The sequence below is a fragment of the Cyanobium sp. L1E-Cus genome, assembly GCF_024345755.1.
GTDB classification, from domain to species: Bacteria; Cyanobacteriota; Cyanobacteriia; order PCC-6307; family Cyanobiaceae; genus Cyanobium_A; species Cyanobium_A usitatum.
The window spans coordinates 110,407-192,445 of sequence record NZ_JAGQBS010000005.1; the positions used below are offsets into that span (position 1 = coordinate 110,407).

The window sequence follows — 82,039 nt, forward strand, 5'->3', positions numbered from 1 at the left end:
ATATTTGAGCAACTAAACCTGCTGCTACCCATCGTTAACCACTGCGGCAAGGACTGCCCCGGTCCGGCCACCTGGAGCAGCGACGGCGACGGCATCGATTCCCGCTGGAGCGCCCTGCAGGGCCTGAACCCCTGAGCCTCCCTCCGTGACCGACAGCTGGGCCGACCAACTCGATCTACTGATCCGGGCCCGCACGCCGATTCTGTGGATCCGCAGCCTTGAGGAGGAACGGGTTGATGGCCTGCTGGAACAAGCCGCCCAACGACTGGGCGGCCGCACCCTGCTGCGCTGGGACTTCATTGATGGGTTAAGCGGTGCCCCAAACCGCAGTGGCGAGGCCACCCGCAACCCGATGGCGGCCCTGGCCTGCCTCGATACCCTGCCGCCCGAGCAGGGGGCCCTACTGGTGCTGCGCGATTTTCACCGCTACTGCGAAGACGCCGGTGTCTGCCGCCGGCTGCGCAACCTGGCCTCGAGCCTGCGCCAGGCCCCCCGCACCCTGGTGATCACCGCCCCCGACTGGGCCATTCCCCGGGAACTGGAAGACAGCATCACCCTGCTGGATCTACCCCTGCCTGGTGCCGAAGAGATCCGTCAACTGCTCAGCACGATTGCTGGCGCCAGTGGCTACCCGATGGCACCGTCCGTGTGCGAAAAGCTAACCGCCGCCTGCCACGGCCTTAGCGAGCAGCGGGTGCGCCAGCTAGCTGCCCGGGCCCTGGCGCGGCGCGGCCAACTCGGGGAGGCGGATTTAGCCGAGGTGCTGGAGGAGAAACGTCAGGCAATCGCCAAGAGCGAGCTGCTGGAGTACTGCCCGAGCGAGGCCAGCCCCGCCGATATCGGCGGACTCGAAGCCCTCAAGCACTGGCTAGAGCAGCGCCACATGGCCTTCAGCGAAGAAGCCATGCGCTACGGCCTACCACTGCCCCGGGGCGTGCTGCTGGTGGGCCCCCAGGGCACCGGCAAATCGCTCACTGCCAAGGCAATAGCCCACAGCTGGAGCATGCCCTTGCTGCGCCTGGATGTGGGCCGGCTGTTCGCCGGCTTGGTGGGGGCTTCAGAGGCCCGCACCCGCGACATGATCCAGCGAGCGGAGGCGATGGCGCCCTGCGTGCTTTGGATCGATGAGATCGACAAAGGCTTTGGGGGCGATTCCCGCAGCGACGGTGGCACCAGCCAGCGAGTACTGGGCACGGTCCTCACCTGGATGGCAGAGAAAACCAGCGCTGTATTTGTGGTGGCCACTGCCAATGGCGTCGACAAGTTGCCAGGCGAACTGATGCGCAAGGGGCGCTTCGACGAGATTTTCCTGCTGGATCTGCCCAGCGCTGACGAGCGCCGCTCCATTCTCGATCTGCAACTGCGTCGCCGCCGGCCAAAGCACAGCATCACCCTGGAAGTGCTGGTAGATCGCACCGCGGGATTCTCAGGCGCCGAACTAGAGCAAACCGTGATCGAGGCCATGCACCTGGCCTTCGCCGAGCAGCGGGAATTCGGCGAAGCCGACCTCATCGCTGCCGCTAGCCAGGTGGTGCCCCTTTCGCGCACCGCCCGGGAACAACTGGAGGCGCTGCAGGCCTGGGCCAGCGGCGGCCGGGCCAGGCCTGCTTCCCGCGGCTAGGGAAAGCTGACGTTGATGTCGAGGCGTAAAGAACTCCGACGTCAGGTAACAAGCTGAGCGTTAGGCCGGGAATCAAAAGGAAATCACCTCTACGTTCTGGCCCAAGCCGCCCGAGCATCCGTGAGCCCCACCCCAAACAGCCGCCCTGAACTGCTTAACCAACTGGCAGTGGCCTGTCTTGGGGCAGGAATCGTGACCACCGTGGCGGTGGCTCAGGGCCAGAACCCACTCACCGCCTTGGGCATCACGCTTTTTTCAGCAATCGCCGCCGTAATGGTTGGCCAGGTGCTCTAGTTAGCGCCCATCGCCAGCGGAATCCTGGGCACGGGGAAGCCATTGGAGCCGAGCACATCGATGATCATGCGATTGGTGTCGAAATACACCTGCCAGTAGTTGCTGGTGTGGGTGTAGGGACGCACCGCCAAACGGGGACCACGCTCACTGAACTCGAGCACCTCGACGTCTGCCTCCATGCCAGCAAACTGATTAGGCACCTGCTTGATGCCTTCTTTAAGAAGTGCAATGGCACGGCCTACATCAGCGGAATTGTCGAGCTGGGCCACTAGCTCAACGCGACGGTAACCATGAACCGAATAATTCTGGATGGTGTCACCAAACAACTTGCCATTAGGCACGATGTTGCGCACATTGTCTGGCGCTAGCAGCGAGGTAACAAACATGCCGATTTCCTCCACTGTGCCGGTGATGCCGGCAGCCGTGATGAAGTCACCAACACTAAAAGGTCGGAAGATCTGCAGAAAAACACCAGCCGCGAAGTTGCCGAGCATGCCACTCCAGGCCGCCCCGATTGCTACGCCAGCACCAGCAAGCAGGGCAGCAAAGCTGGCTGTCTGAATACCAAAGAAGCCGAGTATCGCTACCACCAGAATCACTCGCAAAACCGCAGCGAGGATATTGATCAGATAGCCAACAACCGTCACATCCAGGCTGCCATGACGCAAACTTTTGCGCATAATGCGCATAGCCAGCTGAATCAGCCAGCCACCAGCGATCCAGAGGGCTACTGCCCCCACCAACTTCAAAACAAAGGGAACAATCGTGGAGACCACGAGCGCTGACAGATCTGGAATTGGCATTGCCAACAATTCATAGGTTGAACTATTCATACTTTCACGGATCAATCGACCGGTCGTCAATGCAATGCCAGGATCCGAGCAAATAAACGCTCCTGATGCCAACTGATTTCCGCGCCCAGCTACCCGCCCTGGCCAACAAGACCTACTTCAACTACGGCGGCCAGGGGCCCTTGCCGAGCTCATCCCTCGAGGCCATCACGGCCGCCTGGCGCAGCATCCAGGAGCTGGGCCCGTTTACCGGCGCGGTATGGCCTTTTGTGGAACAGACCACCAGCCAGCTGCGTCAGCACATGGCTGGCTGGTTTGGCGTGCCAGCGCACCGGTTGGCCTTCAGCGAAAACGTAACCAGTGGCTGCGTACTGCCGCTCTGGGGCCTGCCCTGGCAGGCAGGCGACGAACTCCTGATCAGCGACTGCGAGCATCCTGGGGTGGTAGCCGCCTGCCGCGAACTAGCCCACCGACAAGGGCTTGTGCTCACCACCTTGCCGGTGGCGGATCTACGCGGCACTGCCGATGACACAAACAAGCAGGTGCTGCAGCGATTGGATCGCCAGCTCAGCCCCGCCACCCGATTGGTTGTGCTTTCACACCTGCTCTGGAATACGGGCCAGGTGATGCCGATTGCCGCGGTAGCTAGCCAGCTCAGCTCACACCCCAAGCATCCCTGGCTGCTGGTGGACGGGGCCCAATCCCTTGGGGCCATTCCCATCGAAGCCGCCGCAGCCGCCGCTGACATCTACGGCTGCACCGGCCACAAGTGGTGTTGCGGCCCCGAAGGACTGGGAGCAGTAGCCCTATCGGAGCGGGTGGTGCGCGAGGCCCGACCCACCCTGATCGGCTGGCGCAGTCTCAGCCACGAAGCCAGCGGCCAGAGCGAATTTCACACCGACAGCCGGCGCTTTGAAGTGGCCACCTCCTGCGTACCCCTTTGCGCAGGGCTTGAGCAATCCTTGCAACTGATGGAAGCGGAAGGCACAGCCGAAGAGCGCCTGGCCCTGATTCAGCAGCGCAGCGGCTATCTCTGGCAAGGGCTGCAGGCAAACCCGCGCGCCCGCACGCTGTTGGAGGTGCCGCCACCAGCGGGGCTGGTGAGCTTTGAGATCAGCGGGGAAGATCCGGAAATGGTGGTGAAGCGCCTGGGTGAGCAAGGCATCTGGCTGCGCAGCCTCGACGACCCCCACTGCCTGCGGGCCTGCACCCACATCACCAGCACCGAAGCCGAGATTGACCAGCTACTTAGAGCTTTGCAAGCCCTCTGAGTAGCTCCCAACTCCGAACAAAAAGAAGGGGCTTCCGCCCCTTCTCTAGATCAAGCTTGCCTAAATCTAATTGCGATCAGGAAGCCTGGTCGCTGAACACATTGCGATAAACCCAACCAGCCAGCAAGGCCCCCACGATTGGCGCCACCCAGAACAACCAGAGCTGACCCATCGCTTCCACTCCGGCCCAAACAGCCACTGCGGTGCTACGCGCAGGGTTAACTGATGTATTAGTCACCGGGATGCTGATCATGTGAATCAGCGCCAGGGTGAGGCCAATAGCAAGGCCAGCAAAGCCAGAGGGCGCCAGGCGATCAGTGGCACCAATAATCACCAATAGGAAGAAAAAGGTGAGCACTAGCTCCACGATCAAAGCTGCCCAAAAGCCATAGCCACCTGGTGAATGGGTGCCCCAGCCATTTGTAGCCAGCGGATTACTACCAGCCATCACCAAATCAAAAGCAGGGCCACCAGCCACCACAAGCTTGATAAAGCCTCCGGCCAGAACGCCGCCGATCACCTGAGCCACGATGTAAGGCAGCAACTCCGAACCCTTCATTCGTCCGCTGGCCCAAAGGCCGAAGCTCACCGCCGGATTGAGATGACAACCAGAGATGTGCCCAATTGCATAGGCCATTGTTACCACCGTGAGGCCAAAGGCAAGCGACACGCCAAGGAAGCCAAGTCCAAAGGGGTTGCCCGGAGCAATATCTGCGCCAGTGAGATACGGGAAATTAGCCGCAATTGCGGCACTACCGCACCCTCCCAACACCAGCCAAAAAGTACCGAAGCCTTCAGCAAGAAGCTTCTTGCCCATTGGAATAGAGGCTGTCACAAATGTGATTTATAAGACTATCGAAGTTTATCGGGAGCACCTTACGGAAACAAGACACTGGGAGCATTCACGAAGAATTCAGCCGCTAAGTGCCCCGCCGGCAGCGCAGGGCTTTCTCCGCCTCTTCCCGGTCGTCGAAGTGAACCTTGGTGGTGCCGAGGATCTGGTAGTCCTCATGGCCCTTGCCGGCAATCAGCACCAAATCCCCAGGTGCTGCCGCGGCGATGGCGGCGGCGATCGCTACCGCCCGGTCGGCCTCCACCTGCATGGATGCTCCAGGGGCAATGCCGGCAGTCACATCAGCCAGGATTTGCTGGGCATCCTCGGTGCGGGGGTTGTCAGAGGTCACATAGAGCTGGTCAGCCAGCTGGGCTGCAATCGCTCCCATCTGGGGGCGCTTACTGCGGTCGCGGTCGCCGCCACAGCCGAACACGCAGATAAGGCGCCCCGCCGTAAAGGGGCGGCAGGCAGCCAGGGCATTGGCCAGGCCATCGGGAGTGTGGGCGTAATCCACCAGCACGGCCGGGTCGCCGCAGCCGTCACCCACCACCACCCGCTCCATGCGTCCAGGCACACCGCGGAAATTGGCCAGCCCCTCGAGCAACTGGGACAGGGGGACGCCCTGCTGTACCAGGGCACCAACCGCCTGCAGCAGGTTCATCAGGTTGAAACGCCCCAGCAGGGGTGAGTGGAATGCCCCCTCCCCCGCCGGCGTCTGCAGCACCCCGCGCACGCCGCCTGCCCCCAGCTGCAAATCGCGGATGAACAGCTCGGCGCTGGGGTCTTCCAGGGAGCTGCGCCAACAGGCTTTACCCAGACGGCTCACCAGCTGGGCGCCCCAGGGGTCGTCGCCATTCACCACCGCCCCCCCAGCCAGCAGCGGCTCCGCAAACAACCGCGCTTTGGCCTCGAAATAGGCCTGCATCGAAGGGTGATAGTCGAGGTGGTCTTGGGTGAGGTTGGTAAACACGGCACCGGAGAAGTGGCAGCCAGCTACCCGCTGCTGATCAAGAGCATGGGAGCTCACTTCCATGGCACCGATCTGGGCACCGGCCTCAACGGCCTGGGCCAGCTGGGCCTGGAGCAGATCGGCGAAGGCCGTGGTGTGCTGAGCCGTCACGCTGTGGCCAGGCCAGCGATTCACCAGGGTGCCAAACAGAGCCGAAGGCCTGCCTGACGAAACCGCCAGATGCTCAATCAAATAGGTGGTGGTGGTTTTGCCATTAGTGCCGGTGACCCCAATCAGGGCCAACCGGCGACTGGGCTGGGACCAGAAGGCAGCCGCCATCTCTCCGGCCCAGCGGGTCAGCGGTTCAGGCGCTACCAGCACAGCATCGCCTGGCCCAGGCGGCTGAAGGGCCGCCGCGGCCTCGCTTATCACCGCAGCTACCGCACCGGCCTGCAAGGCCTGGGGCCAGAAGCAGCCCCCATCCACCTGGGTGCCAGGCAGCCCCACAAACAAAGTGCCCCGCCCGATGCGGCGCGAGTCACAGCTGATGCCGCTCAACTCTCCGTTGGGCACGCCCAACGGCACCTCCAAACCCACCTGCTGCAGGACCGGATGGAGCAGCTGGGTCATGGCACCGTCAGGAAAGCTGGCGCCTTTCTAAGCGTCCTGGCTGGAAAAACCGTGCTTCTGCAACCAAACCTGCAAGCTGGCGCCAGCCAGCCGGGGCGGCACCCTGGGCAGCTGCCGATCTCCCTGGCCGGAGCGCACCTGCAGAACCGGCACCTCCAGCCCAAAGCGGGCCTGCAGGGCGGGATCACCATCCACATCGATCAACTCCAGCGCCAGCGGAGGATCGATGGCGCGCAACTTCTGCTCCAGTCCCTCACACAGACAGCACCCCTTGCGGGTTAGCAGCACCAAAACAGGGAGCCCGGGGGAGGAAGAGGGCCAAGAGGGAGCGGAGGAGAGCATCAATCGGGCACCGGATCGCAACCGCAGGCGCTGAAGGGATGACAACGCAGCAGCCGGCGCAGGGTGAGCCAGCTGCCCCGCCAGGGCCCATGGCGGCTGATCGCCTCGAGGCCGTAGGCGCTGCAACTGGGAATGAAACGGCAGCGGGGCCCGAGCAAGGGCGAAATCCACTGGCGATAAAAGCTGATCAAGGCGAGCAATAGGGCCGCCAGGCCACGAGTAAGCAATTGGGTCAGCAGCTGGGTTGACTGTTTGCTCGGCAGTTGGGGTGAAGCCCCAAGCTCGGCCTCTTGCAGGGAGGCGAGGCCCGGCTCTGGCTGGAGATCGAGGCTGCGCGGCCCAACCGATAGGATCGATCGTTGGCGCGGCACAGCTCGAGTTAGCGGGATCATCCCAGCATGCTCGATACCGCAGCGCCTTGCCTCCCAAGGGAGGTACTTCGTCCTTTGAATTTGTTTTCATGTCTCGCTACCGCGGCCCTCGCCTGAGGATCACGCGGCGCTTGGGAGACCTTCCCGGTCTCACCCGTAAGTCCGCCAAGCGGTCTTATCCCCCCGGTCAGCACGGCCAAGCCCGTCGCAAGCGCTCCGAATACGCCATCCGCCTCGAAGAGAAGCAAAAGCTTCGCTTCAACTACGGCATCTCCGAACGTCAGCTGGTTCGCTACGTCAAGAAAGCCCGGGCCCAAGAGGGTTCCACGGGTACCAACCTGCTGAAACTGCTCGAGAACCGTCTCGACAATGTTTGCTTCCGTCTGGGCTTTGGTCCCACCGTCCCCGGCGCCCGTCAGCTGGTGAACCATGGCCACCTGACCGTGAACGGCCGCGTCGTGGACATCCCCAGTTACCAGTGCAAGGCCGGCGATGTGGTCGCCGTGCGCGAGCGCAAGCAGAGCAAGCAACTGGCTGAAGGCAACTTGGCCTTCCCGGGTCTGGCCAACATCCCGCCCCACCTGGAGCTCGATAAAAACAAACTCGTCGCCAAGGTGATCAGCAAGTGCGAGCGCGAATGGGTCGCGCTTGAGATCAACGAACTGCTGGTGGTTGAGTTTTACTCCCGCAAGGTGTGAGCGACTGGCTGCTGCTGCGGCCCCGAACTCCCCAAGCCCTCGCCCAGTGGCGGGGGCTTTTTGTTGCATTCATTTTTGTAGCGACCGGCGTAGCGGCAGCGCCCAACCTGCGCGCTTTTTAGCCAAACCAATGCTTGGCTAAACCTTAGTTTAGCTAAGCATTGCAAACACAAAGATCAGCCGCTGTCGATCATCAGACTCTGCCGATCATCAGCCGCTGCCGATCAAGGTCTCCAGGGCGGCGGTCACATCGGCCTGACGCATCAGCGCTTCGCCCACCAGCACCGCATCGGCGCCAGCACCCTGTACCCGGTCGAGGTCGTCGCGGGTGAACAGGCCCGACTCGCTCACCAGCAGGCAGCCCTTGGCGCGGATGCGTTCGCCATAAACGGCGGTGAGCTGCTCGGTGGTGGCCAGATCGGTATGGAAGCTGGCCAAATCGCGGTTGTTGATACCGATAAGTTGCACGCCATCAAGGCCCAGCACCCGCTCTAGTTCCTCGCCGTCGTGCACCTCCACCAGCACGGCCAAGCCCAGAGCCCTGGCCACCTTGAGCAGGTAAGCCAAATCCTGATCGCTGAGAATCGCGGCGATCAGCAGGGCCGCATCGGCCCCGGCGGCGCGGGCCTGAAATAGCTGATATGGGCTCAGGATGAAGTCCTTGCAGAGCAGGGGCAGATCCACCGCCTGGCGCACCTGCACCAGCACCTCAAAGCCACCCTGGAAAAACTGCTTATCGGTGAGCACCGAGAGGCAGCTAGCACCACCGGCGGCGTAGCCCTTGGCAATCGCTTCAGGATCGAAATCCTCGCGGATCACGCCCTTGCTGGGGCTGGCCTTTTTCACCTCGGCGATCACCGCCGGCTTGCGGCAGGAGGCCCGCAGGGCCGCCAAAAAATCCCTGGTCGCCGGCAGCTCAGCCACCTGCTGTTTGAGCTTCTCCAAGGGCACCCTCTCCCGGGCGGCCGTTATCTCCCGATCCTTCTCCCAGAGGATCTGCTCAAGAATGTGGCGTGGCTCGCTGTCCTCGTGGCGGATGGCGTATTCGAGAAAGGCCACCTTCACCTTGGGGTTGGGCGGCCGGCGACGGATCTCCATGGTGCTCAGCCTGCCACCGCCATGGCTGCTTGCTTGTAGGCCACTTCCACCACCTCGCTCAAGGTTGGATGGGTGTGCACCTCCGTGGCCAGTTGCAACACGCTCTGGCGGCGGGCCACGGCGTTAGCGATCTCCTGGATTAGGTCTGCCGCATGCAAACCAAAGATGTGGGCGCCCAGCACCTCACCGCTGGCTTTGTTGAACAGCAATTTCATCAGGCCTTCGCCCTCGAGTTCAGCCAGGGCCTTGGAATTGGCCTTGAAGTAGCTGCGCACCAGGCCCAGCTCAAAGCCCTCTTGCTCAGCAAGGGCTTGGGCGTCGGCCTCGCTCAGGCCCACCGAGCTGATCTCCGGGTGGGTGAAGGTGGCCGCTGGGATTGAGCGGTAGTCGATCTGGCGGCTGTGGCCAAGAATGTTGTCTACGGCCACGGTGCCTTGGGCGGCAGCGGTGTGGGCCAGCATCATCTTGCCGGTCACATCGCCTACGGCCCAAAGGTGCGGCACCGGCTCACCTCCCACCAGCACCCGCATCTGCTCGTCGACTGGCACGAAGCCCCGCTCGGTTTCCACACCAACGGCAGCCAGGTTGAGCTCGGCGCTAGTGGGCACGCGCCCAGTGGCCACCAGCACCGCATCCACCTCCAGGGTTTCCACAAGCTCCTTGGTGGCCATGTCTGCCAGCTCAATCTTCACCGGGCAGCCGGGGGTCACCTTGCGGGCCAGCACACCGGCACGAGCGTCGATATCACGGCCATTGATCAAGGTGCGGGCAGCAAGCTTGGCGATGTCGGGGTCGAAGGTGGGCATCACCCGATCGAGGGCCTCAATCATCGTGACCTCACATCCCAAGGCCGTGTAGACATCAGCGAATTCCAAGCCGATGTAACCACTGCCGATGATCGCCAGCCAGCGAGGCAGCCACTCGAGGTTCACCGCCTCATCGCTGGTGAACACGGTGCGCCCATCTGTCTCGATGCCGCGGGGCACGAAAGGCTCAGAACCAGTAGCCAGGATCACATCGCGGGCGCTGATGGTGCGCTCGATGCCACTGCCGTTCTCGCGCACCGTGACCTGCTGATGGCCGGCCAGGCGGCCCTGACCCCGCAGGATCGTGGCACCGGCGCGCTCCAGGGTTTTGGTGAGATTGCTGCGGATAGTTGCCACCAGTTGGTTGGCGTGGTCGGCAATTTTTTGACGCTCAAAGCGCACCGGGGCGGCGTGGATGCCGAAGCCCGCCAGATGCTCGGCGTCGGCCAGCTCCCGCACCCGGCCGCTGGCCGCCAGCAGGGCCTTGGAGGGCACACAACCCCTGTTCACACAGGTGCCGCCCATATCGCGCGACTCAACAATGGCGACCCGCAGGCCATGGTCGGCAGCGTGCTTCGCCGCATCGAAGCCGCCATAGCCGGCACCGACCACGATCACGTCGTAATCGAAACTCGAACCATCAAGGGGGGCGTCGCTCACCGGGCAGCACTGCGGTTGTTGACAGGCATTCTCCCCCGTCAAGCTCCAGCCTGCTGGCGCAGACGCTCGAGCAGTAGCGGAGCTGCCGCCACGGCCACATTGAGGGATTCCACCGCTGGGCTGTGGGGAATGGTGACGCGCTGGCTGGCCAGGGCCTGGAGCTCCGCTGACACCCCAGCCCCCTCATTGCCAAGCAGCAACACCGTGGGCCGGGTCCAATCGAGCTGCCAATAGGGAAGAGGTGCCGAAATAACAGGCACCGATCCGGTCTCGGGGCGCACCGCAACCACAAGCTGCAGGCCGGCGGCCGTTGCCGCCTGCAACCGCTCCGCCAACTCCTGCCTGCTCTCTCGCACCAGGGGCAGGGCCAAGGCAGCCCCCGCCGAGGCGCGCAACACCTTTGGTTGAAATGGGTCAGCCCCATCGGCCAGCCACAGGGCCCCGACCCCCGCCGCCAAGGCAGTGCGCATCAAGGTGCCGAGGTTGCCGGGATCCTGGATCCCATCAAGAGCCAGCACAAAGCTGGCTGTGCCTGGAGCCGCTGCCGTCGGAGGCAGCAGGCTGGCCACCACTCCGTCGGGATGCTGGGTAGTGGCTATAGCTTCCAGCACCTCACCACTCACCAATCGCCAACTGCAGCCTGGAGGCAGGGCTGCCACCAGCTCGCCATGGTCAGCCAGCCAAGCGGCGGTAGCCAAAACGTCCCTGGGCTGAAGCCCTAGACGTACCGCCTCCTGCAGGAGGTGGGTGCCTTCCAGCAGCAGCAACCCCTGCTCGCGGCGACCGCGAGACTCCTGCAGAAGACGCAGCTGCTTAACCAGCGGGTTGCGGCGGCTAGTGAGCGGCTCGGCAGCACCCAAGCCATCGCTAGGGATCACTTCAGAAAGCCTGGTGACGGCGCACATTCAAACCGTCGTGCACTACGAGCTCCTTGCCGTCTAAATCGAGACCACGCACCGAGGCGACCTCACCCTTCAGGCCTTCAGCATGGAGGTTTTCGACCAATTTCTTGATGACAATGTCCTCGATCGTGGATTGATCAAGGCTGTCGGGGGTAAGGCTCTCAAGGAATTTGCCTAACTTCGAGGCCATCACCTCGGAAGCGTTTGAGATCTTGAGAACGATCATGAGAAAAATGCGGATGGGGAGACTTGAACTCCCACGACATTGCTGCCACTAGTACCTGAAACTAGCGCGTCTACCAATTCCGCCACATCCGCGTGGCTGTCGCTAGAGCTGAGCTCGCTGCAACGAAGAAAACATACGCCATCGGCAACCCGCACCAGCGGTCGGAGCCAGTTCCATCGGCGGTCGGCTAGACGGTCTCACAATTTGTTGTCAATATGCTGCGACGTGAGCTGGGCAGTCGTTCCATGGGTCTGATCGCTGTCCAATCACCTAGCAAGACCCGTTCTCTTCAAACTCCCCAGCTTGAAATCCGAGGCGGCCGGCGCCTCTCCGGTGAGCTGCACGTGAGTGGTGCCAAGAACTCAGCCTTGGTGCTGATGGCTGCCTGTCTGTTGACCAGGGACACCATCCGACTGAGAAACGTCCCTCCGCTCACCGACATCGCCGCCATGAGCGAGATGCTCAGCAGCCTTGGCGGCCAGGTCCACCGTGATGGTGACGCACTGGAATTAAAGGGCGACTCAATCAATAGCTCTACAGCGCCCTACGAGCTGGTGAATAGCCTCAGGGCCAGCTTCTTCTGCATTGGCCCCCTGCTTGCCCGCACTGGCATGGCCAAGGTGCCCCTGCCAGGCGGCTGCCAGATCGGCACCCGGCCAGTCGTCGAGCATGTCAAAGGTCTCAAGGCCCTGGGCGCCCAAGTAACCATTGAGCACGGGGTCGTTACCGCCGTGGTGCCAGGCAGCGGCCATCGCCTCACGGGCGGCCGCATCCATATGGACTGCCCCAGCGTTGGAGCCACCGAGACATTAATGATGGCGGCCGCGCTCGCCGATGGCGAGACGGTGATCGACAACGCCGCCCTTGAGCCAGAGGTGGTTGATCTGGCAGGCCTGCTGATCGCCATGGGCGCCAAGGTGCGCGGCGCCGGTACCTCCACGATCACGATCGTGGGTGTGGATCGCCTGCATGGCGCCGACTACGCCGTTATCCCAGATCGCATCGAAGCGGGCACGTTTCTACTGGCAGCCGCCATCACCCGCTCCCATTTGCGGGTAACCCCAGTGATCCCAGATCACCTTGGCGCCGTGCTCACCAAGCTCGAGGAGGCGGGTTGCACCTTGGAGCACGACGGCGTCGGACTCACCATCAAGGCCGATCAGATCAATGCAGTTGACCTGCGCACCCAGCCATTCCCCGGCTTCCCCACCGACCTGCAAGCCCCCTTCATGAGCCTGCTGGCCACGGCCCGGGGCACCAGCGTGATCACCGAAAACATCTTTGAAAATCGCTTGCAGCACGTGGCCGAACTGCAACGCATGGGTGCCGACATCCGTATGCAGGCCAACACCGCCTTTGTGGAAGGGGTGGCCCGCCTCAGCGGTGCTCCAGTGCAAGGCAGCGACCTGCGCGCCGCCGCCGCCATGGTGCTGGCTGGCCTAGCCGCCGACGGCATCACCAGCGTGCGCGGCCTCGAATACCTAGACCGTGGCTACGCCAATCTTGAGGGCAAACTCAATGCTGCCGGTGCCAGCATTGAGCGTGTCAGCTCGGCGGCTTAAGCTCTCAACTGCGGGAGCGTGCCGGAATTGGTAGACGGACTCGACTCAAAATCGAGCGCCTTCGGGTTTGTGGGTTCGAGTCCCACCGCTCCCATCTCGCCCATCACCCGCTCAGGCATGTCTGCCTCGGCCGTGATGGACACCTACGCCCGCTTCCCGATCAGCCTCACCCGAGGCCGGGGAGTCTGGGTTTGGGATAGCAATGGCAAGCGCTATCTCGACTGTGTAGCCGGCATTGCCGTCTGCACCCTTGGCCACAGCGACGGGCGGCTGAAGCGGGCCCTAAGCCACCAGCTGGGCAAGTTGCAGCACGTATCCAATCTGTATCGAATCCCCGAGCAGGAGGAACTCGCCGCTGCGATCACCGCCAGCAGCTGCCTGGATCGGGTTTTCTTCTGCAACTCCGGCGCTGAGGCCAATGAGGCCGCCATCAAGCTGGCCCGTAAGCACGGCCACACGGTGAGGGGCATCGCCACTGGCGACGGCAAGGCGCCCCTAATTCTCACCGCCCAGGCCAGCTTCCACGGCCGCACCCTGGCTGCGGTTACAGCCACGGGGCAGCCCAAGTACCACCAGGGCTTTGAGCCGATGGTGCAGGGCTTCCGCTACTTCCCTTACAACGACACCGCCGCCTTTGAAGCCCTGCTCGCCACCTGCGAAGTGGAGGGTCCGCGGGTGGCCGCCGTGCTGCTCGAACCAATTCAGGGCGAAGGCGGCGTGCATCCCGGCAACAGGGCCTTTTTTCGGCGGGTGCGGGAGCTCTGCGACGCCCACAACATCCTGCTGATCTTCGATGAAGTGCAGATCGGCGTTGGCCGCAGCGGCCAGCTCTGGGGCTACGAGCAGCTGGGCGTCGAGCCCGATGCGATCACCCTGGCCAAGGGCCTCGGCGGCGGCATCCCCATCGGTGCCCTGGCGGTGAAGGCCTCAGTGGATCACTTCCGCCCCGGCGAACACGCCAGCACCTTCGGCGGCAACCCCTTCGCCTGCCGCGCCGGCCTCACCGTGCTAGCCGAACTAGAGCGACGCGACCTGCTCAGCCACGTGCAGCGGATGGGCGCCCTGCTGCAAGAGCTACTGGCCCAGCTGGTGAGCCGTCATCCCACCCTGCTGGAGGGGGTGCGGGGCTGGGGGCTGCTGCAAGGACTGGTGCTGCGCGAAGAGGCCCCAAGCGCTCCGGACATCGTCAAGGCGGCCATGGAGCAGGGGCTGCTGCTGGTGCCCGCTGGCCCACGGGTGGTGCGCTTCGTGCCCCCGCTGGTGATCCAGCCCCGCCACCTGCGCCTGGCCGTCGACCGCCTCGAGCGCGCCCTACTCAGCCTTGGGCGATGAAACAGCCTTGGCAGCTGAAACAGCCGTGGGCACTGAGCTCGACAATTTCGCCGACCTGATCGAGCCCTTCAGCCGCCGCGGCGTCGACCTGGGACTCGATCGCCTCCAGGCCGCCCTCGCCGAGCTTGGCAACCCCGAGCGCCGCTTTGCCGCCGTGCAGGTGGCGGGCACCAACGGCAAGGGCTCGATCTGCACCCTGGTGCACCAGGCCCTGCTGGCCGCCGGCATCCGCGCCGGCCTCTACACCTCGCCGCACCTGGTGAGCTGGACCGAGCGCATCCGGCTTGGCCATGACCCGATCGCCGCGCCATGCCTGCGCCGCCACCTGGAAACCGCGACGCCGATCGCCCAACGCCACCAGCTAACGCCGTTTGAGCTGGTCACCGCCGCGGCCTTCCTGGCCTTCGCGGCAGCTGATCTGGAGCTGGTGGTGCTGGAGGTGGGACTGGGGGGCAGGCTCGACGCCACCACCTGCCATCCCCACCGGCCCGTGATCGGCTTTGCCTCGGTGGGGCTCGACCACGCTGAGTTCCTCGGGCCGGATCCAGCCACGATTGCCGCCGAAAAAGCCGGCGTGCTCCAGCCAGGGGCCGTGGCGTTTAGCGCTCCCCAGAGCCCGGAGGTGGCGGCGGTGCTGAGCGATCGCGCCGCCGCAGTGGGAGCCGAACTGCGCTGGGTGGAGCCGCTGGATCTCAACCAGTGGCCCCTGGGGCTTTCAGGAGCAGTGCAGGCCGCCAATGGCGCCGTCGCACTGGGCCTGCTGCGGGCATTAAAGGAGCGGGGCTGGCCGGTCAACGACCCAGCCATACGCCGAGGTTTCGCAGCAGCCCGCTGGCCAGGCCGACTACAACAACTGAGCTGGCACGGCCTACCCCTACTGCTCGATGGCGCCCACAACCTGCCGGCCGCCCTCGCCCTGCGCGCCGAACTCGACGACCATCCCGAGCGCCACGGCCTGGCCTCCGGCCCGCGCTACTGGCTGCTAGGCATGCTGGCCAATAAGCAGGGGCCGGAGATAGCCGCGGCCCTGCTGGCCCCGGGCGACCGGGCCTGGATCGTGCCGGTGCCGGGGCACGCCTGCTGGAGCCTTGAAGCCCTTACCGCCGCCAATCCCAGACTCGCTAGCCAGCTGCACAGCGCCCCCAGCCTCGAGGCGGGCCTGACCCTTGCGGGAACCTGCTCCGGACGCATCGTGGTGGCCGGCTCGCTCTACCTGCTCGGCCAGCTGCTTACGACTACCGGAAGCGCAGCAACCACAGCAGGCCAAGCCCAAGTTGCAAGCCAAGGAACTTTTGATTTCGATTGATCCTGCTGCTACTCATCGCCAGCTGCCCGGCATCGAGGCGCGACCGTACCTAAACATGTTTTTAGCACTTAGCTAAGCTAAGCCTAAGTCAAGCAATAAATCACGCATCCACCACCCCGCGCTGACCAGATCAGCCACCCCACACCATCCAGGCCAAAGTGAGGTCCCGCGGCCCATCCCCATGGCTCCCATCTTCGAGCTCCTCTCAGCGGCCCAGCCAGGAGCCAAATCAGTGGCGAAATCAATAGGGAAATCAACAGGGAAATCAATAGGGAAATCAGTGGCCCTTTCCCTAGCCCTGGGGCTGCTGCTGGTGCTGTCTCCACTGCTTTCTCTACTGCTTTCTCCACTGCCGGCAGCGGCCGACTTCTCCGGCGTGGACTACACGCTCACCAACCAGAACGAGCAGGATTTCAGCGGCCAGGATCTAGCCAATACCTCCTTCGCTGGGGCCACCGGACGGCATGCCAACTTCAGCGGCGCCGATCTGCACGGGGCGATCCTCACCCAGGCGGCCTTCCCCAATGCCAATTTCGCCGGTGCCGATCTCAGCGGCACCCTGATGGACAAGGTGGACCTCTCCGGAGCCGATCTCAGCGGAGCCATTCTCACCGGGGCGATCGCTTCAGGCAGCAGCTTCCGCGGCGCCAACGTCACCGATGCCGACTTCAGCGACGCCCTGATCGACCGGGTAGACCAGCGCTCCCTCTGCCGCGATGCCGAAGGCACCAACCCGATCACAGGCGCCGACACCCGCCTCAGCCTGGGCTGTTAAGCCAGCCGCGCAATTTGCCGGGGTTGAGCAGGCCGGCCGGGTCGTAGGCGGCCTTTGCTGCCACCTGGTCGGCATCGATCACACCCAAGCCGCCATCTTCGACGCTGATCACGTGGGGGTTAAACAACACGGCACCGCAGCGGCGGCAATCGTCTAGCAGCTGCTGCAGGGCCTCCTCGCCGCGCCAGCGCAGCAGCGGCAGGGCCGCCAGCCGGGCCGCACCCTGCTGCCTCACGGCCTCCAGGTGCCAAAGCAGGTCGTCGCCCCATTGCTGCCGCAGGCGCTCCAGACAGGGGGCCTCCGGCTGGGGCAGCAGCATCTGCAGGTAGGTCCAATCCGGATACTGGGCGCGCCAATGCAGGGTGGTGTGATTCCAGCTGAGCTCCCGCAGCGGCAGCCCCCGGCTCTGGCCCTGGGGGGCCTGCCAGCGCAGCGCTCCGCCCCGGGCCGCCAGCCAGCTCGGCAACACCTCCAGGGCAGCGGGGGCGGCCAGCAACAACAGGCGCTGCTCACCAGGCTCGGGCGCCGGACAGCCCGCCGGCCAGGGGAGCTGGCTAACCAGCGGCGCCTCCAGCACGGTGATGGCATTGAGCTCAAAGGCCGTGCTTGTAAGTGCCTGGGCCGCCGCCAGGGCCTGCCCCCACTGCTCGAAACCCACCACCAGCTGCTGCCAAACCACCGCCTCGCTGGTGGGCAGCCGCAGGGCAGTGATGATGCCATTGGTGCCGTAGGCGTGGTTGAGCGGGGCGCTGGCCGCAGCATCGAGCTGCAGCAGCCGCGGCTCGGGCTCGAGAGTTACCACCTCCAAACCCAGCAGGTTGCCGGGATCGCGCAGAAAACCCCAGCGCAGAGAGCCGATGCCGCCGGAGCCACCGGCGATAAAACCACCGATGCTGGCGCTGCGCACCGTGCTGGGCACCAGCCGCAGGGCCCGGCCCCGGGGGGCCAACTGCTTCTCGATCGCCCCCATCAAGGCGCCTGCCTCCACCTCGAGCACGCCGGTGGCTTCATCCAGCTGGCGCAGCTGATTGAGGCCGCTGAGATCCAGCACCAGGCCGCCTTGCAGAGGCACGCACTGGCCATAGTTGCCCGTGCCGGCACCCCGCACCGTCAAGGGCACGCCCTGGCGAGCACAGGCTCCTGCCACCAGCAGCACCTGCTCCACCGTGGTGGCTCTGGCCACCAGCTGGGCGCGGCAGCCCTGCAGCAGGGGCACCAGCACCGGCGAGTAGTCGTAATAGTCGCGGGAGAGCCGCTCCAGCTCCAGCGGCGACTCGGCCCCGAGCAGCGGCAGGGTCGAATCCAACCGGCGCAGCTCAGCTGCCAGAGCAGTGATCTGGTCCTCAGGGCAACGCTCAGCCATGGGGTGGCAAAAGGGGGGAAGGTTTCTCAGCTTCGGGCGGCGGCAGCCAGACGCCTTGACGCAATACCCGCCGCTGGGGCGGCCGGGCCAGCAGCTCCCCCCAGCTACCAGCCCCAAGCAGCACTAAATCGGCTGGGGCCCCAAGCCGCACTACCCCATCCCAGGCCAGCTCCAGCACCGCTGCGGCGGCGGTGCTGAAGGGGGCCAGGCCCAGCCGCTGCCAGGGCACCAATTGGCAGAGCGGCGCCGACCAGCGCAGCAGCTCAATGGGATCGAAATCACCACCTGGATACCAGGGGTCTTGCACGTTGTCGCCGCCGATAGCCAGCCTCACACCCGCCTGCTGCAGGCTGCGGATCGGCGCCAGGGGCCGCCGCCAGGGGGTGCGCCCGGGCCGGCGCCCCAGCAGCCAAAAATTGGTGGTAGGCAGGGCTACCACGGCGATATTGGCGGCGGCCAGCCGATCCGCCAGCCGGTCGCAGTTGCGTTGCGGCAACAGGGCCATGCTGCTGGCGTGGCTGCAGGTGATCGCCACGGCGCGGCGCTGCTCCAACACCAACTGGGCCACCATCGCCACCCCCTCACCAGGGCAGGAATCGGCCTCATCAACGTGCAGATCCACGCCGCAACCATGGCGCTCCGCCAGGTCAAGCAGGGCCAACAGGGCCTCGCGGTCGGCGCTGCGGCGAGCGGCACCCTGGCCATAGGGCGGCCCGATCACCCCACCCAGCAGCCCCTGGCCAGCGGCCACCCGCCGGGCCAGGGACTGCCCCTCCGCCGTGAGCCAATGGCCCATTGGTGCCAGGGCCACCAGCTGCAGCTCCAGCCGCTCGCGCCAGCGCTCACGGGCCGCCAACAGAGCTTCCCAGCTGGGCTCGGCCCCAGCCCCCACGCTATCGATATGGCTGCGGATCGCCCGCACGCCGTTGCGCCAGGCCCGCTCCAAGGCCCGCTCAGCCCGCTCAGCCACCTGCTCAAAGCTGCGCTGAGCGTATTCGCGTTGGTTAGCAGCGAAGGCCGCCGCCATGGTGCCCTCCCGGTTGGGAAAGGCGGCGGCGCTGAAAGCCTTATCCAAGTGAGCATGGGGCTCAATCAGGGGAGTTAGGGCCAGGGGCAGGCTGGCCGCCACCGCCTGGGCGGGCAGGGGCGAAATGGCCGTGATCCGTCCCGCCTCGAAAGCGATGCTCAGGGACACCAGCCCATCCGCATCGGCGCGAAACCCGGCTCCGCCCAGGCGCGGATCCAGCAGCCCCCGGGGCAGGCGCAGCTCCACTAGGGGCTCTCGGGACGGTCGGTGGCAGCGCTGATCAACACAAATTGACCGGCTACGCCCACCACGGTGGAGCGAAAGCGAGGCACCTGCCAGCGCAGCAGCGATTGGCCACCAAGCTCACTTTCGAAAACACTCAACAGGCCGTAGTTGCGGCGGCGGGTGTGGCTGAGCACCACGGCCGCCAAGGCCGCTCGCTGGGCCTGAACAAGCCCCACACAGTTGTTGATCGCCATCCGCAACAGCACCGGCACGCCGCCATCACCGCAGAGCTCCTTGCTGATCTCTTCCACTAGGCGATCACTGGCGTAGGCTCGGAAATCGGCAGGGGATGGATTGGTGAGGGCAAGCCCGCCAGCGGCTAGGGCGAGCACGATCAAGCCAGGCGCCCATGCAAAGCGGGCCGGGGTGTCCGAACGGCAGACCAAACGGTTCAAAGTTGCAGGCAATCAAGGTTGGCACCCTTTGCTCGCCACGGCAGGCGCCTTGCCCCAACCCTCAACGTCCTGTCTAATGCGAGCCCAGGGGCAAGGGCATGGACCAGAAGCTCATTGGCACGGCCTTTCTTTCTGCCCTGGCAGCAGCCCTGCTCGACGCCGACTCAGAAGCATTTCTACGCGACCTAGTCGGGCCCTGGCTGCGCTCGCCGCTGCTGGTGCCAGTGGCCGGCGTGCTGCCCGAACTGCAAACAAGCGCAGGGATTCTCTGCCTGGTAGCAATTCCGATCCTGTGGCTGAGGCCGCGGTAGCTGTGCTGAAGCAGGTCGCCGCAACGGGTGAGAAGCCTTGACAGGCCACGACTTGCTACATTCCAAGGGTGCGGCGGGCGTCGCCAAGCGGTTAAGGCAGCGGCTTGTGGTGCCGCCATCCGGGGGTTCGAATCCCCTCGCTCGCCCTTGATTCCCTAGCCGTCCCCACCACTTTTGGGGCGGCTTTTTTGTGACTACTGCAGCGTCTGCAGCAAAACCCCAGCCCCATGCCGCACCGGATCGGCGCAGGGCAAGCCGAGCTCGGCCGCGGTGGCGGCAACAGCAAGCTGAGCTGCGGCGGCGTCCAATCGGGCGGTGTTGAGCGCCACGGCCCGCACCCGCGGCCGCAGGCCATCGGGACGCCCCAAGGCCGCCAGGGCCTCCAGCGCCGCGATCAACTCGGGCAGGGGCGGGATCGCTACCGGCACCTCCCCTGGCCGGGTGCGCACGTGGCTCTGGCCAGCGCGGTGCACCAGCAGCAGTTCGGTGGGCTGGCTGCCGCGCAGCAGGGGCAAGGTGGCGCTGGAGCCCGGATGGCAGAGCGACCCCTGGCCCTCCACCAGCAGCAACGCCTCCGGCCCGGCCCCAACGGCGGCGGCCAACACGGCCGCCTCCACGGCACCGGCGGCGTAATCAATCCGCACGGCATCGAGGGCCACGCCCTGGCCGCTAATCAAGATGCCTGCCTGACCCGTGCCCACAAAGCGGGCATCAAGGCCGCGGCGCCTGGCCTCAGCCTGCAACTCCAAGCAGGCGCTCATCTTGCCCACGGCCATATCCGAACCCACGGCCAGCACCCGGCGGCAGGGCAGGGCAGCGGCGCGCGCTGCGGCCACCTCCAAGCCAGCCGGCTCCTGGCGCAGATCCCAGATCCACTGGCCGGCTCGGCTGCAGGCGGCAGCCAGCTCGGGATCATCGCCAAGGCGGCTGTGCAGGCCACTGGCCAGGTTCAGCCCCGCCTCCAGCGCCGCCAGCAGATCGGCCCGCATCGCTTGTGGCAGACGGCCGCCGGAGGGGGCCAGCCCCACCACCGCCACCTCGGGCCCGTAGGCCAGGGCCGCCGCCATATCAGCCACCACCGGCACAGCCCGCTCAATGCCGCTCACCTGCTGCAGGTCGAAGCCAGCGAAAGCCGGATCGATCACCGCCACGATCGGCCCACTGCGATAGCGCAACATCGCCAAACCGGTCTTGCCGCTGAGGTCGTCGAGGCCGCCGTGGAGCAGCAGCACGACCGGAGCGCTTGGGCTCAACATGACGCCTGCCCCATGGAGATACCCAGATTGATGCCAAGGCCGGGGCCCGCTGGCGGAATCAGCACGTCTCCCTCCAGGGTCAATCCGGTGAAGGGGTCGTCCACCAGGTTGAGATGGCTATCGAGATCGGGCCAGGTCACTAGGGGCAGCAGCTGGGCTGCCGCGCCATTGAGCAGGGCGCCATCCGAGTAGCACCCCACCATCACCCCTAAACCCAGGCGGCGAGCAGCCTGGGCCAGCAGCAGGGCCTCGCTGAGGCCACCGCTCTTGAGCAACTTGATGTTGATGCCATCTACGTGGGGTGCCAGCCGCAGCAGATCGGCCAGCTGCCAGCAGCTCTCATCGGCCACCAGGGGCAGGGGGGATTCGCCATGCAAGGCCGCAAAACCAGCGCTGTCAGCCTCCGGATCCAGCAGGGGCGCCAGGGGCTGCTCGAGCAGCACCACGCCGGCCCGCTCCAGGGGCTCGAGCATGGCCCGGGCTGTGGCCAGATCCCAGCCGCCGTTGGCATCCACCTGCAGCTCGCAGGCGCTACCCGTCTGCTGGCGCCGCCGCTCAAGGGCGGTAGCCACCCCCTCCAGCAGGGGCAGGTCGTGGGCGATGCCAGCGGGGCTGCCCAGCTTGAGCTTGATGCGGGTGGCAGGCAACTGCAGCCACCAGCGCTCGAGCCGCGCCAGGACAGCCTCGGGCGTACCTAAGCCAAGGGTGACGCTGGTGGCGACACAGGCGCCTGGATCCAGGCCCCAGAGCCGGTGCAGGGGCTGGTTCAACCTTTTGCCCCACCAGTCGTGCAGGGCCAGATCCAAGCCGCAACGGGCCGGGGGGCTCAGGGCGGCCAGCAGGGGCTCCAGGGCCTGCAGGGGCTCAGGCGCCAGGGCGACCAGCTGGGGGGCAACCGCCTCCAGCTCCGCAGCAACGGCATCGGTGTCGTAATGGCGGTGGCCGGTATCGAAGCCGCCGGTCTCGCCTATGCCCGTGAGCCCGTCGTGCTCAAGGCTCACCAGCAGGTGCTCCGCCGCAGCCGTCGTGCCGCGGCTGATGGCCAGGGGCACGGCCTTGGTGAGCTGAAAGCGTTGCAGGCGAAGCTGCATCAGAGCTAAGGCGCTGGCCTCAAGCTGACACGGGTCTGGCACACGTCCTGGAATCCGTACAGCGTGTACAGATTCCAGGACACCAGAACAGGTCCCTTTTCCCGCCAGCCGCCAACCCTGATGGCCGAAACTAGTTGCATGACGGCCACCAACCTCAGCACCAACGTCCCCCGCGGCAGCTACTGGATCACCACCTTTGGCTGCCAGATGAACAAGGCGGATTCCGAGCGCATGGCAGGGATCCTGGAAGCCATGGGCTACCGGGCCGGCACAGATGAGCACAGCGCCGATCTGGTTCTCTACAACACCTGCACAATCCGCGATAGCGCCGAGCAGAAGGTTTACAGCTACTTAGGCCGCCAGGCCCAACGCAAGCGAATCAACCCCAACCTCACCCTGGTGGTAGCGGGCTGCGTAGCCCAGCAGGAGGGCGAATCTTTGCTGCGGCGAGTGCCCGAGCTGGATCTGGTGATGGGCCCCCAGCACGCCAACCGGCTGGACACCTTGCTGGCCCAGGTGGAGCAGGGTCAGCAGGTGCTAGCCACCGGTGAGCAGCACATCCTTGAAGACATAACCACCGCTCGCCGCGACAGCCAGGTATGCGGCTGGGTGAATGTGATCTACGGCTGCAATGAGCGCTGCACCTACTGCGTGGTGCCCTCGGTGCGCGGCCAGGAGCAGTCGCGGCTGCCCGAAGCGATCAAGCTGGAAATGCAGGGCCTGGCGGCACGCGGCTTCAAGGAGATCACCCTGCTGGGCCAAAACATCGACGCTTACGGCCGCGACCTGCCCGGCATCACCCCCGAAGGCCGCCGCGCCCACACCCTCACCGACCTGCTCCATCACGTCCACGACGTGGCCGGAATTGAGCGGATCCGCTTTGCCACCAGCCACCCGCGCTACTTCACCGAGCGGCTGATCGATGCCTGCGCCGACCTACCCAAGGTGTGCGAGCACTTCCATGTGCCCTTCCAGAGCGGGGACGATGACGTGCTCAAAGCCATGGCCCGCGGCTACACGGTGGATCGCTACCGCCGCATCGTTGAGCGCATCCGTGAGCGCATGCCCGATGCCTCGATCAGTGCCGATGCGATCGTGGCTTTCCCCGGCGAAAGCGACGCCCAATACCGCCGCACCCTGGCCCTGATTGAGGAGATCGGCTTCGACCTGGTGAATACCGCCGCCTACTCGCCGCGGCCCAACACCCCAGCAGCCGACTGGCCAAACCAGCTCAGTGAGGCGGTGAAGGTGGAACGCCTGCAGGAGCTCAACGCCCTGGTGGAGCGCACCGCCCAGCAGCGCAGCAACCGCTACGCCGGCCGCTGTGAGCAGATCCTGGTGGAAAGCAGCAATCCCAAAAACTCCAATCAGGTGATGGGCCGCACCCGCACCAACCGGCTCACCTTTTTCCCCGCTCAAAACGCCCATGGCAGCCCGATCAAACCGGGCGACCTAGTAACGGTGCAAATCGAAGAGGTGCGCGCCTTCTCCTTGAGCGGCAAACTGGCCTGAGTTTTGGGCCCCCTGGGTCCCATACCGGCCGGCATGACTCCCACCCCCATCGCCGTTGGTCTGATCTTTGGGGGGGCCTCCGGCGAACATGCCGTCTCAATCCGTTCCGCCGCCACGGTGGCGGCGGCCATGCGGGATGCCGAAAACGCGTCGAGCTACGCGCTGCATTGCTTCTACATCGATCCCGAAGGGCGCTGGTGGGGAGCTGAGTTGGCCGATGCTGTGTTGCTCCAGGGCAGCCCGGCCCGGCTCGAGCAACTGCCCCAACCGCTGCCGCCGCCTGGATTCCGGGGCTTACCTGCCGGCGCCCTAGAGATCGATGTGTGGCTGCCGGTGCTGCACGGCCCCAACGGCGAAGACGGCACGATCCAGGGCCTGTTCACCCTGATGCAGGTTCCCTATGTGGGTTCGGGTGTGCTGGGCTCGGCAGTGGGCATGGATAAGCAGGCGATGAAGGCCGCCTTCGCCGCCGCCGGCCTGCCCCAGGTGCCCTATGCCTGCGTGTCAGCGAGCGCAGCGGCCCAAAACGACGACCCCCTGCTCGACCAGCTGGAGAGCCAGCTCGGCTACCCCTGCTTCGTGAAACCAGCCAACCTCGGCTCTTCGGTGGGCATCAGCAAGGCCACTGATCGGGCCAGCCTGCAGGCCGGTCTGAAGCTTGCCGCCGCCCTTGATCCGCGGCTGGTGGTGGAGCAGGGGGTGACGGCCCGCGAGCTGGAATGCGCGGTGCGGGGCGGCGGCCACCAGCCCCTGCAGGCCTCGGTGCTGGGCGAAATCTGCTTTGAAGCCGATTGGTACGACTACGAAACCAAATACAGCGAGGGCAAAAGCCACACCGTGATCCCGGCGCTGGTGCCAGAGGCGGTGGCTGAACGCTGCCGGGGCATGGCGATAGAGGCCTGTGAGGCCGTTGGTGCCATGGGGCTTTCGCGGGTTGACTTCTTCTTCTGCGAAGCCAGTGGCGAACTGTGGCTCAACGAGATCAACACCCTGCCGGGCTTTACCAGCCAGAGCATGTACCCGATGCTCTGGGCCGCCACGGGTGTGGCCCTGCCCACCTTGGTGCGCGAATTGATCGAAGGGGCCCGAGAATGGCATTTGCAGGTATCTAGTGGAGGCCCTTCGACATGAGTCACGGCCTGCTTTGGTTGCCACTGCTTTTAGTGTTCGTACTGCTCACCGCCCTGGGCTGGCTCGAGCGGCGGCGGCAGCGCTTGTTTCGCGAATGGGCCGAGGGCTCCGAGCTGGCCAAACTCGACAGCTGCGGCGGCGCCCGGCTGGTGGATGGCCTGCTGAGTTGGTGCTCCTTCGAAGCCGGTCAACTCAAACAAGATGACTTTTTTGTGATTAAGCAGCTCGAATTGGTTGAGCTGCTTTCGCTGGGTTCGGGCGAGGCGCCCCTCACCGAAGAGAGCCAGGGGGCTTGCCGACTGCGCTTAGTGGGTGGTGGCGAACAAAAAGACCTGCCCTTCGCCGATTCAGAGCGGGCCCGGCGCTGGATCGATGAGCTGATGTCGCGCTCGCGCTGCGAGTTGTGAGCCAGGAGTGGAGCCTGTTGCGGTGAGTGCCACCCCTCTCCAACCTGGATCGGAGCGGCGGCGCCAACTGCGCCAGCAGCGGCGCCGAGAGCGCCTGCGCAATCTTTGGCGTTTCCTTGTGCTGCTAGCCCTCGCCGGCGGCCTGGGCTACGGCCTGCTGCGTCAGGGCTGGGTACTAACCGGCCCCGACCAGGTGGAGGTGGTGGGCAGCCAGCAGGTGGGAACCGACCAGGTGGTACAAGCCGTCCGCCTGACTTTTCCCCAACCCCTGCTGGGCTTGCACCCCAAACGCATCGCCGATGTGCTGGCCGGTGCCCTGCCGGTGGAACAGGTGCGGGTGAGTCGGCTGATGGCACCGCCGCGGCTGCGGGTTGAACTGGTCGACCGCCAGGCGGTAGCCAGGGCCCAGCGACGCACCGCCAAGGGAAGCGAGCAGGGCTATGTCGATCGATTCGGCCACTGGATGAGCATTGGCCAGGGCCAGGGGGCCGCAGCCAAAGCCAGTTCCGGCTTACTGGTGCTGGGTTGGCAGGCCCGCTACCGCCCGGCCCTCGCCCTGGTACTCGAACAACGGGGGCGGATTGGTGGAGATATCACCCAGATCCGCTTTGAACCAGACAGCAGCCTGTGGCTGCAGAGCAAGCGGCTCGGCAAGGTGCGCCTCGGGCCGGCTGATGCCCAATTGGGGCGGCGCCTTGAAGTGCTCCGTCACCTGCAACAGGAACTGCCGGCGAAGGTGAAGGGCCGCCAGCTGCAATCCATCGATCTCAGCGATCCAGAACAACCCGAGCTGGGCCTACCCTCCACCCCTGGCCAGGCTGCCGCCAGCAGGGAGCCGTAAGGAATCCAGCAGAGACATGCCAGGAAACCCGCAAAGGTGAGACACTCTCCTGATCCAGGCAAGGAAACGCCGACATAATGCAGTCGCCGATTGTTCGCACCGTCACCCCCGATGCCGCTATGACCCAAAGCTCTTCCCAGTCAAACGGTGTCCAGGCCTCAAACGATCCGTCCTTTGGCGGCGTTTCAGGCGAGATTGTGCCGAGCCAGTCGGCACGCATCGAAGTGATCGGGGTCGGCGGTGGCGGCAGCAATGCGGTGAACCGCATGATTGCCTCCGACCTCCAGGGTGTGGGCTACCGGGTGCTGAACACCGACGCCCAGGCGCTGCTGCAGTCGGCATCGCAGAAGCGCATCCAGCTCGGACAAAAACTGACTCGCGGCCTAGGTGCCGGCGGTAATCCGGTAATCGGCCAAAAGGCTGCGGAAGAGTCCCGGGCCGAACTGCAGGAATCACTGCAGGGTGCCGACCTTGTTTTCATCGCCGCTGGCATGGGTGGTGGCACCGGCACCGGCGCAGCACCAATCCTTGCCGAGGTCGCCAAGGAAGTTGGCGCCCTCACCGTAGGCATCGTCACCAAGCCCTTCGGTTTTGAAGGTCGCAAGCGGCTGCGTCAGGCAGAAGAGGGCATTGCCCGGCTGGCCGAGAGCGTGGACACCTTGATCGTGATCCCCAACGATCGCCTGCGCGATGCCATTGCCGGCGCCCCCCTGCAAGAGGCCTTCCGCGCCGCCGATGACGTGTTGCGGATGGGTGTTAAGGGCATCAGCGACATCATCACCCGGCCTGGCTTGGTGAACGTCGACTTCGCCGACGTGCGCTCGGTGATGGCTGGCGCCGGCACCGCACTGCTTGGCATCGGGGTGGGCTCCGGCCGCTCCCGCGCTCTTGAGGCGGCTCAGGCGGCGATGAGCAGCCCCCTGCTGGAATCGGCCCGCATCGACGGTGCCAAGGGTTGTGTGATCAATATCAGCGGCGGCAAAGACATGACCCTCGAGGACATGACCACCGCCTCTGAAGTGATCTACGAGGTTGTCGATCCTGACGCCAACATCATTGTGGGTGCCGTGGTGGATGAACGCCTCGAGGGCGAAATCCACGTGACCGTGATCGCCACCGGCTTCGAGAGCGGCGCCCCCTACCGCACCGAGCGCACCGTGGTCAGCTTTGCCGGAACTCCCCTGTTCAACAGCACCCAGGAGGAACGGGGCGCCAAAATCCCGCCATTCCTGCTCAACCGCCAGAGCCAGGAAAGCTAGTCAGCGGTTTGTGATTGGGGTGACCCGGATTCCACGCCTGCCCTGAGCATCCCGTGTGGCTGCTCCCTTCCGGTCCTGACCAGATTTGGGCGTCAGAGCCGCATGGGTCCGAGTCGACTAGATGTTAGCAATGGCATCACCCGCACCGAAGCCCGTGCCCCTGCGCCCCGCTGATCTGGCGAGCCGCAAGCAGGCTGGCCTGCCGATCACGATGCTTACGGCCTGGGATGCCCTCTCTGGCGCTCTGGTGGCCGAGGCGGGCGCTGATGCGGTGCTGGTGGGGGATTCCCTGGCGATGACCGTGCTGGGCCACGCCACCACGCTGCCGGTGACCCTCGAGGAGATGCTGCACCACACCCGGGCCACGGCCCGCGGCCTGGCCAGCAGCTGCGGCCCTGGGCAGATGCCCCTGCTTATTTGCGATCTGCCCTTCCTCAGCTATCAGTGCAACCCAGATGACGCAGTAGCTGCCGCCGGCCGGGTGCTCAAGGAGACCCCCGCCGCCGCTGTGAAACTTGAAGGCGCCGAGCCTGAGACCCTGACCTTGATCGACCGGTTGGTGCGCAGCGGAATACCGGTGATGGGCCACATCGGCCTGATCCCCCAGTCGGTTCATCGGCTGGGCTACCGCCGCCAGGGCAACGATGAGGTCAGCCGCGAGCGACTGCGGCGCCAAGGCCTGGCCCTGCAGGCAGCGGGTTGCTTCGCCCTAGTGCTTGAACACGTGCCCGCCGATTTGGGCGCCTTGCTGCAACAGGAATTGGATCTACCGGTGATAGGCATCGGCGCCGGCGAGGGCTGTGATGGCCAGGTTCGGGTCACGGCAGACCTGCTGGGGCTCACCAGCCGCCAGCCCCCGTTCAGCCCGCCGCTGTTGCAGGGTCGTGCCCTGGGGGTGGCAGCGCTGCAAGGCTGGATCGCCAGCCAGCGTCACCCTGCCCAAGCAACTGCTCCTGCTCCTGCCACCAAGCCAGTAGCTCCCTCAGCACCCCATTGCTGAGGGCCAGGCCAGCTGGATCGCTGAGTCGCCAGCGGGGCCCCTCAATCCGCAGCAGCCCCTCACCTATCCAGGGATCCAAGTGGCTGCGCAAGGCCACAAGCGCCGCTGGCCCCAGACCCGCCTGGGCCAGCAGCGCGGGCATGGAAACCCCCTCGCGGCGGCGCAACCCCACCAGCAAGCGCTCATCTAGCGGCATTCCTGGGCAAGCCTGACCAGCGCTAGCGGGCGACGAGCCCGGCTGGGCCAACCAGTCGGCGTAGGCCTCGCGGGTGCGCGGCCGGGCCAGGCGCTCGCCCCAGGGCGCCGCGGTGGCTCCCATCCCAAAGCCCCACCAGCCGGCGCCGCTCCAATAGACGCGGTTGTGGCGGGAGGCATGGCCTGGGAGGGCGAAGTTGGAGATCTCGTAGTGGCCGTAGCCAGCGGCGCTGAGCTCGGCCCAGGTGAGCTCCATCAAGTCGGCGCCTAGGTCGGCATCGGGGAGCTGCAGCTGGCCGCGATCGTGGCGCTGGGCAAACACGGTGCCGGGCTCCAGGGTGAGGTCGTAGACGGAAAGGTGGGGCGGTGCCAGGGCAATGGCTTGCCGCAGTTGGCGGCGCCAGTGGCCCAGGTCCTGACCCGGCAGGCCCTGGATCAGATCCAGGCTCCAGCTGCTGAGGGCCCCGCCGCCCAGGGCTTGGGCCAGCCAGCCGGCGGCCTCCAGCAGGTCCGCGCCGCGGTGGCGGCGACCCAGCCCGGCGAGCACGGCATCGTCAAAGCTCTGGCCGCCCAAGCTCACCCGGTTTACCCCGGCCTGCAGATAGCCAGCCAGGCGATCCTGGTCAAAACTGGCTGGATCAAGCTCCAGGCTGATCTCAGCTCCAGGAGCCAGGCCAAACCGGCAGCTCAGTGCCGCCAGCAGGGACTCCAGCTGGGGGGGCGTCAGCAGGGAGGGCGTACCGCCACCGAAATACACCGTGGCAAGCGGGGGGCCGGGGGGCGAGGCGGCAATCTCCTGCAGCAGCAGGCTGAGGTAGGCCGCAATCGAGGCCGACCCCGGCGCCGGCGCTTCCCCGCCGGCAAGGTCGCCCAGGGGCACCACCGGAAAGTCGCAATAAAAGCAACGCCGGTGACAAAAGGGGATGTGCAAATAGGCACTGCGCGGCGGCCAGAGCAGGGCGGCTGCCAGGCCTGGAGCTGGGGCTGGGACTGAAACTGGATGGGGAAATTGAGCAGTCACAACGACAGGTGCGGAAACCCCTTCAGGCCAAAGGCACCGAAATCAGGCATGCTGCATCCCAGATCAGTTGGGTAGCCACGCACGACGGGAATGGTGGACTCCCTCATCCTGATCCTGTTTGTGATCTCTGGCGCCGCCGCCGGGTGGCTGGGGGTAGACCTGCTGCCCGAGCAGCTGCTGCTGCAGGTGGACAAACCAGAAGGGCTGCGCACCGTGCTGGGCGGCTTCGGTGCCTTCTTTGGAGTGATCGCTGGAGTTTTCTTCCAGCAGCTGCGGCGCAAACTGATGCAGCAGGTGCGCACCATGCCCACCGACCTGCTGGTAAGCCGCGCCGTGGGCCTGATCCTCGGCCTGCTGGTGGCCAACTTGCTGCTGGCGCCGATCCTGCTGCTGCCCCTGCCCTGGGAGGTGATCTTCGTCAAACCGCTGGCGGCGGTGCTCAGCAACGTCTTTTTCGGCGTATCGGGCTACAACCTGGCCGAGGTGCATGGCCGCACCCTGCTGCGCCTGTTCAACCCCAGCAGCACGGAGGCGATGTTGGTGGCCGATGGGGTATTGCAACCGGCCAGCGCCAAAATCCTCGACACCAGCGTGATCATTGATGGCCGCATCCGCGGCCTGCTCGCCTCAGGGCTGCTGGAGGGCCAGGTGATCGTGGCCCAGAGCGTGATCGATGAGCTGCAGGCCCTGGCCGACTCGGGCAACGCCGAGAAGCGCGGCCGGGGCCGCCGCGGCCTCAAGCTGCTGAGCGAGCTGCGCGAGCAGTACGGCCGGCGGCTGGTGGTCAACAGCACCCGCTACGAAGGCAACGGCGTCGACGACAAGCTGCTGCTGCTCACCGCCGACACCGGCGGCACCTTGCTCACCGCCGACTACAACCTGGCCAAGGTGGCTGAGGTGAAGGATCTCAAGGTGCTCAACCTCAGCGAGCTGGTGATCGCCCTGCGGCCCGAGGTGCAGCCTGGCGACGAGCTACAGCTCAAGATCGCCCGCGATGGCAAGGAGGCCGATCAGGGCGTGGGCTACCTCGACGACGGCACCATGGTGGTGGTGGAAGGCGCCCGGGGCCGCATTGGCGAGCGGCTGCCGGTGGTGGTCACCGGAGCCCTGCAAAACCCCACTGGCCGGATCGTTTTCGCCCGGGGCGAAGGAGCCCCAGCCGAGGCCAATGGGGAGGCCACCGCCAAGCGCAAACCACGGCAAGAGCGCAGCAAGGCCAATCCGCAGGCGGACGGCCCCCGCTAGGCTCCGCAAACCTGCTTCCATCAACCGCGGATGTCGGTTTCAGCCCCCTACTACGGCGATTCCGCGGCCATGCGCACGCCGCCGCCCGATCTGCCCAGCCTGCTGCTGAAGGAGCGAATCGTTTATCTGGGCTTGCCCCTGTTCAGCGACGACGACGCCAAGCGCCAGATGGGCATTGACGTCACCGAGTTGATCATTGCCCAGCTGCTCTACCTGGAGTTTGACAATCCGGAGAAACCAATTTTCTTCTACATCAACTCCACCGGCACCAGCTGGTACACCGGCGACGCCGTTGGCTTTGAAACCGAAGCCTTCGCCATCGCCGACACGCTCCGCTACGTGAAGCCGCCGGTGCACACCATCTGCATCGGCCAAGCAATGGGCACCGCAGCCATGATCCTCAGCGCTGGCACCAAGGGCCATCGGGCCGCCCTACCCCACGCCTCAATCGTGCTGCACCAGCCCCGCAGCGGCGCCCGCGGCCAGGCAACCGACATCCAGATCCGGGCCCAGGAAGTGCTGCACAACAAGCGCACCCTGCTGGAGATGCTTTCTCTCAACACCGGCAAGTCGGTGGAGCAGCTGTCGCGCGATTCCGACCGCATGACTTACTTCACCGCTGAGGAAGCCAAGGAGTACGGACTGATCGATCGGGTACTCACGAGCCTGAAAGACCTTCCAACCGCTCCGCCGGCCACGGCAGCCGGCCTGGGCTGAGCCACCTTCTGGCAGCCACCGTCAGGCAGCCAGCCCCCCCCCCCCAGGCACCCCGCGTTCCACCGACCACCCCAACCAAACCCATGCCCATCGGCACCCCCAGCGTTCCCTACCGCCTCCCCGGCAGCCAGTACGAGCGCTGGGTTGACATCTACACGCGGCTGGGCGTGGAGCGAATTCTCTTCTTGGGCTCGGAGGTCACCGACGCAGTGGCCAACGCGCTGGTGGCCCAGATGCTCTATCTGGATTCGGAAGACAATTCCAAGCCGATCTACCTGTACATCAACTCGCCCGGAGGCTCGGTGACCGCGGGCCTAGCGATCTACGACACCATGCAGTACGTCAAGAGCGACGTGGTGACGATCTGCGTGGGTCTGGCCGCCTCGATGGGCGCCTTCCTGCTGGGCGCTGGCACCAAGGGCAAGCGGCTGGCCCTGCCCCACAGCCGGATCATGATTCACCAGCCTCTGGGCGGCACCAGCCAGCGCCAAGCCAGTGACATCGAAATTGAGGCGAAGGAGATCCTGCGCATCAAGGACATGCTCAACCATTCCATGGCCGACATGACTGGCCAACCCTTCGAGAAGATCGAGAAGGACACCGACCGCGATTACTTCCTCAGCGCCGCCGAGGCCAAGGAGTACGGCCTGATCGATCGGGTGATCGCCCACCCAAGCGAGGCCTGAAGGGCGCCTGCGTAAGCTCAGCCTCTGCCCTGTCCAGAACCGACGCCTCGATGGCCAAGCTCTATTACGACACCGACGCCGACCTTTCCCTGCTTGATGGCAAGACGGTGGCCATCATTGGCTACGGCAGCCAGGGCCATGCCCACGCGCTGAACCTCAAGGACAGCGGCGTCAACGTGGTCGTTGGGCTCTACGAAGGCAGCCGCTCGGCAGAAAAAGCCAAGGCCGATGGCCTGGAAGTACTGAGCGTCGCCGACGCCTGCGCCAAGGCCGACTGGATCATGGTGCTGCTGCCCGATGAATTCCAGAAGGCTGTTTACGACAAGGAAATTGCACCTCACCTCAGCGCCGGCAAGGTGCTGAGCTTCGCCCACGGCTTCAACATCCGCTTCGAGCTGATCAAGCCGCCCGCGGATGTGGACGTGGTGATGATCGCCCCCAAAGGCCCCGGCCACACCGTGCGCTGGGAATACCAGAACGGCATGGGAGTGCCGGCCCTATTCGCCATCGAGCAGGACGCCAGCGGCCACGCCCGTGAGCTGGCCATGGCCTACGCCAAGGGCATCGGCGGCACCAGAGCTGGCATCCTCGAAACCAACTTCAAAGAAGAGACCGAAACCGACCTCTTCGGCGAGCAGGCCGTGCTGTGCGGCGGCCTCTCCGAGCTGGTCAAGGCCGGCTTCGAAACCCTGGTGGAGGCTGGCTATCAGCCCGAGCTGGCCTACTTCGAGTGCCTGCACGAGGTGAAGCTGATCGTCGATCTGATGGTTAAAGGCGGCCTCACGGCCATGCGCGATTCGATCTCCAATACCGCCGAGTACGGCGACTACGTGAGCGGCCCGCGCCTGGTCACCGCCGACACCAAAGCGGAGATGAAGCGCATCCTCACCGACATCCAAGACGGCACCTTCGCCCGCAACTTCGTGGCCGAGTGTGACGCCGGCAAGCCGGAGATGACCAAAATCCGCGAGCGCGATGCGGCCCATCCGATTGAGCAGGTGGGCAAGGGCCTGCGCTCAATGTTCAGCTGGCTGAAAACGGCCTGATCCAGCCCCTGCTCAGCAATCAACTGTTCAGCAACCCCCTGCTGCTGGTTGTCCTCGCCTGCGCCCTCGATCGCCTAATGGGGGACCCGCGCTGGTGTCCCCATCCGGTGGTGGTCATGGGCTGGTGGATCACCGTGCTGCGCCGCGGCGCTGAAGCCTGGGCGGGCAACAGAGCCTGGAAGCTGCGGCTGGCGGGCGGCTTGATCACGCTGGTGCTAGTGGGCTGCAGCGTCTTGGCGGGCTGGGGAATGGAGCGGCTGGCTCCTACGCCGCTGCTGGTGGTGGCCCTGGCCAGCGCTCTTGCCGGCCGCAGCCTCGAGCAAGCGGTGGGTGGGGTACTGAAAGCTCTGCCTAATTCCGTACAAGCTGTACAGAAACAGACAGAACAAAACCAGATAGAACAAAACCAGACAGACCACTCTGGCGACAACCCAACCCAGGCAGCCCTTCAGCCAGCCCGCCGGGCCCTTGCCTGGATAGTGGGCCGCGACACGGCCGATCTCGACGCCCCGGAAATCCTGCGGGCCCTGGCCGAAACGGCCAGCGAGAACGGCGTGGACGGTCTGTTTGCGCCACTGTTTTGGATGCTGCTGGGGGCTGGGCTCTGGAGCCTCAACCCCTCATGGCCCGGCCCCCTGGCCCTGGCCTGGGGCTTCAAAGCAGCGAGCACCCTGGATTCAATGCTGGGCTACCGCCGCGGGCGCCTGCGCTGGCTGGGCACGGCGGGAGCCCGCCTCGATGACCTACTGGTTTGGCTGCCCTGCCGGTTGGTGGCGGTGAGCCTGCCGCTGGCGGCTGGCCAGCCAGGCCGCAGCCTTGGGGTACTGGCAGCGGCCCGGCGCGATGGCGCCGCCGACCCCTCACCAAATGCGGGGCTATCCCAAGCCGCCTACGCCCACGTCGCCGGGGTGCAGCTGGGGGGCAGCAATAGCTATGGCGGCCAAATGCATCGCAAGCCCCTGCTTGCCGCTGGGCTGCCAGCGCCGGATCAGGCGGCGGTACTGCAAATGCTGCAACTAAATCGGCGGCTTGAGCTGATATGGCTCACTGCTGCCGCTGCAGTGGCGTTCATCACGAAAACTCTCAGCTGATTGCCCCTGCCCCTGCCCCTGACGAAGCTGCAAGCAGATCATGGAGAACATGGCAATTCGCGAGCTGCTCGAAGATGCCCTCAAGGAGCCGAACATCGGGCTAACCCCTTGCTTTAGCTGGCACGCCACACCTGTAGGGATTGCAGCCCTGTGGCAAGCCGGGGCAGCGCCAACAGCTCCTCCCTATGAAGATGCCCTCAAGGAAGGTCTGCAGGTAGGGCTCGATCTAAGTCGCGAAGAGCGGGAGTTTCACCAGCTCAATTCAGGTCTGGTGTTGCTGTTTCACAGCTAGGCCTGCTGGCGGAAACACCAGCGCCCATTGATGCAGCGTCCAACTGACGCATCCCTGAACGATCAGCGGATCTGTTCGAACAAGGGCCTCCGCTTCTTCCCAACTGGCTGCCGTAAACAGCAACATGCCGCCAGCCCCATCGCCACTGCGGCCGACCCGATCGGCCCAATAACCACTGCGGGGCTCATGGCCCTTGCGTTCTAGTTCTGCCAGCCAGGCCAGATGGGCTGGAATCACGGCGTCGAATTGGGGCTTAGAAACCAGACCCAGCTCCAACTTCACAAAGGTGAGGCGCATCTTTTAAACCTCTTTGGCGGTGCGTTGCCGGCGGCACCTTTCTGAGCAGTAGCGCACCTCATCCCAAACATCCCTCCACTTGCGCCGCCACTGAAAGGGCCGCTCACAAACGGGGCAGATTTTGGTGGGACGGTTCTCGTGGTGGGGCATCTCCAGGGGCTCGACGCAGATCAGGGATGGAAATTTAGGCAACCGAACCCAAATCCAGATCAGGGAAACGACAAAAAGCGACCTAACCGTAGTAGGATTGTGAAGATTTCATAAGACGGCCATGTTGTTAAGCATTTTTGGTTTCTTATTTGCGGCCCTTTCATTTGTTCAAGTCCCCCAATGGGACAACGACTGGACCAAATGCTCGGTGGCAGTTCCAGACACCGCTTGCCATTGGTATGTGGTCAACCCTGACAACACATTTGGCAAAGGATTCAGCTGGATCACCGCTCCTGAATACGACGTAACTGCATTAAGGGACATCGGCATCCAACACGAGGTAACCGTGGCGCAGGGCTTCCAAACGACTGTAGAACTTATGAATGCATCAGCCGAAGTCAAGTACGGCGACAACTACTAAAGTCAGGTTTCGGACCAGAACCAGAATCGGCAAGTCGATAACTTCATCGAGAAAAGCATCTTAGGATCAGCATAAATTTTGCTATACGCAAATATCAACCTCTAATACTCACACCGCTAATGCTAAGAAAAAGTAGAAAAATATATTTGCTCCAAGTCGCATAGTATTCAAACTCTCCAAATCCACTGCAGCGCAGCGATATTTCGTCTGCTACTTAATTTCTTAAGACCATGGGATGTGCTGAAATCCCATTTTGACGGCTTATGGGGTTATGGTTTGCAGACATTAAATCAGTCGTCCTTGCATCAGGGTGGCCTCAACACCCTGCCATGGACTCTTCAATTCTGTTTGCCTTAAACTGGAATTCGCTCGGCGAGCTAGCAACCGAAGATCTTGAGTATGTGCTCAACTCAATGGCCCATGCCATGGATTCAGGCAAAGAAGAGTTTTGTTCGCTTTACAGCAAAGTGAACGTCCGTGCTTGACTCGCAAAATCAATTCCGATTAGCTATTGGCCCCTGAACAAGTGGTTGGGCAACATGCAACGTCTAAAATTACAAGGATATTACTTTTGACGCCTTAAGCAATTCGCAAGGTTCTCCTTGGCGATTGCCAGTGCCTCCTTACAGGTCTCCTTATCGTCCTTATCAATATCGCCCTGCTCGCCACGAAGACGTTGTTCTAGAAAATCAATTTCCTCCTGCCAGTGCTCGGCGCCCATATCAAAGACAGGCAGCTCCACATCATTGGCATCGTCGTCGACCAAAGAGAAATCGTCGTCCCTCATCTTAAGTAGTGATGGAATTCAACCCAAGGATGCCGCAGGAAGCAGGAAAAGGAAATCCCCTGTAAACCCACAGACCGGCTACTGCTGCGATCACCAACTCAATTCCACAACTGGCACTCGAAAACCTGCCAAAAATGCCAAAGAAGCAGGGTTCGCTCACAAAATCCCTAGCGCTTTCGACTCCGCCAGGGACATGCTTCCCGTCGCTCATCACGACTCACTTACGCTTTTAGGCGTTTACACTCGCTGCATGGAATATCGGCGCCTCCTGGACTGAACACCACTGTGGTTGATTTAAACCAAAAAATAATACGTCAGGCGCCAAACTTGAGAACCACTTCGACAACTAAAAGCCCCACTAGGGCGACAAAGACAAGAAGCGAGGGCGAACCAGAGAAATCCATACCGACTCCGCTGAATTCATCCTTTCTAAAGCAAATTCATAAGAGCGCCGTAGCGATATATACAGCGGAAACCAGTTGAACATTCCGCAGGCTTCTCCTCCCTTGACCTGGCAACCCTCCATGCCCTGCCACACTACAACCACACGATCCAGCGGTTATGAACGAACAGCCAGGCTCTCCAAAGCAGTTAGGCAGTCGCCTTGGCGAGGAGACGGTTGAAGAGCATAGGGAACTACTTACCAAAATTGGTAGCGATAGCATCCTAAAAGCACCTGCAATCAAAGGAAGCATATACTTCTATATCAATATTTGCGGCGATGGCACTCAAAGCAAAGAGGAATTAATTGACGACCCAACTGCGCTAAATGCTGCGATTGAGCATATTGCAATTGAGATAAAATACGAAAACAAGCATCACCGATGGCTCTCCCAGCTACCCCAGGCATTAAAAATATTGGAATTTGCAGCAGAACACTTAAGCCTAAATAATAATATTACGCCTGACAATATTAGCATTAATGCTGAACTCAAATGGCGGGACGAGAAAGATTTTGAAAACATCATTCATCTTACGCAAAGCAAAGGCAATGCCGAATGGCAGGTGTCACGATTTGCCTGATAGAGCCATAGCCTGCTTGGCTCTATCAGGCAAGCAACGATTGTTAAAACGACCATCCCGGTGCTCCAAAGCAGTTCGGCATCCGTGTCAGTGAGGAAACAATGAAACTGGTCTCTGCATAAGCGGAGAGGGTGGGATTCGATTTGAAAACAACATGGGTTGCCCTGGAATGGATTAGGAGAAAAAAGACAGCAATCTCATCTTGAGATCTAACAAAACATCTCACAAAACCAGACGAGATTCACTGAACCTGAGTGGGATGCCATGGGGCAAAGATTCGTGTAACTCAACAGAAGGTTCCGATTCCGACTTCGGTGCTGTTGTAACCTGAGATTCCCCCCTGAGGAATCAGACCCTGATGAATGGGGCAGGTGGCACAGGAACGGCAGCAGGCATCGCACAAGAGCAGATACGCAGGCGGCAATCGCCTTGATCCAATACGGAGACTGGATTTAGGATTGATAGATGGACCACCGGCGCCAAGGACTGCTCAAAGGTCTGCTTGCTGCAGTGATCTTTGGTCTGAGCGCCCCGCTGGTCAGCACCTTGACCTCAGCAGGATCGCCGCTTGCCCTGGCGGGACTGCTCTATGGGGGATCTGCACTGGCACTGCTGACGGCAAGGGCAGTGCGGGGGCAAAGCACTCAAGAGAGTTCGGTCAAGCGCCAGGACCTGGGGATGCTGGCGTTGCTGACCCTGCTTGGCGGCATTGCTGCTCCCATCTGCCTGGTCAGCGGGTTGGCACTCCTGTCAGCGGGTTCTGCGTCCTTGCTGCTGAACCTGGAAGCGGTGTTCACGATGGGGATTGCTGTCCTGATTGGCAGGGAACACCTGAGCGGCAAAGGCACTGCGGCAGCGGCACTAATCATTGCTGGGGCATTGGTCATCGGGAGCGGCACCGCTTCAGGAACGACCCTTCATGGAGCGGTATTTATCGCCCTGGCGTGTCTTGGATGGGGCATAGACAACAACATCAGTCAGCGCCTGAGCATCAGAGACCCGATGCAGATCGCTTTACTGAAATCGGTTGGAGCATCAGTGCCGATGCTGCTGCTGGCAGGACTAACAGGGGCAAGGTTCCCAACCCCCATGGAGGTCGTGGTGCTCCTGGCGATTGGCGGAATCGGATATGGACTTTCGATCTGGTTGGATCTGCTGGCGCTGCGGGAGTTGGGCGCTGCCAGGGAATCAGTGATTTTTGCGACGGCACCATTTGTTGGAGCAGGGTTTGCTGTCCTTGCCCTCAAAGAAGCACTCAGCGCCAACATGATTGCCTCTGGCGTCTTGATGGTGGTTGGAGTTGTACTGCTGCTCAATGAAGACCATGCACATTGGCATCGCCATGACGAGGTGTGGCATGAACACAAACACCTCCATAACCCTGGCGACCAGGACCAGCACCATGCCCACCAGCATCCCAATGACGAAGCGAACGGGGTGCGAACAGATGGTGCCTACTGGCACTCTCATCCGCATCGGCACGAACCTATTGCCCATGCCCATCCGCATGTCAGCGATGGGCACCACCGTCACCAGCACTAAGGGAGTGGTGTGACCGTCAACCCGACAAAACTCCAAAACCTCCGTGGGCAGACCCTGCTGTTCCCTTGCTTGGAAACGGGATTCGTGACCACTGTCGGTCTTTGCAATTGGCGCCGGAGCGGGTCTGGCAGAAGAATCAGCAGGCGGCGTGATGATTGAGAGAGGACGCTGGCGAACAACCAAGGACAAAAGGAGACAGGTTTAGTTTTGCAAAATGCGGTATTCCTCCAGCGAAGACTCCGCTATCACTCAGCAAACACAGGTCATGAACTTGAAGAGTCACTTTGGAACTGTTGCCGCCATCGCAGTTCTGGGCGGTTATGCAGCAACGGTACTCCCAAACGCCAATGCACAGCTTTCCCCCAATTGCGAAAGAAATGGCAAGCGTGACTACTGCGCGATCACTCCTATTGCAGGTGCCACAACTGAAAAGCAATCCTTTGATATGATTACTTTCGCAGATCACTCGGTCTACGAAATAACAAGAAATCTTGAGTCCTGCAAAAAGATCTCAGAAAAGGTGCAAACCTGTAATGTAAAAATCATCACGCCGCCTGGAAACGCTAAAACTATACCCGCCTTCTACAGAGGGACTTTCTACGAGGGTGGAGTCAAGCACGAATATGTCGGGAAAGGTATTCATTTGACTTATTTCTTCCTTGACTGAAGACATACGAGTGGGTTCCGAATTACGCCGAGCAAAAATTTTTGCACTGTGCCTTGGGTTGCTGGTGATGGGTGGTTGCGGGATTAAGGCAAACCAGTCGGGATCCAGTGCCTGCAGCAATGGAGGCAACTCCTGCGCCGCTGCCCAGGCGCCACCAGGAATGCGCCAAGCCCTCAAAGGTCACAGGATCGTCAGGGCGCAGTGGGTGGAGAAGACCAACAAGGAATCGGGCGCACCAGACATCGGAATGAAGGCGGAGTGGGAACCCATCACAGAGAGGCGCTGACAGCAGATCAAAAGGATTGAACCGCAAAATGTGCAGATATTTTTGGTTTTAGGTGGATTCACCTGGACCACCTACTCCCCAAAAATCCAGATACAACAAAGGGTCTGGACGAACCAGACCCTTTGAAAACTCTTGAGAAGCGGAGAGGGTGTCCGTCGAGTTCGGTCTTATACGGACTCTCTCAGACCTTTTTCAGGTGTTGGGGTACGAATTACCCCAACATTTACCCCACCATCTATTTCCTTCCGTGAACTCGACGGAAGACGCAAATCGCTTGCGCCAGAACAAATCTGGGCATCTAACCTACCCCAACATCACTCACCCACCCTCAGGACACCACCCACGCTTGACCTCCTGCGATACCACCCACTGAGAGCACCGCTTAGTCAGGTGCTCGCCTTGGAGAATCAGACCCTGATGAATCGGAAGGGTCAGCGCGTCTTGCAGTAACCAGACCCCGCATAACTGGAACCTACTGGGCAGGAGGTGCCGCCACTGCCACCAGCAGGGAAGAACTGCTGCCCTGGTTTGGTGGCAAGGCAATACCCGCTGCCCTTGTAACTGGAACCGCCTGGGCAGGAGGTCCCACCACTTCCGCCAGCAGGGAACATCTGCTGAGCAAGGGCAGAACTGGTCATCAGAGCAAGGGATGCCAGAACGCCCGTCAGACCAGTAGCAATGACGCTCTTCATCGGTGTTCGGGCGAAGAGAGAGAGGAGTGGGGCGTGAGCAACGGGGACGAAATCTCCGCCCACTTCCTCGACCTATGGACGGGTCGAACACCGCCATAGAGGGATATTTCAGTCAGGCACTGGTATTGAGCGCGAGCATGGGCAAGGTTTGTTCACAAAAAAATCCCTGGCGTGTTCGACTCCGCCAGGGACATGCTTCCCGTCGCTCATCACGACTCCCTAACGCTATTAGGCATTTACACTCACGCCATGGGGTGATTGCCGCAGGTCTTCAGGCGGACACACTCAAAGCACTACCCACCTTCAGAACACCACCCAACCGCCACCTCCTGCCTTGGCACCCACTGGGAACACCGCCTGGTCAGGTGCTCACCTTGGGGGATCAGACCCTGATGAATCGGACAGGTCAGCAGGGTGACGCAGTGCCTGCCGACCTCGTAGCGAAAGTGCTGACAGGTGATACAGACGCTTGAGGAGCGGGATGGTTTGAGGACATTCCACTCAAGGAACTCCCATTCCTCAGAGGAGACGGCAGGTGGCACAGGGCGGGCAGCAGGCATCGCACAAAAGCAGATACACCTGTACTACTCGCCCTGAGGTGGTGGGGTCAAGGAGTCCATTGAGTCCCTTACCGCCAAGGCAGTCGCCAACAGCGGAAAGCGTCCATACCCTTCAAGCAGCGCCAGAAGATTCCGATGAAGCACCTGCTGGTCGTCACAGGCGTGTTCCTGCTCCCCGCTGCTATTCACGCCCAGGAACCCAAGATCCAGTGCCCTGGAGAGAACACCGTGGAGATGCGCTATTGCGCTGGTCAGTCCTGGGAGCAATCCACAGACCAGTTGAAGCAAAAGGTGCCCAAGGCACTTTTTAAGCAGTGGCAGGAGACAACCCGAGCGGTCTGTGCTCACGCCTATGCCGCCTACAAAGAAGGCAGCATCTACCCGCAGTTAGTGGTGGGGTGCGACGACAACCTCAATCGGGCACTGCTACAGGCGCACTGATCTCTTCTTCGTTGACTAAGAGTGCAGAGCACTGTTTTCAGTCTTGAGAATCACTTGCCAATGCTTGCTCCAGAATATACGAAGCAAGATTACTCAAAGATCTCCCTTCCGCACGACTTCTCATCATTAGTTTCCTCGCTGTTGCAACGGAAATTGTAACTGTAATCCGCTTGTGAGAGAGGGAAATAGTCTCCTTGCTCGGATCTTCATCAACCTCTGAAGAGACATTCATATGCCGCTCCCCTAACCTCAGCAAAACGCCATTATTACTTTAGCACGAGATACCAGTAACCGTGGACATTTATAACTAAAGGTCAAACAGTTAAGAATCATGTTGTTCGGCATTCTGGGCAATGATGGCGGCAGCGATTTGGTCGATGGACCTACCAGTCCTGTCGCTAATCCGTTGCAGGTAGGCAAGCACCTCTTCTGAGACCTCAAGGTCTATGCGACGTGGAAAACTATCTGGGTTTAATTGGTAGCGGTCACTATTGTTGTTGTGGGCAACCATTTGCTGTCACCGAAGTCGTGGATTCTTGGCAGTTGACTAATGGAAGAAAGAATGGCATGGAGATTTGCGGGACGATTGCCTACTCTGTACACTCTAAGCAAGAACCTTTAACACACTCATTATATCCTAAATTACGCCACTTCTGAATAATCCGCAATAGAACCTCACGTCTTAGCACCGACTGCGAAAACCTCTGAGGCGGTGCTCCCCTTGAAGAATAAGACCTTGGAGAGTCGGGTAGATCAGAGGTGCCTCCTCCCCCAAAGAGCACTTGAAAGACCCGCCTTGGCGCCTTGAATCAAATCAACCTTCAAGTGCCCTTAGGGCGTCTCTTTATTGTTTTTGATTCTGGATCACAGGAATTGCAATAAAATGAAAATTTCCTTACAAAAAAACGAATTGCCTGGAAATGCTCGGCGGTTAGGAGTTTGACTTCTCCGCAATTCGTGCATCTTCTTGTTGAAATTGGGGTCAAAAGGAATGCCTCACTTGGTGCGACGCTGGTTGCGTTGGTGATGCACTATGCAGCATTATGCATCATCAAGACCCTGGAGCAGGAGCGCCACTCCATAGACGCTGTACTACTGAGCACCTTTGGCGATGCCGAACTCCGCTTTGGTGTTCGTGCCCCTGGCGGTTGGGTTCTCAAGCAGCGGTCACGAACCAGTTGGGAATACGACTCCGAAGTCAGGGATGCCAACAAGGGTCTTCAACAGCAGGCACAGGGCGGGCAGATACACCTATACTACTCACGCTTGGGTGGTGAGGTCAAGGAGTCCATTGAGTCCCTGATCGCCAAGGCAGTCACCAACAGCAGAAAGCGTCCATAGAGTGCGTTTACGACTTCGCACAAGACCCAAATGAAGCGCCTGCTGCTTCTTGCTCTGACCACTGGAACCCTGCTGATGGGGACTGCTGCTTATGCCCAGTGCTGCTGCTGCGGACAGATGAATGGGCAACCAGGTGCAACACCTCAGGAAGGCGTCAAGAAGTAGGTCTCTTGCCCCTACGCCGTCCTAGACCTCTTCAACGCCTTTCTGCCGTAACGCTTCTGGACTGCTGGCAACAGCGACTGCTGCACCTGCCACATAAAGGCATCCACACGCTCCCGTCGTTCAGCAGAAGAGGCGATGTGCTCCGAGAAGGCACCTGCGTGGCACAGATCCACCAGCAGACCAACCTCATCCTCGCTGAGACACAAAAGGTGATCGGTTCCAACTGATGTAACCCGCATAGTCCTGGCGTTCAGTGAACTCAGTTGTCCTGCTGAGGTGCAGAGACGGCAGTAGGAACATTGAGACCATCAAAGAGTTGCCCAAGCACCGTTGCCATCCTTGGAGGTAGTGCTGCGCCAGCAATGGACTGAGAAGCAAGCACAATCAGAGCAGACGCCTCAACAAGCGCCGCCGCTTCTGCGTCACTCAGAACGAGTAGATGCTCACCATCCGAGTGCGTGATCCGCATACCGTTGCAATTGCGACCAAATCCAAGGTAAGCGGAATTCGCTAGTTAAGGCGAGGTTATCCAGTCCCCATATGGGGACAATAATTGAAAAAGGATCAGACGAAAGAACCTAACCTGGGTAAGTTTTAGTGAAATACCTGAACGGTGCCAGGCATCCCCACGACCATCAAACCCATCAAACTCCAAAACCTTCGGGGGCAGTATCTGCTGTTCCGTTGCTTGGAAACGGGATTCGTAACCACCCCTCCAGCACTCACCCGCTACCAGAGCGGAAGGGGCATTGACCCGTCACGCAGAGAACTGGTGGGCGAGCGACCTTCCACCTGGATCAAAGAAGTGCCTACGACGCCCTGTGAGCACTGCGGAATGGTCGTAAGGGGCAACCAATGGACATTCAGACAGCACAAGCAGACCAAGCGTTGCCAGAGGGCACAGGCAGCAGCGTGATGAGCAACCCCCTCTGGATGCTGGTGCCCTGGTTGGTCTTTGCCCTTGCTGCAAGCATCAAGTGCTGGCGTCTGAAGGGGATCTTCCGCATGAATCGGCGGCATGCCCTGCAGAACCGAACGCCTGCGGCAGATGCTGGAGGGTATCTGGGAGAAGGATCAGCAGGCGGCGCGATGGAGCGCCTGGGAAGAAGCAGGCATCGGACAGACGAATACACCTATACTAATAAATGAGAGCGGTTGATAGAAGCACTGGTTGGTCAGGGCAGGATTTACACTAGACATGCATATCCGCAGAGTTGAACCATGGGAGACCGTATCGCTTCGACACTTGGGGTTGTTATTGTTTCTTCCCTTGCAATCATCTTTCCCGCGCAATCCCAGGCATATGGTTGCCGGTGCCAGATGACACAGGACATGAACGCTCGAATGCAGGGATACGTATACATATGCTGCAACGCAGATGGGATGTGCCAGTACGCACAGACGCCTCCTCCCGGTTGCTTGCTAGGAGGATGGTAAAAGCAAATCGTTCGACTATCATCCAACAGGCAATGGAATTAAATTACAATTGCCGCACACTCGAATAAAATGGTTAATTCATCCGGAACAAATGAATCCGGAGAAGCGCACGCATTGCCCGACATGCGATACCCGCAAGAACTCATTCAGCGGGATTTAACATGACACAGGATGCAGAACACAGGCAAGTTACTTGCACAATTCGACTTAGCATGAAAGAACTGGCAATGCTAGAAGAATTACGTTTGGAGTGGGGAATGGACACGAGAGGTAAAGTATTGGAATCAATTCTGAAAAGTGTTCTCAATACGGATCCTTAGAATTTCCCTATAATCAATAAGAGGTGGCAGAAAGCAACAGACGACACACGTCAACCCGAACACACTGAAAAACCTGCGAGGGCAAGAACTGCAGATCCCACAAGCATCCTCCTAAGCATTGGCATCCCAATAAGCAGAGGCGCAATGGTTGCGCTCCTATCTGACCGCAGGTGCCGTCCAATGCTCACAACGGTTAATGGACGCCAACTGAGCAAGCAACAGGACTTGCCAGACCCTGCAGACACCAGCAGTTCCATTGCAAACGCTGAAGTTCTGGCAGTTGATGCAGCGAGGAGCAGGTGACGCCATATATGACGGTCGGGCAAGCGTCCATCGTAAATCTTGGTGGTTCTATGCACCCACTGCATAACTGGTAGAACGCTGCACCTTGCGGCAGGAGAGAAAGCACCTAGCGCATGGAGCACCTAACAAGCAAAAACTCGAAACCTATAGACTAAGCATTGCCGTCTGGCATAGCAGGCAGTAATGTTGCTCTCATGGCATGTATAGGAAAGCAGGCATGAAACTACTGCGGGGTCTTGGCATCGGAATAGCAATAACTCTTACGGCGCTGACCACACAGGCAAAAGCGGACTTTGGGACTGCTGATGTCGGCAACAAAAACAATGAAACAAAGATATTTGAAGCGTGGTGTGGAGAGAGAGGAAATGACTGCAAAGTCAAGTTTGACACACAGTCGATACTAATAAACGAGAAAGACGAGGTGCTCTACAGGAGAATCAAAACTTTTTTCTACAATGCGAACAATGGCGTTTGCAACGCATACGGGTTTTGGTGCATCGGGAGGAAGTACTCATTTGATATAGTTTACATAAAGAACGACGGTAGTGAAAGTGTTGGGAAAATAATATTCGCAAAAGAAGATGTCGCCTTGCGCTTCATGACAAACCTCAAGTTATCGACTGGAATCATGCATGACAGGGGCGATCCAAGATGCGAACAAGGTCAGATATTCCACGAAGGAATTTGCCTATCTCCTAACACGGCGGCAGAAGTCAGAACCCGAGAGAAGGAATCAGCAAATGCAAGCAATGCAGTTATTGAGCATGGAAGGGCGATTGGCACAGGACTAGCAGTACAGGGTGAACTTCAGAGAGAGGGATTGGAGTCTGCAGGGAATAGCATTCAGCAAGGATTGGGCAATATAAAATTACAACAAAATACGGGCGTGATCATCGTTCCAAGGTGATTCGACTATTTCAAGTAAAATCAAAAAAATCTATACATTCAAATGTCTCAAGCAAAGTCAGTTGCCAAGATTGTACTTACCGCAATAGCGGTAGTCGGTGGTGTTTGGGCAGGCGCCAAAAGAGCGCATGGAATGAAAAGAGAGAAACAGATAAGAGAAGATGACGCAAGGCAGTATAGAGAAGATCAAATTAAACGGATCAGAGAGGAGTCGGGAAATTTAAATTCGCATTACTCATTCCGTGATACAACAGGCATTCAGGATGTCATGGAACTGTTTATTGAAGTGGAGGCGGATAACGGCGAGTGGCAATGCGTCGAATCCGCTGGCATGCAGGACTTCTTTAGTCATCCTGAAGCGATTAGTCAAACCAGGAAAATAGCGAAAGAATATAGTTCTAAAGCGAGGTTGGTAGACAAATATCAAAATCTTTACAGTCATTGCGACGAGAATGGTGTGTTCTGGAATTTATCAAGTTGATTTCATGATTAAAGAGAGGCAAGGCAGGCAATTCCAATCACAATCGATATCTGTAAGAGCATACAGAAGGAGCAAACAACAGGAATGCAAAATTTTAGGTTAACGGTATTCTACGCAATTCGGTACATCTCAAGATGAAAAATTTATTCCTTCTTACCTCCAAATCCCTATGTTGGCACATGTTCGCCGTTGATGACGAGCAATTAATTTGCCACTACATCTGCATCGACAAGAATGATGTCATTGCTCAGAAAGTGTTATCAAAACAGCAAGCAAGAGTCGAATGGAGGCGTATTCGCCAAAGTGGATTTTTCCCCAGAAACGAAAAGGAAGTGACTAGTGGAATATTAACATCACATTTTCACCAAAGATACAAAGAATTTTGCAAGTGGAAAAATGGTTCATTAGTAGCGCCGTTTCAAGAGAGAATAACTGAATATGACAATTCCGAGCATTTGCGATATTTGGAAAATGCGATAAAGACCGAAGACTGGGAAGGTTATCAAATCTGGGCGCACGAGCAAGGAGACATAGGGTCAGTAATGAATAATTACGAACCACAACCTATTATTTCGCTGGATGCCCTAAATGAAAATTCATCGTCGATAACGGGAGAAATCGGTGGAGATGTTGACAACTACTGGAATCGAGAGGGTGTATTTGAAGAGGCAACAAATATGGATGATCGGGACGAGTAGTAAATATACTTATGGCAAAGCAGGCAAAACGCTGCTCTTGCAGCGAGAATGGGCACAAGCGACCAGTCCCCGTGACCTCAGCGACCTTCACCACACCCGAAGCAGACGAAGACGAAGAGTTGGATCTGAGTGACCTGCTCTTGGAGGTGCTTCCTGGTGACGGCAGTACATATCAATAGATGCAAGAGTAAGACAATCAGGCATTAACCGCTATCCTGTAACCACCGCTTCTAAAAGACATGGATTTGATTGACCATCTCCAAACACTTGCCAAGCGAGCAAAGGAAAGTGCAGATAATCTCCAGAACGAAGAGGCGACCAAAATGGCGCTTATAACGCCGTTTATTCAGGCACTGGGATATGACATATTTAATCCGTCAGAAGTGATGCCCGAATACTCCGCCGACTTCCCAGAAATCAAGCAAGGAGAGCGGGTAGATTACGCCATACTTGAAAACGGAAAACCCAAGATTCTCATTGAAGCAAAACCATATAAAACCAACCTTAAAGACACTGAAAAAGGGCAACTTGCCAGATACTTCCATGTAACAGAGGCAAGGGTAGGCATCCTCACCAATGGCAGGATATATCAGTTTTACTCTGATTTGGACAATACAAATGTGATGGATCCAACTCCATTTGCAGAGATTGATCTTCTTGATCTCTCAAATGCGCCAGTCAAGGAGATCAAGAAACTTACAAAGTCAATGTATGACCTTGCAGGTTTGCTTGATTCAGCAGAAAGACTCAAATATCTAGGCGGGGTAAAGGAGGAAATCAAAAAGGAACTGCAGGATCCAAGTGAATGGTTTATCAAGGAAATGGCGGGCAGGGTTCACAGCGGTAAGCGAGTGACATCAAGCATTCAGGAGCAATTTAAACCAATCGTGCAGGAGGCATTACTTGCTTACATTAATGATCGGGTAAATGACAGACTAAAGTCAGCGATTGAGGTCGGGCAACAAACTGAGGATGCTGCCCCCATAGAATCTCCAAGCGAACAAAGCGTTAACAGCAACGGCGTTGAAACAACGGCAGAAGAAACCGAAGGTCTCTACATTGTTAGAGCAATTTGCGCCTCAGACATAGACCCCTCAAGACTTCTAGAGAAGGATACTAAGACTTACTTTAATATTCTGGTTGACGGCAACACCTGGAAATCAGTAGTTCGCCTTTACTTCAATGGCGCAAATAAAAAGGTTGAGATATTTGACGATACAGAACCCAAATTTGTAGAACTTGGTTCGGCATCAGACCTGTATTCATGCAGTGACAGAATTCGTGCATCTCTCAGAAAGAGACTTGGGTAAGGAAGGGGATTACGCCTCAACAACCTCCAACAGATCCTCAATCCCACAATCCAGCACCGTCACAATCTTGGATGCCAAATCCAATGACAGTGCTGATGCCGCCTTCTGATCGTTCCGTGCCAGTCGGGTGATGGTCGTTGCCGCTACTCCTGCCGCCACTGCCAGACCATTCATCGTGATTGCCTTCTCACCCGCCTCTGCCCTACGCAGATTTGCCTTGGCAAGTGCCTTGGCGAGGGTCAGACGAACTTGCTTTGCCATAAGAGGCACAATACCTCAAGTGCCTTAACAGGGCAAAGCAGTACTTTCTGCCTATGCTCCCGTGCCTGACACAGAGAGCAGAGTATTAGGCACCAAACCTAAGCACTGCTTGAACCACGACAAACCCCACCAGGGCGACTAAGGCAAGAAGTGATGGGAAACCAGTTGCGACCATACCGACTCCGCTTACGACCCCATTTCTAAAGCAAATTGGAAACGATGCCGTAGCGATACACACAGCAGAACTCAACGGAACATTCCGCAATCCAAAAGCGCACTACGCATCATACTCAGTTCCATATGCTATGATTACTGCGGTGAAGGCAAGAGGTTCATTAGAAACCCGCCATCTCAACCCACTCCAGAATCCCAAAGAGGATCAGACCCATGCCGACCGATTTCTCCAACATTGACCTTGCGACCCTCAATGCTGCCCAGGGCGTGATGGTTGCTGCTCTTCGTGACCGCTGCTGCCAGTGGGAACAGGATTCTGCTGATGCTGCTGCGGGCGGAAACCTCAGTGCTGCCTCAATGATTCAGCACTGGGCATTTGCTGCTGACCTGCTTTCCACCACGATCAGCACTGAGTTCACGAATCTGTTCTCCCAGGCACTCACTGCCCGCTTTGGTGACCTGACCCCCACTACCCACCGCTCAGTTGCCGATCAGGTGCTGGATGCTGTTGCTCTGGAGATCGCAGCATCGCAGGAGGTGCCTGAACTGGTTGCCATGTGATGTCTTTTGAGTATCCAGCACTAAGTCTGCCAGGCAGAGCGCTATAATTTCAGTGTTGAGGGGCAAAAAGAAACTCGAAGAAGTTCTGCCCCTCCAACACCCTTTCCCAGAATCCCAACAGAGGATCACAGATGCGCTTCCTTATCTCTGCTGGTGCTGGTGGTCTTCCCCGCCAGAATCAAACCACTCGCCCCACCAGCAATGGCATACGACCATCCCGATGCTCCTAAGCAGTTCGGCATTCGCCTCAGTGAAGACACGATGAAACTGGTCTCTGAAATCCAGCATCACCGCCAGCGCACCTATCAACCCATCACCCTCGCTTCCATCGTTGAGGACGCCATTCAGTGTCACTACAACCGCTTGGTGAATGAGGGTGCAATCAAAAATGACTGATGACACCACCGATCTCACGGTCTGACCTTCAGCGGGTTCTCAAGACCCTGCCGCCAGAGGCACCAGACCCATTCCCCCATCTGGCAGACCTCAATGCTGACCAACTGATTCAGCGGCGGGTGGAGGTCGCAAGCACCATCAAGACCCTGGAGCAGGAGCGGCAGGTGATTGATGCTGAACTGCTTTCCACCTACGGCGATGCTGAACTTCGCTTTGGTGTTCGTGCCCCTGGCGGTTGGGTTCTCAAGCAGCGGTCACGAACCAGTTGGGAATACGACCCAGAAGTTCGGGATGTCATTAAGGGTCTTCAGGGTCAGGCACAACGGGAAGGGAGGGCACAACCGCTGGTGAGCACCTATCTCTGCTTGACCAAAGAGGTCTGATACTCCCGACTTGCATCAAACGCTAAAGACCTGCTGTAGATGGGCGATGGGATTGGCACCCTCCTCACCACCAACAAACCAAAACTCCGTGCTGCCACTTCTCAGAAGGGCACGGAAGTCATCAGCATCAATCAAAATCCCGCAGTGCTCCGCTAAGGCAACCATCTCTTCTGGGGTGCTGGCGGCATAGAACTCACGCCCCAACTCTGGTTCCTCATCCATCCGATAGAGGAAGTGATCCAAGGCATCCAGTAGCGGTGAGGCGGAGCAATCCACACTTGGCGCTCGTGCACCAAGGAACGCTACCAAGGCATCGGCAAACCACAGCAGAAGGCAACTAAGACAGAGTGTTTAATGCTATACTCTATGCACAGAACTCCACAGAGGGTCAACTCAATGCTCAAGACATCAAGCAACGGCACCCAGGCAACCGCCTCCACTGCCATCAAGTTCTCTCTCCGACCCACTGCCGAAACCTTGGCGGATCTGTCACGACCCATTGATCCTCGCCACCTCAAGACCCGAAAGCAGGGCACAGCAACCCTGACCTACTGCCCCTGGAACACCATTGCCCGCCACCTTCACCATCGTGCCCCTGGTTGGTGCTGGGAGGTTCAGTCAGTTCAGGAGGTTGGTGGTGCCGTTGTGGTCACTGGACGCTTGACCATCCCCACCGCTGATGGTGACCTGCTCCACTACTCGGCAGTGGCATCGGAACCATTGGAATCAAAGTCCCAGGCACCCGCTGCTGAGGTTGCTGCTTCATCTTGCTTGAGAAGGGCAGCGGCATTGGCAGGGTTGGGGTTGGAGTTGTGGGGGTGATTCAACTAAAAACTATTTGAGGTGCTCATAAGTTGGGTTCGTGCGTTGAGAAGCGGCATCGCCCGAAACGAACGACTCATCGGTTAAGATAAGGTTAAACCAGCAGCGAGAAGGCACGGTGTACGAAGATCTTTCTACTTTTGAAAGGACACTGGCAAGGTTTGGGGACAAGGTAAGTCTTATAGCAGGACTGGAGTTATCAGGAAAACTATCGCCTGAAGATGCTTATCAGCAGATAAAGACACTATACAAGGATTTAAAGGATCAAAGGAGGCAAGAAAAGGGTAATTGGGAAGTCAACTGATTGTCCTCATTGCTGATGGAGACATTCTCCATTGCTCAGTATCGGGTCTTGGGTTTGAGTTGTGGGGTTGATCCGATGACCATCAACATTGAATGGCAAGACCAAAACGGTAACTGGCATCACTACCAGAGCAAGCAAAATCAGGCGGATGCCTATCGGGTTGCTCAGCATCGTGCTGAGTCAACAAAGAAGCGCCATCGCCCGGTGGATGACGATGGGCGCTTGTTGGATTGCATCTCCTAAAGGGGACTTTCTTGATTAGACAAGAAACTCAAAATAGTCGTTCGAATAGTCAATACCATTCTCGATGTAAATCATATCCTCCTCTTCAGTCGCTTGGGGATCAATACCGTGATACGCCCAGAATTCCTGCTGGGCAATATCGATCAAGGAGTCACAGACCTGACGCCAAGTATAGTTGTCTTTCTCATAAAGCAACTGAAATGCTTCGTATACGGTCATCTGAACTGTTTCTTTTGTAATTTTCACAATAATTAGGGGATAATGTTAACATTTACTTGGTCAAGGTCATACAATTTCTAGCGGTATGTCGCCGAACAAGATCACGAATTGCCTTTTGCTTGATTGCTGACGATCGCACTAGTCCTATGCAAGCATTATAGGATGAGCAAACTATCTTGTCAACCCCTATTCCGGAATGCGTTGAGGTTCAAGGCGCCGCAACTGGTCTTACTGATTCTCCTAGATAAGCACTTGAGTCCGGAGGGTCTTAATGCTGCTGGCGGTAAGAACCCATGGATGCAACTGCTTTCTATGCACATAAACTCTATGCCTACCCAACAACGGGCACGATCCACAGGCAAACATCACAGACTTGTGCATCAATCAGGGGCACTTCTGGACTTGATTGATCCATAAGACCCCGTAGAGATTCCTACAAGGCGCTCTGGTGCCTTGCAGTTGCGTCTCTTGCCAGTAGTGCCAGAATGGTATCTCTCACGCCTATATGCCTCTCCCAGCGCAGGATTGAGGGCACTAATCAGATTGCTGAAGTTCATCACTGCTTCATAACAAATCATGCTACGCAGGACTCACCCCGAGCAAGCAATTTATTATTTGATTTTCAAGTTTCATAAATTCATTATACAGCATTTTATCACTACTGTCAACACAGGACTTGACAAGATGGCATTTTGGCAGTAGAATAGGTTTGTTCCGGATAAAGATAAGGACTGAGCACTTAAAGGTCTCCAAGATACTCCAAGACCCTAAGGAATCAAATGCAATAGAATGCCGAAGGCAATGCTCGAAGAGCATTCTATAGAGTATTCAATAGAATCTGGACAGGTTCAATCCGGCAATAACGGGTACTCAATAGTTCTTTTAAATATAAGACGCTGATTCATCCTGCCTGCCGTTAAGCGAGCACTGTATCATCAAGGGCAGTAAGCGATAAACTTGTCTATATAATCTGTAGAGACAAACTTATCAGACTCGCTTAATTCGACAGAGGGAGAATCCAGTACCTGATATTTCATAAGACTGGTAGAGGCGGGTCTAATGCTCTGAGGAATAAGGAGTGCAAAGAAATCGCCAAGTTTCATCAAAACTCAAAGACCTCCAAGACTCAATACAATCCCAGAGACCGCTACAGGACCTCCAGCAATGCTGAGATCAACCAGAAGACAGGAACATAAACATGACATCAACTACAACAAGGATCAATCATAAGCGACCTGCGATAGCAGATTCCCGACCGAAGGGAGGGAATGCACAACAACCTCTTCAGGATAATCAATACCGGAAGGAACTTGAGACCTACATCCAATCCCAGTGGGACATTAAACAACCCGATTGGTTCATTACAATCCAATGGACGCCAGCACCTTATACCTTTGAACATGCATCACATCACTCTAGACACTTCAGGAACATCTTCTTAAGCAGTATTTACTCCTGCTCCCTGAAGAAACTTCCACGACCAGAAGATCGCTGCAGATTAATTTGGTTCCATGAGCGAGCACAAGACCCTAAAGGTCGCCTGATCTACCACTCTCATCTGCATCTTATCGACCATCCAGAAACCAACTTAACCGCCTTGGATATTCATTGGATCATCGATACCACAGTGGCACCAGGGTTCCAATGCCTCAAGCATCTACACCGCAAAATAGATCCAGCGGTTGTCATTAAACCCTGGAATAGGAGTCATCACGGCAACTATAACCTTAAGGACTACTACACCTATAAGTATCATCAGGATGCTGATCTGGTCTTGGACTACGAACGATCAGACCTTATCACGACTAAATAGAAGCAAACCAGCAATTCATCCTATGAGCACCCGAAATACCAATACCCCCTTTAAAACCATTAACTTCTATTTTGGCGAACAGCATCTGGACACCCTTGAGGAATTTGATGAACTCTCACGGGTACTCAAGCGATCCAGGACTGGTACTTTATCATATCTTTTAATCCACCATGCTTGGTATCACAAGCATAATCAAGTCTCATTAGGATAAGACAATGCGGTCACAAATGGATCACATAGAGGCAAGAATTAACTTCATCAAACAGCAACTGGATTCACTGGAGCACTACCTGCCAGAGACCTATCAGTTCTTGATGGAAGAAATGGATTCCCAGCAACGGAACCTAATAGAACTAAAAGTTAAAGACTTCTACAAGAACCTATTACTTGAGCACCAGAACCAGAACCCTGTCTTGCCGAACCAAACAATAAGTGACTCCAGTTCAAAAGACCCCTATGAGGTTAATAAATGAAACCAGAAGCACTCCAGCGGATTCTGGAGATTTACCGCAGTTCCCAATACCGCACCACTGGATCAGGTCGTAAAGTTCAGTGGGACGAACCAGGTGAAGATGATACTCCTGAAGTCCAACAGCACAATGCATTCTTGGCAAGGAGACTTAAACAGAAGCAGGATGCAAAAGAACGCCTCAAATCCAAAGGTGCTGTGCCCTCCAGAAATGGTAAACCAATCTTTGAAGGCAGCGGGGATGTCCAGCAGTTCGCACTATCCTTTCGTCGTCATTATTACTCAAGTCGCCCGATGCGGTTTAAGGAATGGATTGAGGTCGTAGCAGAGTTGTTGGACGACCTCTGAAGTTTATTCGTGTTTGACAGTTAAAAAACGGTTGGTACCATAACACTATAAAGTGTTACGGACGAGCATAAAAAATTTGGCGGAAATAATTTCCTGCCAGAACCTCATTCAATCAGGATTGCTCCATCAGAAGTTCCAGTGCATTCTTCTCCACTGCACCACCATCTTTGCTGATTCTAAAAACGGTGACACGATCATCCTTTTGATATGACCCACCGCTTTTCTTGGTGCTCTGATCAAGTCCTAATGCAACCCAGCGATTCCATCGTTCACCACTCAACCGCTGCTTGTCGATCAGACCGTTCTTATGGGGGTTGAAGAGATACCCATTTTCCTCCGCTACATCCTTGAGTAGACCCAGCAGAGTCGCATCGGTCTGACTGCACTGAGGGACTGATGAACGGGTGACAGCATAGAACTGCTCAGAGAACCACTCCTCGCCACTGGCAGACACCTGCTCAAGGATCTCCACCAGGGCGTCAAGCATTTCAGCACTGCCACAACGGCGAATGAGTTGTACCCGTTTGTAGGTCTCAGACTGCTCGTTGTGCTTCGGGAGACCCTTCTTCAGGTAAATCTGGATGCACTCAAAGATGAACTGGTAGAACTCGTTCCAGTCGTGCTCGCTCCATTCAGAACCGCAGAGTTCCATCCCACCATGAACATCAGCAGGAGTTTTGCCTTCGCTCTCAAGCAGTTGACGGTAGAAGGACGAGACCTCCACCAGGATCTGCCGCCTGCGATGGGAGATGTCTGATCCCTCCATCGGATGATTAGTCGTGATGACGATCTTGGGAGCACGATCTCCTGGAATCGCAATTGGGTTCTCCCGCATTCGGCGAACATAAAAATCACCTGTGATATGAGGAAAGATGCTTTCAAAACTGAACCGTTCAGAGGCATCATCAAAATTGACCAACTCATGTGCCTCTGTGACACCTGCAAGAGCAAAGCGATCTTCGGTGCTTCTCTTGAATGCCTTCCCGTTCAGCGAGATCACATTGAGCACCTCAGAGAGGCATCGGATCAGCAAACTCTTACCTGTCCCTCCGTTGCTCTTGCCGATATGGTTGTCATCCTCAAGGCGATCCATCAGAACAACACATTTCCGCTGACTCTCCTGATGAAAACGATGGCAGAGATATCCAATGACGATCTGCAACCGTTCAAATGCCTGATCGCTCAGAGCACCCTCGGCATCGCGTGACAGATTGGCGACGAAATCACGGAAATGGCGGTCTCCACTTCTGATCTCAAGGGCAGGCGTTAAATATTTTCTATGGGAAATCAGATCATTCCAGACATACGAGTTCCCAGGAAGCGACGAGTACGACATGATTTCTGTCACCTTGTCACTTGCTATTTCTACATAACCATTCAAAAAGAATCCAAAGGAAGAGGAATTATTGTCGCGGAGCAATGTCCTGCCTTCAATCCGCTGAACTGATAGGAGAACATCTTTGCCGTAAAACTTTGACTTCTTGAAGTGCATTAACTGATTGACCTTGGCATATCCTGCTTCATCCAGAACTTTGCGAACAAGTGACTCAAACTGCCTTGGATTGATCTTCTCAACACGATTTTCAAAGACGAAAACCATTGCCAATTCAGGGATGCCTTTAATTCCCTCTTCAGGCAGATTGTAAATCCCTACAGCGGGCAGGAAGTCATTGAGATAGCGGATAATGTTGGCATTGCTAAGTTCCTGAGGGTTGCCCTGCTCATCCTCATCCCAGAATCTGATTGCCCCATCCGTGCTGATGCGTAGAGCAATATCGGTTAAAACTTCAGAAGTCCATAAAGTGCTCATGATTATTTGAAATTCGTGCTTTCATGAGGCAATCTTAGTATCTTTGATCCTTATAGTCAAGATGCTGGCATCGGATACTGCGAATCTGCAGGTGACAAGGTGACAGTCGTATGCCAGTTACCGTTTTTGATCCTTCTGGATTAAACTGCTGCACAAGAAACAAATCGTCTGGGCGAATCTGTGCCCATGCCTTTTTGGCAGTTGCTTCTTCTTCCGTGAAGTGCATTTGAGGTACTGGAGCAAACGCAACATAGCAATCAGACCATCTTGCTGCTTTACAAATTACCCATCTTGGTCTATAATAAACCTATCAATATTTAATGATCATGAAAAACCTTCAGAACAAACTTCTCCGCCTCCCTGAGGTTAAAGCAACGACAGGACTTTCTAAGTCCTCCATCTACGCCCGCATCTCAGATGGGACCTTTCCGAAACAGATTCCGCTTGGACCACGCCTTGTGGTCTGGGTGGAAGCAGATATTCAAAACTGGATTTCTGAGCAGGTCTCAGCGGCGAGGGGGTAACACCCCTCTTTTTATGTCTCCAATCCGTTTTCAAGAAGCAAGTCACCCCAGCGGTTCATAAAGACAATCCGTTCATCAAGGAACTGCGCTTTGTCATATGCCTGACGGACCTTGCCAGGTGGTTTGTGCCCCATCTGCAGGTCAATGACATGAAAGGGCGTCTTCAAAATGTCCTGCCCGTAGGTCAGCGCCATATGCCTGACCCCGTGAGCAACGAATTTGCCCTGATACCCCATCCGCTTGATCAGATGATTTGGTGTCTCCAAGGCGATGTGCTCAGTACCCTTGCCCCTGGAACTCTGAAAGATGTAGGGCGAATGCCCCGTGATCGGTTTGAGGAACTCAAGAACATCGATCAGCGGTTGTGCCATTGGAATCAAGTGATCCTGCCTTGTCGAATCCCGACCCTTCATCCTCCTGGCGGGAATAGTCCAGATTTTCTGGACCCAATCAACCTCTGACCACTCCCCTGGCATCACGGCACCGACCCGCATAAAAGTCAACAGCAAGACCTTGACGCTGGCGAGGGCAATCAAATCTCCATTGCCCTTATTGCTGGAGAGATCCGCCAGGAACCCAGGCACATCGTTCCACTCCAACGACGGATGACTCTTGGTGACATGCCCCGAATGAGCGTGTCTTGAACTTCTGGCGGGGTTGGGGTCAGGAATCCATTCGTGATCAATGGCATAGGAGAACACCTGCCTGAGCACCCCAAATACCTTGTCGGACTGGTTGAGGGCACCCCTTGCTTCGATGGTGCGCTTGAAGTCCAGGCACTTGCTTCGGGTAATTGCCTTGATCGACCGCTTGCCAAAGACAGGCAGGATCTGGTTCTCCAACTTGTTCTTGTAGTCCTTGAGGGTGGTGGCGGCGAGTTTGCTGCTGGTGCTTGCCAACCACTCGTCTGCCGCCTTCTGGAAGGTCACAGCGCCCGTGCGCTGGATGGTCTGGCGCTGCTCTGACTTCAGTGCCCTGGGGTCTTCCCCCTGACGACGCAGCACATCCAGTCGTGCCCGCTCTTCCCGTGCCTCCTTGAGTGTCCACTGCCCAGGACCCTTGCCATAGGGACCGATCTGGTAGTCCCGCTGCTTGCCTTCCTTCCCAGGAGGGAAGCGGTGACGCCATACGAAGTAGCGCCCACCATTGGGGTAGACCTCGACAAAAAGGGCATCACCAGCGGATTCCCTATATTTCTTCGCCTGGGGTTGAAGTGCCCTGAGATCACTGTCTGTGAAAGGCATTTGAGAAATACCCCAACACTCAAATCATACCCCAACACGCAAGGGAGCATACCCCAACATTTCCCCCAACGAACCTTTTCGACCACCCTGGTTTTAGGCGGATCTACCTGGACCGCCTACACCACAAAACCCCAGATACAGCAAAGGGTCTGGACGAACCAGACCCTTTGAAAACTCTTGAGAAGCGGAGAGGGTGGGATTCGAACCCACGGAAGGTTTCCCTTCAAACGATTTCGAGTCGTTCGCTTTCGACCACTCAGCCACCTCTCCAAAGACCCTTGGGCCTGCGTCACTTTAAGGATCGGTCAGCCGAGGGCGGCCTGCAGGTATCCACTGGGACCGCTGGCCGCCCAGGCCGCTGGCAAGCCCGCCGGGATGGCGCCACTGAGCCACAGCCGCTTGGCGCCAAGTTCCTTGAGGTGGTGGCGCTCGCGGGCGGAGGGCGCAAAACCCAGCCAGACGCCATCAATTCGGCCGCGCAGCACGCTTGGCTCTGAGCCAGCGGCGGCCAGCTGCCGCCAGGCCCAGAGCGCCTGGCGGTCGGGCAACAGCAGCCAGCGCCAACGGCCCAGCTGCAGCTGAATGGCCCGGCTCTCGATCGCCACCGGTGCGGCGCTCAGCCCAGGGCTGGCCAGCCTTTGACCAGGCTGAAACGGCAAACTGCCATCGGCACTGGCCATCACCAGGCCCGCCTGCCCCTGCCAGCAGTGCGGCTGCTCGGGCGCCAGCGGATCTAGCAGTAGGGCCCAGTCGTAGCGCTGCACCCCCAGGCCCCGGGCCAGCTGGCTGGCCTGGCTGCAACTGAAGCCATCACCAGAACTGCTCACCAGCACCGCCCGGCCCTGGTGCCGCGCCACCAGCAGATCCAGCCGCCCCTGGTGCACCAGCAACAACTGGTCGCCGCTTAGCAAGCTGAACTGCACCGCCACCACCAGCGCAAGCAGGGCACCACCCAGCAGGCGCCAGCGCCGGGCCAGGGCAGGCCAGGCCAGCGCCAGCAGGGCCACAGTGAAGAGCAGCACCAGTCCCGGGGCGGGGCGCCCCAATTGCCACTGGGCCATGGGCAGCGCTGCGAACACCTTGACCACCGCCACCAACACATTGGTAAGCCAGGCCACGGGCGCGGTGGCCAGCGGTAGCAGCGGCGGCAGCAGCACCGCCAGGCATGCCAGGGCCATCGCCCCGAGGGTGAGGGGTGTGAGCAGGGGTGCCACCACCAAATTGGCGGGCACCGCGTAGAGGGGCACCACGCCGAAGTGCAGCAGCTGCAGCGGCAGGGTGTAGAGCGAGGCCGCCAGCGGCACCGCCGTGGCTACTGCCAACCAACCCGGCAGCCAGCGGCGCAGGCCCAGCTCCAGCGGCCGGGCCGACACCACCAGCGCAGCAGTCGCCACAACGCTGAGCTGGAAGCCCACATCGAGCAGCCAGTCGGGCCGCGCCAGCAGCAACACCAAGGCGCTGGCGGCCAGGATGCCCAAGGGCCTGCCGCGATATCCGCTCTCCACCACCCCCAGCGCCAGGGCCCCCATCAGCACTGCCCTGAGCACGGAGGGCTGGGGGCCTGCCAACAGCACAAATAGGCCCATCGCCGCCGCCGCCAAAGTGAGCCGCCCCAGCCGCGGCAAGCGCTTGCCCAGGGGCAGCACCACGCCCAGCAGCACAGACAAATGGAAGCCGGAAGCCGCCAGGGCATGGGATAGCCCCGCTGCCCGAAAGGCCTCGCGCAGCTCCGCCGGCACGGGCACCACGGCGCTACCGAGCACCAGGGCAGCCAGCACGCTGCCGTTGTTTGGGCCGGCATGCTGCACCAGCGCCTGGGCCATGCGGCGGCGCAGGTCTGCCACCGGCGTTGCCGCACGCTGCAACACTTCAAAATCCTGCACCTGCAGCTGGCTGAAGCTCCCCTGGCGCACCAGGCGCTCTGCCGGTGCGGCCAGCAGGGGATGGGGCGAGACCTGGGGGCGCCGCAGGCGGCCCTGCACCTGCAGGCGCCAACCCTGCTGCAGCTCCGGGCACTGACCAAAGCGGAGTTCGGTGCGACCCACAGGCAGCTGCAGCAGGGCCCGGCAGGCACCACCGCCACCGCTGGGCACCGGACCACCGCTAGGCACCGGATCACTGAGCAGAACACCCCGCAGCGTCAGCTCCAGTGGGCCACCGGCTGCCTCGAGTTGAAGCACTGGATCGCCGGCCGCCGGCTGGGGCGGCGTGAACGCCAGCCAGCCCACCCGCAGCAGCAGCAGGGCCAAAAGCAGGCCCCACAAAAGCGGCTTAAGGCGCAGCCTGGCTGCGCCGGCAGTGTCCGCCCCACCCCCACAACAGGCCACTGGCCACTCCACATGAACCCAGGCAGGGTTCCCACGCGGGCTGGGTTAGAGGCGAGGAATCTGCAGCAACAGCTCGCAGAGCTCCCGGCTCGGAATCTCCTGGCCCAGCAACGGTGCCACCAACTTGGCCACCGGGCGTAGGCGACAGGGCCACACGGCCCGCTCACTTAAGCGCCCCAACTGGAAGCTGCCGCCGGCCAGCACCACCACCAGCAAGCTGCGCTGCAGCAGCCTCTTCACGCCGCCACGGGGCGTTTGGCCTCAGGGAGCAGCGGAAAACCGAGGGCTTCCCTTTCGGCCAGCCAGGCCTCCGCCACCTGACGGGCCAGGGTGCGGATGCGGCCGATCGTGGCGGTGCGCTCCGTGACCGAGATCACGCCGCGGGCCTCCAGCAGGTTGAAGGTGTGGCTGCACTTGAGCACGAAATCCAGGGCTGGAGCGGGTAGCTGCTTGGCCACCAGATCTGCCGCCTCCGCCTCATAGATGGCAAACAGCTGCTGAAGCCGCTCGGGGTTGGAGGCTTCGAAGTTGTAGGCGCAGTGGCCCTTCTCAAATGGCAGCCAGATGTCGCCATAGGAGCGATTGCCATCCCAGCTCAGATCCCAGATGCTCTCCACATCCTGGAGATACATGGCCAGGCGCTCCAGCCCATAGGTGATTTCAATCGACACCGGCCGGCAATCGAGGCCGCCGCACTGCTGGAAATAGGTGAACTGGGTGACCTCCATGCCATCGAGCCAAACCTCCCAGCCCACACCCCAGGCGCCCAGCGTCGGCGATTCCCAGTTGTCTTCAACGAAGCGAATGTCGTGCTCCCGGGCGCGGATGCCCAGCGCTTCCAGCGAGGCCAGATAGGTCTCCTGGATGCCATCGGGGCTGGGCTTGATCAGCACCTGATATTGGAAATAGTGCTGGGCCCGGTTGGGGTTGTCGCCGTAGCGGCCATCGGTGGGGCGGCGACAGGGCTCGGGGTAGGCCACGGCCCAGGGCTCGGGCCCGATCGCCCGCAGCACCGTGTGGGGGCTCATCGTGCCGGCGCCCTTCTCGGTGTCGTAGGGCTGCAGGATCAGACAGCCCTGGTCGGCCCAGAAGCGGTTCAGGGTGCTGATGATGTCCTGGAAGTTCACGCTGCTGTGCTGGATCGTGGTCCCATTGTCGGTACCGGCAGCCCCTCAGGCCACCAGCTCCAGCAGACCCATCAGGCCACCAGCCAGGGGCCGATGCCTCACTTCGCTGAAGCCCGCCCGCCTCGCCAGCTGCTGCTGCTCGGAGCCGGTGGGAAACCGCTGCAGGCTCTCCTCCAGGTAGGCGTAGTGCTCGGGAATGCCGAACCGCTCGGCGGTGGGTACCACCAACCGGCGTAGATAAAAGCTCTGGAAGCTCTCTACCGCCCCAGAGCTGCGATTGAAATCAAGCACTGCGGCGCGGCCGCCGTCGCGCAACAGTCGCCGCAACTCCAGCAGGCCTGTCCCTGGATCAGCGAGGTTGCGCAGCCCATAGGCGATCACGGCCCCGTCGCAACTAGCGCTTGCCAAGCCAGTGGCCAGGGCATCCCCCTGCTGCCAGCTCACCGCTAGCCAGGGCTGGGCGGCTGCCCGACGGGCCGCCACCGCCAGGGGGGCAGCGGCCGCATCTATGCCGAGCACGCTTCCACCCGGCCGCACCCGGCCAGCCAGCACTAGGGCCAGATCGCCGGTGCCGCAACAAAGATCTAAAAGATGCTGGCCAGGCTGGGGCTGCAACCAAGCAATCGCCTGACGTTTCCAGAGGCGATGCAGGCCAAAACTGAGCAGGTCGTTGAGCTGGTCGTAGCGGGGCGCGATCTGCTCAAACAGCTCCTGAACCGCCTGTGGATCTCCGGGCCTAAAGCTGGCCATCCCAAGGCAACACAATCGAATCGAGACTTATGCCCGCATCCACAGCAGGCAAAAAGCTGGGGCTGGTGAAGGTGAGCACCATCACGGTGGCCAGGCCAACTGCAGCTGAGCAAACCATGCAGCCAGCCAGCATCAACGAAAATTCCCGGCGATCATTGGCGGCCTGCATCAGCTGCAGCGCCCAAGCAACCAGAGCCACCACAGCCGCCACCATGCCGAGGGCAATTGCGGTGGAGGCAGTAGATGGGAGTACGGGAAGGGCAGAAAACAAGTGCTGACCGAACCAAGTGAAGGTCTTTAGCCAATGTAACGAGCCTTAACAACTCAATGCGAGGGGCCGGATCGGCAAACCACGGCGCAGCAGCTCGGTCTTGATCTGCTCAACGCTGAGAATGCCATCGTGCAGCAAGGAGGCCAATAGGGCTGCTGAGGCATGGCCACCCGCCGGACCGGGATCGAGGGCCTCAGCGAGGTGGTCGATGCAGCCGGCACCGCCGGAGGCGATCACTGGCACCGGCACCGCATCGGCCACGGCGCGGGTGAGCTCCAGGGCGTAGCCCGCCTGGGTGCCATCACCATCCATCGAGGTGAGCAGGATCTCGCCAGCTCCGAGGGCCACCACCTGCCGGGCCCAGGCCACCGCATCGAGGCCCGTGTTCTCGCGGCCACCTTTGACGTACACATCCCAGCCCCCGCCAGCGCGGGCCCGGGCATCGATCGCCACCACGATGCATTGGCAACCAAAGCGCCCGGCGCCGCGGGCCACCAGCTCGGGATCGCGCACGGCTGATGAATTGAGGCTCACCTTGTCGGCGCCGGCGCGCAGCAGGACTGTGATGCCCTCAACGCTGCTGATGCCACCGCCCACGGTGAAGGGAATGGTGACCGCCTCAGCGGTGCGTTGCACCAGCTCCACCAGGGTGCCGCGGCCCTGATGACTGGCGGCGATGTCGAGGAAAACCAGCTCATCGGCCCCAGCGGCGCTGTAGCGACAGGCCAGCTCGACCGGGTCACCGGCATCGCGCAGCCCAACAAAATTCACCCCTTTCACCACCCGGCCATCGGCCACGTCGAGACAGGGAATGATCCGCTTGGCAACCATGGACTCGAGCTCCGTAGGGCACTGTTAAGGTTGCGCAACTTTCCAGTCGCGCCGGCCATGTCCCAGGCTGCCACCATCAACATCGGCTCGAAGGTGAGGATCACCCGGGTTCGGGATCGCATCTCGAGCAAAATGGTTGATTCCTTAAAGGCTGACTCCATCGGCACCGTGACCGGCTTCCGCACGGTGGATGGCAAGGGCATCGGCGTGGTGGTTGAACTGAGCGATGGTGAAGTCGCCTGGTTTTTTGACGACGAACTCACCCTCGCCTGAGGCCTAGGCCGTTGAGCAACAGCCCCAATCCCGAAGCAGCCAGCGGCGGCGGCGCCCGTCAGCTGCTCGGCATGAAGGGTGCCAGCGGCACCAGCAGCATCTGGAAAATCCGGCTGCAGTTGATGAAGCCTGTCACCTGGATACCCCTGATTTGGGGTGTGCTGTGCGGTGCTGCCGCCTCAGGCAATTTCCACTGGAGCATCAGCGAGGTGGGCGCCTCGATCGCCTGCATGTTGATGAGCGGGCCCCTCCTGGCCGGTTACACCCAAACGATCAACGACTACTACGACCGCGAAATCGACGCGATCAACGAGCCTTACCGGCCAATTCCTTCAGGAGCGATTCCTTTAGGCCAGGTGAAGGCCCAGATCTGGATCCTGCTGCTAGCAGGGCTAGGAGTGGCCTACGGCCTTGATCTCTGGGCCGGTCACACCACACCGGTGCTGCTGCTGCTTGCCCTGGGCGGCTCCTTTGTGAGCTTCATCTATTCAGCTCCACCGCTGAAGCTCAAGCAAAACGGTTGGCTGGGCAACTACGCCCTTGGCGCCAGCTACATCGCCCTGCCCTGGTGGGCAGGCCAGGCACTTTTTGGCCAGCTCACCTGGACCACCGCCCTGCTCACCCTGGCCTACTCCTTAGCCGGCCTAGGCATCGCCGTGGTCAACGACTTCAAGAGCGTCGAGGGCGACCGAGCCATGGGCCTGCAATCCCTGCCGGTGGCTTTCGGTATCGAGAAAGCCAGTTGGATCAGCGCCGGCATGATCGATGTGTTTCAGCTGGCGATGGTGGCCGTGCTGATCGCCATCGGCCAACACTTCGCGTCGGTGTTGTTGGTGCTGCTAATCATTCCCCAAATCACCTTCCAGGACATCTGGCTGCTGCGTGATCCAGTTGCCTTCGATGTCAAATACCAGGCAAGTGCCCAACCATTCCTGGTGCTCGGCATGCTTGTGACTGCCCTGGCAATCGGCCACAGCACCCTCGTTAGCTGAGGTGAACCGCCAGCCCCCCGCCACCGGCAGAGCTCCCCAGCCCCGCCGCACCAACCTGGTGGGAGTAGGGCTGCTTGCAGCCCTGATTGGCGGTGGCGTTGCCTGCGGCCAGGCGGCGCTAGTGGCGGGCTTTGACAGCCTGCTGCCCGACGCCCGCGGCATCAACCACTTCAACCGCCCAGGCACCCTCACCATCCTCTCGGCCGATGGCCAGGTGGTGCACAAGATCGGGCCAGTTACTCGCGAAAAGCTGACGCCCGAAACGATGCCGGCGTTGGTGCAGCAGGCTTTTATTGCCGCGGAAGACCGGCGCTTCTATCAGCACGACGGCATTGACCCGGTGGGTATCGGCCGGGCCATGGTGCGCAACCTGCGCAAGGGCTCGGTGGAGGAGGGGGCCAGCACGATCACCCAGCAGCTGGCCCGCACCGTATTTCTGAGCCAGGATCGCACCCTGATTCGCAAGCTCAAGGAGGCCGCCCTGGCCGGCAAGCTCGAGCGCCAGCTCAGCAAACCGCAGATCCTCACCGAATACCTCAACGTTGTTTATCTCGGCTCGAGCGCCTACGGCGTTGCCGACGCGGCCTGGGTGTATTTCACAAAAACCCCCGACCAGCTAACCCTCCCGGAAGCCGCCCTGATCGCAGGGCTGCCACCAGCTCCCTCGGTTTATTCGCCTCTTGTGAATCCCGACCTGGCCCTGGAGCGGCGGGCCGTGGTGCTGCGCCGCATGGTGGAGGCGGGCTTCATCAGCGTCAGTGAGCAACAGCAGGCTGAAGCGGCACCGCTGCAACTCAAACCAGCTGAACCCAAATACTGGGACAGCCGAGCCCCCTACTTCAGCGGCTGGGTGCAGCAGGAACTGCCCAAAGTGCTCAGCCCCGAGCAGCTCGAGGTGGGTGGTTTGACAGTGCGCAGCAGCGTCAATTTGGCCTGGCAGGAGAAGGCGCAGTCGGCGGTGAACACCTATGCCACCGGCAGCATGCAGGGCGCTCTGGTGGCGATGGAGCCCGGCACCGGCCTGGTGCGGGCGATGGTGGGTGGCACCGACTTCAAGGACAGCCAGTTCAATCGGGCAGCCCAGGCCCTGCGCTCGCCCGGCTCCACCTTCAAGTTGTTTGTTTATCTCACGGCCCTGCGGCAGGGGATGCTGCCGGAGCGGGTGTTCCGCGATTCGGCCCGCTGCTTCGCCGGCTACTGCCCCAAGAATTTCGGCAACCGCTACTTCGGTTCGGTGTCGATGGTGATGGCGCTGCAGAACTCGCTCAACACGGTGGCGGTGGGACTGCTTCAGGAGCTGGGCTTCGACAAGGTGATTGAAACGGCCAAGAACCTCGGCATCACCCGAGAGCTGGGGCGCTTCTACCCCCTAGCCCTCGGCGCTACCGAGCAAACCGTGGTGGACATGACCGCCGCCTACGCCGCCATCAATAACGGTGGTATCTACGTGAAACCAACACCGTTTGTGGAGATCCTCGGCCCCGATGGCGAGCTGCTTTGGAGCCGCCGGGTAGATGGCGATCAAGGGCGCCGGGCCGTCAGTAGCGACATTGCTGCCCTGATGCTGTGGATGCTGGAGCAGGCGGTGCGGTCGGGCACGGGCGGCGGCGCGGCCCTGCCAGACCGGCCGGTGGCCGGCAAAACGGGCACCTCAGAGGGGGGCCGCGACCTGTGGTTTATCGGCTCGATTCCCCAGCTCACCACTGGGGTGTGGCTGGGCTACGACGACAGCCGCACCACCAGGGACACCAGCGTGGTGGCCACCTACGCCTGGCGGGCCTTTATGGCACCGATCAGCAAGGACCTGCCAGTGCGCCAGTTTCCGCCCAAGCCGCAGCTAGAGGACACCTACCGGCGCGATAAGAAGCAAGCTGAGCGCCGCCGTGAACCGGCAGCCAGCACCGAAAGCTGGCGCGAGCCGGCACCCCAGCCGTTGGAGCTTGATCCCACCCCCAGTCTCAACGAGCAGCCCTACACACCAGACGCACCGGCCAGCCCTGCCGCGCCCCAGCCGCAAACACCAAGCCCCCCTGCTGCACCTAGCCCGGCGCCCGCCCCACCACCACCGCTGGAAGCCCCGCCACCCCCTGTGGTGGCGCCACCACCACCCCCTTAGGACTGCAACCGGGCGGCAAAAAAGCCGTCGCCACCACTGGCGGCTGGCCAGCGCTGCCAGCTCTGCTGCAGCTGCCAGCCGGGGTGGTCGGCAAGGAAGCCAGCGAGCAGCTGGCCATTTTCAGCCGGATGCACGGTGCAGGTGGCATACACGAGCTGACCGCCCGGCTTGAGCAGGGGCAGCAGGGATTCCAGCAGGGCCCGCTGCAGGGGCACCAACTCGGTGATCGATTCAGGGCTGATCCGCCAGCGGGCATCGGCGTGGCGGGCCAGGGTGCCGAGGCCCGAACAGGGGGCATCCAGCAGGATGCGATCAAACCAGCCGAGCCACTCAGGCTTCTCAGCCGCCAGGGCGGTGGCATCGGCGGCCAGGGTGTGGATGCACTGCAGGCCAAGGCGGGCGGCATTGACGCCCACCCGGCGCAGGCGCCCCTCGGAGCGATCCACGGCCCACACCTCACCCTCGTTGCCCATCAGCTCAGCGAGATGGGTGCTCTTGCCACCGGGGGCGGCGCAGGCATCGAGGATCCGCTCGCCGGGCTGGGGATCGAGCAGCAAACCCACCGCCTGGGCAGTGCGGTCTTGCACGCACCAGTGGCCCTCGGCGTAGCCGGGCAGGGCGCGCAACTCACCGCTGCGGCCCAGCAGCGTGAGGCCCCCGGGCAGATCCGGAAGGGGGGCCGCCTCGATCCCGGCGGCAGTGAAGGCCTCCAGCGCGGCAGCGGGGGTGGTGCGAAGCAGGTTGAGGCGTAGGTCGAGGGCGGGGGGTTGGTTGCAGGCAAGGCCGAAGGCCTCGGGATCAGGCCACTGCAACGCCAGCTCAGCGAGCCAGGCGGGCAGGGAATGGCGCAGGCCATAGCTGGCGGCGGGATCGCTGGGCAGGGGGCCCAGACCATGCCAGGGCTCAGGCCCGGCCTCCGCGCGCCGGCGCCCGCAGGCCCTAAGCAGGCCATTGGCCACCGGCGCCAGCCGGCCGAGTCCGCCCCGTTTCGCCAGCTCCACGGTGGTGCTCACCGCCGCAGAAGCCGGCACCCGGCTGCTGAACAGCAATTGGTAGAGACCCAGGTGCAGCAGCCAGCGCAACTTGGGCGGCTGGCGGGCGGCAGGAACCTTGCCGAGGGCATCGAGCCAGGCATCGAGCAGGCGCCGCTGGCGGATGGCGCCGTAGGCAAGTTCAGTGGCTAGGGCCCGGTCGGCACCTTCAAGGGGATGGCGCTGCAGCTCCCGCTCGAGCGCCACATCGGCGTAGGCGCCAGCGCCCACCGCCAACAACACCTGCCAGGCGAGCTGGCGCGGCGCCAGACCAATCGCGGGGGTTTCGGCTGGGGGGGCGAGTGCCAGGGAGTGGGGCGGCGATGGGCAAGGCTCCACAACTAGCGCGCAGGGGTGTGGCGGGAGGGGGGCGGTAGCGGGGAAGGTAGCGGGGAAGGCGGCTGGGGAGGTGGATGTTTTTTGCTAGTTAGCTAAGGAGAACTAATTGATAAACACACCTTCTCCATCCCCAGCTCCAGTTCCAGCCCGCCAACGGTGCTGGGCCAGGGGAAGCTGGCCGGCTGCATCTACGGGGATGCCTTCAGCGAGCAGCAGCTCACGCTGGATCCAGTCGCTGCCTTCACGGCTGGGGTTGAAGCTGATCTGGCCGCGGGCATTCACCACCCGCTGCCAGGGAATGGGCGACGGCAACGGCAGCCGCCGCAGGGCCCAGCCCACCTGGCGGGCGGCGCCCCACACCCCAACCAGCTCAGCGATCTGGCCGTAGGTGGCCAGCTGTCCGCAAGGGATCTGGGCAACGACGGCGTAAACCCGCTGATCAAACGTGGGGGCGGGAGCTTGCATCGAGCGCCGGGCGGGATGAAGCAAAGCTGGCTTGAGCTTGGGCGACCGAGTGTTGAACCCAGCCTAAAAACAAAAAAGTGACTGCCGAAGGTCGACTTGTCATGCAGTCGACTTGTCATTCGGGAGACTGGGCATTCGGGAGATGCCCGTGATTCCGCACCTCAACTAAGCCCGACGCCATGCCCCTGCTGCCCCGCCGCTTTGAGCGGCTCAAGGCCGTGCTCGATCGCCGCATGGGCGATCTCACCGTGGTGCTTGAGCACGTGGACAAGCCCCACAACCTCTCGGCGATCCTGCGCAGCTGCGATGCAGTAGGGGTGCTGGAGGCCCATGTAGTGAGCCTGGCGGGCCGCACGCCCACCTTCAATTGCACCTCTAAGGGCAGTGAAAAGTGGGTGCCGCTGCATCGCCATAGCGACGGCGCCAGCGTGGCCCTGCTGCGCCAACTCAAGGACCAGGGCTTTCGGCTCTATGGCACCCACCTGTCGGTGGAAGCGGTGGACTACCGCCAGTGCGACTTCACCGGCCCCAGCGCCCTAGTGCTGGGGGCGGAGAAGTGGGGTTTAAGCGCTGAAGCGGCGGCATTGGTAGATCAGCCGATCGTGATCCCGATGCACGGCATGGTGCAGTCACTGAATGTGAGCGTGGCCTGCGCCACGCTGCTATTTGAGGCGCTGCGTCAACGGCAGGCCGCCGGGGTGCTGCCACTCCACGGCGAAGGGGTGCCGGCCGGGCGCTACGACAACCTGCTGTTTGAGTGGGCCTATCCGGAGGTGGCTGCTTGGTGCCAGCGCGAAGGCCGCCCCTATCCAAGCCTTGATGCCGAAGGGGCCATCAGCGAAACCCTGCCCCGCACGATCAAGCTCAGGCACTGAAGCCCGGCTACTGATGCTGGGCTACTGATATCTGCGGGCACTGGGCAGCCACAGGGCCAAGCCGAGGGCCAGCAGCTCCAGGAAAATCTGGCGGCCGCCCAGCAGCACCACCGCCAGGGCAACGGCAGCGAGAAACTTCTGGAACAGGCTCCAAACGTCGTCGTCATTGGCGTTGCCGCTGCACCAAAGCGCCGTCGCTGCAGAGAGCAGAAGCAGATCCAACCACCAGGGCATGGCTATCCACAGGGTGACGGGACGTTCCCATTGTGGGGCGCCACTTGCAGGCCGTGTCCCCTAGCCCTGCAAGTTTGCAGATTCCGGCTTCGATCGGGGAGGTGGGCGAAAAGATGACGATCCTGGAGCCCAAGGCCGCGCGGCTCAGCGGCGAGCGGCAGATCAACGCCAAGCCCGGGAGCATCAAGAAACAAGCGAGCAAACGCCTAGATCCCGTGCAAAATGGCTAGCAAAACTCCATTTTGGCTGCGTATATGGCGGCAGTGCGGCGATTTTTGCAGCCACCTCCTGGCAGCTTCTTCCTTTTTGGCCCCCGCGGCACCGGCAAGTCGACCTGGCTGGCACAGGTGTTTCCCGAAGCCCTGCGGCTGGATCTGCTGGCACCGGATGTACTGAGGGCCTACCAGGCCCGGCCGGAGCGGCTGGCCGAATTAATCGCTGCCGCTGGCAAGACAGCGCACACGGTGGTGATCGACGAAATCCAGAAGGCCCCCCAGTTGCTCGACGTGGTGCATGCCCTGGTGGAGCAGCGGCGTGATCTGCGTTTTGTGCTCACCGGTTCAAGTGCTCGCAAGCTGCGCCACGGGGCTGCCAACCTGCTGGGCGGGCGGCTGGTGGCAGTGCACATGGGGCCCTTCATGGCTGCTGAGCTCGGCGAGGATTTTGATCTGATGCGGGCCCAGACCAACGGACTAGTGCCACTCGTGTGGCAGGCAGTGGACCCCCAGGCCACCCTGGCGGCCTATGCCTCGCTGTATCTGCAGGAAGAGGTGCAGGCAGAAGCCCTGGTGCGTCAGATCGGCGATTTCGCAAGGTTTTTAGAAGTGATCAGCTTTTCGCAGGGCTCATTACTAAACCTGGCAAACCTGGCCCGGGAAGCCGAGATACCCCGCAAAAGGGCTGAAAGCTATCTGGGAATTCTTGAGGATCTGTTGATCAGCTTTCGGCTGCCGGTGTTTCAACGGCGGGCCCAGCGGCAGCTGGTGCAGCACCAGAAGTTTTTCTGCTTCGATGCCGGAGTTTTTCGCTCCCTCAGGCCCCGCGGCCCGCTTGATGCACCGGAAGAGATTGGCGGCATCGCTCTGGAATCCCTGGTGGCACAGCACCTGCGGGCGCTCTGCCAGCTGCGGCCAGGAGGGGCCCAACTCAGCTTCTGGCGCACCCGATCTGGATTGGAGGTGGATTTCGTTGTGTATGGCCCAGACCTGTTTATGGCAATCGAGGTGAAACACAGCAGGCGCATCGATCGGAGCGACCTCAAGGCGCTGCGGGCCTTCGGCGAGGACTACCCGGAGGCAGAGCGCTTGCTGCTCTCCTTTTGCCCAGAACCGCTGCTGATCGATGGCATCCGCTGTGAACCGCTGGAAGCCTGGCTGAGGCAGCTGCGCCCCTGAAGGAGAAAGGCTTCTGCTCTGGGCTTCAGAATCTGGGCTTCAGGATCTGGACTTCAAGATCCAGTCCGCTGAGCGCTGCCACCGCTGAGCCAGGTCTCGAGCCCTTCACCTAAAAACGAAAGCCCCAGCACCAGCACAAACATGGCCAGGCCCGGGTAGAGGGCGGTCCACCAGATGCCGGTGGGCACGGCGGTGAGGGCCTGCTGCAGGTCGCCGCCCCATTCGGGGATGGTTTCGGGCAGGCCCAGACCCAGAAAGCCGAGGCCACCGAGCACCAGCACGGCATCGGCGGCGTTGAGGGTGAGCAGCACCGGCACCGAGGTGATCACATTGCGCAGCAAGTAGCGGCGCAGGATCCAGATCGGGCCGGCGCCAAGCGACTGGGCCGCCTCCACAAACAACTCGGCCTTCACCTGGGCGGTTTGGTTGCGCACCACTCGGAAGTATTGGGGGATGTAGACGACGCAAAGGGCGGCGGCGGCATTGGGCAGGCCCCGGCCCAGCAGGAAGGCCAGCACAACCGAGAGCAGCAGCACCGGCAGGGTGTAGAGGGTGTCCATCAGCAGCACCAGCACCCGATCCACCCAGCCGCCCAAGTAGCCACTCACCATGCCCAGCGGCACACCGATCAGCAGGGCGATCACCAGGGCCAGCAGCACCACCTGCAGGGCCACGCCACTGCCGGCAAGGGTGCGAACGCACACGTCGCGGCCCAAACGATCGGTGCCGCACCAGTGGCTCAGCGAGGGCTGGGCGTAGATCGGATTTTGCAAGCCGGCGTTGGGATCGGCCAGCCAGCCGGCATGCACCAGCAGCGGCGTGAGCAGGGCCACCAAGGCGTAGGCCACCACGATCACCAACCCCCAACGGGCCATGCGGGCCGAGAGGCTGGGGGCGCGGCGCAGCGATAGGAGCATGGCGCGACCTTACGCAGCTAGGCGGCGGGCGGCAACAGGCACAGATCCAATCCCTGGGGCTGAAAGCTGCGGAAATCGCGATCGAAGCTGATCAAACTCCAGCCGCCCGCAATGGCCACGGCAGCCAGATAGGCATCCATCCAGAGCTTGGGGGCCACCTGATCGACAGCGGCCAACCTGGCCCAGTGGGCCATCACCCCGGGCGGCTCCTCCACAAAGGCCACCTGCCGAAGCGCTAACCACTGCTCCAGTGCTGCCATGGCATCGGCATTGGTAGCTCGTTCCACACCGCACGAGCGAAACACTGCAGCCGTGCTGGCTAGTCGCAGAAAACTCTGCTGCGTGGCCCGACACCACAGCCAAGGGTCTGCGGGTGTGGCAGCCAAGAGCTCCTGGCGGGCGCGCTGATGACAGGGATGGCCTTCAAAGGTGGCGGCCAACCACACGTTGGTGTCAACCAGGGAAGCCGGCACGCTGCTGGTCCTCCGCCGCCAGGGTGGTGTGCTCGAGCTCCAGAAGCTCCTGCAGCGAGGGAATTTGCTGCGCCACAGCGGAATCGCGGCGGAACACCGGCAGGCCATCGGCCGCCAACTCAAGGGGACTGCCTGGCCGGGTTGCTGGCTTGGCACCCACCTGGCTCAATCCCTGGCGAATGAACTCGGCGACCAGGTCTTTAAAGGGGCGACCTTCATGCAGGGCGCGCTGCCTGGCCTGACGCAGCAGCGTGTCTGGCAAATCGATGGTGGTTTTCACGGTCGACGCCCTCAGCAGCCACAAAAGCCAGCTTACTGGCATGCCAGCAAGCATGCCCAGTTGACCATGCCCAGTTGACCATGCGAGCCGAAAGGCTTCCTTACCGAAAGGAGGCCTCCGCCCTAGGGTGGGATACCAAGGCCATTGGTGAGAGGGTGATGGAGGTCGCAACCTTTACGGCCAAGGGGCAAGTGACCGTACCCAAGGCGGTGCGTGAAGCCCTGGGGCTCCGGCAAGGGGATCAACTCAGCTGGGAGGTGGAGGATGGCTCGGTCCGCGTGCGGGCAATTGCTCCGCTCGACCTGGCCTACCTACGAAGCCTCGATGCCAGCCTTCAGGAGTGGAGCAGCCCAACGGATGAGGAAGCCTTCGCAGGGCTATGAAGCCGTTTGAACGTCATTCACTGGTTCTGGTGCCGTTCCCCTTCACGGATCGCGCCACCCAGAAGCGGCGCCCGGCGGTGGTGCTGTCTTCACCCGACTTCCAGCGCGCCTCAGGCCACGTGCTGCTGGCGATGGTGACGTCGGCCAAGCAATCCGCGTGGCCCCTGGATTGGACGATCCAGAACCACCAGGCCGCCGGCCTGCCCCAGCCCTGCCTGGTGCGCTTCAAGGTATTCACGCTGGATGAACGCCTGATCCTGAAGACCCTGGGACACCTGGCCCCGCCCGATCTCGATGGGGTCGCCGCCCAGCTGCACCAACTGGTGGACTGAGAACGACGCTGACGCTCGCGGCTAAGGTTGATGATTGATGCCTCACACCAGATGCGCACCACCCTGCGGCTGGATGACGACGTGCTCTCAGCAGCACGGGTGCTGGCTCGCGAACAGCGCCAACCCATCGGGAACGTGATCAGCGAATTGCTACGCCGCGCCCTAACCACCCCAGGGCCAGCAGATCCCGGCAGCCCGCCGCCGGAGCAGCGCAATGGGTTTCCGTTGCTGCCCCTGCAAACCAGCGGAGGCCCCGTGGATCTTGAGCTCGTCAACAGCCTGCGGGAGGACGGGGAGTGATCCCTGTTGCCCTGCTCGATGCCAATGTGCTGATTGCCTTGATCGACCCAAGGCATGTGCACCACGAGAGCTGCCACCGCTGGTTTTCCAGCCGGGGCGAAGCTCCCTGGGCCAGTTGTGTGATCACCCAGAACGCAGTCCTGCGCATCGTGGGACATCCCCGCTACCCGAATTCCCCGGGATCGCCGGCGGTGGTGAGCCGGATCCTGGAGGAGCTGGTTGGCCATCCGCAGCACCGGTTCTGGGCAGACGCCCCGAGCCTGCTGGGCCTTAGCCATGTCAACCCCCGGGCCCTGGTGGACTCGGGCCAGATCACCGACACCTATCTCCTAGCTCTGGCGGTGCAACAGGGAGGGGTGCTGGCCAGCCTCGACCAACGCCTCACCACCGTTGCCGTGGCAGGCGGGCAGGGCGCTCTCGAGCTGATTGGCACAGAAGCCGCAGGCTCCTAGCCACCAATCCTGCCAATCGTTCGATCCAATCGCAGCATTGGCAGGATTCAACGCCAGGATTGGCAGGCCTTGCCCCTGATTGAACTGACCAGCAGCTGGGCGCCCCCTAACCTCTGCCCATGCCCAGTGCCCGCCTACTGATCGTCGACGACGACCCGGAGCTGCGGGTCTTTCTGCGCACCGAGCTGGAGATCGAGGGCTACGCCTGCACGGAGGCGGCCAGCGGCCAGCAGGCGCTGATGCAGCTGCGGGAGAGCCGCTGGGACCTGCTGCTGCTCGATTGGACCCTACCGGATTTCAGCGGTGTGGAGATCTGCAGGCGCTTGCGGGGCAGCGACGACCAGACCCCGGTGCTGATGCTCACCGCCCGCGATGACGTGCGCGAACGAGTGGAGGCGCTCGATGCCGGCGCCGACGACTACCTCACCAAGCCCTTTTCGATCGAGGAGCTGCTGGCCCGAGTGCGGGCACGGCTGCGCAGCGCCAGCAAAGCCAGCAGCGAGCCTGAGACACTGCAATTGGCGGATCTGCAGCTCACCCCAGCCAGCCGGGAGGTGAGTCGGGGCGCCGAAAGCATCAGCCTCACCGGCCGGGAATTTGAGCTGTTGCACCTACTACTGCGCCAGCCCAATCAGGTGCATAGCCGCCAAGAGATCCTCAACGCGGTGTGGGGCGAGCAATGGGTTGGCGACGACAACGTGCTCGATGTGTATATCCGAGCGCTGCGCCGCAAGCTGGAGCGAGAAGACCGGCCAACCCTGATTCAGACCGTCCGCGGCGTGGGCTTCATGCTGAAGGAGGCTCCGCCAAAGGCTTGAGCAGCTCGCTCAGCCAATCAGATCCTGTGCCCAAGCCGGGAGTGGATCTTGGTGGCGCTGCTCAACGCCAGCGATGATCGTGGATACAGGCAAAAACGGATGATCGGCGGAGGAATTATCAACAAGCCGCACTTGATCGCAAAGGGGCAAGGAGACCTGGACATTGTTCAACAGACGGGGAATGCGGCTGATCACCTTTTCAGCCGGAACATGATGACCACCCTCTGAGATTCTCTGGGCGATCCGTGCCTGATTCAGGGAGGCGTTGTTGAGATGAATCAGCACCAAGATCACCTCGCAACCCAGTGCCTTGGCGCGGGCAACAAAATCGACCTTGGAAGGATGGGAATAGACCGTTTCAAAGCAGAAACTAAAACCCCTCAGCAGCAATAATTCGCGCTGCTGCTCAGCCAAGAGCGCCGCCTCAAGCCCATGGGCTTCCGGTGTATCCGGCGCGATGAGTTTGGCGAGGTTGTCGGCATTCACAAAGGGAAGACCCAGGGGCTCTAGGAACAGCCGATGAAAGGTGCTTTTGCCGGCGCCATTACCGCCCACCAGCAGCCATAGCTGTTTGCCAGAAACGACGCGCTCGCTCAACCCGGCTCCGGATCACAGGGAATGAAGATGCCGTTGCAAAAGCTGCCGGTACTGCGGCTGCCATCTGCTGCAATGCGCTCCAGCGCTCCGGGCTGAATTGCAGAAGCCTGGTAGCGGACGGCGGCATGACTCACCAAGTGGGGCAGCTCCCCGCTCTGCCTTGCCCTTTCAATGGCAGTGAATACCGCTTCTGGCGCCACGGGCTGAGCCACAACCGGCTCCACATGCAGCCGCGCCAGCCCAGCTTGCACATCCAGCAAGCTGTCGGGGTCAACAAAGCGAGAAACCTGCCGGCCGAGCGCTGCCCAGTATTCGATCTGCTCGGCGGCGCTGCGATGGTGCCGGGCACCTGCCTGGGTGGCGCTTTGCATCAGCTCCTCTTGCAGGCGCACCGGGGACGGGGATTTCGCCATGGCCCAGCTCACCCAAAGAACAATTTGGATCGTAGCAATCTGCTACGCGCTGACCACCGCCAAAGGCCTAGCCAGGGGTAGATGCAGCTGAAAATCAGCGCCGCCGCCGGGGGCATCAGCCACCTGCACCGAGCCACCCATCGCCTCCATCAAAAGCCGCACCACGGCCAGGCCGATGCCACTGCCGCGGTTGCTGGAATTAATGGAGGCGCTGCCGCGGGCGAAACGTTCAAAGATCGCCTCGCGCTCGCCAGCTTCCACACCGGGGCCTTGGTCACACACATGCAGCACCAGGGAATCGCCCTGCTGATCGGCAGCAAGGCTGACCGGCAGCGGCGTGGGGCTGTAGTGGAGGGCATTTTCGATCAGGGCGGCCAGGCACTCCTGCAGCCGCTCCGGATCCCCCATCGCCACTGGCAGCTCCGCCGCTGGCGTGTCTAGGTGCAAGCGCCAGCCGCTGCTGGATGCCAGCCGCTCATAGGCCTGCACTATGGCCTCATCTGCCAAGATCGGCTGCCGCCGCAACTGCAGGCGGCCGGAATCCTGGCGGGCCAGATCAAGCAGGTTGCTCACGAGGCTGCCCATGCGCATGGCCTCCTGCTGAATCAGCCGCAGCGAGGGCGCTGTGGTCTCAAGACCCGGCTGGCGCAGCAAGCGCTGGGCATGGCCGGAGATCAGGGTGATCGGCGTGCGCAGCTCATGGGCCACGCCATCTACAAAGGAACGCTGCCGCTCCCAGGAAACCGATAGGCGCTGCTGCAGGTCGTTGAAGGCAAGGGCGATGGGCTGCAGCTCCTCGGGCTGCTCGGCCACGGGGATCTGGTCGGAGGCCAACGGCGGCGCCTGGGTGGCGGAGAGCTGATTTGTGAATTCCTGCAGGGGCTGCACCAGGCCGCGCTGCAACACCAGCCGCAGCAGGCCACTGGTGAACAGGCTCGACACCCCCGCCGCCACCACCAGCAGCCAGAAGGCCAGGCGCTCCTGCTGCACTGAAGAAGTCACGTTTTGCTCCACCAACAGCTGCGCGCGACTGCCATCGGAGAGAGCGAGCGGCACCTGGCTCAACAGCCACTCCTGGCCGCCACGGCTCTCCAGCGCAGGCATCGCCGTTAGCCCTGAAGCACGACTTCCCCAAGGCTGCAGCAGCTGGAGGCGCCAGCCCGGCAGCAGGGCGGCCTCCAGCAGGGGCTGGAGCTGGCGGCGTTCGCTGGCCCGGCTACTGAGCTCAGCGGCGAGTTGCTCAGCCAGCTGGCGGTGGGCTGCGTTGCGGTGCAGGCCGGCCAACTGCTGGTTGAAAAGCAGCAGCAGGCTGTAGCCGGCCAGCACCGCGAGCAGCGATGTGCTCTGTAGCCAAAGCCGCAGGAGCGAAATCCGCACAGTCCAGCGGGGCATGGCACGCCATTCAGACAATCCTCAGATTCTGCTCAGTTTGCCTCTGTTGGCACGGCCGCAAAACAGCGCAATAGTTAAATCTGTAACCAGCAAACGAGCTTTTCCATGATCTCCAGCCTCCAATCCAAGCTTCTGACCCAACGCGCCCTATTCCAGCGGCTCCAGAGCTCCAAGAAGCGCAGCAAGCTGCAAGCCGGCTTCACGTTGATTGAGCTGCTGATTGTGGTAATTATCATTGGCGTCCTGACTTCGATAGCCCTGCCTGCTTTCCTAAACCAGCAGGACAAAGCAAAGATTAGTGCATCTAATGCAAATGCCTTGTCAGCAGCCCGTGCATGCGCAGCAGTGCTTGTGTCTGGTGTTGCAGCGGAAATAACCGCCTTCAACACCGAAACCACAGCGTCAAACGCAGCGACCGGAACGTGTGCCTCCGGCGTAGATAGCGTGTTCACTGCAGTTGCCATTGATGGCATCGCCACTGAAGCCGTAGCAACAGTTTTTGCCAACGGCTCAACAAGATTAACCACACCAGCAGCAAAATTATAAGCGCTGAATCAACCATCCTCTGCCTTGCCTTGATATTACTAAGCTAGTTCAATTTTTTCGAAAATTAATTTTCTAATCATACGCACTATCAATCAGCATTCTGTCGCATTCACGGCCTGCCTGCCGCCCCCTTCAGGCAGGCCTTTTCTTTGGGTCACCCACCGATTCCAGTACAAACAAATTTTTATCATCAGAAAACATCTCGAGCTTTAATGGTCAATTATCATTATTTAGCATTTAATAAGTCTCCGGCCAACAGGGAGCCGAGAAGCCTTGAGCTGTAAACTTCCCCGTTCAAATGCTAATAAATTCAACAGCGCGCCCGCAAACTTTCTGCCGTTAATACATTCCTCCTTTTTAGCGGCTTTGAAGTACAACTAAATCTTGAAATTACAGCCTTGGCAATGCTTAGCTCTCCAATGGGAGCAGTCTGATCGCCAAAAAATGGGGTTGCGGCTGCAGCTTTTACGATGTCGATGCAGCCAACAGAGCTGCCTAAGTCGCAAAGCAGCTATCCAACTTCGGGCAAATCAAGTTTTCCACCACTACCAATACCAATCCCAAATTCTCTGTATACCCTGAAACAAGACATCCCCCGATCCCCAGGGTGAAAGTCCCCCCCCGCCACCCCAACAGCGCGCCCCCAGAAGGAGGCTTCTCCCTCCCCCTGGTGTTGGTGGCCTCGCTGATGGTGCTGCTGGGCGGCCTGATGCTGGCCGATCGTGCCAGTGATGGCGTGATCAGTGCCGCCTTTCAGCGCGACAGCAGCGATGCGCGCGATGCGGCTGAAACTGGGGTCACCCGCATCGTGGGCGAGCTCAACCGGCCCCAAAACCGCGGCCTACTGGCAAAAAAACCAGCGATAACGACCCCGCCAGCTACCGCTGGACCGGGGCGGATGCAGCTGCATCGGTGAATCCCTGCCTAGGCGGCACAAGCGGCAGGCCCGATCTGGAAAGCAACGCCAGCCTCGGCTACGCCGCTAATGCCCCATACAACCGGGTGCTGCTGAATGCCAACGGCCAGGTGGTGACCAACCCCAGTCAGGCCACCAAGGCATATCAGCTGCTGTGGGTGAAACGCCAGCCCCTCGCAGGCGTTGACGGCAACCCCCTACTGCGCATATTTCAGCCCACGGGCCGAGGCAAGGTGGTGCTCGCAGTGGAGGGCTCGGCCCTGCGCAATGGCCAGACCCTCAGCAGTGTGCGCCTGGAAGAGGAGCTGCAACTCGTTCCCAAGTGCTGTGGCGTGCCCTTCGGGGGAGCCCACGGCAATGTGAACTACGGCCTAGACAGTGATGGGGCCAGCGTTTGCATCGCATCCAACTGGGGCTTTCTTGGCGGTGCCGCAGAGAACAACACTGGTTACATCAAGATCAATGGCATTACCACGATCGAAACAGGAGGAAGTAATTCAAAACCAGTGAATCCGCTGATTTGCATTGCCGACTCCACTCCCGATTGCGACTTCGATCCCACCTCCACTCCCTACACCTTGCAGGTGGCGGCAGTGGATCTAAATCCTGTGCCGCAAGTGCCCGCACCAGCCCCTACCGGCGTGGGAAGCATCGCCCGTGTTGGGGGCTCCCTATCTGCAGCAATCAAAGACACTCCCCTGGCCTTTGCAACTTGCCACAGCAGTGATGTAATCAACGCCGCAAACTTAAGCAGCACGATCGTGCCGAATTGCAAAGCCTCAGATACCAGCACCGTAGTGTTTAATGCCGCTGTAGACATGAGCAGCACTACCAACCACAACTACTGCAAAACCCATGACAGCGATGGCGATGGCAGAGAAGAATTGCACTGCGTGCTGGACACGCTTGATTACAGCACTTTCAACATAAAAGTGATCGGCACAGGTGTTCGCCCCCTACGGCTTTACTTCCCCAATTCAGGCACAGCAATTAGCAGCGGCGGCGGCAAAACACTGGAACATGCCGGGGGCGCGAAAATCACCGATCTATCCCTATTCGGCTGCCCCAGCTGCGGCACCCAGGTGGTTTCCCTGGCAGGTGGGGTCAGCAGTCTCAATCTGTTTGCCTGGTTTCCCCAAGGCACAGTGACAATCAGTGGTGGCTCTGGCTACAGCGGCGTGCTGTGGGCCAACCGAATCACCTCAAACGGCAGCGTCGCCTGGGTGGTGCCAGGCTCCGGGGTTGCCCAGGCCATGGGTCTCGCCGGCCACGGAGTACCGCCAGACAACGCCACCACCAGCGCTACCAATCCTCTGGTGTTCGACTGGGTGGCACGGGCGGTCGAAGGCTTCCGTTGGTACGGCAAATGATCCAATCCCATCGAGCTCAGCCACAACGCAACTCCGGCTTCAGCCTGGTGGAGTTGCTGGTGGCTGCTGTAGTGATGGCGATCGCCTCAATGGGCGGCACCTACCTGTTCAACCAGGCCACTAGCCAGGCCAGAGCCATCAGCCAAACCCTTGAACAGCAATTTGCGATCAGCAATGAATTAGCGGTGATCCGCGATCACAACGACCGCTACACCTGCGCAACTATCCCCTGCAGCGTGCAAACCGGCGGCAATCCGCCAAAACAGAACCAATACGTGCCCGCCAATCCTGACGACCCAGCTCACACGCCCACGTTTCGTCAGCTCTGCGCAGTTGGGCTAGCGGACAACCTGATTAGCGACATCAACAGCACCCCAAAGCTCACTAGCTCCGAGATCACCCGCCTTGCGAGTACTGATCTCAGCAGCACTGGCTCGCCCTCCTCCACACCACCTCAGCGCTACTTAGTGCGCTGGAGCAGCACCGATGGCCGCGTGCTGCGCCAGGTGCAGCTAATGCCCACCGTGGCGGCCTGGTGCCCATGAAGCGCCCCAATCCAGGCATCAGCCTCACGGAAGTGCTGGTGGTGGTGGCAATTCTGAGCGTGCTCTCAGGCCTAGTTATCGACGCAGGCATACGCGACTGGCGCCGAGAGCAGGTGAATGCCGTGGTGGTGGAGCTAGCCGGCTGGCTCGAATCGGTGCGCCGCGCTGCCCTAAAGGGCAGCAGCTGCCAAGTGACACTTTTCGATGGCACCCTGGCCGCTGGTGCCGTACTGGCCCAAGGAGCAGATGTGGGTGCAACCGATGCCGACTCTGTTGCCGCCGCCTCGCCAATCGCCAACAACTGCCGCAGCAGCCAGCCGCTTGTCATTCCCAGTCTCGGCACCAGCCAGCGCTTCCAGGTGGTAACCACCGCAGGCAGCTTTGTATTCACCCCGGCTGGCACCCTGTTTCCAGCGCCGGCAGCCAATGCGCCGATCGTGATTGAGGTGTCGCTGGCTGATGGCCAGGATCCGCAGCGCTGCGTGCAGCTAGAGGGCCTGATGGGCCTTATCCAGGTGGGCCGCCTCAACGCCGGCCACTGCGACACCGCCAGCGACCGCATCTGAGCAGAAGCCATGCCTATCCGCCGCCAACTCCGCACCGCAGGCATAACCCTGGTGGAGCTACTTGTGGTGCTGGCGATCGGCGGCGTGATCCTAAGCGGCGCCATCACCATGATGCTTACCCACATACGTACCAGCAGCCGGCTGACCGCCCTGCTACGCCTGCAGGACCAATGCGGCCGGGTGCAATTTCTAATTAACCACGAAATCCAGCAAGCTGAGCAAGCACGTACTGAGGGCAGCGCCCTAGTGCTTGATGTGCCAGGAATGACCGCACCGATTCGCTACGAAGTTATTAGTGGTGAGCTAATCCGCAACGGACCACCCATAAACGCCCAAGGACGATTGGTGGATTCCAGCGCCAGCGATGCCTTGGTGGTGCGAGGCGTAGTCGACTTTGATGTGGACACCAGCAATGCCCGTCAACCGACCTATCGAATCAGCGTGCAGGATTCAAACGGCGTTATCTATAAAACTGCTAGTCCCGACGGCGCCCAGTGCCGCGTGCGCTCGATCACGGAAGGTGTGTGAAAACCATGAACCAGTAGTGATTGTCCGACGACAATCTGGTTGAGGGGTCGCGCCAAACAGGTTGACCGCTCTGGAGGAGTTCAGCTGAATCCGGTTGCCATGCGCAGGGCACCGGGCCATGCCTGCTCCTCTCACCGTTCAACAGATT

Annotated in this window: 96 protein-coding genes, 4 tRNA genes, 1 other RNA gene and 1 pseudogene (1 of these 102 cut by a window edge); 59 read left to right on the top strand and 43 right to left on the bottom strand. The window is 60.5% G+C overall.

Annotated elements, in window-relative coordinates:
• The 3 genes from KBZ22_RS06470 to KBZ22_RS06480 form a co-directional block, all read left to right on the top strand.
• On the top strand, nucleotides 1-135 hold the final stretch of the coding sequence (locus KBZ22_RS06470; RefSeq protein ID WP_255021466.1) for a DUF177 domain-containing protein. The gene continues 405 nt to the left of window position 1, outside the view; the window shows 135 of its 540 coding nt (coding positions 406-540); the start codon falls outside the window, past its left edge; its stop codon occupies nucleotides 133-135.
• A gap of 10 nt (nucleotides 136-145) precedes the next feature.
• Nucleotides 146-1,621 carry an AAA family ATPase gene (locus KBZ22_RS06475; protein ID WP_255021467.1) on the top strand — a complete coding sequence of 492 codons (1,476 nt, stop codon included), beginning with the start codon at nucleotides 146-148 and terminating at the stop codon, nucleotides 1,619-1,621.
• A gap of 120 nt (nucleotides 1,622-1,741) precedes the next feature.
• Entirely contained in the window at nucleotides 1,742-1,915 is a 174-nt protein-coding gene (locus tag KBZ22_RS06480; RefSeq protein ID WP_255021468.1) for a hypothetical protein, read from the top strand.
• Here the strand turns inward: KBZ22_RS06480 and KBZ22_RS06485 are convergent.
• The gene (locus KBZ22_RS06485) at nucleotides 1,912-2,691 is read right to left on the bottom strand and encodes a mechanosensitive ion channel family protein (protein ID WP_255021469.1); all 780 of its coding nucleotides are present in this window, start codon (nucleotides 2,689-2,691) and stop codon (nucleotides 1,912-1,914) included. The genes KBZ22_RS06480 and KBZ22_RS06485 overlap by 4 nt on opposite strands.
• 122 nt (nucleotides 2,692-2,813) lie before the next feature.
• Between KBZ22_RS06485 and KBZ22_RS06490 the strand changes: the two genes are divergently transcribed.
• On the top strand, nucleotides 2,814-3,977 hold the full coding sequence (locus KBZ22_RS06490; RefSeq protein WP_255021470.1) for an aminotransferase class V-fold PLP-dependent enzyme: 1,164 nt from the start codon (nucleotides 2,814-2,816) through the stop codon (nucleotides 3,975-3,977).
• Between the two features lie 76 nt (nucleotides 3,978-4,053).
• Here KBZ22_RS06490 and aqpZ read toward each other — a convergent pair whose 3' ends face one another.
• The 4 genes from aqpZ to yidD all read right to left on the bottom strand — a co-directional run bounded on the left by aqpZ (nucleotide 4,054) and on the right by yidD (nucleotide 6,996).
• Nucleotides 4,054-4,794, bottom strand: a complete 741-nt coding sequence (aqpZ, locus tag KBZ22_RS06495; RefSeq protein ID WP_193486053.1) for an aquaporin Z — start codon at nucleotides 4,792-4,794, stop codon at nucleotides 4,054-4,056.
• Between the two features lie 103 nt (nucleotides 4,795-4,897).
• Nucleotides 4,898-6,391: a UDP-N-acetylmuramoyl-L-alanyl-D-glutamate--2,6-diaminopimelate ligase gene (locus tag KBZ22_RS06500; protein ID WP_255021471.1), complete on the bottom strand. Its 1,494-nt coding sequence runs from the start codon at nucleotides 6,389-6,391 to the stop codon at nucleotides 4,898-4,900.
• Nucleotides 6,392-6,418: 27 nt separating this feature from the next.
• Complete coding sequence (locus tag KBZ22_RS06505; protein WP_254941860.1) at nucleotides 6,419-6,733, bottom strand: glutaredoxin family protein; 315 nt, start codon at nucleotides 6,731-6,733, stop codon at nucleotides 6,419-6,421.
• Nucleotides 6,733-6,996, bottom strand: coding sequence for a membrane protein insertion efficiency factor YidD (gene yidD / locus KBZ22_RS06510; protein ID WP_254941882.1), 264 nt, complete (start codon nucleotides 6,994-6,996; stop codon nucleotides 6,733-6,735). The genes KBZ22_RS06505 and yidD overlap by 1 nt, the downstream gene beginning before the upstream one ends.
• 197 nt (nucleotides 6,997-7,193) lie before the next feature.
• Between yidD and rpsD the strand changes: the two genes are divergently transcribed.
• Complete coding sequence (gene rpsD, locus KBZ22_RS06515) at nucleotides 7,194-7,802, top strand: 30S ribosomal protein S4 (RefSeq protein WP_106501418.1); 609 nt, start codon at nucleotides 7,194-7,196, stop codon at nucleotides 7,800-7,802.
• A 210-nt stretch (nucleotides 7,803-8,012) separates the two neighbouring features.
• On the opposite strand, the gene trpC is transcribed toward rpsD, so the two are convergent.
• From trpC to KBZ22_RS06540, 5 genes are all read right to left on the bottom strand, one after another.
• Complete coding sequence (trpC, locus tag KBZ22_RS06520; protein WP_255021472.1) at nucleotides 8,013-8,900, bottom strand: indole-3-glycerol phosphate synthase TrpC; 888 nt, start codon at nucleotides 8,898-8,900, stop codon at nucleotides 8,013-8,015.
• Between the two features lie 5 nt (nucleotides 8,901-8,905).
• Entirely contained in the window at nucleotides 8,906-10,366 is a 1,461-nt protein-coding gene (lpdA, locus tag KBZ22_RS06525) for a dihydrolipoyl dehydrogenase (protein WP_255021473.1), read from the bottom strand.
• Between the two features lie 38 nt (nucleotides 10,367-10,404).
• A complete protein-coding gene (locus tag KBZ22_RS06530) occupies nucleotides 10,405-11,244 on the bottom strand; it encodes an RNA methyltransferase (RefSeq protein WP_254996814.1) in 840 nt (279 codons plus the stop codon).
• Between the two features lies 1 nt (nucleotide 11,245).
• A complete protein-coding gene (locus KBZ22_RS06535; protein ID WP_254960893.1) occupies nucleotides 11,246-11,494 on the bottom strand; it encodes a hypothetical protein in 249 nt (82 codons plus the stop codon).
• A gap of 8 nt (nucleotides 11,495-11,502) precedes the next feature.
• Nucleotides 11,503-11,586, bottom strand: a tRNA-Leu gene (locus KBZ22_RS06540).
• 153 nt (nucleotides 11,587-11,739) lie between these two features.
• On the opposite strand from KBZ22_RS06540, the gene murA reads away from it, so the two are divergent.
• From murA to KBZ22_RS06565, 5 genes are all read left to right on the top strand, one after another.
• Nucleotides 11,740-13,056: a UDP-N-acetylglucosamine 1-carboxyvinyltransferase gene (gene murA / locus KBZ22_RS06545; protein WP_255021474.1), complete on the top strand. Its 1,317-nt coding sequence runs from the start codon at nucleotides 11,740-11,742 to the stop codon at nucleotides 13,054-13,056.
• Between the two features lie 12 nt (nucleotides 13,057-13,068).
• A tRNA-Leu gene (locus tag KBZ22_RS06550) sits at nucleotides 13,069-13,150 on the top strand.
• Nucleotides 13,151-13,173: 23 nt separating this feature from the next.
• Nucleotides 13,174-14,388 (top strand): aspartate aminotransferase family protein, encoded by a 1,215-nt coding sequence (locus KBZ22_RS06555; RefSeq protein ID WP_255021475.1) that lies wholly within the window; start codon nucleotides 13,174-13,176, stop codon nucleotides 14,386-14,388.
• On the top strand, nucleotides 14,378-15,694 hold the full coding sequence (locus tag KBZ22_RS06560; protein WP_255021476.1) for a folylpolyglutamate synthase/dihydrofolate synthase family protein: 1,317 nt from the start codon (nucleotides 14,378-14,380) through the stop codon (nucleotides 15,692-15,694). Before KBZ22_RS06555 ends, KBZ22_RS06560 begins: the two co-directional genes overlap by 11 nt.
• A gap of 280 nt (nucleotides 15,695-15,974) precedes the next feature.
• Complete coding sequence (locus KBZ22_RS06565) at nucleotides 15,975-16,469, top strand: pentapeptide repeat-containing protein (RefSeq protein ID WP_255021477.1); 495 nt, start codon at nucleotides 15,975-15,977, stop codon at nucleotides 16,467-16,469.
• Here KBZ22_RS06565 and KBZ22_RS06570 read toward each other — a convergent pair.
• From KBZ22_RS06570 to KBZ22_RS06580, 3 genes are read right to left on the bottom strand one after another with little or no spacing between them, the layout of a single operon-like run.
• Nucleotides 16,453-17,832 (bottom strand): FAD-binding oxidoreductase, encoded by a 1,380-nt coding sequence (locus KBZ22_RS06570; protein ID WP_255021478.1) that lies wholly within the window; start codon nucleotides 17,830-17,832, stop codon nucleotides 16,453-16,455. The genes KBZ22_RS06565 and KBZ22_RS06570 overlap by 17 nt on opposite strands.
• Entirely contained in the window at nucleotides 17,825-19,105 is a 1,281-nt protein-coding gene (locus tag KBZ22_RS06575) for an amidohydrolase family protein (RefSeq protein WP_255021479.1), read from the bottom strand. Before KBZ22_RS06575 ends, KBZ22_RS06570 begins: the two co-directional genes overlap by 8 nt.
• Complete coding sequence (locus tag KBZ22_RS06580; RefSeq protein WP_255021516.1) at nucleotides 19,105-19,476, bottom strand: DUF4359 domain-containing protein; 372 nt, start codon at nucleotides 19,474-19,476, stop codon at nucleotides 19,105-19,107. The genes KBZ22_RS06575 and KBZ22_RS06580 overlap by 1 nt, the downstream gene beginning before the upstream one ends.
• A 161-nt stretch (nucleotides 19,477-19,637) precedes the next feature.
• On the opposite strand from KBZ22_RS06580, the gene KBZ22_RS06585 reads away from it, so the two are divergent.
• Both KBZ22_RS06585 and KBZ22_RS06590 read left to right on the top strand, forming a co-directional pair.
• Nucleotides 19,638-19,850 carry a hypothetical protein gene (locus KBZ22_RS06585; RefSeq protein ID WP_255021480.1) on the top strand — a complete coding sequence of 71 codons (213 nt, stop codon included), beginning with the start codon at nucleotides 19,638-19,640 and terminating at the stop codon, nucleotides 19,848-19,850.
• Nucleotides 19,851-19,923: 73 nt separating this feature from the next.
• A tRNA-His gene (locus KBZ22_RS06590) sits at nucleotides 19,924-19,996 on the top strand.
• Nucleotides 19,997-20,044: 48 nt separating this feature from the next.
• Here the strand turns inward: KBZ22_RS06590 and KBZ22_RS06595 are convergent.
• Both KBZ22_RS06595 and KBZ22_RS06600 read right to left on the bottom strand, forming a co-directional pair.
• Entirely contained in the window at nucleotides 20,045-21,106 is a 1,062-nt protein-coding gene (locus KBZ22_RS06595; protein ID WP_255021481.1) for a DUF1611 domain-containing protein, read from the bottom strand.
• Nucleotides 21,100-22,197: a dipeptide epimerase gene (locus tag KBZ22_RS06600; protein ID WP_255021482.1), complete on the bottom strand. Its 1,098-nt coding sequence runs from the start codon at nucleotides 22,195-22,197 to the stop codon at nucleotides 21,100-21,102. Before KBZ22_RS06600 ends, KBZ22_RS06595 begins: the two co-directional genes overlap by 7 nt.
• A 138-nt stretch (nucleotides 22,198-22,335) precedes the next feature.
• On the opposite strand from KBZ22_RS06600, the gene miaB reads away from it, so the two are divergent.
• The 5 genes from miaB to ftsZ all read left to right on the top strand — a co-directional run bounded on the left by miaB (nucleotide 22,336) and on the right by ftsZ (nucleotide 27,347).
• Nucleotides 22,336-23,709, top strand: coding sequence for a tRNA (N6-isopentenyl adenosine(37)-C2)-methylthiotransferase MiaB (gene miaB, locus KBZ22_RS06605; protein ID WP_106501405.1), 1,374 nt, complete (start codon nucleotides 22,336-22,338; stop codon nucleotides 23,707-23,709).
• Nucleotides 23,710-23,742: 33 nt separating this feature from the next.
• Nucleotides 23,743-24,840 carry a D-alanine--D-alanine ligase family protein gene (locus tag KBZ22_RS06610; RefSeq protein ID WP_255021483.1) on the top strand — a complete coding sequence of 366 codons (1,098 nt, stop codon included), beginning with the start codon at nucleotides 23,743-23,745 and terminating at the stop codon, nucleotides 24,838-24,840.
• Nucleotides 24,837-25,247 carry a hypothetical protein gene (locus tag KBZ22_RS06615; RefSeq protein WP_106501403.1) on the top strand — a complete coding sequence of 137 codons (411 nt, stop codon included), beginning with the start codon at nucleotides 24,837-24,839 and terminating at the stop codon, nucleotides 25,245-25,247. The genes KBZ22_RS06610 and KBZ22_RS06615 overlap by 4 nt, the downstream gene beginning before the upstream one ends.
• Nucleotides 25,248-25,269: 22 nt before the next feature.
• Complete coding sequence (locus KBZ22_RS06620) at nucleotides 25,270-26,088, top strand: cell division protein FtsQ/DivIB (RefSeq protein WP_106501678.1); 819 nt, start codon at nucleotides 25,270-25,272, stop codon at nucleotides 26,086-26,088.
• Nucleotides 26,089-26,207: 119 nt separating this feature from the next.
• A complete protein-coding gene (gene ftsZ, locus KBZ22_RS06625) occupies nucleotides 26,208-27,347 on the top strand; it encodes a cell division protein FtsZ (protein ID WP_254960908.1) in 1,140 nt (379 codons plus the stop codon).
• 18 nt (nucleotides 27,348-27,365) lie between these two features.
• Here ftsZ and ffs read toward each other — a convergent pair.
• Nucleotides 27,366-27,462: signal recognition particle sRNA small type (gene ffs, locus KBZ22_RS06630), an RNA gene on the bottom strand.
• Nucleotides 27,463-27,507: 45 nt separating this feature from the next.
• On the opposite strand from ffs, the gene panB reads away from it, so the two are divergent.
• Nucleotides 27,508-28,347, top strand: coding sequence for a 3-methyl-2-oxobutanoate hydroxymethyltransferase (gene panB, locus KBZ22_RS06635; RefSeq protein WP_106501676.1), 840 nt, complete (start codon nucleotides 27,508-27,510; stop codon nucleotides 28,345-28,347).
• Here panB and hemW read toward each other — a convergent pair.
• Nucleotides 28,304-29,500, bottom strand: a pseudogene (hemW, locus tag KBZ22_RS06640) (radical SAM family heme chaperone HemW); the annotation flags it as partial. The gene panB and the pseudogene hemW sit on opposite strands and share 44 nt — an antisense overlap.
• A 153-nt stretch (nucleotides 29,501-29,653) precedes the next feature.
• Here hemW and KBZ22_RS06645 point away from each other — a divergent pair.
• From KBZ22_RS06645 to KBZ22_RS06670, 6 genes are all read left to right on the top strand, one after another.
• Nucleotides 29,654-30,808 carry a PIN/TRAM domain-containing protein gene (locus KBZ22_RS06645; protein WP_106501402.1) on the top strand — a complete coding sequence of 385 codons (1,155 nt, stop codon included), beginning with the start codon at nucleotides 29,654-29,656 and terminating at the stop codon, nucleotides 30,806-30,808.
• A gap of 30 nt (nucleotides 30,809-30,838) precedes the next feature.
• Nucleotides 30,839-31,525 carry an ATP-dependent Clp protease proteolytic subunit gene (locus tag KBZ22_RS06650; RefSeq protein WP_106501401.1) on the top strand — a complete coding sequence of 229 codons (687 nt, stop codon included), beginning with the start codon at nucleotides 30,839-30,841 and terminating at the stop codon, nucleotides 31,523-31,525.
• 83 nt (nucleotides 31,526-31,608) lie between these two features.
• The gene (locus KBZ22_RS06655) at nucleotides 31,609-32,211 is read left to right on the top strand and encodes an ATP-dependent Clp protease proteolytic subunit (RefSeq protein ID WP_106501400.1); all 603 of its coding nucleotides are present in this window, start codon (nucleotides 31,609-31,611) and stop codon (nucleotides 32,209-32,211) included.
• 29 nt (nucleotides 32,212-32,240) lie between these two features.
• Nucleotides 32,241-33,257 (top strand): ketol-acid reductoisomerase, encoded by a 1,017-nt coding sequence (ilvC, locus tag KBZ22_RS06660; protein ID WP_254969498.1) that lies wholly within the window; start codon nucleotides 32,241-32,243, stop codon nucleotides 33,255-33,257.
• Nucleotides 33,257-34,348: a CobD/CbiB family cobalamin biosynthesis protein gene (locus KBZ22_RS06665; protein ID WP_396094809.1), complete on the top strand. Its 1,092-nt coding sequence runs from the start codon at nucleotides 33,257-33,259 to the stop codon at nucleotides 34,346-34,348. Before ilvC ends, KBZ22_RS06665 begins: the two co-directional genes overlap by 1 nt.
• A 49-nt stretch (nucleotides 34,349-34,397) precedes the next feature.
• Nucleotides 34,398-34,640 carry a hypothetical protein gene (locus KBZ22_RS06670; protein WP_106501675.1) on the top strand — a complete coding sequence of 81 codons (243 nt, stop codon included), beginning with the start codon at nucleotides 34,398-34,400 and terminating at the stop codon, nucleotides 34,638-34,640.
• On the opposite strand, the gene KBZ22_RS06675 is transcribed toward KBZ22_RS06670, so the two are convergent.
• Together KBZ22_RS06675 and KBZ22_RS06680 are read right to left on the bottom strand one after the other, a co-directional pair.
• Nucleotides 34,611-34,937 (bottom strand): YciI family protein, encoded by a 327-nt coding sequence (locus KBZ22_RS06675; RefSeq protein ID WP_106501397.1) that lies wholly within the window; start codon nucleotides 34,935-34,937, stop codon nucleotides 34,611-34,613. The two genes, KBZ22_RS06670 and KBZ22_RS06675, sit on opposite strands and share 30 nt — an antisense overlap.
• 3 nt (nucleotides 34,938-34,940) lie before the next feature.
• Nucleotides 34,941-35,087: a DUF2256 domain-containing protein gene (locus KBZ22_RS06680; RefSeq protein WP_106501674.1), complete on the bottom strand. Its 147-nt coding sequence runs from the start codon at nucleotides 35,085-35,087 to the stop codon at nucleotides 34,941-34,943.
• 121 nt (nucleotides 35,088-35,208) lie between these two features.
• Between KBZ22_RS06680 and KBZ22_RS06685 the strand changes: the two genes are divergently transcribed.
• Nucleotides 35,209-35,508 (top strand): hypothetical protein, encoded by a 300-nt coding sequence (locus KBZ22_RS06685; protein WP_106501396.1) that lies wholly within the window; start codon nucleotides 35,209-35,211, stop codon nucleotides 35,506-35,508.
• Between the two features lie 329 nt (nucleotides 35,509-35,837).
• Nucleotides 35,838-35,993, top strand: coding sequence for a hypothetical protein (locus KBZ22_RS06690; protein WP_161956093.1), 156 nt, complete (start codon nucleotides 35,838-35,840; stop codon nucleotides 35,991-35,993).
• Nucleotides 35,994-36,073: 80 nt separating this feature from the next.
• On the opposite strand, the gene KBZ22_RS06695 is transcribed toward KBZ22_RS06690, so the two are convergent.
• Complete coding sequence (locus tag KBZ22_RS06695; RefSeq protein WP_106501395.1) at nucleotides 36,074-36,295, bottom strand: hypothetical protein; 222 nt, start codon at nucleotides 36,293-36,295, stop codon at nucleotides 36,074-36,076.
• 561 nt (nucleotides 36,296-36,856) lie between these two features.
• Here KBZ22_RS06695 and KBZ22_RS06700 point away from each other — a divergent pair.
• From KBZ22_RS06700 to KBZ22_RS06720, 4 genes are all read left to right on the top strand, one after another.
• Nucleotides 36,857-37,318 (top strand): hypothetical protein, encoded by a 462-nt coding sequence (locus KBZ22_RS06700; RefSeq protein ID WP_106501394.1) that lies wholly within the window; start codon nucleotides 36,857-36,859, stop codon nucleotides 37,316-37,318.
• A gap of 465 nt (nucleotides 37,319-37,783) precedes the next feature.
• Entirely contained in the window at nucleotides 37,784-38,860 is a 1,077-nt protein-coding gene (locus KBZ22_RS06705) for a DMT family transporter (protein WP_106501393.1), read from the top strand.
• Between the two features lie 214 nt (nucleotides 38,861-39,074).
• Nucleotides 39,075-39,527 (top strand): hypothetical protein, encoded by a 453-nt coding sequence (locus tag KBZ22_RS06710; protein ID WP_127431949.1) that lies wholly within the window; start codon nucleotides 39,075-39,077, stop codon nucleotides 39,525-39,527.
• Between the two features lie 1,673 nt (nucleotides 39,528-41,200).
• Nucleotides 41,201-41,506 (top strand): lysozyme inhibitor LprI family protein, encoded by a 306-nt coding sequence (locus KBZ22_RS06720; RefSeq protein WP_106501391.1) that lies wholly within the window; start codon nucleotides 41,201-41,203, stop codon nucleotides 41,504-41,506.
• A 37-nt stretch (nucleotides 41,507-41,543) separates the two neighbouring features.
• Here KBZ22_RS06720 and KBZ22_RS06725 read toward each other — a convergent pair whose 3' ends face one another.
• Nucleotides 41,544-41,738 carry a ribbon-helix-helix domain-containing protein gene (locus tag KBZ22_RS06725; RefSeq protein ID WP_106501390.1) on the bottom strand — a complete coding sequence of 65 codons (195 nt, stop codon included), beginning with the start codon at nucleotides 41,736-41,738 and terminating at the stop codon, nucleotides 41,544-41,546.
• 90 nt (nucleotides 41,739-41,828) lie between these two features.
• The gene (locus tag KBZ22_RS06730; RefSeq protein WP_106501389.1) at nucleotides 41,829-42,017 is read right to left on the bottom strand and encodes a hypothetical protein; all 189 of its coding nucleotides are present in this window, start codon (nucleotides 42,015-42,017) and stop codon (nucleotides 41,829-41,831) included.
• A gap of 428 nt (nucleotides 42,018-42,445) precedes the next feature.
• Here KBZ22_RS06730 and KBZ22_RS06735 point away from each other — a divergent pair, with 428 nt between their 5' ends.
• The 6 genes from KBZ22_RS06735 to KBZ22_RS06760 all read left to right on the top strand — a co-directional run bounded on the left by KBZ22_RS06735 (nucleotide 42,446) and on the right by KBZ22_RS06760 (nucleotide 48,467).
• Nucleotides 42,446-42,847 carry a hypothetical protein gene (locus KBZ22_RS06735; RefSeq protein WP_106501388.1) on the top strand — a complete coding sequence of 134 codons (402 nt, stop codon included), beginning with the start codon at nucleotides 42,446-42,448 and terminating at the stop codon, nucleotides 42,845-42,847.
• A gap of 1,080 nt (nucleotides 42,848-43,927) precedes the next feature.
• The gene (locus KBZ22_RS06740; RefSeq protein WP_206603447.1) at nucleotides 43,928-44,161 is read left to right on the top strand and encodes a hypothetical protein; all 234 of its coding nucleotides are present in this window, start codon (nucleotides 43,928-43,930) and stop codon (nucleotides 44,159-44,161) included.
• 1,128 nt (nucleotides 44,162-45,289) lie between these two features.
• Nucleotides 45,290-45,979, top strand: a complete 690-nt coding sequence (locus KBZ22_RS06745; RefSeq protein ID WP_127431947.1) for a hypothetical protein — start codon at nucleotides 45,290-45,292, stop codon at nucleotides 45,977-45,979.
• Between the two features lie 42 nt (nucleotides 45,980-46,021).
• The gene (locus tag KBZ22_RS06750; protein WP_127431946.1) at nucleotides 46,022-46,459 is read left to right on the top strand and encodes a hypothetical protein; all 438 of its coding nucleotides are present in this window, start codon (nucleotides 46,022-46,024) and stop codon (nucleotides 46,457-46,459) included.
• A 179-nt stretch (nucleotides 46,460-46,638) separates the two neighbouring features.
• Nucleotides 46,639-47,157 carry a hypothetical protein gene (locus KBZ22_RS06755; RefSeq protein ID WP_127431945.1) on the top strand — a complete coding sequence of 173 codons (519 nt, stop codon included), beginning with the start codon at nucleotides 46,639-46,641 and terminating at the stop codon, nucleotides 47,155-47,157.
• A 239-nt stretch (nucleotides 47,158-47,396) separates the two neighbouring features.
• Nucleotides 47,397-48,467: a type I restriction endonuclease gene (locus tag KBZ22_RS06760; RefSeq protein WP_106501386.1), complete on the top strand. Its 1,071-nt coding sequence runs from the start codon at nucleotides 47,397-47,399 to the stop codon at nucleotides 48,465-48,467.
• A 9-nt stretch (nucleotides 48,468-48,476) separates the two neighbouring features.
• On the opposite strand, the gene KBZ22_RS06765 is transcribed toward KBZ22_RS06760, so the two are convergent.
• Nucleotides 48,477-48,728, bottom strand: a complete 252-nt coding sequence (locus tag KBZ22_RS06765; protein WP_106501385.1) for a helix-turn-helix domain-containing protein — start codon at nucleotides 48,726-48,728, stop codon at nucleotides 48,477-48,479.
• A gap of 387 nt (nucleotides 48,729-49,115) precedes the next feature.
• Here KBZ22_RS06765 and KBZ22_RS06770 point away from each other — a divergent pair, with 387 nt between their 5' ends.
• The 3 genes from KBZ22_RS06770 to KBZ22_RS06780 all read left to right on the top strand — a co-directional run bounded on the left by KBZ22_RS06770 (nucleotide 49,116) and on the right by KBZ22_RS06780 (nucleotide 50,242).
• Nucleotides 49,116-49,463: a hypothetical protein gene (locus KBZ22_RS06770; RefSeq protein WP_254969484.1), complete on the top strand. Its 348-nt coding sequence runs from the start codon at nucleotides 49,116-49,118 to the stop codon at nucleotides 49,461-49,463.
• A 153-nt stretch (nucleotides 49,464-49,616) separates the two neighbouring features.
• Nucleotides 49,617-49,859 (top strand): hypothetical protein, encoded by a 243-nt coding sequence (locus KBZ22_RS06775; RefSeq protein WP_255021484.1) that lies wholly within the window; start codon nucleotides 49,617-49,619, stop codon nucleotides 49,857-49,859.
• Nucleotides 49,859-50,242, top strand: a complete 384-nt coding sequence (locus tag KBZ22_RS06780) for a hypothetical protein (protein ID WP_254969486.1) — start codon at nucleotides 49,859-49,861, stop codon at nucleotides 50,240-50,242. The genes KBZ22_RS06775 and KBZ22_RS06780 overlap by 1 nt, the downstream gene beginning before the upstream one ends.
• A 15-nt stretch (nucleotides 50,243-50,257) precedes the next feature.
• Here the strand turns inward: KBZ22_RS06780 and KBZ22_RS06785 are convergent, their stop codons facing one another.
• On the bottom strand, nucleotides 50,258-50,485 hold the full coding sequence (locus KBZ22_RS06785; protein ID WP_254969487.1) for a Nif11-like leader peptide family natural product precursor: 228 nt from the start codon (nucleotides 50,483-50,485) through the stop codon (nucleotides 50,258-50,260).
• Nucleotides 50,486-51,383: 898 nt separating this feature from the next.
• Here KBZ22_RS06785 and KBZ22_RS06790 point away from each other — a divergent pair.
• Nucleotides 51,384-51,611, top strand: coding sequence for a hypothetical protein (locus tag KBZ22_RS06790; RefSeq protein WP_127431983.1), 228 nt, complete (start codon nucleotides 51,384-51,386; stop codon nucleotides 51,609-51,611).
• 15 nt (nucleotides 51,612-51,626) lie between these two features.
• Here the strand turns inward: KBZ22_RS06790 and KBZ22_RS06795 are convergent, their stop codons facing one another.
• Nucleotides 51,627-51,830 carry a hypothetical protein gene (locus tag KBZ22_RS06795; RefSeq protein WP_127431982.1) on the bottom strand — a complete coding sequence of 68 codons (204 nt, stop codon included), beginning with the start codon at nucleotides 51,828-51,830 and terminating at the stop codon, nucleotides 51,627-51,629.
• Between the two features lie 2,282 nt (nucleotides 51,831-54,112).
• Between KBZ22_RS06795 and KBZ22_RS06800 the strand changes: the two genes are divergently transcribed.
• Nucleotides 54,113-54,460, top strand: coding sequence for a hypothetical protein (locus KBZ22_RS06800; RefSeq protein WP_127431981.1), 348 nt, complete (start codon nucleotides 54,113-54,115; stop codon nucleotides 54,458-54,460).
• A 112-nt stretch (nucleotides 54,461-54,572) separates the two neighbouring features.
• On the opposite strand, the gene KBZ22_RS06805 is transcribed toward KBZ22_RS06800, so the two are convergent.
• Nucleotides 54,573-56,270, bottom strand: a complete 1,698-nt coding sequence (locus KBZ22_RS06805; protein WP_106502166.1) for a primase-helicase family protein — start codon at nucleotides 56,268-56,270, stop codon at nucleotides 54,573-54,575.
• A 326-nt stretch (nucleotides 56,271-56,596) separates the two neighbouring features.
• Here KBZ22_RS06805 and KBZ22_RS06810 point away from each other — a divergent pair, with 326 nt between their 5' ends.
• A complete protein-coding gene (locus KBZ22_RS06810; protein ID WP_206603469.1) occupies nucleotides 56,597-56,794 on the top strand; it encodes an AlpA family transcriptional regulator in 198 nt (65 codons plus the stop codon).
• An 11-nt stretch (nucleotides 56,795-56,805) separates the two neighbouring features.
• Here the strand turns inward: KBZ22_RS06810 and KBZ22_RS06815 are convergent, their stop codons facing one another.
• The 8 genes from KBZ22_RS06815 to hisF all read right to left on the bottom strand — a co-directional run bounded on the left by KBZ22_RS06815 (nucleotide 56,806) and on the right by hisF (nucleotide 63,344).
• Complete coding sequence (locus tag KBZ22_RS06815) at nucleotides 56,806-58,038, bottom strand: site-specific integrase (protein ID WP_106502164.1); 1,233 nt, start codon at nucleotides 58,036-58,038, stop codon at nucleotides 56,806-56,808.
• 185 nt (nucleotides 58,039-58,223) lie between these two features.
• Nucleotides 58,224-58,308: transfer RNA gene (locus tag KBZ22_RS06820), tRNA-Ser, on the bottom strand.
• A gap of 35 nt (nucleotides 58,309-58,343) precedes the next feature.
• Nucleotides 58,344-60,287 (bottom strand): ComEC/Rec2 family competence protein, encoded by a 1,944-nt coding sequence (locus KBZ22_RS06825; RefSeq protein ID WP_241518164.1) that lies wholly within the window; start codon nucleotides 60,285-60,287, stop codon nucleotides 58,344-58,346.
• A 123-nt stretch (nucleotides 60,288-60,410) separates the two neighbouring features.
• Nucleotides 60,411-60,605 carry a hypothetical protein gene (locus KBZ22_RS06830; RefSeq protein ID WP_241518163.1) on the bottom strand — a complete coding sequence of 65 codons (195 nt, stop codon included), beginning with the start codon at nucleotides 60,603-60,605 and terminating at the stop codon, nucleotides 60,411-60,413.
• The gene (gene glyQ, locus KBZ22_RS06835; RefSeq protein ID WP_106502163.1) at nucleotides 60,602-61,492 is read right to left on the bottom strand and encodes a glycine--tRNA ligase subunit alpha; all 891 of its coding nucleotides are present in this window, start codon (nucleotides 61,490-61,492) and stop codon (nucleotides 60,602-60,604) included. Before glyQ ends, KBZ22_RS06830 begins: the two co-directional genes overlap by 4 nt.
• A gap of 45 nt (nucleotides 61,493-61,537) precedes the next feature.
• Nucleotides 61,538-62,242, bottom strand: a complete 705-nt coding sequence (gene ubiE, locus KBZ22_RS06840) for a bifunctional demethylmenaquinone methyltransferase/2-methoxy-6-polyprenyl-1,4-benzoquinol methylase UbiE (protein WP_106502162.1) — start codon at nucleotides 62,240-62,242, stop codon at nucleotides 61,538-61,540.
• Nucleotides 62,229-62,513, bottom strand: coding sequence for a hypothetical protein (locus KBZ22_RS06845; RefSeq protein WP_241518162.1), 285 nt, complete (start codon nucleotides 62,511-62,513; stop codon nucleotides 62,229-62,231). The genes ubiE and KBZ22_RS06845 overlap by 14 nt, the downstream gene beginning before the upstream one ends.
• 45 nt (nucleotides 62,514-62,558) lie before the next feature.
• On the bottom strand, nucleotides 62,559-63,344 hold the full coding sequence (gene hisF, locus KBZ22_RS06850; RefSeq protein WP_106502160.1) for an imidazole glycerol phosphate synthase subunit HisF: 786 nt from the start codon (nucleotides 63,342-63,344) through the stop codon (nucleotides 62,559-62,561).
• Between the two features lie 57 nt (nucleotides 63,345-63,401).
• On the opposite strand from hisF, the gene KBZ22_RS06855 reads away from it, so the two are divergent.
• The 3 genes from KBZ22_RS06855 to KBZ22_RS06865 are packed head-to-tail and all read left to right on the top strand — an operon-like array spanning nucleotide 63,402 to nucleotide 66,725.
• Nucleotides 63,402-63,617, top strand: coding sequence for a DUF2862 domain-containing protein (locus tag KBZ22_RS06855; protein ID WP_106502159.1), 216 nt, complete (start codon nucleotides 63,402-63,404; stop codon nucleotides 63,615-63,617).
• Between the two features lie 11 nt (nucleotides 63,618-63,628).
• On the top strand, nucleotides 63,629-64,609 hold the full coding sequence (gene chlG / locus KBZ22_RS06860) for a chlorophyll synthase ChlG (protein ID WP_106502158.1): 981 nt from the start codon (nucleotides 63,629-63,631) through the stop codon (nucleotides 64,607-64,609).
• Nucleotide 64,610: 1 nt separating this feature from the next.
• Nucleotides 64,611-66,725 (top strand): transglycosylase domain-containing protein, encoded by a 2,115-nt coding sequence (locus KBZ22_RS06865; RefSeq protein WP_241518161.1) that lies wholly within the window; start codon nucleotides 64,611-64,613, stop codon nucleotides 66,723-66,725.
• On the opposite strand, the gene KBZ22_RS06870 is transcribed toward KBZ22_RS06865, so the two are convergent.
• Together KBZ22_RS06870 and KBZ22_RS06875 are read right to left on the bottom strand one after the other, a co-directional pair.
• Nucleotides 66,722-68,065, bottom strand: coding sequence for a 16S rRNA (cytosine(967)-C(5))-methyltransferase (locus KBZ22_RS06870; RefSeq protein ID WP_255021517.1), 1,344 nt, complete (start codon nucleotides 68,063-68,065; stop codon nucleotides 66,722-66,724). The two genes, KBZ22_RS06865 and KBZ22_RS06870, sit on opposite strands and share 4 nt — an antisense overlap.
• Before the next feature lie 132 nt (nucleotides 68,066-68,197).
• Nucleotides 68,198-68,560: an MGMT family protein gene (locus tag KBZ22_RS06875; protein ID WP_254960050.1), complete on the bottom strand. Its 363-nt coding sequence runs from the start codon at nucleotides 68,558-68,560 to the stop codon at nucleotides 68,198-68,200.
• Between the two features lie 179 nt (nucleotides 68,561-68,739).
• Between KBZ22_RS06875 and KBZ22_RS06880 the strand changes: the two genes are divergently transcribed.
• Complete coding sequence (locus KBZ22_RS06880; protein WP_254993190.1) at nucleotides 68,740-69,435, top strand: TrmH family RNA methyltransferase; 696 nt, start codon at nucleotides 68,740-68,742, stop codon at nucleotides 69,433-69,435.
• 21 nt (nucleotides 69,436-69,456) lie between these two features.
• On the opposite strand, the gene KBZ22_RS06885 is transcribed toward KBZ22_RS06880, so the two are convergent.
• A complete protein-coding gene (locus tag KBZ22_RS06885) occupies nucleotides 69,457-69,669 on the bottom strand; it encodes a hypothetical protein (protein ID WP_254960048.1) in 213 nt (70 codons plus the stop codon).
• A 53-nt stretch (nucleotides 69,670-69,722) separates the two neighbouring features.
• Between KBZ22_RS06885 and KBZ22_RS06890 the strand changes: the two genes are divergently transcribed.
• Together KBZ22_RS06890 and KBZ22_RS06895 are read left to right on the top strand one after the other, a co-directional pair.
• A complete protein-coding gene (locus KBZ22_RS06890) occupies nucleotides 69,723-69,899 on the top strand; it encodes a hypothetical protein (protein WP_255021485.1) in 177 nt (58 codons plus the stop codon).
• A 45-nt stretch (nucleotides 69,900-69,944) separates the two neighbouring features.
• Complete coding sequence (locus KBZ22_RS06895; RefSeq protein ID WP_255021486.1) at nucleotides 69,945-71,063, top strand: ATP-binding protein; 1,119 nt, start codon at nucleotides 69,945-69,947, stop codon at nucleotides 71,061-71,063.
• 53 nt (nucleotides 71,064-71,116) lie between these two features.
• Here KBZ22_RS06895 and KBZ22_RS06900 read toward each other — a convergent pair whose 3' ends face one another.
• The 3 genes from KBZ22_RS06900 to KBZ22_RS06910 are packed head-to-tail and all read right to left on the bottom strand — an operon-like array spanning nucleotide 71,117 to nucleotide 72,733.
• Nucleotides 71,117-71,980: an ABC transporter permease gene (locus KBZ22_RS06900; RefSeq protein WP_255021487.1), complete on the bottom strand. Its 864-nt coding sequence runs from the start codon at nucleotides 71,978-71,980 to the stop codon at nucleotides 71,117-71,119.
• Nucleotides 71,981-71,997: 17 nt separating this feature from the next.
• Nucleotides 71,998-72,453, bottom strand: coding sequence for a TA system VapC family ribonuclease toxin (locus KBZ22_RS06905; protein WP_255021488.1), 456 nt, complete (start codon nucleotides 72,451-72,453; stop codon nucleotides 71,998-72,000).
• A complete protein-coding gene (locus KBZ22_RS06910) occupies nucleotides 72,434-72,733 on the bottom strand; it encodes a hypothetical protein (RefSeq protein WP_255021489.1) in 300 nt (99 codons plus the stop codon). Before KBZ22_RS06910 ends, KBZ22_RS06905 begins: the two co-directional genes overlap by 20 nt.
• Before the next feature lie 158 nt (nucleotides 72,734-72,891).
• On the opposite strand from KBZ22_RS06910, the gene KBZ22_RS06915 reads away from it, so the two are divergent.
• The 5 genes from KBZ22_RS06915 (at nucleotide 72,892) to KBZ22_RS06935 (ending at nucleotide 75,018) form a co-directional block, all read left to right on the top strand.
• Nucleotides 72,892-73,116, top strand: coding sequence for an AbrB/MazE/SpoVT family DNA-binding domain-containing protein (locus KBZ22_RS06915; protein WP_255021490.1), 225 nt, complete (start codon nucleotides 72,892-72,894; stop codon nucleotides 73,114-73,116).
• The gene (locus tag KBZ22_RS06920) at nucleotides 73,113-73,448 is read left to right on the top strand and encodes a type II toxin-antitoxin system PemK/MazF family toxin (protein WP_255021491.1); all 336 of its coding nucleotides are present in this window, start codon (nucleotides 73,113-73,115) and stop codon (nucleotides 73,446-73,448) included. Before KBZ22_RS06915 ends, KBZ22_RS06920 begins: the two co-directional genes overlap by 4 nt.
• A gap of 51 nt (nucleotides 73,449-73,499) precedes the next feature.
• Nucleotides 73,500-73,748, top strand: a complete 249-nt coding sequence (locus KBZ22_RS06925) for a CopG family transcriptional regulator (RefSeq protein WP_255021492.1) — start codon at nucleotides 73,500-73,502, stop codon at nucleotides 73,746-73,748.
• A complete protein-coding gene (locus KBZ22_RS06930) occupies nucleotides 73,745-74,200 on the top strand; it encodes a TA system VapC family ribonuclease toxin (protein ID WP_255021493.1) in 456 nt (151 codons plus the stop codon). Before KBZ22_RS06925 ends, KBZ22_RS06930 begins: the two co-directional genes overlap by 4 nt.
• Nucleotides 74,201-74,319: 119 nt before the next feature.
• The gene (locus KBZ22_RS06935) at nucleotides 74,320-75,018 is read left to right on the top strand and encodes a response regulator transcription factor (protein WP_255021494.1); all 699 of its coding nucleotides are present in this window, start codon (nucleotides 74,320-74,322) and stop codon (nucleotides 75,016-75,018) included.
• A 9-nt stretch (nucleotides 75,019-75,027) separates the two neighbouring features.
• Here KBZ22_RS06935 and KBZ22_RS06940 read toward each other — a convergent pair whose 3' ends face one another.
• The 3 genes from KBZ22_RS06940 to KBZ22_RS06950 are packed head-to-tail and all read right to left on the bottom strand — an operon-like array spanning nucleotide 75,028 to nucleotide 77,420.
• On the bottom strand, nucleotides 75,028-75,615 hold the full coding sequence (locus KBZ22_RS06940; RefSeq protein ID WP_255021495.1) for a zeta toxin family protein: 588 nt from the start codon (nucleotides 75,613-75,615) through the stop codon (nucleotides 75,028-75,030).
• Complete coding sequence (locus KBZ22_RS06945) at nucleotides 75,612-76,028, bottom strand: ParD-like family protein (RefSeq protein ID WP_255021496.1); 417 nt, start codon at nucleotides 76,026-76,028, stop codon at nucleotides 75,612-75,614. The genes KBZ22_RS06940 and KBZ22_RS06945 overlap by 4 nt, the downstream gene beginning before the upstream one ends.
• A gap of 42 nt (nucleotides 76,029-76,070) precedes the next feature.
• A complete protein-coding gene (locus KBZ22_RS06950) occupies nucleotides 76,071-77,420 on the bottom strand; it encodes a sensor histidine kinase KdpD (RefSeq protein ID WP_255021497.1) in 1,350 nt (449 codons plus the stop codon).
• A 105-nt stretch (nucleotides 77,421-77,525) separates the two neighbouring features.
• Between KBZ22_RS06950 and KBZ22_RS06955 the strand changes: the two genes are divergently transcribed.
• From KBZ22_RS06955 to KBZ22_RS06980, 6 genes are all read left to right on the top strand, one after another.
• Nucleotides 77,526-77,966 carry a prepilin-type N-terminal cleavage/methylation domain-containing protein gene (locus KBZ22_RS06955; RefSeq protein WP_255021498.1) on the top strand — a complete coding sequence of 147 codons (441 nt, stop codon included), beginning with the start codon at nucleotides 77,526-77,528 and terminating at the stop codon, nucleotides 77,964-77,966.
• A 607-nt stretch (nucleotides 77,967-78,573) separates the two neighbouring features.
• Nucleotides 78,574-78,882 carry a hypothetical protein gene (locus KBZ22_RS06960; protein ID WP_255021499.1) on the top strand — a complete coding sequence of 103 codons (309 nt, stop codon included), beginning with the start codon at nucleotides 78,574-78,576 and terminating at the stop codon, nucleotides 78,880-78,882.
• Nucleotides 78,879-80,252, top strand: coding sequence for a hypothetical protein (locus KBZ22_RS06965; RefSeq protein ID WP_255021500.1), 1,374 nt, complete (start codon nucleotides 78,879-78,881; stop codon nucleotides 80,250-80,252). The genes KBZ22_RS06960 and KBZ22_RS06965 overlap by 4 nt, the downstream gene beginning before the upstream one ends.
• Complete coding sequence (locus tag KBZ22_RS06970) at nucleotides 80,249-80,797, top strand: type II secretion system protein (RefSeq protein WP_255021501.1); 549 nt, start codon at nucleotides 80,249-80,251, stop codon at nucleotides 80,795-80,797. Before KBZ22_RS06965 ends, KBZ22_RS06970 begins: the two co-directional genes overlap by 4 nt.
• Nucleotides 80,794-81,363, top strand: coding sequence for a Tfp pilus assembly protein FimT/FimU (locus KBZ22_RS06975; RefSeq protein ID WP_255021502.1), 570 nt, complete (start codon nucleotides 80,794-80,796; stop codon nucleotides 81,361-81,363). The genes KBZ22_RS06970 and KBZ22_RS06975 overlap by 4 nt, the downstream gene beginning before the upstream one ends.
• 9 nt (nucleotides 81,364-81,372) lie before the next feature.
• A complete protein-coding gene (locus KBZ22_RS06980) occupies nucleotides 81,373-81,891 on the top strand; it encodes a type II secretion system protein J (RefSeq protein ID WP_255021503.1) in 519 nt (172 codons plus the stop codon).
• Nucleotides 81,892-82,039: the final 148 nt, after the last annotated feature.

Bases quoted from the DNA above. Each gene is read 5' to 3' on its own strand.
- KBZ22_RS06490 (WP_255021470.1), top strand. From the start codon at position 2,814: ATGCCAACTGATTTCCGCGCCCAGCTACCCGCCCTGGCCAACAAGACC.
- aqpZ (WP_193486053.1), bottom strand. From the start codon at position 4,794: ATGGGCAAGAAGCTTCTTGCTGAAGGCTTCGGTACTTTTTGGCTGGTG.
- KBZ22_RS06500 (WP_255021471.1), bottom strand. From the start codon at position 6,391: ATGACCCAGCTGCTCCATCCGGTCCTGCAGCAGGTGGGTTTGGAGGTG.
- KBZ22_RS06505 (WP_254941860.1), bottom strand. From the start codon at position 6,733: ATGCTCTCCTCCGCTCCCTCTTGGCCCTCTTCCTCCCCCGGGCTCCCT.
- rpsD (WP_106501418.1), top strand. From the start codon at position 7,194: ATGTCTCGCTACCGCGGCCCTCGCCTGAGGATCACGCGGCGCTTGGGA.
- trpC (WP_255021472.1), bottom strand. From the start codon at position 8,900: ATGGAGATCCGTCGCCGGCCGCCCAACCCCAAGGTGAAGGTGGCCTTT.
- KBZ22_RS06535 (WP_254960893.1), bottom strand. From the start codon at position 11,494: ATGATCGTTCTCAAGATCTCAAACGCTTCCGAGGTGATGGCCTCGAAG.
- murA (WP_255021474.1), top strand. From the start codon at position 11,740: ATGGGTCTGATCGCTGTCCAATCACCTAGCAAGACCCGTTCTCTTCAA.
- KBZ22_RS06555 (WP_255021475.1), top strand. From the start codon at position 13,174: ATGTCTGCCTCGGCCGTGATGGACACCTACGCCCGCTTCCCGATCAGC.
- KBZ22_RS06570 (WP_255021478.1), bottom strand. From the start codon at position 17,832: ATGGCTGAGCGTTGCCCTGAGGACCAGATCACTGCTCTGGCAGCTGAG.
- KBZ22_RS06585 (WP_255021480.1), top strand. From the start codon at position 19,638: ATGGACCAGAAGCTCATTGGCACGGCCTTTCTTTCTGCCCTGGCAGCA.
- KBZ22_RS06595 (WP_255021481.1), bottom strand. From the start codon at position 21,106: ATGTTGAGCCCAAGCGCTCCGGTCGTGCTGCTGCTCCACGGCGGCCTC.
- KBZ22_RS06600 (WP_255021482.1), bottom strand. From the start codon at position 22,197: ATGCAGCTTCGCCTGCAACGCTTTCAGCTCACCAAGGCCGTGCCCCTG.
- miaB (WP_106501405.1), top strand. From the start codon at position 22,336: ATGACGGCCACCAACCTCAGCACCAACGTCCCCCGCGGCAGCTACTGG.
- KBZ22_RS06610 (WP_255021483.1), top strand. From the start codon at position 23,743: ATGACTCCCACCCCCATCGCCGTTGGTCTGATCTTTGGGGGGGCCTCC.
- KBZ22_RS06615 (WP_106501403.1), top strand. From the start codon at position 24,837: ATGAGTCACGGCCTGCTTTGGTTGCCACTGCTTTTAGTGTTCGTACTG.
- ftsZ (WP_254960908.1), top strand. From the start codon at position 26,208: ATGACCCAAAGCTCTTCCCAGTCAAACGGTGTCCAGGCCTCAAACGAT.
- KBZ22_RS06645 (WP_106501402.1), top strand. From the start codon at position 29,654: ATGGTGGACTCCCTCATCCTGATCCTGTTTGTGATCTCTGGCGCCGCC.
- KBZ22_RS06650 (WP_106501401.1), top strand. From the start codon at position 30,839: ATGTCGGTTTCAGCCCCCTACTACGGCGATTCCGCGGCCATGCGCACG.
- KBZ22_RS06655 (WP_106501400.1), top strand. From the start codon at position 31,609: ATGCCCATCGGCACCCCCAGCGTTCCCTACCGCCTCCCCGGCAGCCAG.
- KBZ22_RS06670 (WP_106501675.1), top strand. From the start codon at position 34,398: ATGGCAATTCGCGAGCTGCTCGAAGATGCCCTCAAGGAGCCGAACATC.
- KBZ22_RS06675 (WP_106501397.1), bottom strand. From the start codon at position 34,937: ATGCGCCTCACCTTTGTGAAGTTGGAGCTGGGTCTGGTTTCTAAGCCC.
- KBZ22_RS06680 (WP_106501674.1), bottom strand. From the start codon at position 35,087: ATGCCCCACCACGAGAACCGTCCCACCAAAATCTGCCCCGTTTGTGAG.
- KBZ22_RS06685 (WP_106501396.1), top strand. From the start codon at position 35,209: ATGTTGTTAAGCATTTTTGGTTTCTTATTTGCGGCCCTTTCATTTGTT.
- KBZ22_RS06690 (WP_161956093.1), top strand. From the start codon at position 35,838: ATGGACTCTTCAATTCTGTTTGCCTTAAACTGGAATTCGCTCGGCGAG.
- KBZ22_RS06695 (WP_106501395.1), bottom strand. From the start codon at position 36,295: ATGAGGGACGACGATTTCTCTTTGGTCGACGACGATGCCAATGATGTG.
- KBZ22_RS06700 (WP_106501394.1), top strand. From the start codon at position 36,857: ATGAACGAACAGCCAGGCTCTCCAAAGCAGTTAGGCAGTCGCCTTGGC.
- KBZ22_RS06705 (WP_106501393.1), top strand. From the start codon at position 37,784: ATGGACCACCGGCGCCAAGGACTGCTCAAAGGTCTGCTTGCTGCAGTG.
- KBZ22_RS06710 (WP_127431949.1), top strand. From the start codon at position 39,075: ATGCGGTATTCCTCCAGCGAAGACTCCGCTATCACTCAGCAAACACAG.
- KBZ22_RS06720 (WP_106501391.1), top strand. From the start codon at position 41,201: ATGAAGCACCTGCTGGTCGTCACAGGCGTGTTCCTGCTCCCCGCTGCT.
- KBZ22_RS06725 (WP_106501390.1), bottom strand. From the start codon at position 41,738: ATGAATGTCTCTTCAGAGGTTGATGAAGATCCGAGCAAGGAGACTATT.
- KBZ22_RS06730 (WP_106501389.1), bottom strand. From the start codon at position 42,017: ATGGTTGCCCACAACAACAATAGTGACCGCTACCAATTAAACCCAGAT.
- KBZ22_RS06740 (WP_206603447.1), top strand. From the start codon at position 43,928: ATGAGCAACCCCCTCTGGATGCTGGTGCCCTGGTTGGTCTTTGCCCTT.
- KBZ22_RS06745 (WP_127431947.1), top strand. From the start codon at position 45,290: ATGAAACTACTGCGGGGTCTTGGCATCGGAATAGCAATAACTCTTACG.
- KBZ22_RS06750 (WP_127431946.1), top strand. From the start codon at position 46,022: ATGTCTCAAGCAAAGTCAGTTGCCAAGATTGTACTTACCGCAATAGCG.
- KBZ22_RS06755 (WP_127431945.1), top strand. From the start codon at position 46,639: ATGTTCGCCGTTGATGACGAGCAATTAATTTGCCACTACATCTGCATC.
- KBZ22_RS06760 (WP_106501386.1), top strand. From the start codon at position 47,397: ATGGATTTGATTGACCATCTCCAAACACTTGCCAAGCGAGCAAAGGAA.
- KBZ22_RS06765 (WP_106501385.1), bottom strand. From the start codon at position 48,728: ATGGCAAAGCAAGTTCGTCTGACCCTCGCCAAGGCACTTGCCAAGGCA.
- KBZ22_RS06770 (WP_254969484.1), top strand. From the start codon at position 49,116: ATGCCGACCGATTTCTCCAACATTGACCTTGCGACCCTCAATGCTGCC.
- KBZ22_RS06780 (WP_254969486.1), top strand. From the start codon at position 49,859: ATGACACCACCGATCTCACGGTCTGACCTTCAGCGGGTTCTCAAGACC.
- KBZ22_RS06790 (WP_127431983.1), top strand. From the start codon at position 51,384: ATGGAGACATTCTCCATTGCTCAGTATCGGGTCTTGGGTTTGAGTTGT.
- KBZ22_RS06795 (WP_127431982.1), bottom strand. From the start codon at position 51,830: ATGACCGTATACGAAGCATTTCAGTTGCTTTATGAGAAAGACAACTAT.
- KBZ22_RS06800 (WP_127431981.1), top strand. From the start codon at position 54,113: ATGAAACCAGAAGCACTCCAGCGGATTCTGGAGATTTACCGCAGTTCC.
- KBZ22_RS06805 (WP_106502166.1), bottom strand. From the start codon at position 56,270: ATGAGCACTTTATGGACTTCTGAAGTTTTAACCGATATTGCTCTACGC.
- KBZ22_RS06810 (WP_206603469.1), top strand. From the start codon at position 56,597: ATGAAAAACCTTCAGAACAAACTTCTCCGCCTCCCTGAGGTTAAAGCA.
- KBZ22_RS06815 (WP_106502164.1), bottom strand. From the start codon at position 58,038: ATGCCTTTCACAGACAGTGATCTCAGGGCACTTCAACCCCAGGCGAAG.
- ubiE (WP_106502162.1), bottom strand. From the start codon at position 62,242: ATGGCCAGCTTTAGGCCCGGAGATCCACAGGCGGTTCAGGAGCTGTTT.
- hisF (WP_106502160.1), bottom strand. From the start codon at position 63,344: ATGGTTGCCAAGCGGATCATTCCCTGTCTCGACGTGGCCGATGGCCGG.
- KBZ22_RS06855 (WP_106502159.1), top strand. From the start codon at position 63,402: ATGTCCCAGGCTGCCACCATCAACATCGGCTCGAAGGTGAGGATCACC.
- KBZ22_RS06875 (WP_254960050.1), bottom strand. From the start codon at position 68,560: ATGCAAGCTCCCGCCCCCACGTTTGATCAGCGGGTTTACGCCGTCGTT.
- KBZ22_RS06880 (WP_254993190.1), top strand. From the start codon at position 68,740: ATGCCCCTGCTGCCCCGCCGCTTTGAGCGGCTCAAGGCCGTGCTCGAT.
- KBZ22_RS06885 (WP_254960048.1), bottom strand. From the start codon at position 69,669: ATGCCCTGGTGGTTGGATCTGCTTCTGCTCTCTGCAGCGACGGCGCTT.
- KBZ22_RS06900 (WP_255021487.1), bottom strand. From the start codon at position 71,980: ATGCTCCTATCGCTGCGCCGCGCCCCCAGCCTCTCGGCCCGCATGGCC.
- KBZ22_RS06915 (WP_255021490.1), top strand. From the start codon at position 72,892: ATGGAGGTCGCAACCTTTACGGCCAAGGGGCAAGTGACCGTACCCAAG.
- KBZ22_RS06920 (WP_255021491.1), top strand. From the start codon at position 73,113: ATGAAGCCGTTTGAACGTCATTCACTGGTTCTGGTGCCGTTCCCCTTC.
- KBZ22_RS06925 (WP_255021492.1), top strand. From the start codon at position 73,500: ATGCGCACCACCCTGCGGCTGGATGACGACGTGCTCTCAGCAGCACGG.
- KBZ22_RS06935 (WP_255021494.1), top strand. From the start codon at position 74,320: ATGCCCAGTGCCCGCCTACTGATCGTCGACGACGACCCGGAGCTGCGG.
- KBZ22_RS06945 (WP_255021496.1), bottom strand. From the start codon at position 76,028: ATGGCGAAATCCCCGTCCCCGGTGCGCCTGCAAGAGGAGCTGATGCAA.
- KBZ22_RS06950 (WP_255021497.1), bottom strand. From the start codon at position 77,420: ATGCCCCGCTGGACTGTGCGGATTTCGCTCCTGCGGCTTTGGCTACAG.
- KBZ22_RS06955 (WP_255021498.1), top strand. From the start codon at position 77,526: ATGATCTCCAGCCTCCAATCCAAGCTTCTGACCCAACGCGCCCTATTC.
- KBZ22_RS06970 (WP_255021501.1), top strand. From the start codon at position 80,249: ATGATCCAATCCCATCGAGCTCAGCCACAACGCAACTCCGGCTTCAGC.
- KBZ22_RS06975 (WP_255021502.1), top strand. From the start codon at position 80,794: ATGAAGCGCCCCAATCCAGGCATCAGCCTCACGGAAGTGCTGGTGGTG.
- KBZ22_RS06980 (WP_255021503.1), top strand. From the start codon at position 81,373: ATGCCTATCCGCCGCCAACTCCGCACCGCAGGCATAACCCTGGTGGAG.